Source organism: Rossellomorea oryzaecorticis (assembly GCF_045897515.1).
Taxonomy (GTDB): Bacteria; Bacillota; Bacilli; order Bacillales; family Bacillaceae_B; genus Rossellomorea; species Rossellomorea enclensis.
Genome location: NZ_JBJOSA010000015.1, coordinates 1 through 92,575 on the forward strand (window position 1 = coordinate 1; position 92,575 = coordinate 92,575).

The window sequence follows — 92,575 nt, forward strand, 5'->3', positions numbered from 1 at the left end:
CGTTCACGAAGGTCATTCAGAATTTCACTCCACCCGTTAGACGACTCTCTGCCCCCAATATAAAAGCCCAGCACTTCGCGATGTCCTTCCGGCGAGATACCAAGGACGATGTAGACTGCTTCTTTTCCAACCGTGTCACGCCGGACGTTGACAAAGAGCGCATCAAGATAAAGGGCACAATACCTCTTTTTGAGAGGACGTTTCTGCCATTCCCGAATATCCTTAAGAACGGTATCCGTTACATTTGAAATGGTACCTGGCGAATAGGAGTCTCCAAGCAGGCTTTTCATAATTTTGCCGACCTGACGAACGCCAACGCCATGACGATACAACTGAATGACCAGCTCATCAACAGCTACCATTCTGCGTTTGTACGGTTCAAAGAGTTCCGTCTGGAACTCGCCATTCCGATCCCGCGGAACATCAAGGTCTTCGACACGTCCATAGACGGTATCGAGCGTACGATGATAGTATCCATTCCGAGAATTGTCTTCTCCCACAGGTTCATTTTTAAGGACCTCTTTAATCTCTTCTTGAAGAATGAATTCCAATTTCTCTCTCAAGACTTCTCTCATGGTGGACTCTAACATACTAGAAAGGTTAAGGTTTTTTATGTTATCATTAAGCATGGACAAAGGACTCCTCTCGATTATTGTGGTGATATTCAGAGAGTACTTTGTCCTTTTTCTATTGTCTAGAAAAAGACCTTACACATACTTTTATAAACCATCATATATTATCAAAAACAACCCTCTTATTATCAAAAATCCCATTATATTATCAAATCCTCTTCGAAGCCCCTTTTAGTAACCGGCACCGTATACCAATTCTAACCCCAGCCAAACCACAAAGCAGGTTTCCACCCCACCCCCGTTGAATACATACTAAAAGTAATTTGAAAAGTGAGGTCAGCCTATGTTCCATGCTGTTATTGCAAAATTTCTGCGTCTCCTCCCAGATAAAGCGCTGAAAAACCCGATGATTCCCCGTCAGGATGTTGAGATGAAAAAGGATATGGTGGTTGAAACGTCCGTTGCACTCACTCCCATTTCCATCTATTATCCCCTCGGGGCACGGAAGGAAAGGTATCCTGTTTATTTCAATTTCCATGGCGGGGCGTTCATCATGAATAAGAAGGAGCTTGATGACCCTTATTGCCGCTTTCTGGCCAACGAGGCAGAGTGCGTGGTGATCAATGTTGAGTACGGGAAGGCGCCGGAGTTCCCTTTTCCGAAACCGATCCATCAGGGCTATGACATTCTCAAGTGGGTGAAGGGGAAAGCCGGGGAATTGAAGATCGATGCCGGGAAGATCATGGTCGGCGGTCAGAGTTCCGGTGCGAATATCGCCGCAGCCCTCTGTCTTTACCTTGAAGAAAAAGGGGACGACCAGCCGCTGCTGCAGGTGCTGTCCTGCCCGATGCTGGATTTTGTCACACCGCATGCGGATAAGCCGGAACCGGATAAGTGGCGTGCCCGCTATCCTCAGGTGGCTCAGTTCATCAGCATGTGTTACGTGCCGGACAAGGAGCAGGCAGAGAATCCCCTTGCGTCCCCGGTTCGTGCAGAGGTGAACGGGCGTTTGGCTCCGGCCCTCATCCTTATAGCTGAATTCGATGCCTTCAGGCCGGAAGCCGAATGTTATGTGGAGAAATTAAAAATGGCAGGGGTGAGCGTTCAGGATGAGCTGTTCACGGAGTGTGCCCATGCATTCACCCATATGGGGCCGAAAGAAAAGGCGGAAGAGGCTTGGCGGTTGATCACGGGAAAAATCAAAGCGTCGGCCGGCACACAGGAAAGTTGAAACACACCCAAAGTTTTTTGAAGGAGAACAAGGGTATAAAATAAGGGCTGAGGATACAGACTTGATAGCATCAGAAAAAGGCTGAACAGGGCCGTTTAACAGATTTCAACGATCTGGAGAGGGATCAGGAGGAGACCGATATGGACACAGTGCATGGGCAAGCGGTTTTTACATTTTATGAGGGAAAAAGCGGCGGGTACAAGGATTTGCATAAAGGCAGTATCAATGGAGAAGGAGGTGCGTTAACGGATGAAAAATAAAACGGTACTCGTCATCGGAGGCGGACTCGGCGGACTGTCGGCGGCGATTTCACTGGCACAGGCCGGATACGACGTCTCCTTATATGAAAAAAATAACCACATCGGCGGGAAGCTGAACCGGCTGGATCAAGATGGTTTCGGCTTTGATCTCGGACCGTCCATCCTGACGATGCCGCAGATTTTTGAGCGTTTGTTTGCAGCGAGCGGGAAATCGATGAAGGATTACGTCCGGATCGAGAAGCTGGATCATCAGTGGCGCTCCTTTTTTCCGGATGGGAATGTCATAGACTTATATGTAGATTTGACGGACATGCTGGAGAAGAATCCTTCCCTGACCCAAAAGGATATCCGAGAATATCAGGATCTGCTGGATTATTCGAAAACGCTTTATGACATGACTGATAAGACCTATTTCCAGCATGGTGTCGACCGGACGAGGGAGATCATGAAGCATACGGGCCTGTTCAGTGCGATCAAGAACTTTGATCTGTTTTCGACGGTCCACGGCGCCATTGATAAACGGATCAGCAATGAGCAATTCCGCGATATGCTTTCCTATTTCATTAAATACGTCGGTTCTTCCCCTTACGATGCTCCGGCCGTGTTGAATATGATGATTTACATGCAGCATGACCAGGGTGTGTGGTATGTGCCCGGCGGTTTGAACAAGCTCGCGGACGGACTCGTGAAGCTGGCTGAAGAAGTGGGCGTCAACTTCCATCTTGGAAAGCCGATCGTCAAACTTGAAAAAAAGGACGGCGAGATCACGGGGGCCGTTTTGGAAGACGGGACCATGCTGACGGCGGATTATTTCGTTTCCAATATGGAAGTCATTCCGGTTTACGAGAGACTGCTGGAGGAAGACAGCCATTATATTAAAAAATTGAAAAAGAAATTCGAGCCGGCGAGCTCCGGACTCGTCATGCATCTCGGCGTGAAGAAAAGCTATCCGCAGCTGCGCCATCATAATTTCTTTTTTGCTGAAAACATGAAGGAGCAGATGCAATCGATCTTCCATCGCCGCGAGCTGCCAAAGGATCCGGTCATTTATCTGGTCAACGTCAATAAGACCGATCCGACGCAGGCTCCTCCGGGTCATGAAAATATAAAAGTGCTGCCGCATATTCCTTTTATCCGGGACGAGAACCCGTTTACGCAACAGGACTATGAACAATTCGCTGAGCGGACCCTGATCAAATTGGAAAAAATGGGCCTCGAAGGCTTACGCGAGAATATTGTCACCAGGGATATGTGGACCCCGGAAGATATCAGGAGGACATACGGCTCCGACCGCGGCGCGATCTACGGGACCGTGTCGGACAAAAAGAAGAATAAAGGATTCAAGCATCCGAAACAGAGTGAACGCTATAACAATCTCTATTTTGTCGGCGGCACAGTGAACCCGGGCGGCGGCATGCCGATGGTTACGTTGAGCGGCCAGCTGGTAGGCAGGAAAATTGTGGAGAGGGATTCATCCCTTGCCTGATGACCGGAAAGGGGAGGGGGAAGCCCCTGAATTACCGATGAAGCGGCGGATATAGAAGCGTTCATCCGCGGACTTGGTTCGGGGAATTCCCGCCTTATTCTGGGGAAATTTGATCAAATTGATAAAGCGGTTGTTGTAATACGGGATAATTGGAAACAATGGTACGAGAAAAAGTTGTGGGGTTTTTGGAGAGGGGGGAATGCACATGAGTAAAAAAGTGATTGTCGTCGGTGCAGGTGTCGCGGGGCTTGCCAGTGCCATCAGACTGCAGCACGCGGGGTACCAGGTGGAGCTTTATGAGAAAGGATCCACACCCGGCGGGAAGATGAACCGGATCGAGCTGGATGGCTATACATTCGATCTCGGTCCGAGCATCGTCATGATGCCTGAGCTGTACCGCGAACTGTTCGAATTATGCGGACGCGATCCAGACGATTATATTCCGATGCAAAAATTAGATCCGATTTACCGCGCGTATTTCAGTGACATTCCCGACAAGCCCTTTGACATTTCCTCGGACCTAACCGAACTCACCAAGACGATTGAATCGATCAGCGAAGAGGACACGGCAGGTTTTTTTAACTACCTGCATGAAATTTACAAACGGTTCATCATTGCAAAGAATCACATCCTCCACCGGCCGTTCCGCAAGAGGTCTGATTTTTACAACCTTCCGATGCTGAAGAAAGCGCTGAAACTGAAACCGTACGACACGGCCGATTCTTTTATCGGAAAATTCATCAAAAATGAACGGCTGAAGCAGCTGATCAGCTTTCAGACATTATACATAGGCATTTCTCCGTTGAAAAGCCCGTCTTTTTATACGATGATCCCAATGATTCAGTTTTTATACGGAGTATGGTTCATCAAAGGCGGTATGTTTACGATGGCTCTTGCGATGGAGAGCCTCTTCAAGGAACTTGGCGGGACCATTCATTACGGGAAAGCTGTTGAGGAAATAAGCATAGGGAATGGCAGGGCGGACGGGATCATCGTTGAGGGCCAGAAAATCCCTTCGGATTATGTCGTCTGTAATGCAGACTTTCCTTACGCCATGAAACACTTGGTCAAAGATAAAAGGGCGAAAGGGAAGTTCACCGATAAAAAAATCGACAGTATGAAATACTCCTGTTCCTGCTTTCTCTTATATCTCGGAATGGACCGGAAATATGAAGAAATCGAGCATGTACATAATTTTATTTTCAATGAAAACCTCAATCAGAATCTGGAGGATATTTTTGACGGCAAGAAACTGACCAATGCCTCCTTTTATGTCTATATCGCTTCAAAAATGGACCCCTCCCTTGCACCAGAGGGGAAGGACGGTTTGTATATCCTGATGCCCGTCTCGAATGTAGCGGCAGCAGACTATCAATGGGACGAGGAGACCATCTCGTATTATCGAAGCTATATTTTAAATGAACTGAAGAAGATCCGCGGGTTTGAAAACATCGAAAATGAGATTGTAACGGAAACGTGTACCACACCACTCGACTTCCAATCGAAATTCAATGCCTATAACGGGGCGACGTTCGGCTTGCAGCCCATCCTGAAGCAAAGCAACCACTATCGTCCGCAAAGCAAGGCAACCCACTGTGAAAATCTGTACTTTACCGGCAGCAGCACCCATCCCGGTGCCGGTGTCCCGATCGTATTGTTATCGGCAAGGATCGCCGCGCAGGAACTTATCCAGGACGATACCGGGGAGATGTATGATTACTCAGTAAGATAAGAGGTTTATTATTGAGGTCGCAGAAAGGAGGCAGGTTTTATGACAGCATCGGAAGTGGTTAGTCTCGCGATTGGGTTTCTGGCCGTGTTGACCGGCATCCTCATGTTCTGGTCCTTGCCGGTTCCCGGTTTCTCAAACAGAAATTCGGCCGGCCTCCCGTTTCTGTCCATCATCATCCCTGCCAGGAATGAAGAGGGCAGGATCCCGCCGTTATTACAATCCTTGCAGGAGCAGCGGTTCAAGCAATTCGAAATATTGGTGGTGGATGACGACTCAACTGACAAAACGGCGGCAGTTGCGGAAAAGTACGGTGCCACGGTCCTGAAGAATACAGGGGCAGGGAAGTCTTCGGCATGCTGGATCGGTGCGGAACGGGCAAAAGGGAGCTGGTTGTTGTTCCTGGATGCGGACACTCGCTTCACTAGTGAGGATGGGATAAGCAATCTGCTATATTTTTATCAGGAAAAAGGTGCCCGCGGGATCGTGGCATTGCAGCCATTCCATACAGTGAAGCGTTTGTATGAACATCTCTCGATTGTCTTTAACATCATCGTCGTGGTGGGGATGAATCTATTTACGCTCTGGGGATCAAGGTTTAAAACCGCCGGCTCGTTCGGCCCGTGCATTCTATGCAACCGGGACGATTACTTTTTGTCTGGAGGCCATTTGGGGATCGAAGGGGCCATCATGGATGACCTCGCATTGGGAGAGGCATTTCTTGAAAAAGATCTCCCGGTCCGCTGCCTTGGCGGCAAAGGAATCATCTCGCTGCGCATGTACCCGGAAGGCCTCGGCAGCCTCATCGAAGGCTGGTGCAAAAGCTTTGCCGTCGGTTCAAAATCAACCCATCCAGCCGTCATGCTGATGGTCATCTTCTGGATTGCCGGCAGTTTCATCACATCCGGGGCATTGCTAACTTCCATCATTGAATCGGACACTGCAGCATTGGGTTTCAGCGGAGCACTGTATATCCTCTATATGCTTCAAACAGCCTGGTTTGCCCGCAGGGTCGGCAACTTCAGATGGGCGGTTTTCCCATTTTATCCGATACTGTTTGTGTTTTTTGCAGGGGTCTATCTGTACTCCTTCATCAGGGTGAATATATTTCATTCGGTGAATTGGAAGGGGCGGAAGATCAAGGTTTGATTAGTGGGTGCTGGGTGCTACGGTCGTTGGCGTGGTTTGGCGGATGTTTGCGGCGGGTCGGGGGGACAGGTACCTTGACCCAGCCGGAATTGGTGGTCGGAAGTGAGATTTTGGGTTGGATATTCACCTTTTTGTTCGAATTTCAGTCACGTTTCGTTAATATCCGGTATCAACGATTGTGAGTGTCCATTTTAGGGTGGCGTTCCAGTTGTCATCGGGGGTATTAATAGGCGCTGGCTTATTTTTGTTATCAAAAATCACTATATATTATCAACAATAGAAATATTATCAAAACTTGGTTGTGACTGTTTGGATACCTGGTGGTGTATAAAAACAGTGGTGTTCCAGTAAACCGTTAGAAAGGTGTCCACGTTGCTTTTCAGACTTCTGCATTTGGTTTTACAGGTAGATAGGATGCCTACGAGGGCACCTGAAATAACTTTTCCGTTTAGGATGGATGAAATTCCATCCTTTTTGCTTGTTTGGAAAGGTTTTATTGATAATTTTCTTCAAAATGAGACCTTACCCGGTGATACGTAGACGATCTGAAGTCAGAACATGTTCAAGCTCCCGGTTTATTCCATCCCCTGATAAAAATACATTCCATTTTTCGCATTTACGTGCCACTTTCAGAAAATACGTTCCACTTTTCAAATTTACATGCAGCTTTTTAAAAATACATTCCACTTTTCCTGTTTATCAACCAACTTGTCGAAAGATCTCTGAATCAGGGGAACTGGTTTTAGGCAGCGATGAGACATTAACAAACATTAGGTGAGGCACAGTTTCTTGACCGATCATGATACAAGCAGCTCAGGAATGGAGGAATTCATGGGATCAGTATGGAAGAAATAACAGATTGAATAATAATCGGCAAGGGAGAGAACATGATGTCTGAAAAAATCGGTACCGTCCAGGAAGTGCTTGAAACTTACAAGAAGGCTGTAAACGAGAGGGACAGCGGAAATTTTTTAAAAATGTATGCATCTGACGTTCATATTTATGATTGCTGGGGGAGCTGGGAGTGCAAAGGGATCGATGCTTGGAGGGATAACGTTTGTGGCTGGTTTAATGATTTGAAGGAAAACGGCGACGTGCTGAAAGTGAGTGTGGAGGATGTTGTGATGGAAGATAATACGAATCTCGCATTCGTTCATTGTGCGGTTACGTATGCTGCTTACAAAGAAGGAACTGATGAGAAACTCCGCCAGATGACCAACCGGTTTACCTTTGGCCTGAAACGGGTGAACGGCTCCTGGCTGATTACCCACGAACACTCATCATTGCCGATTAATATGGAGGATGGGAAGGGTATGTTTAATTTGAGGTGAGTGTGACGGCTGGCGGCGTTCCCAATCCCGACCACAGCCACGGATAGGGAATTCAAGGCTGTTTTTAATGCGTTTTTCCCTTATCCTTTTTCCAGTTATAAGGCTTGTTAGTCCAATTCACAAGCAACATAGCCAGGAATATAAAAAAACAAATGCTGAGATTGGTTGTCCACTCGATGGGGCCATTTGTGATACCTTGCCAGAATGTCAGTGCCAAGAGATAGATGATAGGGTACGGGATGCTTTTCTTAACCAATGATACTGCCCCCTTTTTTGCAGGCTGCCTTTTGTGTTCGGAGCAGCCGCTATTTAAGTATAACGCATTATCCAATTTTTGTAAGGTTATTTAAAACCAAAAGGAGTAGATTTATTATGCAAAAGGTCACCCCATTTTTGATGTTTCAAGACGGAAAGGCAGAGGAAGCGATGAATTTCTACACCTCTCTTGTGGAGGACTCCGAAATCACGGATATTGTTCGATACGGCGCGAATGATAGCGGGGATGAAGGGACAGTGATGCAGGCCACATTCACTTTGAAGGGGCAGGCATTCATGTGCATAGACAGCAACATAAAACATCAGTTTACTTTCACACCCTCCTTTTCGCTGTATGTGACGTGTGATACTGAAGAGGAGCTTGATCATCTTTATGAGAAGCTGGACGAAGGCGGACAGGCCCTCATGCCGGTTGGGAATTATGGTTTCAGCAAGAAGTTTGGCTGGCTGAATGATAGGTTTGGGGTTTCTTGGCAGTTGAATTTGCCGAAGTGAGGCGGGACATGGTCTGAGGTAGTTGGCGTGTCGTGGTGACAGGTACCGCGACCCGAAAAAGTGGTCTAAATAATGTATTTTGACAGGGAAATTCACCTTTTTGGCCGGATTTCCCTGTGTTTTTGGTCAAAATCCAGTAGGGAAGGCACGATTGTGCAGTTATTTGTAGTGTCAGCGGGGGTATTATGGGGTGTGTGATCAATTTTATTATCAAAAATGGACAATTTATTATCAAAAAATCACATTATATTATTAAAAATCAGCAATATATTATCAAAAAATACAAATATATTATCAAAACCAAGTTTGCGCTCCTCTATATACCCAACGGTGTATACGAGAAGTGGCCAACAGGGGACGGCTGCCCCGCCCCAATTAGCAGGGTGAGAACCGTCCCCCATCAACCCCAATCACTCAATCCCCTTCAAAGCCTCTTTATACCGCTGATAATAAGCTTCCACATTATTCAACAGCAGTAATTCAGTATACAGATAAACTTTCATATTGAAGTTGTTGAAGTCGATGGTGGTCAGCTCCTGGATTTTTTTGATCCGGTAATTCAAGGTGTTGGGATGGATGAACAGTTCATTGGCGGTCTGTTTACCCTTTCCGTCGTTCTTCAGATAGACTTCGAGTGTCCGGAGCAGGTCTGTCTGTTTTTTGACATCATTTCTGATCAGTGACAGCAGGTCGTCGCTGTAATAATCCTTTGATGTGTTTTTTTCGTAGAGGGCAGGAAGGTACCGGTAAATGCCCAGTTGCGCGAATTCCCGCGGCATCGATTCTGGGCGCGGGCTGATAAAGTTGGCGGTTTCGATGACCTCAGACGCTTCCAGAAAGCTCTTTCTCATTTGATAGAGGGAGGTGTATTCTTTTCCGATCCCGATCAGGAAGTTGTAGAATTCTTCACCTGTTTGTTCCTTGACCTTTCCGGCAAGATCCCTGGCTAATTCCAGTGATGATAATGGTTTATCTGCTTTGCCGTAGAGGACGAGGATCACCTGGTATTCCGTTTTCAACGCGTAGATCGTTGTGCTGAAGGCGGATTCTTGGACGAGCCTCTCCAGATGGTGGAGCATCGGTTTATATTGTGGCGATGTAATTGAATAAACGGCCACGGTGAACCGTTCCGGCAAGGTCAGTTTGACGAGTGATGCATCATGGCGCAGCTGGCTTTCGCTTCCATATTCATGCTGAAGGAGACGCCATAATACTTCTTCTTTTTTGTCTTTTTTAAAATTTGCCTTCGCGTAAATATCATTGATCAGATTTCCAAGGTGAGGAGAGATCTCTTCAAGGAGGGCAAGCTCTTCACTTTGGAGAAGATGACCTGATTCCTGGACCCAGATGTACCCGATCGTATTCCCAAGATACTTCGCGGCGATGACGACGCGCTGGTGGAACCCCAGCTCTTCCATCGGTTGAACCCGGATCGGACTGGATTGATGTTCAAGCCGGTGAACGATGCCTTCTTTTTTCAATCGGTCGATGATGAAAATCGGACATTTTTTTGTGAGGATCGTCTTTTGCTGTGTTTGGTCGAATTTATCGAAAGAGGAACTGTAAGAAATCAATTCAAAATTTTTGTTTTCAATGATGACGGGGTTGCCTAATTTTGAACTGATCAGTTCCGTCGCTTTATGGATGTCTTCTGCCTGGAGGATTAAATCTTTTGCTTCCATAGGGATCTTACCTTTCCACGAGAGTTATTACCCCTATTATAGCGTTTAATTTTTGAATGAAAAGAAAAAGCCCCCCCGTTGGCAGGGGAGCTTTTGTCATTGGAAGTTTATTCGTTTTTAGATGGTCTGTATCCGGACGCCATGATGTTGCATCAGGACCGGACGTTCAGACCGCCATTTTCGATCTTATTCTTCATCCATGAAAGGATAAGAAATGTCTGTTGTCGGCGCAAAGTTTTCTTTGATGATACGCGGGCTGGTCCAGCGAATCATGTTGAAGACAGAGCCTGCTTTATCGTTTGTACCGGAACCGCGGGAACCGCCGAATGGCTGCTGGTTGATCACGGCGCCTGTTGGTTTGTCGTTGATATAGAAGTTACCGGCTGCACCTGATAGGCGGCGCTCAAGGTGCATGATCGCTTCACGGTCTTGTGCGAAGATCGCGCCTGTCAATGCATACATGGACGCTGTATCGACTGCAGTCAATGTGTCTTCCAATTGGTCATTTTCGTATACATAAATCGTTAATACTGGTCCGAAGATTTCTTCTGTCATCGTTTTGAAGTTTGGATTCGTTGTCACGATGACTGTCGGTTGAACGAAGTAGCCTTTAGAATCATCATACGTGCCGCCGGCGATGATTTCTGCTTCTTCAGAATCTGCCGCATAGTCGATGTAGCTTGTGATGGAATCGAAAGCCGGTTTATCGATGACCGCACCCATGAAGTTCCTGAAGTCTCTGACATCTCCGACTTTAAGCTTGGCCGTTTCTTCCAATACGCCAGCTTTCACTTCTTCCCACATACTTGCAGGGATGTAGGCACGGGATGCTGCTGAACATTTTTGACCTTGGTATTCAAATGCTCCGCGGACAAGTGCAGCGACCACTTTGTCTGCCTGCGCTGTTTCGTGGGCGAATACAAAGTCTTTCCCGCCAGTTTCCCCGACCAGACGAGGGTATGATTTGTAGTTCATGATGTTCTCCCCGACGTTTTTCCAGATGGTCTGGAATGTGCTTGTTGATCCGGTGAAGTGGAATCCGGACATGCGAGGGTCCGTCAAGACTACCTCTGATACTTGTGAACCGCGGGAAGGGACGAAGTTGATGACCCCTTTAGGCAGTCCTGCTTCTTCTAAAATACGCATGAAGTAGTAGTTTGATAGTACAGAAGTTGACGCCGGTTTCCAAACGACTACGTTCCCCATGATGGCAGGGGCAGATGGCAGGTTCCCGCCGATTGCCGTGAAGTTGAATGGGGAGATCGCCAATACGAAACCATCCAATGGACGATATTCCAGGCGGTTCCAGATATTTTTCATGCTATCCGGCTGCATTTGATAGATTTGGTTTGCATAATCGACGCCGAAACGAAGGAAGTCTGCTAATTCTTGTGCAGCATCAATTTCAGTTTGATAAGCTGTTTTCGATTGACCCAGCATCGTAGCCGAGTTGATGACGTCACGGTAAGGTCCGGAGATCAAATCCGCCGCTTTCAGGAAAATGGATGCACGGTGCTGCCACGGCATGTTGGCCCATGATTCTTTTGCAGCCATTGCAGCCTCTACAGCATCACGCAGCTCTTTTTCACCAGCAAGCGAAAAGTTTGCAAGGACATGTTGATGATCATGCGGCATGACGACTTGCTTCACTGAATCCGTCTTAATGTTTTCCCCATTGATGATCACAGGGATATCGACTACTGTTTCCGATTGGCGCTTTAATTCTGCCTTTAATGTTTCTCTTTCTTTTGTACCTGGGGCATATGTATTGCCAGGCTCATTTTTAGGTGTTGGGATATTGAAAACTCCGTTACTCATTTTCTTCACGTTCCTTCCTTAAATTATTATCTGCAATGAACATTACTTGCTGAAGATTCCCTTCAATGCAAACGCGATGTTTGCAGGCCTTTCAGCCAGCCGTCTCATGAAGTACCCGTACCAATCTTCCCCGTAAGGCAGGTAAATACGGACTGTATACCCTTTTTTAACGAGATCGGACTGCAATTGATTCCTCATTCCATAAAGCATTTGAAACTCGAAGCGGTCGTTCGGGATATTGTGTTCTTTCACTAACCCGATGGTGTAATCGATCATCGCTTCATCATGGCTAGCCACGGCTGTATAATGACCGTTTAAAAGCTGCTTTTTGATGAGATGTTTCAGATTCTCATCCACTTTTTGCTTTTCAGGGAAAGCCACCTTACCTGATTCTTTATATGCACCCTTCACCAGCCTTAAATAGGGTGAGAACTGCTTGAGATCATCTACATCCTGATCTGACCGATACAGATAGGACTGGATGACCGTCCCCACATTTTCGTACTTCTGCCGAAGGGTTTTGTAAATATCGAGGATGGCAGGGCACCTGGATGAATCCTCCATATCGAGGGTGACCGTGATTCCATATTCTTTTGCCTTGGATAAAATCAACTCCATATGTTCGAGCACCAGGTCACGACTGATATCCAATCCAAGCGATGTCAGTTTTACAGACATTTCAGTGTCCAACTGATGGTAAGCAATTGCCTTTATACTCTCGATACACTCCCGGACATGTTCCCGTGCATCATCCACGGAATCAACAAATTCACCTAGGTGATCGACTGTAACCTGGAATCCTTCCTGGTTCAATTGAGTAATCAATGGAATGGCCTGTGAAAAGGTTTGGCCCCCAATGATCTTGTTGGCCCCAAATTTAGATCCCCATCGCTTGGCCATTCGGTCCAATGCCTTATTGTAGGACAGATACAAGAAAAAGCGTTTACTTATGACTTCCAAGATCGCCACACCTCCTTGTATTAACTGTTTCCCTTCAGTACAGGGTGAATAAACTGAAAATCGTTAAACTATTTCCTCTGTTAAGAAAATTATAACGATAAATACCTGTTTTAAACAACGTGTTCCAACCACAATAAATTCGGTGATGATTTATGGTTTAGACACAAAAGGGGGAAGGGTAGTGGGGACGGCGGGTCGCAGGTGGGTCGTGGGGACAGGTACCATGACCCAAATTAGCGTTTTGAGAACAAGAGTGGTGTGGGGAGAATACCCGGGCATCCATAGGCCCCGGTTTATTATTTTTGGCTGGTGCGTAAGAGATTATTGCCCTTTGTTGTAAAATTTGGAATAATTGGATTAAAGAAAACTCGTGTAAAGAAGCATGTGCTGCTGCGGGAATTGTACTGGTTAGGTGTACTCTGCCTAAAAAGGCTGTCCACCAGGAGTTTGATCGGCAGCCAAAAGGAAGGGATATGATAAAATGATTACGTTGAATCCAATCGGTGTTGCTTACAATGAACGGAATGAAATTGAAGATGATTACTGGGGGAAGGTGGTTTCGAAAATCATTTTGGATGATTCCCTTCCGGAAGATTCTCTGAATGAAATCGAATCATTTTCTCATGTGGAGATTATCTTTCATTTCCATAAAGTCGATCAAACAAAAATTATTACTGGCGCCCGTCATCCCAGGAATGATGTGAATCTTCCTAAAGCAGGGATTTTCAGCCAGCGGGGCAAAAACAGGCCCAATCAGCTTGGATTGACGACGGTTAGGGTCATGAAACGTGAAGGAAGAACCTTATATGTAGCAGGTCTGGATTGTATCAACGGAACACCGATTTTGGATATAAAGCCCGTCATGAAAGAATTTCTTCCGAAAGAGCCGATTACCCAGCCCGAGTGGACACATGATATAATGAAACATTATTGGGAGTGAACTGAGGGACCCGTCCCCATGTTTCTTAGAGATTTTGCAGGCGAGAGGATGAACCAAATGGCAAAAAAGAAAAATGAAACCTTTGAATGGATTAAGTCTTTAGGGGTTGCGCTAGTAATCGTGTTAGTTGTCCGGGCATTCTTATTTACACCCATCCTTGTTGACGGGGCTTCAATGAATACGACATTACACGATCAGGACCGGATGATTGTATCCAAGATAGGGGAACCGGAAAGATTCGATATTGTGGTGTTCCACGCAAACGAGAAACAGGATTATATCAAGCGTGTGATCGGTTTGCCGGGAGATAAAATTGAGTACAGGGACGACACCCTGTATGTAAATGGAAAAGCGTATAAGGAGCCATACCTCGATGAGCAGAAAGCGCAAATAGAAGGCGAGTTAACGAGATCATTTAAGTTGGAGGATACCGCTGTCGGACAGGCCACTGTACCTGAAGGGCATTTATTCGTCATGGGGGATAACAGAAGGAACAGCACGGACAGCCGGATAATCGGGGCGGTCCCTATGGATCAGGTTGTAGGGACGACGAACGTTGTTTTTTATCCGTTTAAGGATATGAAGATTATTAAAAATAAATAGATTCGTAGAAGAGAAGCTGAAGACTGGTGTTGGGTCTTCAGCTTTTCTTTTTGAAAAAGGAAACGCTCTCTGCTTTGCAGGCAGCGATTGAGTTGCTGGTGGTTGTTTAACGTTAATTATTGGTAGTTATGCATATCACAGTGTGGTATATTGATAAAAACATCAAAAGCAGGTGAAGAAGTCCGACATAGAAGCGGCCTGGTATACAAGGCTGATTTATGATTGGGAACGAGTGGAAAATCAATTTGAAGCAAGCTGATGAAAGCATGTTCTTATGCTTATTTAGTATGCCGATTGATTTTTTTACTCTACGGACTTTTCCCTTTTTAAAACCGCAGAGTAATCTCTGTGGTTTTTTTGTGTTTGAAAAATTAGAATGGAGGGGTTTTTTTGAAACGGTATGTTATTCATGATGGAGAAATCGATGTGAGGATCACAGAATGGGGGGGTGAGGATAAGCCGGTGATTTTTTGCCTGCATGGGCTGGGGAGTACAGGTCTCAGTTTTATAGAAATAGCTGAAGAACTGAAGGGTGAGTACAGGATCATCAGCATAGATGCTCCAGGTCACGGTAAAAGCGATCCATTCACCCGTGCCGAATGCTATGAAATGCCTGCGCTGGCTGGTTGGCTGGATAAAATACTAGACTTGCTGAAAATCGATACATTCTATTTTTTATCGCATTCGTGGGGAAGTTTTGTTTCGTTATTCTATATGCTGCAATATTCTGAGAGGGTTCTTGGGGCGATCCTGATTGACGGGGGTTATCAAACGAAAAGACGATTGTCCATTTCAATGGAAGAGGAGGTGGCATTTCAAGAAAAAGATTTTGAAGAATATGCAGCAACCTGGGAAGAATTTTTGGATGTGGCAGTGTTTGGCGACTCCAGAAGAACACCGTTATTGTTGACTGCAGCCAAGGATCTAGCCCTTCAAGAGGATGGGAAGTATTATTGGCACGCAAGGGGAGAAACGGGCGGTAACATCATTAGAGGCATGCACAAGAATGAAACGGAGGATATTTATGAAAAACTCCCCCGCCACCTGGACATTTGCCTGCTTCGGGCAGCGCTCCCTGAATCACGAGCTTCATACAGGAACCTGACCGCCGGCATTTTTGAACAAAAAACCGGTGCAACGGTGAAACTGATTCCGAACACGTCTCATATGCTGCATTGGGATGATCCCGGGGTGGTGATTAGGGAAATTAGATATAGATGGTGAAGTGCAAAAATTGACCAACTTCATCATAAATTTATTAATTGATTGTACAACTATAGTGAATTTGAAATAATTGGGATAAGTGGAAGATGAAGAAAAATTTAATGCTATTTTGTTAGATTTCCCGTTTCAGATGCATCTCTATATATGGAGGTGTTGAAAGGAGTCCAATCTATATGTCAGGTACTGGTACTTTAGTTGAATTGGGTGAAAGCCGTTTAATTGAGGGAGAATTAAAGGGTTTGGATATTGAAAATTTCAAACAATTAGAAAAAGGGAAACTTGTTGAACAGGCAAGGAAAGGAGATCAGGAAGCATTCAATGAATTGGTAAGAATGCATAGGGCCAAAGCGCATGGCTGGGCTTATTCGGTAGCAAAAGATACATTCTTGGCGGAAGATATCGTCCAGGAAGCTTTATTCAGGGCATTTATTAAACTCGGGACCCTGCTGGATACAAATAAGTTCACTCCCTGGTTAAAGCAGATTGTTAGAAATGAAGCTTATATGAAGATGAGAATTGCGAGTTACAAAATGGAGAGTTCGCTGTCTTCTCAACCGACACAACACAAAGAGCCCACCGTCGATTGGGGAGATATCGATCAGGTTTTATCATTTCTTTCATACAAAGCATCAGAAAAGTCCAGAGAGAACAATCCAGAAGAGTACATGATGAGGTTAAGTGTGGTGGATGGTATTTGTTCTTTATTGAAGTGTCTGAGCAAAAGAGAAAAAGCTTTTTTTGAAGCATATTTTTTCGACGATCTACCTCCACGTAAAATTGCAGAGCTCTTCAATACTTCGAAAGCCAATGTGTACAATACCATCTCCCGGGCAAAAGTCAAAGTCCAAAAGGAGAGGATCCGTATATGTATTCATGATTACGTAGAGAAAAAAGCGGAACGGGGAGCAAGAAAACAAAAGATTTTGTCCATACCTGAGATCTAAATGGGGGAATTAAAATTGGAAAGAAAACAACTAGTGAATGAAAATCATTGGCTGAGAACAAAGACTTCTGCTGCATCAGCCATCCATGGCGCAATTAAATATACGGATAAAAAATATTTGAACCTCATAGATGTGATGGGACTTACCAGTCATGCATTCCGAATAAACATTGATTCGAAAGAGATCAATGTCGCAGGCCCTACCGCGATTCCTGGTGGATATTTGATGAGGAAAAGTTTAACGAACCTTGGTTTCACAAGTAATCTGGCAGATTCAGAGGCCCCAGCAAAACCAGATAAAGTTGAACAGACTCTAGAATTGATTCAAGATTCCATCGATCGCGGGATACCTGCAATCGGATTTGATTTATTCATTCCGGAATTCGGTTTGATCTACGGGTATGACGATACTAAAAAGGTATTTTTCGCTAAGGATTGTTCCAGAGATGGAGAAGTGACTTATGAGGAATACTCGGATATCAGAGGTGTATTGTACTCCACCACTATAGAAGAAAGCCTTCCACACTCTAAATATGAGATGCTGCGAATGGCATTGGATACTATACTGGATCACGCTCACGGAAGGGAATGGCAGGGTCCCTTTGAAGATAAGTATGTCATCGGTTTAAAAGCGTATGATACATGGATGGATGTGTTGGAGAAAGGAAATGCAGATCCCCATGGCAATGCATTTAATGCTCTTGTTGTTTCCGATGCAAGGGAATTTGCGGTGAAATTCTTACATGACCTTACCATCAAGTGGGATGGTACGAATATTGTGGAAAGGGGTGTAAGAAAATTCGCATCAGATGCTGTGAAACATTATACGACTGCAGCAGAGGCTTTGGTTGAACTTCGGGAGTTGTTTCCTTTCCCACATGGTGGTGAACCAGCTGAGAAAGGAAATAAAGAAAAGGCCGTTCAATTATTAAAGAAAGCAAAGGAAGCCGAGGAGGAAGGATTGAAATGTCTGCAAACCTTATCGGATTTCATGAATAATTATTATGCGGAAAAATGGGTTCATTAATTATTTCAGGGAGGTACCATAATGCCAGTGAAAGTGATACAGGACGAAAAAGTCATAACACTTCAAGAGATGAAATTGGTAGGATACAGGGTTTGGTGTGCTGGAGAAGAGTATGCAGAAGAGATTCCTAAAACATCCCGATTAATAGGGAATCGTCTGAAAGAAATAAAAAAGGTGAGAAATAAAGACTTACAGTACGGGGCGTTTATCGTGGATGCCAGAATGGAGAGCGAAGATGGGTACTGGGTGGCCATCGAAGTGGAAGAGTTCGAGGATATCCCAAAAGATATGGTCACTCTCACGATTCCTGCGCAAAAGTATGCAAGAGCAATATACAGAGGTTCAAACAAAAGGATTTTCGATGCTTATGATCAACTGCATAAATGGGAATCAGAACAGGGTTATCAGCGATCAACTGATAAATGGAATGTCGAGATTTTTCAATCCTGGCAGAATCCCGATCAACTGATAGTAGAATTATACGATGCCATTCAATAGGGAAGGGGGATGTTTAGGTATGAATGAAAAATTATGGAGAGTTGGAACAACTTATATACCTGTAACCAACGTCGATCAATCGGCAGATTGGTATGTAGAGAAGCTTGGTGCCGAGCTTGGTTTTATAGATAAAGATAAGGCGATAGTAAATCTCGCAGATCAGAGTATATTTCTTGTAAAGGCAGCAGAGAACCAAAGTTTAAACTTCATCGATAGTTATGGGAATGAACGTTTTTCCCTAACATTTGAAGTGAATGGATTGGAAGCTCTTAAAAAATTACATTATGACTTTGTTCAAAAAGGTATTAAAGCAGGAGAGATTGAAGACAGAGGTCATGCAGGAAGGAACTTTGTTTTTGAGGATATTGACGGGAATATGTTTGATGTTTGGAGTGAGTTGAGCATAGCGTTCAAGGAGAAGCATTTTAAGAAGGCATGATGTAAAACAAAGCCTTACAGAATGAGTAAGGTGAACGGGTCTCTTTGCGGACGCAAAAGAAAAGGATGGCATGCGTTGGTTGACCTTAAGAGTTCTTAAAAAAGTTTCAATGCAGGCGATGCTTACATTCACTGCCATGGATTTTAAGAAATTGGCAAACTGGACTTGGCGAGGGCCATGCCACTCCAAGAAATAGAAGGAAAATCTTTAAGATAACAGTAAAACCCACTTTCGCTTACAACGAAGGTGGGGGTTGTCTAAGGTCTGAAGTTTGGGAGATTACCAAGCTTTCGTTATTAAATATGTAGGCATATTAAATAAAATGATTCAAATAAATCTCTCTAAATATTCCCCAAATATTTTATTCATCACTTTGGGCGTGTTTTCTACATAAACATTCATTTGTTCAATGTTCGATTCGAACTGTTCAGAGTTACTTTCTTCTGTAGGAAAATCAGATATTCCTTTGATAATGATACACTCAACATCATTCTTCTTACATATATAAGCAATGGCACCCGCTTCTGTATCGGCAATGATTATGTTATTTTCTTTAAGTTCTAAATAATCCTTCCACATTACGACTGCTTTATCAGCGGTGCCAATCGTTCCGGTATGAAAATCATTTCCATATTTTGATAGTTCGATATCGACTATGAAAGATTGTTTAATAAAAGGCTCGATTTCTTTTACTGTGCAATCATATTGAACGGCTTTATCGGGTACAAAAATATCCAAATTACTGAACCTGTCATCTATTCCTGCACATGTGCCGGCAACGATTACTTTCGTTAAATTAAATTTGGAAATCATATACTGATTACCGCCAACACCATTTACTTTTCTTACACCGGTACTATAAAAAACAAGCTCAGTATCATTCATTGTTCTCATGAAATACTCGCCATAAGGATAACCGAAACGTTCGTCATCTTTTATTCTGAAGTATTCTAATGTCGCTTCATATTCCCACTTCGTCGCTATACTTATTCCGATCATTGACTTATCACCCTGCTTTTTGTCTATAAAGAACGTTTTTATCAACGCCGACTTCAAATCCAACATTATATAGATTTTTTAGGCTAACCTTCCACGGTGAAATCTTTAAGTGTATTTTACCATATAATGTTATAAATCCTTGAGTTTTCTTGGAAGATTAGAAAATCAAATAACACGTAAAATGGCCCCCCCTGACTCGCACGATGACAATATTCATTGTTAAGTCGTTGTGCGGGGGGGCTATTTAACGTTATTATCTAAAGGTTTATAAATCAACGATTGGTCATCCTTATTTTTTACATTGTTTTGTTTTGAATATTTTGAAATAATTGAAGATGGCAAGATTAGGAATTCTTTTAAGATAAGATAATATGAAAGCTGGCGATAGAAGATGGCTGTAATCATAGAGAATACAGGGATGAAAATGACTATAAAATGATTTCAGTTAGACATAGAAACCGTATTGGAGGAACTTTATGGGATACATAACGGATTTACGAAAAATAGTGGGCAGCCGCCCGCTGATTATGGCAGGTGCATGCGTCATATTGGTTAACCGCAGGAATGAAATATTGCTGCAACGTCGTACTGACAATCATTGCTGGGGGTTGGCTGGCGGTTCCCTTGAGTTGGGAGAATCCTTGGAAGAAGCGGCCAAAAGGGAGTTATTTGAAGAGACGGGCCTGACAGCATCTAAACTGAAGTTGTTCAATGTCTATTCAGGACAAGACTTTTACTACAAGTATCCTCACGGTGATGAAGTATTTAATGTGGTGACAGCGTTTATATGTGACTCGTATAAGGGAGTTTTAAAAAAGGGAGAAAATGAAGTTGAAAAATTGCAGTTTTTTAATGTGAATGAAATCCCTTCTAACATTAATCCCCCTGACTCACCAATCATTGATGAGTATAGACAGAAATATTCATAAAAGTAATGATGCAGACTTGTGTTTTCATAAATAAATAGAAGGGGGACCATCAATTGCAGGTGAAACCAAAAGCTGTATTTAGTTATTCAGCTGAGAAATGAGGCGGTGTATGAAAAAGTATACGATACAACCAGAAGAATTAAAGAAGGCTTTGACAGAATCCTGGTCTGTAAAGTCAAGTTCTAAATGGAGCAGGGAAAACCCTGCGAAAGGACAGTGTGGTGTGACGGCATTGGTGGTAAATGACCTTTTAGGCGGGGAAATAAAAAAGACCAGACTGGCCGAAGGTTGGCATTTCTATAATTTCATAAGTGGTAAACGATACGACTTCACCGCTTCTCAATTTAGTGAAAACATCACCTATGCGGACGTCCCTTCAAACAGAGAGGAAGCCTTTTCTGACACGAATGCAGAGCAGTATTGCTGCTTGAAACAAAAGGTGTGGACTGTATTACGGTTGTAATTCTCAGGGGGACCTTTGGATGAAAAAAATCTTATGACTGGCTGGAGATTAAAGACAGTTCCAACTATACAGCAGGAAAGAACCGAACCGGTCAACTATTAAAACACTTAAAGGGGAGCACTATGCACAATAAAACACAACAAGGATTATTCAGAATCGATTGCGAGGAACTTTATCTTCAAGAGTTTTCAATCGAAGATGCCATCCATATACACAGAATTTCTAATCAACCAGAAATCTATCACTTCCTCCCTGACTGGAAATCCACCAAGGAACAGAGGCTGGATTGGGTCACCAATTACGAAATACCAGCAAATAAAGCATTTCTTGATGCAGCTGCAAACATGACCGACATCGGAGACCATTTTTTAAAACTCGGTGTTTTCATCAAGGAAAAGGATAAATTGATCGGGTGGTGCTGTACGGGCATCAAAGAAGAGCTGCCTGCACCGAATAGAGAAATCATGTATGCCATTTCAAGTGAATTTCAGGGGGAAGGTTACGCAACGAAAGCGGCTATGGGATTGATTGACTATCTGTTTTCACATACAAATGTAGAAACCCTGAATGCAGTGGCTTTGATTGACAACGTCTCATCAAACAAAGTGATTGAGAAGTGCGGGTTTACATGTCGGGGTCAACAGATGATAGAAAATGAACGTTATCATCACTACATATTGAGTAAGTCAGAGTGGAAGAAAAAACGCTAAGCAGGCACTTGTTGTTCAGGGGCGGGTGCAATTTTTAGATTCGGTCTTCCAACTAAGCAGGATTAATCAAAGGAGGAAATTACAATGGCCAAAAGTGACGACCAACAGGACATTCCAGTATGGGCATACGAAAAAATAGAGCTTAAAAACCCTGATCCTCTGTGGATGGACAAAGGAAATCAAGAAAAAGAAGAGCTGTTCCATCTACTATCACGATTCGGTGTGAAGCAGGTGGAGCATATCGGCAGTACAGCCATCCCTCATCTTCCCGCAAAACCCATCATCGACTTAATGGCTTCCGTTTCATCTTTCGAAGAGGTGGACCAAATAGCAGAACGCCTCTACTTACACCATTGGCATCATGTCCCTCCTGAATTGGACAAACAGCCGTGGAGAAGATTTTTTGTAAAGGTGAAGAACGACAAACGAACGGCCCACCTGCATCTCATGCTGGATGGGGAAGAGCGGTGGGAGAAGCAGCTTAACTTTCGGGATAAATTAAGAGAGAATCCACATCTTGTGGAAGAATACGCGAATATCAAATACAAGCTGGCGCAGGAATTTCAGAATGATCGAGAGAAATATACAGAAGCGAAGGCAGAATTTATAGGGAAGGTGTTAAGGGAATGAAATTTCGTCCGGAGAGCGCTTTAAAAGGCAGTTCTCAGGGGACATTAATGGCAAATGCGGAAATGCCTGATGTTTGGTGATTGGTAGGAGAAGATGACGCTAATCATCCCAATCTCCACAATGGGTCACTGTATCAAAGAAAGGGGGATATTGTGTTGCCTGAATTAACAAGGTCTCAGAAATATGCTTTGGACTATATCACGAATTATGCCCGCAGCCATAAGGCAGAGGCCGATGAAACCATTCACCATATTTTGAGGATGTCCAATATCTCTATGGATCTTTATGAAAAAGCGGTCGGCAGTTTAAAGGCCAATGCAAGAATCGGGCTTCATTTTCATCCCGACCGTCCGGTTTCAGACATGAAGAGTGTTGCTAAAGCACTTTTAGACCAGGGAATGTACAAGAGCCAGTTTGAAACATTCATCTCAAACGGGAGCGTATCTGCCCTCCCAGGGGGAGAAAGGGACGTATGGGAGAATAAACTATTCGGGGGAGCCTATCAACTGGAGGGGACAACCACTGACCAGCGCCCTAAATACGGTGCTTTACATGTGATGCTGCATCCGGATGGACCGGCTCCCCGGTTTGGTTCATGTTATTTCCTTCTTTCCCCTAATGCCTCACATCGTTCCACATTCACCTACTTAGATTCGCATCAAGACCCTAAAGAAAAAGGGACATATGAAGCGTTTGATCCTATACTTTCTGCGCTCCTTGAAGAAGTGTTTTCCAGAGATTCCGCTATTGGTGAAGCCAATCTGACACCAAGTAAATTAATGAAACACTTGTCAAAAAACCTTGATAAGCCTTTACCTGACCCGGCAAAAAAAGCGCCAAAACGCAATCTTAATCACTACATTGAAGCACAGGTTCACGGCCAGATTTCCCTTAAAGATGATGTGGAGGTGCTGGTGGCAGATCCTTCTTTTAAAGAAAAGAAAATCGGACATGTCATGAACGACATTTGCCGTAAGTATTCGATTGACTTGTATTGGCACAGCGGCTTTTCTCTCAGCCCAGAAGAGGTTCCTTCTGACTTCAGGGGAACAGCAATGCCTTCGCTTGCTGAACGGATTGCAGTAAATAATAGAATCAATGCAAGTGTCATCGGCTCAGCTGTCATGGATTTACATCGCAACCCTCAAGATTGGCTGGACCGCGGTTCGTTTAAAGAAGTCCTGCAAGAATTAAAACTATTGTGGCATGTGCTTGTTAAATATGGGAAGGCTTACTGACAAAAGGAGAGGTACTTTGACAACCATTAAAGAAATGGGGCGTTTTTGCCCAACGGATCATAACGGAAACATCCTAAATGATGCCAGCCTGCAGAACATCAATCCAGGGTTTATGAAGGTAATAGAAGAGACGGTCGAACATTACAAGGCTCATTTAAAAGAAGACTTGCACAGCATATACATAAGGGGTTCTATCCCTCGTGGATTGGGGATAGAAGGTGTTTCAGATCTGGATACGATCGCTCTTACGAATAAAACAACTCATGATATGGACCTTGGATGGGTGGAAAAGTCAGAACGATTTTTAAACTCGAAGTATAAATGTGTAGATGGAGTGGAATTTAGTTTCTATTCCATTGATGAGGCTTTAAAAACAAATCACTTTTCCATCATACCGTTTATGATCAAGACTCATAGTGTATGTGTGTATGGAGATGATGTAAGTGTATACCTGCCTGAATACAAAGCCGATATCAAACTTGGAAATGAACATCTTGTGAATCTGAAGAGACAAATCGACCAGGCAAAAGAAGACCTCGACGGTAATGACGATAGGGAAGATATCGTCGATTGCTGCAGATGGATCATGAAAATCATCGTGAGGGCCGGCCTTGCCCTTGTCATAGAGAAAGAAGCCAAATATACCCGGGACCTATACCCGGCTTATAGACTTTTTGCGAAACACTATCCCGGTAAAGAACCTGAGATGAGACAAGCTCTTCAATATGCGGTTGATCCGGTTGAAAATCCGGTTGAGATACTGGGGTTTTTAGAGGGGATGGGATGTTGGTTGACAGGTGAGGCTGAAGAGTGGCTAGATATCCACAACCTCAAAAGAGAACGTTGACTGCGGGTTTGGAATTAAGGTATATGCCGGTAAAATTCATCATAAACTCATTTTTTTCAGCCTAAATCCAATTAATTCATCCTAAATCCTGAAAAATCAGCAAAATTTGTAATCGGACCCGCGCCAAGGGCTGGATATAAGCCGGGAAATCAGCTCTTATGGCAGTCCAACAACCGTTTCAAACCACTTTAGAAAATTTTCAAGCAACATTTCAAAAATACAAACCACTTTCCAGATTTACGTGCCACTTTTTCATTTTTCATTCCACTTTTCAAAATTTTCAAGCCACTTGTCGAAAAATCATTACACAGTTGCCGGCTATCATCTGATTTAAAGTACAATAGGAACGTCCCAGTCCTAAACTCCAGTCCATCGACTGGAGTGTTTTTGTCTTCTTCATCACCCCATCCCCCTCCAAATTAGGCTTTTACACCAGTAACAACCCCCACCCAAATTACATAAATTGGTTGGGAGTGTTCACATTTATCGTGAATGCACCTAAAGACAGATTTTTTTGGAAAGCTACTTGGATGAGAGCCATTGGCATATTTGGGAGGTAATGAAGATGATGAATAATTTTCACCATGAACTTCAAGGTCTGAATGTAGGGGATTTCCAGGTAACACAGCCTGTTTCCTGGGATCAGCATATGTATGATCCAAATGACGAAAGGCTTTTCCTTGGATTTGGGGGCTGTTTCGGGTTTGGCTTCACTTGCTTCTTCAGTTGTTTTGGCTGCGGAGGATGCTTCCGCTGCGGCGGCTGCGGACGCTGTGGAGGGTGTGGCCGTTGCGGCGGCTGCGGCAGATGCGGTCGCTGCGGACGTTAATCAGCATGTAGAATATAGTGTTCAAAAGGATCCCTGCATGAGTCAGCGCAGGGGTCTTTCTTTTTTATGAGAGCCCGATCCTAGCATGTAATCCTGCGCCCCTCAAACGTTCCCAGAATCTGAAAAAGGCGCTTCTGCTTTTCTTTATACATATGGGACAAATTTGGTTTCATACGATAGTAATGACGGTCACTAAAACAATTTGAAAGCAGCGGGGGAAGGAGGAGCGTTATGGAAAAGTTGGACCCTTCTATGCGCTTGAAAGTGAAGAGAGATACGTTTTACCTCCCTGAACCAGACAGGGGTGTTTATTTCAGGAATAATCAGTGCTCTTTCAGGATGGAAGGCAGCGGGATCGATCAGTGGGTGGAGAAGCTGCTGCCGATGTTCAATGGGGAGTACTCGCTTGAGTATATGACCAACGGACTGCCGGATGCATATAAAAACAGGGTCATGGAAATTGCAGAGGTCCTGCACGCCAATGGATTTGTCCGCGATGTGAGCAGGGACCTTCCGCACGGGCTGCCCCGGCATGCCGTGGAAAAGTTCGCATCACAGATCGAGTTTGTGGATAGTTTGGCAGATTCGGGTGCATCAAGATTTGAGACCTACCGCCATTCCAATGTGCTGGCAGTGGGTTCCGGTCCTTTTTTGACCTCACTCGTTTCATCTCTGATCGAATCCGGGACGGCAAAGCTGCAGGTTCTGATCACAGATGACGCGCCGACGAATAGAGGACGGATTCTCGAGCATGTGGACCATGCCCGTCAAACTGATCCGGAGCTGGAGCTGCATGAAGTCGCGTTCAGTGAAGACGGGTGGCGGGAGACTTTGAAGCCGTTCGATTCGATTTTATATGTGACGCAAAACGAAAACCTTGAGGAATTGGACCGGCTCCAGGCCATTTGCAGGGAGGATAAAAAGCTGTTTGTCCCGGCAATCTGCCACCAGCAGAAAGGTATCGCCGGGCCGATCATCCATCCTGATTCAGAGGCTGGCTGGGACTCTGCATGGAGGCGCATACACGCCACTGCATTTAGAAAAAAAGAACAGTGCCCTGTCCCATCGGCGATTCCGGCCGCGATGCTCGCGAACATGATTGTCTTTGAAACGTTTAAGGAGATAACGGGCGTGACCAAACCGTCCCAGAGAAATCGGATCTTCCTGCTGGACACAGAAACGCTTGAAGGAAGCTGGCATTCCTTTTTGCCGCATCCGCTGGAGACCGGGAAAAGAGCGGCTGAAGCTGTCCGGAACCTGGAAACCCGGCTGGAGCAGGGTTCAGAAAGAAAGGACCCGGAAAAAATACTGTATTTCTTCAGTCTGCTGACGTCAAAGGAGACAGGGGTTTTCCATGTATGGGAGGAAGGAGATACGAAGCAGCTGCCGCTTGCGCAGTGCCGTGTCAGGCCGGTTGATGTATTGTCCGGGGGTCCGGCAGAACTGCTGGATGAGATGGTCTGCAGCGGCTTGACCCATGAAGAGGCACGGCGGGAAGCAGGGCTGCAAGGAATAGAGGCATACGCTTCAAGGCTGGCCCGTTCGATTGTTCCACATCGTGAAGGTGAATACATGGCGGCCTGTACAGGGGCGACGTTTGCGGAAAGCGTGGGACGCGGGATCCGGAAATGTCTGACGGAGGAGCTGAGAAAAAGGGAGAGTGTTCAACCATGTGCCATTTCCCGGCTTGAGTTGGATGAGGTCGAGGATGAAAGATGCAGGTTTTATTTAAAGGCGCTGACCACGATGCAGGGAGACACGGAAATCGGGATGGGTGAGGACGTGGCTGGATTTCCTGTCGTCTATGTACGCGGGGAAAACGGCTGGTATGGAAATGCTGATTTCACGCGCACCTCGGCACTGAGGAAATCCCTGCAGCATGCGATTTTTCAAGCCCAGAACGGTATCGATGCTTTTGATGCCAATCCTATTGCTGCTGTATCTGCAGAAGGAAGTGCAGGGAGAATCGCGATTTCTGGCGATGAAGATGGGATCCAGCCTGATTCCTTGAAAGAAGCCATTGAAACCTTGAAGAGGAATGGGATGCGGGCAGCGGTGTATGAACTGGAGATGGAACCCGTTTTTAAACAGGAGCTCCAAGGCGTGTTTGCTGTGCTGCTGCGAGAGGAGGAAGCCCAATGAATTCTTTCGTGGTGATTGTCGGGGACGGGATGCTTGCGGACCGGGTTTGTGCGCAGATTTCCGCCTGGTATCCCGTGTTCAGGCAAAGCAATTTTAAAAAAAGATTTCCTGTGCGTGCGGATTTGGTGCTGGCACTGGATGATACGTGGAATCCTGCCGTTCATCAGCAGGCAGAAGAAGTGACGAGGGGGGCTCAAGTCCCGTGGCTGAGGGGATTTATTTCGTTCGGGGAGGGAGTCATCGGGCCGCTCGTCCGTCCTGACAGACCGGGATGCTCGCAATGTGCCGATCTGCGGCGTCTCCTCGGCGGGAAGGAACGCCATGAGATGCTAGAAGTGCAGGGGACACTGGCTGAAGCCGGTGGAATGACGAGGGACCCGTGGGCGTCAAATACCGGTCTCGTGCATATGGCTCACATCATTGCGGCTGAAGCGCGCCGGGTGATCGAGGGCGAAAAGCCACTTTCGGAAGGCAGGGTATGTCTAACTGAACTGAAATCATTGAACAGCTCGTGGCACTCCTTCGTTCCCGACTCTTTATGCGGGGTCTGCAGCCGGATTCCTGACGATACACCGGAACTCGCCCGTGTGTCCCTTCAGCCGAGCCCGAAAATCAACAGGGGCAGTTTCCGCTGTAAACCACTGGGTGGGTTGAAAGACATTCTTGTAAAAGATTATCTCGATAATCGGACGGGACTTTTTAACAGTAAGATGTATGACCTGGTGACGCCGTTTGCGGATGCGAGTGTCAATATGCCGATGTTCGACGGGGATGAAGGGACGGCCGGCCGGACTCAAGTATACTCGGACAGCGAGCTGACCGCCATCCTTGAAGGATTGGAGCGCCACTGCGGACTGGAGCCGCGCGGCAAGCGGACCGTCGTCCATGACAGCTACCGGAATGTGAAGGGGCAGGCACTCGATCCTTTGAAGGTCGGCGTGCACACCGATGAACAATATGCCATGACAGGATTTCCATTTGCGAAGTTCGATCCGGACAGGGAAATCGACTGGGTGTGGGGCTACTCACTCATCGAGGAGCGGCCGATACTAGTCCCTGAGCTTCTTAGTTATTACAGCCTGGGCTGCGGCTCAGCCGGTTTTGTATATGAGACGTCCAATGGCTGTGCGCTAGGAGGCAGCCGTGAAGAAGCGATTTTTTACGGGATCATGGAGGTCGTCGAACGGGATTCATTCCTGTTGACCTGGTATGCAGAGCTCAATCTGCCGCGTCTTGATCCGCTGTCTGCCGGTGACGCGGAACTGGAGTTGATGATTGAGCGGATGCGGGCGGTCGCGGGGTATGATCTTTATTTGTATAACGCTACGATGGAGCATGGGATTCCGAGTATCTTCGCGATAGCAAAGAACCGGAAGGATGCAGGATTGAATCTGATCCTTGCGGCTGGCGCGCACCTGGATCCTGTCAGGGCGTCCAAGAGCGCAATCCAGGAGCTTGCCGGGATGATGCTGAATCTTGATGAAAAGCTGGAGAAGAACAAGGTGAAATATGAAAAAATGCTGAACGATGACTCGCTGGTGAGGCAGATGGATGATCACGGCATGCTGTATGGGCTGCCGCAGGCGGAAGAACGGCTGGGATTTTTACTGAATGACAGCCGGCCATTGCGGAATTTCGGGGAGGAATTCAAATGGATGTCCGATCACAGTGATCTGACGGATGACCTGAAGGATCTCCTTGCCGCATTGGGCAGCCGGAACCTCGATGTCATTGTTGTTGACCAGACCGCGCCGGAACTGGAAAAGAACGGCCTGCACTGTGTGAAAGTGCTGATCCCGGGCATGCTGCCGATGACATTCGGGCATCATCTTACCCGTCTGACAGGACTCGAACGGGTACTGAACGTCCCGGCGGAACTGGGATATGCCGACCGGCCGTTAACATTCGAACAGCTCAATCAAAAACCGCATCCATTTCCTTAGGATACTCGGGAGGTAAGGAGGTTGAATCTGGAAGAGTTTCTGCACAATCTGCAATTTGATATCGAGCGCGCGAATCAGCCGAACTGGGAAGCGGACTGGGATGATGCGCCACTCCCCTATAAGCTGTACCGGGGATTGCCGGGGGTGGCATTGTCTGCAGAAGTACCGCTGTCCCTTACCGGGATCCGGCCGCCGTCTGAACCTGATTTAGAAAGAATCGGCCATTTTCTCTGGTATGTCTACGGGATCACCGCGGTAAGCCAGTCGGTGTATGAGGATGATCCCGGGGAAGAGGCGCCTTACCCCGTCCACTCGTACCGGCGGTTTGCTCCATCCGGAGGGGCGCTGTATCCGAATGAACTTTATCTTTATTTAAAATTGGATGATCTGCCGGACGGGATCTACCATTATGATGCCGTCCGTCATCGCCTCGACCTACTCCGGAAAGGGAAATTTGATTCGTATGTGGAACGGGCACTCGGCAATCGCTGTGATATCTCATCCTGTTTCGGCACGGTATTTGTCTCCACCCGATTCTGGAAAAACTTTTTCAAATATAATAACTTTTCTTACCGGCTGCAGGGGCTGGATGCCGGCGTTGCGGTTGGACAGCTGATTGAAACAGGCAAACGGTTTGGGTTTGAGTCAGGTGTGTATACTCAGTTTCTTGATTCAGCCGTCAACCATCTGCTTGGACTGAAAGAGGAAGAAGAAAACGTCTATAGCGTTATCCCGCTTTCGGCTGCTGTAACGAATTGGGCCGGAACCAGGAGGGGAATGGAAGGCGAATTCACGAGTCCAGAATTATGCAGGGAGCTGCCATCTATTACTACTGAACATTTCGAGCGGTCGGAAAAGGTCAGGGAGTTTCCGATGTTACTCGCGGTGAACGAAGCTTCCAAGCTGGATTGTACCGGGTATTTTAGCAGGCTGGGCAGACAGCAGCGTGTTGACGGCTGGGAAAAAGAAATCCATCTGCCTGAGGCCGGAGCGCTTGAGTATGATTTTGTTTCGGCGTGCAAAAACCGCTATTCACCGGAGATGGATTTTGCGATGGGGAAGGTGAGCCAGGAGCAGCTGGCGGTTTTATTGAAAAGTGCACATCACTCTTTCCGAAACGACATAGGTGAAATGACTTTCGACGTGGAACCCCGTGTTTCAATTTACGGTTGTTTTTATAACGTTGAGGGCATACCTGATGGCGCCTACGCCTATGACAGCGGCCGTCATTTATTGGGGCAGATCGATACAGGGGATTACCGCCTGCAGCTGCAATCAGGATTGTCAATGGATAACGTCAATTTGCTTCAGGTGCCGCTGTGCCTTCACATCGTTGCGAACAGAGAACATTATAAAGAGACCCTGGGATACCGGGGCTACAGGATCATGCAGATGGAGGCCGGCATGCTTGTGCAGCGTCTGCTTTTGACTGCTTCTGCTTTGGGATTAGGCGGACACCCGCTGCTTGGTTTTGATACGACGCTGACGGACCGGATTTATGGATTGGATTCTGAGGGCGGAAGGACCGATTCTGGGGGGCGAACTGCCGATTCGGGTGGCCGCCCGACAGATTTCGGTGGCAGAACCACCCTGATCCAAATACCAATCGGGCCATTTCGGGAGCGGGGGTGGATGAAGGGGAGTTTATTGAGTTAGTGCAGTGCCGTGGGTATCGGGGGAGCCGCTTTTTGGTACTGATCGGTGCGGGTTTGATTGTGGTTTCTGGTAGATCGGGGACGGTTCCCGGTCTACTTTTTTATATAGAAAATCCTGGCCGTATTTATCACACTTCTTATGCTGAATTAATCCGGTTAGTTTACTATTAATATTGAATTATGTGGGGAATTGAAGTATATGATGGCTGAATTAGGTTAAATGAAAGTTGGGGGAGGATAATAGACGTCCGGATTACCCTGATTAAGATTCTATTGCGGTATTAAAGCGATTTTGCGTGGTGAATCCAGTCATATTTAAGATTAGATGGCACTTGAATGTCTAATAATGTGGGTTGTGACAGCTAGAATTGGAAATTAATTGGTTATTCTTTCGAATTCCGGTGGTAATCTTCGAAATTGGGTCGATAATCTTTTAATTTCACCTATAATCTTCGAATTTAGCGGATTATTCTTTCGATTCTGCGATTAATTCAACCATATACCAAATAAATCCAATTCAACTGCTTACATAGCATGTCTGTGGAAGGTCAAGAGGACAAGCGTCACCATGGGATCAGGTATATCCACAGAGCGGGGAAAGTTCCCAACCTATTTTTTGCGCGTTCTGTATCATAAATTCATACATAAACACATTAAAAAGCACAATGTCCCTCTTTTACCACGATGAGAAATCAGTTGTACATTTATACTCTTTTATATCCGTGTCCCAGTTTTTGTTTTTTCTACTGTTCTGAAGGGAAAACGCAGACTAGATACCAGATCTTTACTGGAAGTATTCTGAATTTAGTTATAAGACTGTTGAAAAGGAGGTTATCTAATGAATGAAGAAAAAGATAAGGACTCCATTGAACAGCAGAAAAAGAAGGAAGAAGGCAAGGACATAGATCCCCAGCGTGATACGGACAAGCCTGCACACAGCAGGAATGAAAAGACCGACAAATAATTATAAAATCCCTGCTTACAGCCATCATCCATTGACTGGGAGGGTTCTTATATATCCTTAAAAAAGGAGGAATGCACAATGAACAAGAAAATCCCTGTCACGTCTGTAAAATCCGGCCATCTGATTGAACCGGCACCGGGTATTCATCAATACACCAATCAGGTAGTCAATCTTTTTTTCATTGATATTGAAGGTGATTCAAATCGCTGGGTGCTGATTGATGCCGGGATGCCAAAGTCCGCTGACGAAATAATGGAACAGGCGGAAAAGCTTTACGGAAAGGGTGCGCGTCCGGAAGCCATCTACCTGACACACGGTCACTTTGATCATATCGGAAGTCTTGAAAAGCTAATCAGTGTTTGGGACGTGCCGGTATATGCCCATAAGGAGGAGTTCCCTTATTTAACCGGGGAGCTTGATTATCCTAAGCCTGACCCGAATGCAGGTAAAGGCATGGTGGTGAAACTGTCTCCAAAGCTCTTCCCGAATGAGGGGATCGATATAAGCGGAAACATTCACCCCTATTCAGATGATCATCAGCTGCCCCACCTGCCGGGCTGGCAATGGATTCACACGCCGGGGCATACACCGGGACATGTCTCGTTTTATCATCACGATAGCAGGATCCTGATCGCAGGTGACGCATTAATTACCGTTAAACAGGAATCCTTATCCCACGTACTCACTCAGCAGAAGGAGCTTGATAGTCCCCCGGATTATCTGACGCAAAATCAGGATTTAGCCTTCCGATCAATCAAGGTGATCCTGAGTATGAAGCCGCAACTTCTACTCAGCGGTCATGGGAAGCCGATGAATGTGGAGGAGTTGAATAAGAGTGTCGGGGATTTGGATTAGAAATAGAGTGAAGCCTTTCTGATTAGGGGAGGGCTTCACTTTTTTAGTCGTATCAGTTTGATAATCCCCATGCTGTTCAGGGTAGTGGGGGAACGATATTTCACATGGTAAAATCCTTCCCCGCTGCCTGGCGAATGTTCTTTAATAAGAAAAGAAGCGGGAGAAATCAGGGCAGTACATATAAATTTCGAATTGAGTATGAAATTTAAGCTTCGGAGGGCTGGATTAGATTAAATGGAGATGGAGGCTGGATAATAGAACACCGTTTTTTGACAGGAATGGAGGTTTGAAGCTATTTTCGTGGTTAATTCAGGCACATTTGGTTTTGAGACTTCGTTAGAGGACTCTTGATAGAGTTTGAAAGGGGAATGTTGCAGATGGAAATGGAAAATAGTTGGTTATTCTTTCGATTCTGGTCGTTAATCTTCGAAATGAAGTCGAAAATCTTTTAATTTCCACCTTTAATCTTCTAATTTAGACGATTATTCTTTCAATTCTGCGTATAATTCCGTCAATTACCAAGATAATCCATAATCTCAGACTGCGGTAGTAGCCGTCACCACCGGTCAACGGCAGTGATATTAATGAACCGGGGTACCTGTCCACATGAATTTTATGGTACTATCTCAATAAGAAGCACAAGCGGAATACAGGAGGCAGCCATGCCAAAAACGAAATACATTGAGATTTATGAAGACCTGAAACATAAGATTGAACAGAATATTTATGAGTACCAGCAGCTGCTGCCTTCGGAGAACACACTGGTGAAGGAGTATGACTGCTCGCGGAATACGGTGCGTCGTGCGATCGGAAATCTGGTGAACGACGGGTATGTCCAGACGAAGCACGGGCAGGGAGTGCGTGTCATTTATCAGGATTTCAAGCAGAATGAATATATGTTCGGGGAGACGGAGTCGTTCAAGGAGTTTGCCCGGCGGAATCATAAGCAGCATGAAACGAAGGTGATTTTGTTTGAGGAACTGACGGTGGATGAGGAGATCCATGCGCACACGCTGATCCCGGTCGGGGTCGAGGTGTATCATCTGAAGCGGGTCCGCTACCTTGAAGGAAAACCTGTCATCATGGACCACAACTATTTCAGGAAGGATGTCGTGAAGGGGCTGACGGCCGAGATCGCGGAGGATTCCATTTATCAATATCTCGACAGGGAGCTCGATCAGCGTGCGGTCACCGCGAAGCGGAAGATGGTGGTGGAACGTACGACGGAAGAGGATGAGACTTATTTAAATCTCGACGGATTCAACAGCGTCGTCGTCGTGACGAGCCATATCTTCAATTCGGATGGTGTCATGTTTGAGCATACCCAGTCGCGGCATACACCGGGGAATTTTGTGTTCTTTGATCAGACTCGGAGGAAGTAGGAACTGAGGCGGATTGCTCACCGCGGTAGATCGGCCGGTCATGCCGGGTAGATTCAGCAGCGGCATTTGTCAGGAGGAGGACTCTCTCAATATGAGGGTGGTTCTCCTTTTACTTTTATTAGACATACAGGGGGTAAAATGAAGAAATTATTTTTAACATCACTTGCAATAAGTACTTTGACTCTCGGATTATCAGCGTGTTCGCCAAAACCGGATACACCGGAAGAGATTTTGGATGCTTCCATAAAGGCAATGGAAGAAACGAATAGTTTTCGGATAGACATGAATATTGACCAGGATCTCACCTACGGACCTCGAAGCGGCGAGCCCGACAAACAGACAGCAAAGATTGTGACAGATTACGTCAAGGAGCCGGAAGGATTGCACCTCAACACTCATATGAACGTGGCCGGTGCAAAGGTTGATGCAGAAATGTATCTTGCAGAAAGCGAAGTGTATACGACTTCTTCGAGATGGGATCACTGGTACAAAGGGAAGGAGGATGGTTATCAGCCGTCTCTGGATACGGTCAGGAAAGTGGTGGATCTCACGGAAAGACTGGGATGGTTCAAAACTCATTCAAAAGAAATGGAAGTGAAGGATGATGATCAATGGGTCCTTACATTCAGCGGTGAAGGTGAAAAATTCAATCGGTTCACTGAATTCATACTGGATCTTTCCAAACCGGCACTCTATCATTCCAAATACTTGGAAGATATTAAGACGAATGAACTGACTTACACTATTTACATCGACCGGGAAAGCTTCCTGCCAGTAGAGTCTGAAATCAACATTGATATCGAGATGATGAATGAACTGGATGGTAACGAGATGGCCACCACCCAAACCATTAAAGAGACTTACACGAAGATAGACGAAATTGAGGCAATTACCATTCCTTCATAGGTGAAGGATACGGCAAAGGATAAGTTTTAGTTCAGCTAAAAATCAACCGTGATTATGAATTCTTTTGCAAATAAGATTGGCAGAGACTCAATTTACATTCACAATAAGGGAGAAGGATTTATGGAGAAATTTTACGTAGCATCCAGCTTTCGTAACCTCGATGCTGTCCGCTATGTCACCAGCAAATTAGTAGATAACGGTTATTTTCATACATATGATTGGACCGCCAGTGAAAAGGCAAAAGGCTCATTAACATTGGATGATCTAAAAACAATCGGAGAGAACGAAAAGAAGGCTGTCATGGAATCTGATTTTATTGTTGTTTTATTACCCGGCGGGAAAGGGACACATATTGAATTGGGTATTGCCATCGGCCAGGGAAAGCGGATCTTTCTTTATTCGCCGGACAGAGAGATTGATAACGTGGAAACGACGAGTACGTTCTATCAATTACCAGAGGTGGAGAAGTGTTACGGTACACTTGATGATTTATTGAAGAAAATTTCAGGATGAATGGCTTTGTTTGTAGGGTTTTCGGAAGAATCAAAATAGGTAAGTAGAAACACCCAGGCCATTAAAGCCTGGGTGTTTTTCTGTCTAATTGTCTTTTAGAATACGTTTTGTATTATCCAGCCAGTTTCCCAGCCAAATGAATAAACACACTCGACGTCCATGTATGCGCAAGATCCCTCAATCCCTCACCGGTCTCAGCATGGAAGTTCTCCGCGAATCCTCCGTGTTTGCAAAGCTCAAGGAATTTCCAGGACACGTCTTTCGCCAGTTCATGTTCCCCGCATTCTTCAAATGCCTCTACAAACAGAAGGGTTGTCGGTGCCCAGATCGGGCCGCGCCAGTAGGCATCCTCTTCATAGAGAGTGCTGTCGATCGCTTCCGAAGCAATTCCCCACTTTGTCAGATAACGGTCGCTTCTCAGTGTGTCGATCATTTTTCTGCGGACGGCTTCTGGCAGTTTATCAGCAAGGATGATGGAAACCAGCGGCAGATAGCCTTCGCTTTCAATCGCTTTGCCGTCCCTTGTGAAGCGGGCGACGGGCAGGTCGTCGACTAGGAAGTATTCGCAGAATTTCTCTGTGTATCTGTCCGCTTCTTTTTCCCAGTGGGCTTGGTCTTCTGTCCTGTTCAGTTTTCCAGCCACGACTGCGAGCATGTCCATCGATTTGATCAGGAAGGCTGTCAAGTCGGGTGAATCGATGATGTCGGCATCCCTGAACACGGTGCTGTTGTCCTGGCCGGAGTCATTTCCGTGATGGTATTCGCAGATACCGTCGCGGTTGAAGTCCTTGTATTGAAGGTAGAATTCTACGTGTCTCTTGATCTGTGAAAAAATGGACTCCAGCTGTTCGGTGGAGAGGGTCATCTTTTCCATCATCTTCAAGACGAACAAACCTTGCACCGGCGGTTTGGAGAAGTTCCAGCGGATGGTCGAATCGCTGACGGAACCCGGGATCTGGCCTTTTTCGTCCTGGTGGTCGAATAGAAGCTGAATCTGATCCCATGCGAGTTCATCGTCGACACCGGCAAGGGCCAGTCCGTTGAAGGCGTTGTCCCAGCTCCATACACCGGGGAAGTTGGCGTTCGACATGTACATCGCTTTTCTTTTTAACAATCCTTGCTCATTGACGATGCAGGTCCAGTTCAAATACGCGGCTGCTCTCAATGTTTGTTCATATCCTGCAGGGACAGCCGGTTGTTTCTCCAAGAATGATAGAAAATGATTCGTACTTTTATCCAGTGCCGCCTCGAATGAGTATTCCCGTTCTTCCGGGAAACCGCCATTGGTCGGCACGTCTTCGATGACACATAGGAAGTCTTGTGCCCCGTCAAGTTGGGTAATGTGTATGGAGGACAAGTTGTCCGCCTTATCTGTGCTCCCGGTTGTGTCCATGAAGACATTCTGCTGAAGGGAGACAGAGCCGTTCGGGGCAAAAATCATGTACTTGGTGAGATTCTTGTAGCTGTTAATCAGGCAGAATTCTTCCCCTGGATTTCCTAATAGATAGTTATATTCAAAGTTGAAGACGGGCTGAGTGTCGAGGATGAGCCCGGCGTTCTCTCCGGTCCCTTTTACAAAAATACGCTCGGAGTCTTCAAAGCAGAGGTGAAGTTCCCCCCCGTCGAATGAAAGTGAGATGCGGAATTCGTCTGCTTCATATTTGTAAGGTACGGGTTTTCCGTTCATGGCAGGGATGACCTTTAGGGCATTTTGATGCTGCTTGGACTTCCCCCGAACCGAATTCAGGTACAAGCCGTTTTTCTCAGGCGTTTCACTTTCTTGGAAGGTGAGGGCCATATAGGAACCGAAGTGGCTCATCGGTGTGATTGTGATATCCATGTTGAACGCTCCTTTTTTTCGAAATTGTCTTGACATTGATTGATAACAATTTATACTGTACTATAACGAACTTGTTTAAACAAGTTGAAAATTTATGAAAGCGATTAATCGAGGAGGTCAAGAAGATGGGCTTTAAGGAGAATGTTTCAGACATTATAAAGAATATAGGCGGCCCCGGGAACGTCAGCAGTGCCTCGCATTGTGTGACAAGGCTGCGCCTGGTGCTCGTGGATGAGAGTTTGGTAGATATAGAGGCCCTTGAGGCAAATGAACTTGTGAAGGGGACGTTCTCGGCGAGCGGTCAATTCCAGGTGATCATCGGTCCGGGTATGATTGAAAGGGTTTACAGTGAATTTGTCACGCAAACCGGTGCGGAGGCCGTGACGAAGGACGACATGAAGAAGGAAGTTGCGGAGAAGGGGAATGTCATTCAGAAGGGTGTCCGGATGCTCGCGGATATCTTCATCCCGATCCTGCCGGCGATCGTTGCGGCCGGGCTGCTGCTTGGGTTGAATAATATGCTTGCCAATCCTGGCATCTTTTACGATGAAAAATCACTGCTCGACGTTCACACCGGCTGGACAGGCTTTGCCGAGTTCATCAATGTGATTGCCAATACAGCGTTTACATTCCTGCCAGTGCTCATTGCCTGGTCGGCTGCGAGAAAGTTCGGAGGAAGTCCGCTGCTTGGGATCGTACTTGGTTTATTATTAGTGCACCCATCCCTGATGTCCGCTTATGCGTATGCGGAAAATCCGGGGGATGTTGAATATTGGAACCTGTTCGGATGGGACATTGCGAAGATCGGGTATCAGGGACAGGTGCTGCCGGTCATTTTTGCCACATGGATCTTGACCTGGTCTGAAAAGCAATTAAAGCGGTTCATCACGGATAATTTACAAATGATTTTTGTAGCGCCGCTTGCATTGGTGTTCGCGGGGCTGTTGACGTTCGGAGTCATCGGACCGATCACGATGACAGGATCGAACTGGATCACGGACGGAATCCTGTATCTGTTTGAAGTATCGCCTGTCATTGCCGGCGCAGTGTATGGATTCATCTCAGGTCCGCTTGTGATCACAGGGATGCATCACATCTTCTTGGGTGTCAACTTGCAAATGGCCGGAACGCTCGGCTATGTCACGTTATGGCCGATCGGGGAAACGGTCACACTTGCCCAAGGTGCAGCAGCATTGACGATGTTCTTCATCATTAAGCAGAACAAGAAATTAAAAGGTGTTTCTTTAACGGCAACACTTTCTGCATGGCTCGGAGTAACGGAACCGGCCATCTACGGAATCAACCTCCGATTCCGCTACCCGTTCATCGCTGTGATGATCGGTAGCGCGGTCGGAAGTGCTTACTTGGCCGCACAGGGAGTGAAGGCGACCTCCGTCGGAGTGGGCGGCGTGTTATCATTCCTGTCCGTTTATCCTGAACACTGGGCATTCTACTTTACGGGAATGACCATTACGTTTATCATCACGGTTGGATTGACCTTCGGGTTCTTTAAGAGTAATTTCTTTAAGAAGACGGCTGATGGAAAAGCTGGTGCTAAGAGTGGGAGTGGTGTGAAGAATGAGAAGAAGTTGAAAGCGAAAAATGTTTCGGTTTGATGATTTTTTACGGGGTACCCAGTGATGGGGCCTCGTATTTTTGGTTTTATAGGGGCGAGTGGGGGCTCATGCTTGTTATCGGGGGTATTATCAGGGCATGAGTTGTGTTTATTATCAAAACCGGCCGACTTATTATCAAAAATCCCAATATATTAAAACCGACCATTTATTATCAAAAATAGAAATATATTAATCAAAAACATGTAATCAGCGCTCTTAATACCCGGCGGTGTATCATCGAGAGTTCTGGCCAGGAATGCACCCAGACACCCAGTCCAACATCCCCCCTGCTTTACGCCTCCCACCAAGATACTTATCTAAAAAATAAGGTGTGAACCGTCCCCCAACCAACCTCATCTTTTACGGTGTACCCACGATGATTCAAGGTAACCCAAGAGGGGGAAATACGTTTTCATAAGCTTTAAAGGCCGCAGGGATGGTAAAAAATAAATAGTAATAGATTGTTTGATTATAAACCCGGAATTAGGTAAAATCTTTTTATATTCATTTTTTTGAAACGGCTGGGGGGATGGAAATGGGACAGAGAAGCTAAGATTGCTTGCGGGACGCGCAGGAATATATGTTGGTACGTATCAGCGCGGGCTGCTGAAAGCCGGAAGGTCTGCTTCTCATGACAGGTTCTATGCTATCCCTTCATTAGATAAGTAGATTCATAAGCTTTCATCTCCCGTCATCATTTACTTTGTGAATGTATTTTTAAAAATAATGGAGGTGTAAGCCTCATCCATGGATGAGGCTGCTAATTGACAACGTCTATAAATTTACTATTGATTGCTTTATTGATTGCTTTGACCGCATTTTTCGTGGCGACTGAGTTCGCGATTGTGAAGGTGCGGGGGTCGAAAATCGACCAGCTTGTTGCCGAGGGCAGAAAGGGGTCGATGGCGGCGAAGAAAGTCGTGACGCATCTCGACGAGTATCTGTCTGCCTGTCAGCTCGGGATCACCATCACAGCCCTTGGACTGGGGTGGCTTGGTGAGCCTACCGTTGAGAAGATCCTGCATCCATTGTTCGCTTATATGGAGCTGAATGAGACACTCACGCATCTGCTGTCATTCGGTATCGCCTTTGCGCTTGTGACCTTCCTTCACGTCGTGGTCGGAGAGCTCGCCCCGAAAACGGTGGCGATCCAGAAAGCCGAGGCTGTGACATTGCTGTTCGCGGGCCCGATCATCTGGTTCTACCGGGTCATGTATCCGTTTATTTGGCTTTTGAACGGTTCAGCCAGGGTGTTTGTGGGTATATTTGGACTAAAGACTGCTTCTGAGCATGACGAGGTCCATACTGAAGAAGAGCTGAGGATTCTTCTTTCGGAAAGCTATCAAAGCGGGGAAATCAATAAGAATGAATTGAAGTATGTGAACAACATCTTTGAATTCGATGAGCGGATTGCCAAGGAAATCATGGTGCCGCGAAAAGAAATCGTCTCGCTTTCGATCGACGATACATTCGCCGACGTGGTGGAGACACTGAGAAAAGAGAATTTCACCCGTTATCCGGTTATCGACGGTGATAAGGATAACATCAAAGGGTTCGTCAATATGAAGGAGCTTCTGACTGAGACGGTGACAAGGAATCTTGAAGAGGACCATTTCAGGGTTCATTCGTTCCTTAATCCGATTATTACCGTCATCGAGACGATTGCGATCCATGACCTGCTTGTGAAAATGCAGAAGGAACGCGTGCATATCGCCGTGCTGATCGATGAATACGGCGGAACGGCCGGGATTGTGACCGTTGAGGACATCCTTGAAGAAATTGTCGGTGAGATCCGTGATGAATTTGATGAGGATGAAGTCGCCGAGGTCAGAAAGCTGAAGGACGGCCATTATCTGCTTGATTCGAAGGTGCTGATCAATGAGGTGAACGCTCTTCTGGGCATTTCGATCGACGTTGGGGAACTTGACATCGACACGATCGGAGGCTGGTTCATGACGCATAACATCAATTCCAAAATCGGCAGTGTCATCGAAGAAGAGGGATACCGCTTCAAGATCATTGAAAAAGACGGCATCCAGCTCCGTTACCTTGAAGTGACGAAGCTCTAAACGCAAGAAAAGCAACTGGTTTGGTAGACCGGTTGCTTCTTTTCATACATATGAACATTCTTTTAAGGTAGGTGATTCAATTGGCAAAAAGCAAACTGTATCGATGGAGCATCCAGATTCTCATCATCTTGACCATCATTTATGTCGCAACGAAAGTCCAGTTTTTATTTCAGCCGATCGGGGTCCTGTTCTCCACAATCTTTTTCCCGATCATCATTGCCGGATTCCTTTATTTCCTGTTGAATCCCCTGGTGAATCTGCTTGAAAAACTGAAGCTGCCGAGGACGGTCGCCATCCTTGTCCTTTATGCATTGATCATCGGGGCGATCAGCCTGATCATCGGGAATATCGCACCGATCATTTCAAAACAGGTGACCGGCCTGATCAATGATATGCCTGACTATGTACGGCAGACCCGTGATTATATCATCCATTTATCCGAGAGTGAACAGTTCAAGTGGATGATGAATCAGGATTATGTTCCGCTTGAGGATATCGAGAAACGTCTGGGTGAGTATGCCAATACCCTTCCGGACAATATTACCACTGCCATCACTGGCTTTTTCGGGATCCTGACAAGCATAGCGATCACGATCGTCACGGTTCCATTCCTGTTGTTCTTCATGTTCAAGGATGGACATAAGCTTCCGAATGCGATTGCAAAATTCATGCCGGATGCGTACCGCGAAGAAGGTTTGAAAACATTGCATGACACGAATGACACGCTGGCCGCATACATCCAGGGGCAGCTTCTTGTCGGCCTGTTCGTCGGGACACTGACCTTCATCGGCTACCTGATCATCGGTCTGCCGTACGCGCTGGTGATGGCCCTCATCGGAGCGGTCACGAACATCATCCCGTACCTGGGGCCGTTCCTTGGGGCAGCTCCGGCCGTCATCATCGCATTGTTCGATTCACCGACAAAAGCGATCCTCGTCGTGGTCGTCATCCTGATCGCCCAGCAAATCGAAGGGAACGTGCTGTCGCCGCTCATCCTCGGGAAGAGCCTCGACACCCACCCTGCAACGATCATCATCCTGCTCCTTGTGGCAGGTAATCTTGCCGGGATCCTTGGGATGATCCTTGCGATTCCGACGTATGCCGTGGCGAAGACCATCGTTGTGAATACGGTTAAGTTCATCAGAATGCGCAGGTATAATTTGAGTGAGTTGAAAAAAGAATAGTGTGTTTCAATAGAAAGCCCGTCCCTCCATTATCAGAGGGACGGGCTTTTTCATTTATTATAAAAAATGATTTAACTTCTCATAAATGGAGGTCAGCTGACGGCGCTCGTCTTTTGACAGCTTTTCAAAAAGATTCCTGCGCAGATTCTGACCTTCGTCGGCTGCTTTGTTGACCATTGCGATCCCTGCATCAGTTATTTCCAGATAGCTGTTTCTCCGGTCCTTCTCATCGAATAATCGTACGATCAGATTCTTCGATACAAGTTTATTAGCCAGATTGGTTAGGGAGGGAGGTGTAATGCCCAGGTTTTTGGCGATATCGGATGGACGGCTTTTCCCGTTCACCTGCAAATGGCTGAGGACCAAGATGTGAGAGATGCCGAGGCTTTCCTTGAACGACTTGTTCCACTGTATGATGAGTTTATTTGTGACTTGATCCATGGTGTGAAGCAATTCAAAAATCGATTGATCTTTCATAGCGGATTTCCTGCCTTTTTTTAAAGAATAAGAAGCCCTCATCATACCAATGGGGCTTCACAGCTGATTCCATCATATCATATTATTGGGCGGAAAACCCTCCATCGATCACGAGCTCGGCTCCGGTGATGTAGGAAGATTCATCAGATGCAAAATACAAGGCGGCATTCGCGATATCCTCAGGTTTCCCTAAACGCTGCAGGGGCGTGGCCATGACCAGCTGCTCCAGAAGCTCCTTAGAAGTCTGAAGGCCCTGGGTCATCGGGGTCTCGATGATGCCTGGAAAGAGGGTGTTCACACGTACTCCCTGGCGTCCAAACGTCGTGGCCGCTGCCTTCGACAATGCCCGAACCGCGCCTTTCGAGGCTGAATAATGATTGAAGCCCTGTCCGATTTGGGCGGTGTAGGAAGAGATATTGATGATGGATCCTTTTTTCTGTTCTGCCATGATGGGAGCGATGTGTTTGATCCCTGCGAATGGGCCGTAGCCGTTGATCGACAGCATCTTATCCCAATCCTCCAGACCGATTTCCTGGAAAGGCTTTTCTGAAGAAATTCCGGCATTGTTGACAAGGATATCGATTTTTCCGAACCGTTCCTTCACCTCTTCTGCCAAAGCAGCCCAGTCTTCATCCGAACTTACATTTAGTTTCATCCCGTAGACGTTTTTCTTTTTACTTGCTTTCCTTAACGCTGTTTCATTGATGTCGGCGGCAATGACGATCGCCCCTTCTCTTGCAAAAAGGTCAACCATGTTCTCCCCGATGCCTGAGGCTCCGCCTGTGATGATCGCCACTTTATTCTCGAGTCTTCCCATTTTCTATTCCTCCCCAAATTGTATCAGTTATTATTTAGTCGTCTAACTATTAGACAACTAAATAATAACATCTTTTAAAGCAGGAGGCTACAAATTGAGTGCTGGATGTTATATCCAAACAAGCAGTTGTTTGAGGAGGAAATCTTTGTCTTGGAGTGGAACTAGTAGAGGAGAAGCCGGTTTTACCGGCCGGGGAAAAGGGGGAAGATTCATGTTCATCGTCAACGTTGAAGCAGCTATCCATCGTGATGGAAAGTGGCTCTTAATAAGAAGAAGTGAAAAAGAGGAGCATGCGGCGGGGGAACTTTCACTCGTCGGAGGGAAATGTGATCCTGAAGGGGTGTCGAGTGACATACTCGAACGGACCCTGATCCGGGAAGTGGAGGAAGAAGTGGGAGCGGTGATAGGCGGGCTTGTCTATGTGAACAGTTCTTCCTTTGTAACGGATACGGGGGTAAACGTGGTTGATATCGTGTTCCTTTGTCAGCTTCAATCCGGCGAGCCTTACCCGAAGAGTCCGGATGAAGTCGGTGAGGTGTTGTGGATGACGACGTCTGAAATATTGTCAAATGAGGACATCCCGGATTATTTAAAAACGAATGTCTCGCTTGCAGAGACGAAGCTTCAGGGTGCCGGCTGCTCATAATGAAAAAAGTGTTCATGACATCATGAACACTTCAGCCTGACCATGATCGTCACGCCGCCCTGGTTCGCGTTACGCCGATCGTGGCGGCAGGATGCGGGTTATCATCCTGTCTTTAGCTTAAAGTATGAAACGCGTTTCAGAGCAAGGGAATTTTTTGAAAAATGTAAAGGAGAGTCCAACATGATGTATTTTTTTATTTTCATCGGAGTCATCGTTCTTTATTTTGGAATCAGGATTTGGATCGGCTCCAGAAAGATGGTTTTTTATGGGAACAGCTTGAAAAATCAATCTCGCAATTCCAGAGATGAAGCATATGAAAAATCTGCACAGCATGCCCCTCAGCTTAGGAATAACAATAACCGGGGCGGGGGTCCTGCATAACTATTCTTGATAGGGGATTGTATGATGAAAAAATGGATCGGGATTATAAGCACACTCCTTCTGATGTTTCTTATTTTGCACAGCACACCGCATCTGGCAGTGAGGACCAGCGTTTTTGTCATGGGATATCCTGCCGCAGCATTGAAATCAGGCATTGCAGACGATGTATTTCCAAAATATGTGGATACAGACGATTTAAGCGGATCAAATGAAAAAGTATACACCCTCACAGAGCCGCCTGTAGAAGAAGCCACCCAGGGGCAGTTGAGGAATTATCGCGTAAAGAAAATCGGTTTTCTGCATTTCGCTGAGTATTATGGTGAAGGGTGAACCTAGCTTCAGGGGGGGAGTAAATGATACTCGATATAAAAGAAGAATTTCACACCGATGATCTTGAGGAAATGAAAGCAGTCTATCAATCTGTGGGATGGATGAAGCATTCTCCTGAGGTGATTAAGCAGGTCTTTGAATCCAGCAATGTCATTGTGATTGTCAAAGCAGAGGAACAGGTTGTCGGTTTTGGAAGGGCCCTGTCTGACGGTGTGTTCAATGCCGCCATCTATGATATCGTCGTTCACCGGGAGTTTCAAAATCAAGGCATCGCCTGTAAGATCATGAGGAGTTTATTGGAAAGACTCGAGGGAGTTTCCTGCGTCCATTTGATTTCCACGAGCGGGAATGAGGAGTTTTATAAGAAGTGCGGTTTCAGAAAGGTGAAGACGGGGATGGCGCGGTATATCCGGGAGGAATTGCAGGATGAGTATCTTGAGTGATGCTTGTCTTTTTTTGTTTGGAAGCAGCGGTTTTTGAATTTGATAATAAATAGGCAATTGTGATGATATACGCTGGGATTTGCTTGTATTTCAAAAAGATCGCAGATTGGTTCAGTGATGATGGGGTGTTTTGATAATAAATCGTTGATTTTCGATAATAAAACTTTTGATTTCGATAATAAAATTCGGATTTTCGATAATAACCCCCGATCTAATCCATCGCAATGGTTGATTTACTCTCCTTTTTAAGTGGAGGCAGCCAAATCTATAGTTCCGAATACATGTATTGAGTGTTTTTTAGGTGGGTTTTAATAAAAAGTGGTCTTGAAACAACACAAATAAAGCCTGTACTCCGCTTTTTTCAAGAATGGAAGCGGCTGTAATGAGGGATAGTTTGTGGCTCAACCCAAACAAAAAGCCCGCACCCCGGCCACCCAGGATGCAGGCATTTCCCAATCAATACAAATTAAATATATACGGGCCTATGAACGTAATGTAGAGCAGGATGTACGTGCCCATGAAGTAAAATGCGCCGCCCATCGAGCCCCAATCCGGGTCCCGGCCGAATTTCCAGATGGCGAGAGTGATGACCGTCAGGAAGGTGATGACGGCATAGGCACTGCCCGGAAAGAGGAGATACCCCGGGGCCATCTGCTCAAAGTAGGCATTCATTGCATTCTGCGTATAGGACACCGGCATGAAAATAAAGATGATGATGGAAAGGTACTCAACCCAGCTGATCCCGTCTTTCTCGAATGCGTTCGGCTTAAAGATGTACATGAGGATCAGTAAGAACAGGGAAGGCAGCACCCAGTAGAATGAAGTCATGATCGTCACCAGGCTGCTGAACATCATGAGCACGCCGTTATTGATGGCTTCTTTAACAGAACTCTTCGACCAGTTGGTGCTTTCCGAGATGACCTCCGGATTTCGGGAGCTCCCTTTCAGTGCATAGTCTGCTCCGTCATAATTCACCCAGACAATCGCTTCATCGGAAATCTTCAGCGGCGGATAGGAGACGTGTTTTGTCGTGCTCACCGGTGCTGCACTGAAGACTGCACCATCTTCTAAAGGTGCGGCATACACGCTGACCGTGTTGTTATCCCCGATCTTTGTGCCTTCCGATGTAAGGAGGATCATTTCTCTCCCTTCCATTTCCATCAGCTGCACGCCCCCGGGACTCATCAGCTTCTGTCCGGTATCACTAAGATCGAACTCTACTTTTTCCCCTTCCAGCATGGAATTCCCTATCTCCTCAACTGGAGTCTCGAGCTTGAATACATTATAGGCAAGTGTTCCCTGGCTCCTTGACTTTTGATTATAAAAAACAAGCAGGTTTCCGTCCTTTATTTTAAACGTAAGTCCATCCATCTTCTTATTAGGTGAGCTGTCGACAGTCAGGAAAGCGCCGCTCGCATGCTGCTTTTCATCTAAGTAATAAAGAACGTCGTGTGTATTGTCTTTCTCGACTTGAACGACCGCGCTCCCGTTGTCTGCCACATACATGCCGGCAATGGCATTCGGGAAGGTATGAACATCGGAGGAGGTTCTTTTCTCAGTATCGTACCGGCTCAATGTACCGTCTTTCCAGAAGAAGACGTCATTCTTTCCTGTTCCGAGACCGGCAATATCTTTTTCAAGAATCTGTTCTTCGCCGCTGGAGGACAAAAGTAAATTTCCGCCTTTATAAAAAATGTACTGCTTTCCATCCGTCCAAAATGGGTACCCTCTCGTAATCTTTGTTTTTGTCGTGCTCTCTTCGGAGATTGCCAGTTTATCATTCATCTTGATTGTCTGCACATGACCTTCTGATGCGATATGTATCTTGTCTTCAGCATCCACAAATACCTGGGGCTTCTCCTTGAACGATTCCTCGAATGGCAGCGACCTGCTCCATCCCTGTTGCGGAAGCTCTTTCACAAGCAGCAGTTGATGGACGAATAGTGCTGCTATAAATATTAACGTAATCCCAATTGGCAATCCAAAGGCTTTCAACTTCTCTTTCATTGCATAACATCCCCCATAGTTGTCTGTATAATTTTGAATTTTAACACAAAGGTGCCGTCATAACACCATAATTTTACAAATCACTAAATCAGAGCACACTAAAATTCACTGTATATGGTACGATTACAAATAGTTGGGATTTATAAAAGAAAGGAGATGACGAACATGTTTGTTTGGTTGAATCTTGGAAGCCTGGTGCTTGGCTTGATTGCATGGGTGCTGCCGTTGATAACCCTTGTGGCTGATAAAAAAGAAAACACTCCGCATCGGGGGATGCTCTCCATCATAAGCTTCAGTGCATGCGGTGTTTCATTATGTTTTCAAATTCTATATATCTATCATAAGGTAACGGTTGAGGACTGGAGTGCCCTCCTCGATACGATGTACGCCGTCGCGTCAGCTTCGGTCCTTCTTCTGGCCGTCACCATCCTGCTGAATCTTCTCTCGTTCATCGTACAGCGCAGGGCGGGAAGTAAGGTATTGGATTGAATTGAAAACTTAAATCAAACACCGAACGTCTAAATAGTAAACAATAAAATCATAAGGGGGATGATCACGTTGAAAAAATATTCCTGGCTGAGTTGGGGATCGGCAGGAATCCCGGCTGGTTTATTCATCCTGTTGTTTGCGGTGCCTGGCATTGCGGAGCAATCAGTGGTTAAAGGTATCTTTTATGCATTATTTTTAGGGGTTCCAATATCTATTATTTTAAGTGTTATTGCACTATTCAAGAAAAGTGAAAAGAACGGATTTGCTGTGCTGGGGCTGTCCTTATCCATGCTGCTGGCCGGTTCCCTTATTTACCTGCTCCTGCTTGGTTTCGGGATGGGGGAAGCGTAAATCGATAAGAGATAAAGGGGGAAGATCGCATGAAGAAAAAATTAAGTTTTCTGTCGTTTGTCTTGTTTTTAATAGGAGCCTTATTCTACGTCATGATGCTCTTTGGACGGGATGAATTTCTGCTGGCAGGCGTGAGCTGCTCCGCGGCGGGATTGATCATTGCCTTGTTTTCAGAAAGAGGGACGTTTAAAAAAATCGCCATCGCCGGAAATGGTGTCATCGTGGGCGTCGCGCTCATTGTACCGTTTATCGTGACGACGTTTTTTTGGAACACGCCTTGATTTAGGGGGAGGGTCTGCTATTGGAAGAGTTAGAATGGATGGCCAATGCAAAATCGCTGCCGGAGCCTCACAGGTATGCGGTGTGTGCATACGAAGATATGCCGATCAAAGAGTTTTACGAAGGAGTATTTGAAGACGTCTTTATTTTTTATCATCCTTTCATCAAACCCCGAACGATCGGCTATGAGCGATTCATGCCGGATACATATCCTACAAGAATGGAAATCATGGAACATTGTGAAGCAGTCACGTGGGAAAACGTTTTGAAACTGACAGGGATACCGGATGCCGCTCAGTTGGATATCGGACTGCGTTCGTTGATTTATGGATTGAAAAAGGAATTTGCAAATGATGACACGGCGAAGATCATTGCAAATATTTGCGAACAGGAAAAGATTGTGTGTCCAACCGAGGGTCTTTTCCCTGAAATCATCATGGCCGGCCTTTTAGAAAGTATTAAAAATCTTGGCCATGATTGGATCTGGTGCGGGGATGAATTCTGCACAGAGAGAAAATTGGAGTATACGGAAGACTTGATCAAGGATTTGGATTTGCTCCACAGGGAACGGAGGAATCTCTTCACCCATGATCAATCCATTTTGATCACAACTCATTGGGACAGCCATTTTTCCATGCTTTGTTCTGATAAGGCCACATTGAAAAAAATAGTGGAAGAGTGTCAATTGGAAGGGTTTTATTGTAATGACCACACAGAAATATATTGGAGTCTGAGTAACTAGCTGTTAAGGAGGTACCAAATTGTCTGAAGGACTGCTTCATCATATTGAAATCTACGTATCCGATCTGAAGAAATCATCAGAGTTCTGGGGATGGTTTTTAGCTGAACTGGGGTATCATTCTTATCAGAAATGGGAGAAGGGAGAAAGCTGGAAGCTCGGGGAGACCTATCTTGTGTTTGTGCAGACGGAGGAGAGGTTCCTTGACGAACCTTATCACAGGTGCAGGACGGGATTGAACCATTTGGCGTTTCATGCGGCTTCCCGCGGGCGGGTGGATGAGATGACGGAAAAGCTGAGGGAGAAGGGGGCAAGGATCCTCTATGAAAACCTCCACCCTTTTGCAGGCGGGGAGGATTATTATGCCGTGTACTTTGAAGATCCCGACCGGATTAAGGTTGAGTTAGCTGCTCCTGTGTAAAAACGGGTGGAGGGCCTCAAGAGTCATGGAGGTCCGCGTTTAATTATAACACTATTCAGAAAATGGATTGACCCCATTTTGATAGCGGGTTTATACTGAACTTAATTTACGCTGTCGCTGACAGGGAGAAGAGTGGGGATAAAATGGATTATGATGTGATTGTCGTTGGAGCAGGGATAGCAGGTTTAGTTGCAGCAGCCGAGATGGGTGATGCCGCGAAGAAGGTGCTGCTCGTCGATCAGGAGCCTGAATCTTCACTTGGCGGGCAGGCATGGTGGTCGTTTGGCGGCTTATTTCTTGTGGATTCACCTGAGCAGAGAAGGCTCGGCATCCGGGATTCCAGGGAGCTTGCCATGCAGGACTGGCTCGGGACAGCCGGGTTTGACAGGGAAGAGGATGAGGATCACTGGGCCCGGAAGTGGGCCGAAGCCTATGTGGACTTTGCCGCGGGTGAGAAACGTGCCTGGCTCCACGGCCTGGGTGTCCGCTTCTTCCCGATCGTCGGGTGGGCTGAAAGGGGCGGTCATCTTGCTGACGGCCACGGCAACTCGGTTCCAAGATTCCATATCGTCTGGGGCACGGGACCGGGGATTGTCGAACCTTTCGAGAGGCGGGTCCGGGAACATATGAAGGCAGGACTGGTTACCTATCTCCCTCGGCACCGGGTGGATGGGCTGAAGACGGCAGGGGGCACTGTGACGGGAGTGGCCGGATCCGTCCTCGCGCCGAGTACAGCTCAGCGGGGGCAGGACAGCAGCAGGGAAGTGATCGGAAACTTTGAATATTCCTCCCAGGCAGTCCTTGTGTCAAGCGGCGGTATCGGGGCAAACCATGAATTGATCAGGAAAAATTGGCCGGAAAGACTGGGGCAGCCGCCAAAGAACATGATATCCGGTGTCCCCGCTCATGTGGATGGCCGGATGCTTTCCATCACGGAAGAAGCCGGGGGCCGGATCGTAAACCGGGACAGGATGTGGCATTACACGGAAGGGATTAAAAATTGGGATTCCGTCTGGAGCAATCACGGCATCCGCATCCTGCCCGGCCCTTCTTCAATCTGGCTTGACGCAGAAGGGAGAAGGTTCGGCGCCCCTAATTTTCCGGGATTCGATACGCTCGGGACCCTGGAGGCAATCCAGAAAACGGGCTATGACTATTCATGGTTCATCCTGACGCAGAAAATCATCGAAAAGGAATTCGCCCTTTCCGGGTCCGAGCAGAATCCCGACCTCACGGGGAAGAGCATAAAGAAGGTTCTCGGCAGGGCGCTCCCGGGTGCAGCCGGACCGGTGCAGGCATTCATGGATAAAGGGGAGGACTTCATCATTGCGGAGGATCTGGAGGACCTCATCATCCGGATGAACAGATTAACAGGGGACAACCTGCTGGATGTTAAAGAGATTAAGAGGCAGATAGAAGCAAGGGACCGCGAAATCGATCACAGGTTCACGAAGGATCTGCAAATCACCGCCATCCGCGGTGCACGCCATTACATAGGGGATAAACTGATCCGTGTCGCGCCTCCGCATAAAATTCTGGATCCGAAGAATGGACCGCTCATTGCCGTGCGGTTGAATATCGTCAGCCGAAAAACACTGGGGGGACTTCAGACAGATCTGAGCGGCAGGGTGCTCGATGCTTCCGGTGAGGCGATACCAGGACTTTACGCAGCAGGCGAAGCGGCCGGATTCGGCGGAGGCGGGCTGCATGGGTACCGGGCGCTGGAAGGAACCTTTGTCGGGGGATGCCTCTTCAGCGGACGGGTGGCAGGCCGGGCGATTTCCGTGGATGTGAAGTAAGGGAGGGTTTTTAATCGAAGAGAATAACTCCTCGTGCCAAGCCCTTCTTGGTTTCAGAATCATCATCTGACAGCAGTATGGAACCTTCATGCAAGCGGCATACACTTGTCTATCCTTCACCCGATTAGAACTAGACATTCCCACTTAAAGGACTATAATAAAAAGGCAATACTACATTTTTACATATAAAGGGTGAGATATATGGTGGCGAAAGAAAGCAATATGAAGCTTGCGCTTGCGGGGCTGCTGCTCGGGATCCTGATGTCGGCGATGGATAATACGATTGTCGCGACGGCGCTTGGATCGATTGTGTCCGATCTCGGCGGGCTTGATAAATTTGTCTGGGTCACGTCGGCGTATATGGTGGCCGTCATGGCCGGAATGCCGATTTTCGGGAAGCTGTCGGATATGTATGGAAGGAAGAGGTTCTATATCTTCGGATTGTCCATATTCCTGATCGGTTCCGCGTTGTGCGGAATAGCGCAGGATATCGTCCAGCTGAGCATTTTCCGGGCGATACAGGGAATCGGGGGAGGCGCCCTGCTTCCGATCGCCTTCACGATCGTATTCGATCTGTTCCCTCCTGAACAGCGCGGGAAAATGACGGGGCTGCTTGGTGCCGTGTTCGGATCGGCTTCTGTATTCGGTCCGCTGATCGGTGCGTTCCTGACCGATAATCTTAGCTGGCACTGGGTATTCTACGTGAATGTGCCGATCGGGCTGCTGTCCTTATTTTTCATCATCACGGCTTATAAAGAATCCCCTCAGCGATCCGATCAGCGAATTGACTGGGGCGGGGCGGTCACGCTAGTCATCGCGGTTGTGAGCCTGATGTTCGCGCTTGAACTCGGCGGGAAGGAATTCGCCTGGGATTCATGGCAGATCATCGGACTGCTTCTTTCCTTCTTCGTTTTCATCGTGAGTTTCATGATGATCGAACGGAAAGCGGCAGAACCGATCATTTCGTTCTGGATGTTCAAAAGTCCGTTGTTTGCGTCTGCCCAGGCACTTGCATTTCTGTACGGGGCTGCATTCATCATCCTGACGATCTTGATCCCGATTTTCGTGCAGGCTGTGTATGGCGGTTCGGCGACGAATGCAGGATTTATCCTGACGCCGTTGATGCTCGGCTCGGTTGCCGGAAGTGCGGTTGCCGGTATCCGCATGACGAAGGCAAGTTACCGGAGCATCATGTGGATATCGATCCTGTCGTTCCTTGCAGGAATGCTGCTTCTTGCAACGATGGGGCCGGATACGGGCAGATTGCTGCTCACATTCTATATGATCCTGAGCGGGTTCGGTGTCGGTTTCTCGTTCTCGCTTCTGCCGAATGCAACGATCCATAAGCTTGATCCAAGGTTCAGGGGATCCGCCAATTCAACCAATGCGTTTTTCCGTTCACTCGGAATGACGATCGGGATCACCGTATACGGGACGCTTCAAACAAAGCTCTTTGCTTCCAATCTGGAAGAAGCCTTTAAAGGCCAGGGCGGCGGGCAGGCCTTCCCGGGCGGCGGTGACCCGAGAAGCATCTTCGAACCGGAAATGCGTGAGATGATCCCTGCCCCTGTCCTTGAGAAAATCACGACGGCAATGTCGGAATCGATCACCACGACATTCGCCTACGCCTTGATCCCGCTGGTCATCGCGGTATTCTTTGTTTACCGCATGGGCAGCAGCAGGCTTGAAGTTGAAAAGGGAGCACCAAAGGCTTCTGAATAAGTTTGAAAAGGAGAATGGGGCTGCGGCCTCGTTCTCTTTTTTATGTCTTAATTTACACATCAACCGGCTAAAATTTACACTTTTTTACCGCTCATTATCATTGCAGTTACAATCCGTCATTGTAATGAAGGTGACTATTTAAAGGGGTGATTTCAATGGATCGGATGTTTACAGGACTTCATAAGGTGGATCAGCAGCTCTTTTATAAAATAAACGGCAGTAAATTGTACCGTTCTTTCTTTGGTATGATCACTCACTTGGGAGGTTCGAAAATCTCGATCCTTTCCATTCTTTCATTGGCTTTTATAAGCTTATTCTACCCTTCGATCAGGCCGGCCGTCCTCCAAGCATTCCTCGTCTTGAGTGTCAGCCATATTATCATGCACTTTATCAAACGTTCGGTGAAAAGGATCCGTCCCTATCTGTCGCTTCCGGATGTAATGCTCCACGGTCACCCGTTTGAAGATCACTCATTTCCATCAGGCCACTCAACGGCGATCTTTTCCATGACGATCCCGTTTATGCTTCATTTCCCGGCAGCCATTATGTTTTTGTTTCCCATCAGTGTACTGGTTGCCTACTCCAGAGTCGTACTTGGCGTCCATTACCCTTCAGATGTCTTGGCCGGAGCCTTCCTGGCATTAGCTATAGCGGTTTTGGTATTCGTGGTATAGAAGCCCGCATTGCAGTAAGTTTCTAAGAACAATCAAGGTGACTTAATAAGAAGTACTTCTGCCTGATGATTGAGTCCATCGGGTTTTTTGTGTTGTCATGAGGAATCGTCTATCCTATAATCAGAAACGATTTTTATGAAGAAATTTTCAACAGCAGGAAGGGTTCCGAAATACAAATCTGGAACTTATCTAGATAATGCTTCTATATAGCTGAGGAGGAAACGAATATGCCATATGAAATCAGTGATAAAAAAGAACTGTCACCAGAGCAAAGGGAAGAATTACTCACCGGATTGAAGGCACGCTTTGAGAAGAATATGCATCGTCATGAAGGAGTGGAGTGGGCAGGCGTGCAGGAAAAGCTGGAGGCGAATCCTGAAAAGTTATGGTCTCTCCACGAAATGGAACGAACCGAAGGCGAACCTGATGTCATCGGATATGATGAGAAGAAGGACGAGTACCTGTTCTGTGATTGCTCAAAAGAAAGCCCGAAAGGAAGGAGAAGCGTGTGTTACGATCGGGAGGCCCTCGAGGCACGGAAAAAACACAAGCCTGAAAACAGCGCAATCGACATGGCGGTGTCCATGGGGATCGAATTATTGACGGAAGAACAATATCGTTCCCTCCAGGAAATCGAACCGTTCGATAAGAAGACTTCCAGCTGGATCCGGACGCCGGCCGATATCAGGGAACTAGGCGGGGCCCTGTTCTGCGACTACCGGTTCGGGCATGTCTTCGTGTATCATAACGGTGCCGACTCCTACTATGCCGCCCGGGGATTCCGCGGGATATTGACCTTATAAAAAATCCGGGCCCGTTCCTTGCCGTCGACGGCAGGGAACGGGCTGTTTGTTTTGACTAAAAATAATATTCATACTCAATCATCGAAGTCCCGTCTTCGTCAATTTGCTCAACCGAAATTTTATATACGACTGAAGTGAATTCAGTGTTGAACTCCTCCGTATCATGCAGCGCCTTCTGGAACGTTTCCTCACCATTCAGTTTTCCCACCGTCACATGCGGTATGTAACTCAGCTCACGCGCATAATGTCCCTTCAGAATACCGCGGTACAAGCGGTCACGCAGTTCGATGATGTGGTCATTCCCTTTCTTAATATTCAAGAATAAATAATGTCCATCAGCCCCTGTCACGTTCTGACATCTGATTTCAAAAGGCTTGAAGCCGATCAGGCTGTCTTGGATATGATCAATCAGTTCCCCTTTTAGGAGGCTGCCTTTGAACGGATGAATCAGTGTAATATGAGGAGCGATGAAGGAATGAAGCGGATCATATTTTTCTCTCAACCCTTCGATTTCTTCGCCGTTATTAAACTCCGGAAAAATACAAATCGATCGATTTAGCATTGACATCACCCTTTAATGGAAATGAAGGCCCGTCCTTTTGTGCGTCAATACGTTAACGCAGGCTGGGACGGGCCTTTAATCAGTCAGCCTGACTCATTATTTCATAATACTGATAAAGCGCCTGCGTGCCCTTATTTTCACCGCCAGATTGGCTGAACAGTTCATACAATTCTTTTGCGAGCTTCAGGCTGGGACGGGCCTATTAATCAGTCAGCCTGACTCATTATTTCATAATACTGATACAGCGCCTGAGTGCCCTTATTTTCACCGCCAGATTGGCTGAACAGTTCATACAATTCTTTTGCGAGCTTCAGGCCGGGAACAGGGACGCCCATGTTTTCCGCGGATTCGATAGCGATTTTCATGTCTTTGATGAAATGTTTTACATAAAATCCAGGGTCGAAGTTGCCGTCGATCATGCGCGGGGCGAGGTTTGAAAGCGACCAGCTGCCGGCAGCCCCGGCTTCGATGCTTTTTAATACGGTTTTTGGATCGAGGCCTGCTTTTTCGGCATAAAAAATGGCTTCACAGACACCGAGCATACCGGAAGCGATCGCGATCTGGTTGCACATCTTTGTATGCTGACCGGCGCCTGCAGTCCCTTGCAGGACGATGTTTTTCCCCATTGCTTCAAGGACCGGGCGGATTCCTTCAAATGTTTCTTCTTCGCCTCCGGCCATGATGGTGAGGGCAGCATTCCTGGCCCCGACATCGCCGCCTGACACAGGAGCGTCATAGGCATGGATGCCGGCTTCTTTCGCTCTGTCAAAGATGAGCTTCGCAAGCTCCGGGGAAGAAGTGGTCATATCGATGACATACGAACCCCGCTTTGCATTTGCCAAAATACCGGACTCGCCAAGATAGACTTCCTCCACATCACTCGGATAACCGACGATCGTGATGATGATGTCCGACTCCATAGAAAGTGCGGCGGCGCTTTCTTTCCACAGAGCTCCTTCTGCGAGGAGATCTTCCGCTTTTTCCTTCGTTCTCGTAAACACGTTCAGTTGGAATCCTGCTTTCATAAGGTTGCGGGCCATGCTTTTTCCCATGACGCCGGTCCCGATGAATCCTATCGTCTTTGTTTGCATTCGTCTACCTGCTTTCGTATTTAGAATCTTTAAAACTATTAGATAAAGTATACCAAAGATAGCAGCATAATAAGAGGAAAGAAATCCTGCCGGGTTTCGCTGAAGGCCCGTACCTCGCTGCGGTGCCGCTTCATTGCGGTAAGGGACGGGCATATGAATTATCACTGTTAATGCAACCGGTTTCATAGTATGCTAACTTTATTGTAGAATAATGATTTACTTCATATAAAGGAGCGGTTTTATGTCTAAGCAATGGTGGAAAGAAGCGGTCATCTATCAAATTTATCCCCGCAGCTTCAAGGATTCGAATGGCGACGGGATCGGCGATATCAACGGGATCATCTCGAAGCTTGATTATCTGAAGGAACTCGGAATCGATGTGATCTGGCTGTCCCCGGTCTATCAATCTCCCAACGACGACAACGGCTATGATATCAGTGACTACCGGGGGATCATGGATGAATTCGGGACGATGGCAGACTGGGAGCGCCTCCTCGATGAGATGCACAAGCGCGGCTTGAAGCTGATCATGGACCTCGTCGTCAACCACAGCTCGGATGAGCATGCGTGGTTCGTGGAATCCAGGAAATCAAAGGAGAACCCTTATCGGGATTATTATATCTGGAGGGACGGCAAAGACGGCAGCGAGCCGAATAACTGGGAGTCGTGCTTCAGCGGATCTGCATGGAAATACGATGAGGCAACGGATCAATACTTCCTGCATCTGTTCAGCCAGAAGCAGCCGGACTTGAACTGGGAGAATCCGAAGCTCCGTGAAGAAGTGTATAGCATGATGAAATTCTGGCTCGATAAAGGGATCGACGGGTTCCGGATGGACGTCATCAACTTCATTTCAAAAGTGGACGGGCTGCCGGATGCAGAGTTACCGGACGGCCGGAAGTTCGCCCCGGGCGGAGACTACTACATGAACGGGCCGAAAATCCATGACTATCTTCAGGAAATGAATAAGAAGGCGCTGTCCGGCTATGACGTCATGACAGTCGGTGAAATGCCCGGGGTGAACGTGGAGGAAGCGAAGCTTTATACAGCCGAGGACCGTAAAGAAGTGAATATGGTCTTTCAATTTGAACACGTGGACCTTGACTCCGGTCCAGGCGGCAAATGGGATCTTCGTCCGATGAAGATGAGTGCACTTCGCGACAGCTTCACCAAGTGGCAGAAAGGGCTCGAGCATGAAGGCTGGAACAGTTTGTACCTGAACAATCACGATCAGCCGCGAATGGTATCACGGTTCGGAAACGACAAGGAATACCGGGTGGAATCAGCGAAAATGCTCGGGACGTTCCTTCATACGTTAAAAGGGACCCCGTATATCTATCAGGGTGAAGAACTCGGCATGACGAACGTCAGATTCGATTCCATTGAGGATTATCAGGACATCGAGACCCTGAATATGTACCGGGAAAAAGTCATCGAAAACGGAGAAGATCACGACCTTGTGATGAATTCCATCTACGTGAAGGGCCGCGACAATGCCCGCACACCGATGCAATGGGATGATTCGGAGCACGGAGGATTTACGACCGGCGACCCATGGCTGAAGGTGAATCCGAACTACACGGAGATCAATGCGGAACAGGCGGTGGAAGACCCCGATTCCGTCTTCAATTATTACCGCAGGCTGATCGGGCTTCGTAAAGAATATCCAATCATGGTATACGGTTCATATGACCTGCTCATGCCTGACCACGACAAGATTTATGCGTACACCAGGAAATATGAGGGCCAAACCATGATTGTCATGCTCAATTTCTCTTCTGAAAATCCTGTATTTAAACTTCCTTCAGAATATGAAAGTGCAGGTGACCTGCTCATTGGCAACTACGGGGTTGAAGCGGGCACGGACCTCCGTGAAGTGGAGCTCCGCCCGTATGAGGCACGGGTTTATTTAATGAAGTAATGGTGGGAAACAGGAAAGCACCTTTTTGACGGGTGCTTTCTTTGTTTGACATTATTTCTGCTTCTTTTGTGTTCCGTCCGTTTGAACTGACATGATTTCATCCTTGTCGCTCATCTGCTTTTCAGCAAGCTTTTTTGCTGCTTCGTGCTGCTGCTCTTGAGTAGGTTTTGCCATGATGTTTCACTCCCTTTCGAATCGGTCAAGTTCTTCTCTAGTTTTGATTTTATTGGAAAAGCTTATTCCTTTTTGTATCAGTTTTCATTGTTTCAGTTGGAATAGCTCCTATGTCCAGGTGGGCATCCGATATTCTGTCATAAAAACAGGACTTTCGTGGGGTTTTGTCCTTTTAAATCGAATTTTTCTGGATGTCACGGTATAATTTAGAATTGATGAAAGTTACATACATATTTAAAGGAGGAACAGATGATGGGATGGATAATCGCCATTTTGTTCGGTACAGCCGTCGTGCTGCTCATTATATCGTTAATTAAAACGACACAACAAAAATCACAGCTGGAGCAGCAGGTGGAACATGCTTCAATTTCTGTTTTGAATGAAGTCCATGAACTTGAAAAGCAGATCCGTAATATGCAATTGGACGCTGAAATCACCGCCCAGCAATCCGGCGCGATGGAAACTTCTTCAGAAGAGCGCCAAATGCTTCGCGACATGCTTGATCTCTATAAACGGGGGTACTCAACAGAAAGCATCGCAGCTAAATTAAAGCTGCCTAAGACTGAAGTGGAGCGCATGCTTACGCCTTATATGACAAGAAAGGCTGAAAGGGGCATGGTGGCACAATGACATCTAATTCCCTGCGCAGTTTTGCCCTGGGCCTCCTGCTTGCCGCAACAGCAACCGGTGGAGTCTATTTCTTCGGCCCTTCAGAAGCGGAAAGCACCGAGAAATCCGATGGAAAAACAGTAAAAACAGAAAAACTCACAGAAGACGAAATGATCGAACAGCTGACTGCCAAAGGCTTTGTCGTCCAATCGAAGGAAGCATGGGACAAGCAGGTCGCTGCTGCTACTGAAGCCAAGGAAGACGAACCTGAGAAAAAATCAAAAAAGAAAAATGAAGACGATGTCGTTTACCGTACCATCCTGAACGTATCGATGGGTATGACGAGCATTGACATCGGAAATGCATTGGAAGAGGCAAAAATCATCGATGACGGGATGAAATTCTACAAAGAAGTCGAAAACCGCGGCCTCGAGAATGAATTAAGACCGGGCACATTCCAGATCGAAAGCGGAATGAGCATGGATGAAATCATTTCGATCATTTTTAAATAAAGTGGATTGAAAGCTCCTTTAGTCGGGAGCTTTTTTTATTTTTACAAAAAATTGAAACTTTTCCTTTTATTATCCGTAAATAATTGTAAGAGGTGATTGAGATGACTGGAATTTTTTTAATCATATTGGTACCGTTTTTCATTGTCTTCATTGCAAAACTCATGGCTGACCCTTCAGAGAGGAAGCATACAGACGGAGGAAGTCATCCGGTTTATTTCGGCGGTGACAATGACAATTCCGACCACTGCGGCGGGTTTGACGGCGGAGGGTTCGGCGGTGGAGACGGAGGATGCGGAGGCGGGGGCGGCGAGTGAGCCCCTTTTCTACGGGATGTACAAATCAACCTAGAAAGGTGTGGGATGAATGGAACTATTCGAACTGAAAGTGACTGAAAATCAAGGAATTCTCCAAATCAGATGGCAATTGAGCAAGATTGAGATCCCCCTGGCAGACATTGTGAATGTGGAGGATGATGATACATATGGCGGCAGGGAAAAATCAGCGATCCGAATCGGCAATCCTTATGGGCATACCGACAGGGTGGTCATCCAGACAAAAACTGAAACTTATATCCTTTTTACAAGCATCGGCGGATTAAGAGAGAAGATTTTGTCTTATCAGCAACATGGTGAAGTAAGGAGTTAAATGATGGATTCAGATGCAGCATTTAGAAGCGAGAAAAGAAGAGTTTTCAAAGAAGTGCTCATCATATTCCTGATCGTTGGATTGATCACTGCCGGAATCATTGGATATGGTGTTTATTGGCTGTTTTATGATATGGGCCGCCTGCCGGAGGGGGATTTTCTTACGGAAGAAACTTCACCTGATGGCACCTACACTGTAAGAACCTATGTGGCAAACGGCGGAGCGACCGTATCGTATGCGGTCCGCGGTGAACTGGTTTTTAATGAAAATGAACACAAGGTAAAAACAATCTATTGGAGCTACCGGGAGGAGGATGCGAATATCACCTGGAAGGATGACGATACTGTCGTCATCAATGGCCACATGTTGGATGTGCCGGGAGATCGGTATGATTTTAGGCATGACTGAGAATATGGAGGGGAGGTTGTATGATGAAACAGGCATTATCGTTTTGCGGGATGGCCCTGACCGTCATCTTCGACGGCGGATTTTTGATTCGTTTGATAAGGGACGGGGATTTTTACATAGCGGAGTTTGCCGGTGGTGTGATCGGGGTGATATTACTGGTTATGGCGTTGGTTGTGAAGTTGAAAGGGGAAAAGGAGGAACGTGGATTTTAAGGAGGGGACTTTAACATGGGATTTTGGCTTGTTTTTAGCTCGAAATGATTGATATTTGACTATTTTGGGGAGAGATTAACCCTCAAATCCGAGATTTAGCCGGTTCGATTGCCTTCAAGCTGCATTTTGGTCTATAGATTACTGACCCAGGCAGGGTTTATGATCCTAAAACGAAATTTATGATCCAAATTAGAATTATATGATCCTAAATAGAAATTTATGATCCTAATTTCAATTTTACGATCCTAATTTCAAATTTATGATCTTACTAGAATTATTCTAAATAAGTCCACGCAGTCAGTTCTCCGCCCTAAATTCCTATAGATTTTCTCACATGCCCAATCCCCGGCGCCGGCTTTCATCCTGAAATCAAACCCGGCCAGTCCGTCCAATTCGGCCAGAATGATAAAAACCCGCCCCCAGCTGTATCAACACATCAATACAGCAGGCGGCGGGTCTTTTCTATTTTTCCTGCATAAACAACGCCGCATAACCATAATGTTTGGCGGCTGATTGGTAATAGGCTGCCTGCACGCTTAAGGAAGACAGGATGAGGACATTCAATACCGCGTCCATTTGCTCTTCTTTCAATTGGTTGAATGCAGGCAAAATATTTCGGCATTCAGTATGTACGAATTGCTCGATCCATTCGTTCATGGAACATGAGCCGTCAACCGTTGGAAGCGGGTGGTGATGGAGTTTTTCAAAGACGGCCGCATAGGCAGAATAGAGGTCGATGGGATGGATGACATCATCTGACCGGTCTTCTGGATTATTAAAAATAAGAGTCAGTATCTTGCGGATGGAATCGAAGTCAAGCGATGACTTCAAGTCCTCGACGATCAAGAGCATGGTGGCCTGATCGACGTTATATTTCTTGCCGATCTGGGGTCTTCCCACCAGTTCCTTGATATCCCGCTTCACCCAATTCTGGACGGCGCTTGGGGAGAGGTGGGTATATTCAATCTGATTCCCGAGGGATACGATTTCATTGATGGAAAACCCGATTTCATTTTTTGTATGTTTCAGGACTTTTTCGAAAATGGGAGGAATCCCGGAAGTGATTAAACTGCTCATCTCTTCTTTGTTCGTTAGCAGCCAGGCTTCTTTCAGTATCATGACAGGGGTTTTATCGTGCTGGCCATTGAGTGAGTGCAGCAGGTCAGCCATATTCTTGCGTGATAATGTATAGTGTTCCACAGTCAACCCCCCTTATCTTAAATCTCCTTCTTATAGTACGTCTTCCCAAAAGCCCCGTCAATTGCACCCCAAGTAAAAATTGATTGAATTTTATCAATAAAAGCTATATAATAAGTTCAAATATAAGTTCATATGAACTTAAAAAAACAGGAGTGAAGATTGAAGATGGGTAAACGAATTTTTTATTTTCTATTAACCAATATTTTGGTTCTACTCACCATCTCCATCATTTTTTCGGTGACTGGAGCCGGAAATTATATTAAGGAGACGGGTGGAATAGATTTCGGGGCACTCTTGATCTTCAGTGCCATAATCGGTTTCTCCGGATCTTTTATTTCTCTTGCGATGTCCCGCTGGATGGCAAAGAGAATGATGAATGTCCGTGTGCTTGATCCGAACGGACCTCTGTCCTCAGCAGAACAGGGGATTGTCGAGAAAGTCCACCGTCTATCAAGAGCTGCAGGACTTATGCATATGCCTGAGGTTGGAATCTATGACTCGCCTGAAGTGAATGCCTTCGCAACGGGGCCGTCTAAGAAACGTTCCCTCGTGGCAGTTTCAACAGGACTTCTCCGCGAGATGGACGACGATGCCGTGGAAGGTGTCATCGCCCATGAGGTTGCCCACGTGGCGAACGGCGATATGGTGACCATGACGCTTCTGCAGGGTGTTGTCAATACATTCGTTGTGTTCCTTTCAAGGATTGCAGCATGGATTGCGTCCCGTTTTGTAAAAGAAGAAATGGCACCGATCGTCCATTTCATTGCCGTCATCCTTTTCCAGATCGTCTTCTCGATCCTTGGAAGTTTGGTGGTATTCGCGTACTCCCGTCATAGAGAGTTCCATGCAGACCGCGGCGGGGCGGATCTTGCCGGTAAGGATAAAATGGTCCATGCCCTGCGCATGCTGAAAGACTATTCAGCACGGATGAGAGGCGAGGATGATACAGCCATCTCCACGTTGAAAATCAACGGCCGCAGAAAATCAGCCATTTTCTCTACTCACCCGGACCTTGATGACCGCATCAACAGACTTCAGGCTAAATAATGAAAAGCCCTTCCGTCACTGTTCAATCAGTGGAGGAAGGGCTTTTTTTATAAAGCTCTTTTCGCATGCTTTGTTGCTTTACATACAAGAAAATACCGGAACTTGGGTATTTTCTGATGTACTTCTACCTGTTGTTTAAACTTGAATTCGAAAAGAGCACGTCCAGAAGAAGCATTCAGGCTACTAGATAATTTACGAAAAGCAACAATCTTTTAGAAAACAGCCTTTTATAATGTCATCGTATATTTCTTTAATTCCTCGGTGTCATGGGGCAGGGTCACGTATCCGTCAAGCTGCATTCCCAGCTTTTCGAGCAGCCTAGAAGAAGGGAGGTTGTCCTTCGTGGTGATCGCAGCCAGACGTTTCAGGCCGATTTCTTTCGCATAGGCAGCAGTTCCCTTCGCTGCCTCCAGCGCATATCCCCGGGACTGATGATCTTCAAGAAAGGCAAACCCGATGTCAACCTCTTCAAGGCCTTCCCTCTTGATGAGCCCGCACAGCCCGATGGGACTATGATTCTCCTTCAATTCAACCAGGAACAGGCCGAATCCTTCCTGCTCATACATCGCCTGCGGTCCGTTTTGTATATAGTGTACCGCGTCTTCGGTTGTCCGGATCTCCTTATTACCGATATATTCGATCCATCCAGGTTCGTTTAGCAGTGTAAAAATGAATGCTGCATCGCATTCTTCGACTCTCCGAAGAATGAGACGTTCTGTTTCGATTACGTTCATGGTGTGACCTCCAGCATTTGATAGTTATATTTATAGTAAATCATTTCAGACAAAGAAGGAATAAGTATAACCTTCCTTAGGCAGAGAAGGCTATAGGGGAAGTGTACGTATGTTAGTATGGTGATAGAAACCCGATACGAGATGGACATGTGGAAGATCATTCGGAAAGAAGGGGATATAACATGAAGGAAAAGAAAACAACGGAAGCAGGCTGGAATTTTGACGACAGCTACACATCTCTTCCGCAGACTTTTTATAGAAAGCAGATGCCGACACCCGTTGCTTCGCCGCACCTTGTCATCCTGAACGGTTCGCTCGCTGAGTCACTCGGGCTGGATACGGATATCCTGCAGAGTGAATCGGGGGTGGAAGTGTTTGCGGGCAATGAGCCGCCGGAGGGCGCTGAGCCGTTGGCGCAGGCGTATGCGGGGCATCAGTTCGGGCATTTTACCATGCTCGGGGACGGCCGTGCCGTCCTGTTGGGTGAACAGCTGACGCCTGCGGGTGAACGCTTCGACATCCAACTGAAGGGGGCGGGGAGGACGCCTTATTCCAGGGGAGGAGACGGCCGCGCGGGACTCGGGCCGATGCTTCGCGAGTATATCATCAGTGAAGCGATGCATTCCCTCGGGATCCCGACGACCAGGAGTCTTGCGGTCGTCACGACCGGGGAAGCCATCATCCGGGAAACCGAACAGACCGGAGCCATCCTCACACGCGTGGCGTCTAGTCACTTGCGGGTCGGAACATTCCAATATGCCTCGAAGTTCGGTTCTGAAGATGATGTCCGGGCATTGGCGGATTATGCAATCGAACGTCATTATCCGGAAGCAGCCGGCGCGGAGAATCCGTACCTCCAATTATTGAATGGAGTGATCGGGCGCCAGGCTGAACTGGTGGCGAAATGGCAGCTTGCGGGCTTCATCCACGGTGTGATGAATACCGATAACATGACGATCTCAGGGGAAACGATCGATTACGGGCCATGCGCCTTCATGGATACTTTCGACCCGGCGACGGTCTTCAGTTCGATCGACAGGCAGGGTCGTTATGCATACGGGAATCAGCCGCCGATCGCAGGCTGGAACCTCGCCCGTTTCGCCGAAACACTGCTGCCGCTCCTGCATGATGATAGCGAGCAGGCCGTCGGGATCGCCCAGGATGCCATTTCCCGGTTCCCGAAGCTGTATCATGCCCATTGGCTGAAAGGGATGAGGGCGAAGCTTGGACTCTTCGGAGAAGAGGACGGGGACAAGGTCCTGATCGAGGAACTCCTCGGGATGATGCATGAGCAGAAAGCCGACTATACGAATACCTTTCGTGCCCTCACATTCGGCAGGGAAGGGGACTCTGCTTTATTTTCTTTAGAGGCCTTCGATCAGTGGGAAAAGCGCTGGCAGGAGAGGACCGGCCGCCAGCAGGAATCGGAAGAAGATGCACGCAGCCTGATGAGGAACAGCAACCCCGCTGTCATCCCGCGGAATCACCATGTGGAGGAAGCGCTGGAAGCTGCAGTTGAAAGAGGAGATCTCAGTGTGATGGAAAGACTGCTTCGAGTCCTTTCCCATCCATATGAACATTCTCCGGAACAGGAAGAATACTGTGCACCGGCTCCTCCTTCGGAACGTCCATACCGTACGTTCTGCGGTACATGATAAAGATAAAGGTCCGTCCTTTGATGCGTTAATGCGTCGAGGGACGGGCCTTTCATTTATGTTTCATATTTCAAGTTAAGGGAAGAAATAGACTAGAAGCAACTTAACAGGAGGAATATGAAATGGCTAAGACGATTTTTATAACGGGCGCGGGAAGCGGACTTGGAAGAGGCGCAGCGCTCGGTTTGGCACAGGAAGGACACCGCGTGATTGCGACGACGGAACTAACTTCACAGAAGACGGATCTCATGCGGGAAGCAGAAGATAAAGGGCTGGAGATGGAAGTATTCAAGCTCGACATCACCAATCCGCGCGATCAGGAACAAATCGCAAAATATGACTTCGATGTATTTGTGGCGAATGCGGCAATCAATGAAGGCGGACCGCTTGCGGAAGTGCCGATGGACCGGTTCCGTGCCCTTTTTGAGGTGAATGTCTTTGCAACGCTGGAAACCGCTCAGATCGCGGCGAAGAAACTCGTGGAGAAGGGAAGCGGGAAAATCATCTTCATGAGCTCGATGGCGGGGATATCAGCGACGCCTTATGTCGGTCCGTATACAGCAACAAAGCATGCAGTCGAAGGAATCGCCCAAACGATGAAGTCAGAACTTGAAGGATTCGGGGTGAAAGTCGCGACCATCAATCCAGGAGCATTTGAGACCGGGTTCAACAAACGAAGCGGAGAGGAAATTTGGAAATGGTTCGATGATGAGAAGAATTTTACCCGCAGAGAAGACATCGAAAAGCAGCAGGAAGGGTTAAAGGATCAGTTCGATCCTGAGGATATGATTCAGAAGATGATTGAAATCATTCCAGCCGAGACCCATAAATTCCGGACCGTCTATCCTGAAGAAACGGAGAAACAGCTCAAGGAAACGCAGAAGGAACGCTGGGAGATGAAGATTTAAAGAGATAAAGTGATCGACCACATTAAAGCACATTCAGTTTTGAATGTGCTTTTCTATTTGTATTACTATTTAATAAATAGTTATATTTAACTAGTAAAATAGTATTACTTTTTAATCAGGATGGGTATAGATAAGAAAGTGAGTATTCTAGGGGAAAAGAGGGAGAGGCAATGATTAATATCGAGGAATACATCATTAATCTCGGTCTCATGATTTCATTCATTTATCTGACCTCTTTATTGTACAAGCATTTCCTCATGAACGCAGACGGGGATCTGAAGGAAATCACCCTCGTTGTGATTGCGGCACTGACCGGATGGGTCTCCATGTATTTCGGCATTCACCTGACCGAATCGGTGATCTTTGACCTTCGTTTCGTCCCGCTTATCATTGCTTCCCTTTATGCGACAAAGCGCCGTTATATTGTATGGGTCGGAATCGGGACAGGATTGATGAGATTCACGTTCGGATATAGTCTGGCTGCCGCGGTGGGATTCATCAATATGCTCTTCCTGGCCCTTGTCGGCGTGTTGATTTCCCATCTGACCAGGTCATGGACGTACCGGAGGAAGATGTGGACGGTGGTACTGACATTAAACGTGCTGAACACACTCATCATCGCCCTGCTGGGAGTGATTCCGATAAACGATGTCCTGCGTATGATCATGCCGACCGTTTTCCCTGCAAACATCCTGTTGAGCCTGCTGCTTGTTTGGATTGTGAAGGATATGATTGATGAACATGTAAACAAATTGGACCTGATGGACAAAGCCGGCAGGGATCCATTGACGAAATTGTATAACCGGAGGACTTTCCTGCGCTATTTTAAAAAATACAGCGATGACGAGGAGATTTCCCCTTTATCCCTCGGTTTCATCGATATCGATCATTTCAAAAAAGTGAATGATCAATACGGCCATGCCACCGGGGACAGGGTGCTGCAGCATGTCAGCGCACTTATTGCAGGCAGCCTTCGGAATGTCGATATTGTGGCGAGGTACGGAGGGGAAGAATTCGTCGTCCTTCTGCCGGATTGCAGCAGGGAGGATGCAAGGATGATCATGGAACGGGTAAGGGAAGCCGTAGAGGGTCATCCGTTTCGTCACAACGGTGTCAGCATAGCCATTACCTTGTCTGTCGGAATCGCCGCCACGCCCGGCGTTGAGCCGAAAGAATTGCTTGAGGCTGCGGACCGGGCCGTTTATCTGGCAAAGAACAGAGGCAGAAACCGGGTGGAAAGTGCGTGAACCAACTAAAGAAAGTCTTGCGGCCCGCACCTCATTTACTTGGAAGAGGGACGGGCTTTCTTGTCATAAACACGAACGATATAAAAATATTACTGTTTTATTTTCGTGTTTACGGTTGAATTCGATTTTCCCGTCTGTTAGACTTACTTCGTAATCAAACTACATAGCACACTCGTATAAACTCAGTAATATGGTCTGAGAGTCTCTACCTGGTTCCCATTGGAAGAACCGGACTACGGGTTGAAGTATTGTTCGGTTTTTCAGTGAGAATCTGAACAGAGGGGGATATCGGTATATTTTGCATCCCCTGGTTACCTATACTTTGACTCCACGGTCCGGAAGGCAGAGAACATTCTCTTTTTCCGGATTTTTTATTGTGTTTATATGAGACAGCATTCAACAGGAGGGTACAACATGTTAAAAAAATTCATTTCCCTGATCATCCTTGCCGCACTGGCAGTGACGGGGCTTGCGGGGTGCAGTTCAACCAAAGAGCAGGGGGCTGCAGAAGCAAAGGAAAAGCAGCCAATCATCGTCCAGGGCCCGATGCCCATCGAAGCTGAAAAGCTGGCGGGACATCTGGAAGATGTAAAAGAGGAAAAATCCGGATCATTCGTTTTTTATAAAGGGAAGCTGGAAGGGTACCCGGTCATCGTTGCGAAGACAGGAAAGGGAATGGAAAATACCGCGGCTGCGACGGCAGTGGCAATTGAAAAATATGACCCTGCTGCCATCATCAATCAGGGAACATCAGGAGGTCACGATCCTGAGCTGAACGTATTTGATATCGTGCTGGGGGAAAGAACGGTCAACCTTGGGTCGTTGAAAACAGGCGCTTTGAATGAAGGGGAAGGGATCGAACCGAAGGAATGGATCCCGATGGACTTGATGGCCTCTGAAGGGAGTGCCGGGGAAGATCCTGACGCAGAGAATATCCGTTATTTCGAAGGCGATGAAGGCCTGCTTGCAGCGGCTAAAGCCGTGAAAGGAAAATACGAGAAGGGGAAAGTCGTCGAGGGGACGATCGGTTCCGCAGACGTATGGAATAATGAAGTGGACCGCATCAACTGGTTCCATGAAAAGTATGGCACCTCTGTGGAGGAAATGGAAGGAGCAGCCGGTGCGCAGATCGCGGCCGCATACGATGTTCCATTTCTCGGAATCCGCGTGTTGTCGAATAACAAAGTGAACGGCGGACAGTACAATCCCGATACAGCAAAAGCCAATCAGGCGTATGTCCTGGAAGTGCTGAAAGAATACATCACAACAAAATAAGCGGCCCAGGCCCGTCCCTCCATGTGTTCATCCTAAAGCCATGCGAGGGGCGGGCTTTTTTAAAAGTGTTCCGGTGTTTAGAAAACAAGAAGTTGAGGGAAAGATATCTCTATGTGATGATCCGGGCCTCCAAGAGGGGTTTTCGGAACGAATAATGGGAGGGAAAATGGATGAGAGCCATTGTAATCGATCAATATGGAGATAAGGATGTACTGAATAAAAGGGAAGTGGAACAGCCTGAAATCGGGGACAATCAAATTCTGTTGTCCAACCGCGCAACATCGATCAACCCGATTGACTGGAAGGTGAGAGAAGGATATTTGAAGGACATGCTTCCCTTTGACTTCCCGATCATCCTGGGCTGGGATGCAGCCGGCGTCGTGGCAAGGAAAGGAAAGAATGTAGAAGGCTTCGAAATCGGCGACAGGGTATTTGCACGGCCCGATACGACCAATCGCGGTACATATGCGGAGTATGTCGCCGTCGACGATCACCTGCTCGCCCCGATCCCGGAGTCGATGAGTTTTGAGGAAGCGGCGGCCATCCCGCTCGCAGGATTGACGGCATGGCAGTGCCTTGTTGACTTTTCAGATATCAAAGAAGGGGATAAGGTCCTGATCCATGCAGGCTCAGGAGGAGTCGGTAATTTTGCCATCCAGATCGCCAAAAGCTTCGGGGCGCATGTCGCCTCGACGGCAAGCGGCAAGAATGAAGAATTTGTGAAGTCGCTGGGGGCAGACCAGTTCATCAATTACAAAGAGGAAGACTTCAGCGAGGTCCTCGAGGATTTCGACATCGTCCTTGATACAATGGGTGGAGAAGTCCAGTCAAACAGCTATAAAGTATTGAAGAAAGGCGGAAAGCTCGTCTCCATCGCCGAGCCTCCCAAAGAGGATGAAGCAAAGGAGTACGGCGTCGAAGCCGGCTTCCTGTGGCTTGAGCCGAAAGGCGAGCAGTTGAAACAGCTTGCCGATCTCTACGAAAAAGGTGAACTGAAACCGGTCATAGGCGAAACCTTCACTTTTAGTGAACAAGGATTGAAGGACGCACATGCCTTGAGTGAAACCCATCATGCAAAAGGGAAGATTGTCATTAAAATAAGTGAAGATTGATGAGCAAAGCTTCGGTGTCCAGTATGGACCCGGAGTTTTTTTTGTGGAGTTCTCAGGGATTCGTGTGAGTAAAAACACGGGGGCCCGGCATCTTGTGAAATTTATAAAGACATCGGGCGGCTAAGTGGATTGATAAGCGAACTTCTTCATATCTGTCTCCTTATATTCTTCACGTGATTTTAGATCAATTGATTCCGAAAGCTTGCACGGCGGTCCAGGATTTCTTCCTGGATTCGTTTCAATTCCGGATTCGGTGTGTTGAAGAAAAATAATTTGATCATGGTTAACATAAGAATTCCTCCATTTCGATTTTAGATTTTAAAACAAACGGTTTCTTAATTCTGCACGGCGGTCCAGATTCCGGTCATGAAGCTTTTTCGTTTCACAATCAATATGGAACAAGTAAGTGAACAAGACGACAATCATATTCAATCTCCTTTCTGAACTTCTTTGGTTTGTGCTTTTTTAAATCATATGCAGTTGCAATAATAAAATTGACACCTGTGTCGTTATTATAAACGACATTCGTGTCTTTTAGAACCCGTTTTTGAAAATTTTTTATGGAATAGGGTGTTTTACTTAAAAAAGAACTTTTCCTAACTTGATCAAAAGCGGCTCACATACATATAGAAAGACTATTGCCAGAGCCAATACAGGGAATTAGCCGATAGGATAAGCCCAATTTTTATATTTTTCAAAAAAAGGATTGAAAAGAGACATTCGTGTCGATATAATTAAAGTGAGAAAAACGACATGATTGTCTATTTTGTGAAAAGGGGGTAGTGATAAATGGAGTCAACATCATTGGGAAAGAATAAACATTTCATTACGTTGATGACGGCTCAGGCCATTTCAAGTCTGGGGGATTGGCTGAGTATTGTGGCCATCATTACGCTGGTCGGTTTAAAATGGGAAGCGACACCGATGCAGATGTCGTTCATCATCCTCAGTCTGGCATTGCCGATGGCTCTGTTGGGCCCGGTCTCCGGGACGGTTGCTGACAGGATGGAACGGAAGACCTTGATGATTGTATCCGATGTGATCCGAGGGGGACTCATTCTTCTGTTGACGCTTGCTTCAAATGTATGGATGGTGTACGTTTGCCTTTTTCTCATCGGGATTTTCTCTTCAGTCTTTGTTCCGGCGAAGAATGGTAAATTGAAGGAGTTGGTTCCCGATGTTGCGATCAAGGGGGCGATGTCCCTGACCTCGATGATTGATTCAAGCACGAAGGTCATCGGTCCGCTGGTCAGCGGAATCCTCGTCACCGCTGTGGGGACGTACAATGTTTTTTATATCGACTCGGCCACCTTTTTCATTTCAGCCCTGCTGATCTTCACCTTGCCGAAGGCGGTGAGGGCAGTTGAGACTGCCGATGAAAAGGAGAAGAAAGAAAAAGGCACTGCATTTAAGGAAGAATTAAAAGTAGGATTTCAGTTCCTCAAAAAAAGCACCTTTATGATGTATGGATTGTTCCTTTTGGGTATCAGTCTGCTGATCCTTCAATTATCCGACTCCCAAATCATCGTGCTGCTTCGGCAGCTGACGGACGCGTCCCCGGATTTATTCGGTTATACCGTGACGGGATCTGGCGTCGGGATGCTGCTCACCGGGATATTCCTGTCGAAAAAGACGGATTATAACCCATTCATCTATATGTGCATCGGAGTGCTCGGAATCGGTCTTGGATTTGGGGTGATGGGAATCCTGACTTACTATGATGCAGGTCTTTCATTGGTTTGGATGCCGGCGCTGGGATTGTTCGCAGGAGGTACGGCTGCCCTCGTGTTCATTCCATTCCAGGCTGCAGTCCAGGAAAAAACCCCTGTGAACATGACGGGGCGGGTATTTGGAGTCATCAACAGTACCACGACGACAGCCACGATCATCGGTCCATTGGCCGGGGGTGCACTTGCGACAGTCATCGGCATCATCCCTTCCTTTATCGTGACGGGGTCGTTGCTGATCGTATTGTTCGCTGTATCGATTGCGATTCGAAAGAAAGTAGCAGAGGAGGAGAATCATGTCACCGAAAGTAAGCCGGGAACACAAGGAGCAGCGACGTAATCAATTATTGCAGGCTGCAGAGGAAGTCTTCATTGAACATGGATATGAAAATACGACGATGAAACTCGTGATGGATAAAGCCGGGGTGAGCAGGGGTGGTCTCTATCAGTATTTCGATAATAAGGAAGATCTCTTTGAGGCCCTGATCGGGGAACAGCAGCAGGAAAGCCTCGATGAGTCGCTGCAGATGATGATTGAAGACCAGGGATCTTATTGGGACGCACTGTTGATGACCTTTATGGGAGAATCAAAGGAACCGAGCGATAGAATGGACCCGCTCGCACCCTCCAAGCTTGAATACTTCATTACAGGAAGAAATGAAAAGAGAAGGCAGGAGCATGCGAGAGAAAGGTACCACCATGCGTATACAGCGACCACGAAAATCATTGAAAAAGGAATAGAGGCAGGCGAATTTGCCCCCCGATTCGCTCCGGAGGTCATCGCCAGGTACATCATTTCCTATGTCGACGGACTCGCCGTGGATCACGCCATCCTCGATTCAGAAAGCATAAAGTTAAAAGAACAAACCGAATTATTGATCGAATACCTGCGTTGGGGACTGAATGTCAAAGACTGACCAGGTATAGGACTGTTCTTCACCATGCTAAAGGCCCGTCCCTCGCTGCGCTGACGCATTAGCGCGCCGAGGGACGGGCCCTGTTTTTTCAATGGATCTTATGGTATGATGTTGAACTTAAAGACATGCTGCACATAAGGAGGAGGGAACGCATGAGCAAACCGAAGAAAAAAAGCGGAACGGGTCAAGGGACCGGCAAGAAAGGCTGGAATCGCTGGCAGGCAGGAGCCAATAAGGCAAAGAGCAATAAGCCTTATAAGAGTAAAGGTGTGAAGCACGGGAATAAATCGGATGCAGAGAAATAAATGTGTCACAAAAAGCCGGCTGCAGTCAGCGATTTTTAAAAGGATTTGCTTTTAGCTTCATTACCTGTTAAGGTTAGGAAGAATTATTTTTGTTCGGTCTGTAAGGAATGAAAGTATTTAAACTTTTCGCCTTTGATATCTAACTTGAGCAACAATAGTAATAACATGTGGACTTCGACTCCACGCAGGAGGAAACAATTATGCAACAAGGTACAGTAAAATGGTTTAACGCAGAAAAAGGTTTCGGTTTCATCGAAATCGAAGGTGGAGAAGATGTATTCGTACATTTCTCAGCTATCCAAGGCGAAGGATTTAAATCTTTAGACGAAGGTCAAAAAGTAACGTTTGACACAGAACAAGGTCAACGCGGACTTCAAGCGGCTAACGTAAACAAAGCGTAACAGCTTTAAACGAAGGACTCTCTTTGCAGGGTCCTTTTTTTATGCGGACATTTAAAATGAAATGAGGGTGTGTTATATGAATACGAAACGATTTTCCGATTTCGGGCTCAGCGTGGAAATTACCAGGGCCCTGATGGAATTAGGATATGAAACTCCAACAGAAGTGCAGTCCAAGGTACTGCCTGTTGCGTTGGAAAAGAAAGATCTTGTCGTGAAATCGCAAACCGGAAGCGGAAAGACGGCGTCATTCGGGATTCCGCTTTGTGAAATGGTGGAGTGGGAAGAGAACAAGCCCCAGGCACTGGTCCTTACGCCTACCCGGGAGCTTGCGGTCCAGGTGAAAGAAGACATCACCAATATAGGAAGATTTAAGCGGATCAAGGCCGCTGCCGTATACGGGAAATCCCCTTTTCACCGTCAAAAGCTTGAACTGAACCAAAAAACGCATGTGGTCGCAGGTACACCCGGCCGTGTACTTGATCATATCGAAAAAGGGACATTCCCGCTGGACAAGTTGAACTATCTAGTCATAGATGAAGCGGACGAGATGCTCAATATGGGCTTTATCGAACAGGTTGAAGCGATTATAAAGGAACTCCCTGCCGACAGAGTGACATTGACATTCTCAGCCACACTGCCGGAGGACGTCGAATCGCTCTGCCACAAATATATGAAAGACCCCGTGAACATCGAGGTGAAAGCGAAGGGCGTCACCACTGATAAAATTGACCACTCTGTCATACAAGTGGAGGAGAAAGATAAGTTTTCACTGCTGACGGATGTGATAACCGTTGAAAATCCGGATAGCTGCATCATTTTTTGCCGGACAAAAGAGAATGTAGATAAGGTCTGTGACGAGTTATTTGATAAAGGATATCCTGTCGATAAGATTCATGGCGGCATGAATCAGGAAGCCCGTTTTGAGGTGATGGATGAATTTAAACGGGGAGAATTCCGTTATCTGGTTGCAACAGATGTAGCTGCAAGAGGGATTGATGTGGAGCGGATTTCACACGTCATCAATTATGATCTTCCACTTGAAAAAGAAAGCTACGTCCATCGAACCGGAAGAACAGGACGTGCAGGGAACTCTGGAAAAGCGATCACGTTCATCACTCCCTATGAAGATAAATTCCTGGAGGAGATCGAAGCGTATATCGGCTTTACAATCGCTGAAGTTCAGGCCCCTTCAAAAGACCAGGTTGAGATGGCGGCGAGTGCTTTTGAAGAAAAACTGAATCAGGTGCCGGACATCAAATCGGATAAAAGCGAACGATTAAATAAAGAAATCATGAAGCTCTATTTCAATGGCGGAAAGAAAAAGAAGCTCAGGGCAGTGGATTTTGTCGGGACCATCGCCAAAATCGAAGGCGTGAACGCAGAAGACATCGGCATCATCACCATCCAGGAAAACCTGACCTATGTCGATATCCTCAACGGAAAAGGTCCGCTTGTCCTCCAAGCCATGAAAACCACCACCGTTAAAGGGAAGAAACTAAAAGTCCACGAGGCAAGAAACTAAAGAAGGCCCGTCCCGCCGCACGCTGACGCATTAACGTGCCGAGGGACGGGCTTCTGCATGTTGACATTCCGGGCAGTAGTAAAGTCTCCTGGAAGCAGCTTGTGTTTTTTCAATTTCGGTGCCGCATATGAAACAGTGTGCGCCTTCCCGGTTGAAAACCCAGTGACGATAGCGGGAGCGCTTGACACCTTCAGCCTTCAATTTTTCTGCGAGCTCAAGATCATTCGTGATTCCTCCTGTCCGGTAAGATTGTTCCATCAATCGGATGATGGATCCGGCAGCTTTTATAAGTTGTTCTTCACTGCAGTCAATTGGACGGAGAGAGGGATGGATGCGTGCAGCAAATAGTATTTCAGATCTCAGATAATTCCCGATCCCTGCCACGAATCCCTGGTCTAACAGAAGGATCGCCCATCTTCTTCTGAAAAACTTCCTATCTTTTATCCGCTGCAGCAGATCCTGCGGTGTAACCTTTTCACTCAAAATATCTGGGCCCGCCTTCGCGATGAATGGATGCTCGCCGACCTCCTCGTCCCGCAGCACTTCAATATCGGATGAACTGTACAGAAGTGCCGACTTCTTCTCATTATGTAACGCCAATCGCAGCTGACGATTCGTTTTGGGGTAGTTATATGCATTCCTTACGTACCATTTTCCGTAAAGCTGGTTATGTGAGTATATGGTGTAGTTATTGTCAAAGCGGATCAGCATGGCTTTCCCTTTGGTGTCTACCCTTGTCACAACAGCACCCTGCAAGATCTCCTCGTACCCCTGCAGTTCAGGAAAAGCAAAATATACTTCCGCCACCTGTTTATGCTGAAGGGCGCGTTCAATTTGATCGGCCGCCCTCCTGATTTCTGGACCTTCCGGCATACCATTCTCCTCCTTTTAATATAGAAGTTCCCTGAATGATCGTGATGTAATCCCTTAAAGCCCATCCCTCGATGCAGTGACGCATTAACGCATCGAGGGACGGGCCTTCAAGACGTTAAGACGGTAGTTTACAAGGATGGTACAATGGAGAAATAGCAGCTTTGAGGAAATTAACGAATCACACGGAGATGAATTTATGAAAACATTAACAATCGTACCAAGTTCATATATATATACTTTTACCTGGGAACCAAATGAAGAAGGCTTATGCGCATTGGAGAGGCGGGCTTTATTCGGTGTGGACTCCCAATCGGGTATCGTTGAAAGCTCTTATGAAATCGATCCAAGCAGAAGCCCGTTCATAAAAGAGAGACTCGGCGTTATCTGTGAGGGTGGAAGTATAGAAGAATTGATAGAAGAAGTGAAGAAATTGGATTCATTCGATGGCTTCAAAATCGTATTTGTCCAAAATCCCGATCAAGAGAGAGTCGGTTTCAAAAAACTCCGGCACATAGAAAAAAGTGTCGGCCTTCATTTCAAGGGAGAAGCGGACCTTGTCAATCCCAGTGTATTGTTTGGCATCATGAACATCGGTGAACGCTGGATCCTCGGGGAGTATGCCAAGAACGAAGCGGTTTGGCTGCATCATCAGCGGAAACCGCACAGCTATTCAACGGCACTCGGGACACGCGTCGCAAGGGCGGTCGTCAATATTGCCGCTCCCAAAACGGACGGGATCAAACTGATCGACCCATGCTGCGGCATCGGGACGGTTCTCGTGGAGGCGTTATCCATGGGAATCGATATCGTCGGAAGCGACCGGAATCCTCTGATCCTAACAGGAGTGAGGGAGAACATCGCACATTTTGGCCTCGAGGGCGAAGTGACGCTTAGGGACATACGCGAAGTGACCGGGCATTACGACGCAGCCATCATCGATCTTCCTTATAATCTATGTTCCGTCATCACAGTGGAGGAACAGCTTGAAATGCTCCAGAGTGCAAGGCGGTTTGCTGATAAGGTGGTCATCGTCACCGTCGAGGATGTCGATCCCGTCATACATGAAGCCGGGTTCACGATGACGGACCGGTGCGAAGTCACCAAAGCGAATTTTGTCCGTCAGGTTATTGTATGTGAGTAGGCACGGTCTGAATCAGGAACGACTGATAAAAATTACTAAAAGGCTATAGTTGGAGTTTCCTTTTGATACATGCTATATTTGTGCGAATAACAAAGAAAGCAATTTGTATGAGGAGAGAATGACATGAATCAGAAGTGGGAAGCTGCAATTGATTCTTTATCCGAGGTGACTGTCACGTCCCATCCAAATAATGAACCAGTCACGATCGCGGGCGGACATGACCGCCTCCGCTGTATCGGAGTGGGGACGGACGCGGCTGTTTTTCAGCATCTCGATGTTCCACAATTTGCTTTTAAAGTGTATGCAGAAGAAAAGGCTGACAAAATAAAGATAGAGGAAGAGGTTTACAGCATGATCGGGGATTCACCTTATTTCTCCACCTGTTATGCTGCCTATGATACCTTTCTCGTCCTGAGTTATGAAGAAGGTATCACACTCTTCGACTGCATCCTCCAAGGTGTCCATATCCCCCGGCAGGTCGTGGAAGATGTGGAAGCTGCCCGGGATTATGTACGTGAAAAGGGTCTGAATCCCCGCGACATCCATTTGAAAAACATCCTTATGAAGGATGGGCGGGCAAAGATCATCGATGTATCCGAATACGTCCTTCCCGGAAACGATTTCCGCTGGGAGCATCTGAAAAAGGGCTATGAGGATTACTATCAGCTGATTGACGGGAAAGCGGTCCCGTTCTGGCTGGTCGAAACCGTCCGTAAATGGTACAACCAGTGGAATTCGTCTTATGAGGAATTCATGAAGATTGTGCTGAAATTCACTTCGTTTCGATAAGATGACTATAGAGAGGCTCTTCGGTGTCGATTATAACTACAGTACCACCTTAAGACGTTTCCCGAAAGAATCGGAAAATAGGAAAACGCCGATCAGCTATGGTTTTTCATATAAATTTACTCATATCTCAGATTTACACGAATTCCTGATCAAGATGGGAAGCCTTATAAAAATCAACTGAATTTCCGATTTATCCCGCCTGATCCCGGGCATGCTAAAGCATGACTACAACTGGGATCAGGCGTTTTTCTGTGTGTGAATTCAATCAATATATGACACTTGTCATACCTAGGCTATGACACCTACTACTAAAAATATGTTACTGCTTCCTATATAGTTGTTCTTACAACCCAATGAAAAGGGGATCTGAACAAATGACAAATCTTAAAACATTGAAAAAACAAGTAGCACCTTTTGAAAAAGGGACAACAAAAGAAAGTATATGGCAGCTAATCAATACGGTGATACCGTTTATTATTTTATGGGTTCTTGCCTATCAGAGTCTTTCCGTATCGTATTGGCTTGCTTTAGTGCCGATGGTGATCGCTGCGGGATTCTTGACAAGGATCTTCATCATCTTCCATGACTGTACGCATTATAATTTCTTCAAGAGCCGCCGCACGAACCGGATAGTGGGTACCGCAATGGGCGTCCTCACACTGTTTCCGTTTGATCAATGGGGACACGATCATACCGTCCACCATGCAACAAGCGGCAACCTGGATAAGCGCGGTACCGGTGATATCTGGACATTGACGGTTGATGAATACAAGGCAGCACCGCTTAAACTGCGTCTTGCTTATCGATTCTACCGCAACCCAATCGTTATGTTTGTCTTGGGACCGATCTGGGTCTTCCTGATCAAAAATCGTTTCAATCGTAAAAACGCCAGAAAAAAAGAACGCAAAAACACGTATCTTGTCAACGTACTGATCGCTGCAGCCGCAGCTCTTATGTGTGTAACAGTCGGCTGGCAGCAGTTCCTGATCGTACAGGGGTCGATCTTTATGATCTCGGGAGCAGCCGGAATTTGGCTGTTCTACGTTCAGCATACGTTTGAAGACTCTTACTTTGAAGAAGACAATGAGTGGGAATATGTGCTGGCTGCTGTGGAAGGAAGCTCATATTACAAGCTTCCGAAAGTCCTGCAGTTCCTTACAGGGAATATCGGCTATCATCATATTCACCATTTAAGCCCGAGGGTGCCGAACTACAGGCTGGAAAAAACGCATAACAGCATCCCTGAGCTTCAGCATGTGCCGACGATCACCCTGGCAACGAGCCTGACATCGCTCAAATTCCGTTTATGGGACGAAGACAGAAAGAATTTCGTCAGTTTCAGGGAGGTCAAATCGCTTCCGAAAACGAGCATTTCCACACAGGCTAAGCCTGAACTGTAAACAAATAAAAGGTCTGTCCTTCAGCAAGTTGAAGGACAGACCTTTTTGTGATTAAAGACTGTTTTCTTAAAGATTGTTTCTTACGTACAACGGCTTGCGGACTTAATTTAGCTGGTGACCGTGGTCTTTTAGAAGTACAACAAGCCGGAAATACCCAAGTTCCCCTATTCTCTATTGTTCATAGCAGCAAGATATGCGAAAAGAGCCTTATTAAAAGAACAGATTCAATAAATAGTAAATGACAGCAGCAAGGGATGCAGAAATCGGCAGGGTGATCACCCATGTAATCAGCATTCTCTGTGCGGTGCCCCATTTAACCCCTCTCAATCTGTGAGCCGAACCCACTCCCAGGATGGAAGAGGAAATGACATGTGTCGTACTGACTGGCAGATGGATGGCGGTAGCCCCGAAAATAACGGCAGCGCCCGTCAAGTCGGCAGCCACTCCGTTGACCGGACGGATCTTCATGATTTTTCCTCCGACGGTCTTGATGATCTTCCAGCCGCCGATTGACGTTCCGAGTCCCATCGCAAGGGCACAGGAGAACTGAACCCAGGTCTGGATGTCATCGGACGTTTGATAATTGTTCACAATCAGGGCCATCGTGATGATACCCATCGCCTTCTGGGCATCATTTGTCCCGTGTGTAAACGACTGGAGGGCTGCAGTCGCAATCTGGATGAAACGGAAGTTCCGGTTTGTTTTCGCCAGGTTGCTGTTCTTAAATACCACTTTGAAGATGCTGTAAATAATGAATCCAATGACGAAAGCCAAGATCGGTGAAAAGAGCAGGGCCTGAATGATCTTGATGAAGCCGCTGTAATTCAGTGCACTAAAGCCTGCTGCCGCAATGGCAGCCCCTGCAATTGAACCGATCAGGGCGTGGGATGAACTGCTTGGGATGCCGTAATACCATGTGATGAGGTTCCAGGCGATCGCTGCAAGAAGGGCCGCCAGAATAACGGTTGTCCCGTTTTGCAGCGTGAACGGGTCGACAATATCCTTCGTGATCGTCTTGGCCACTCCTGTAAATGTCATCGCTCCTACGAAATTCATCCCGGCAGCAAGTATGATGGCATGTCTCGGCTTCAACGCTTTGGTCGAGACGGAAGTCGCAATGGCGTTGGCCGTGTCATGGAATCCGTTGATGAAATCAAATGCCAGGGCAGCGGCCACGATGAGAAGCGTTAAAATTAAAACTGTATCCATACGTGATTACGCTCCTTACGCATTCTTCATGATGATGGCTTCGAATGTATTGGCTACATGCTGGCAGTAATCTGCAACCTGTTCGAGCTCTTCATATATCTCTTTATATTGGATGATGCGGATCGGGTCTTTTTCAGTGTTAAACAGATGCTTGATGGATTGTCTGAGGATCCCGTCACACTTAGACTCCAAATCTTTGATCTTGATGGAATGCTCGCGCACCTGTGTCCACTTTTTCGTTGACAACAGTTCGACGGCGGCTTCGATTTCATCACTGCATTGACGGATGGCTGCCACGAATTTCAGCATATATTCATCTGCCTGTGTGATACTGTACATTTCGAACATGGCAGCAGTATGCTCAAGGCCGTCCAATACATCGTCCATACTCATCGCAAGCGCAAGGATATCCTCGCGTTCAATCGGTGTGATAAAGACTTTGTTCAAGTCCTTGATTACATCATGGACAAAACTGTCACCCTTTGTTTCAAGTTCCTTCATATGGCCGGAAAAGGTTTTTAAATCAGTGATATTCGTGATTTTATAGTCTGCGAAATAATGGGCACCTTCCTTTAAATTACCCGCAATGCTGCTCAAAAGAATGGCGAACTTGTCTTTTTTCTTGAAAACCATTTCGTTTAAACCTCCACATACATCTTAATTTAAATTACTAAACTATATCATCATAGCGTAAATTGTCGAAAAGAGGTAGTTGTATAATGAAATTATTAGTCTAAAATTTTTCCGGGTTTTCCTTCGCGATTTGAATTTCTTTCTATTATAGTGAGAAATATATAATGATCGAAAATGACAGGAGTGGCCTGCAAAATCCGGCATGAACTGTCGGGTGGCCCTTTCAAAACCCTGTTATTCTATGGATGTAAAGGAGGTTATTCATTTGGATTCACTGCAGAAAATGAATGAGGCTTTGAGTTATATAGAAGAGAATTTGTCAGGGGAAATCGATATGAAGGAAATCGCGAGGCGTGCGGTCTGTTCTGAATATCATTTCCAGCGGATGTTCTCTTACTTGTCTGGCGTGAGCCTGTCAGAATACATCCGGTGCAGGCGTTTGACTCTGGCTGCCCAGGAGCTGAGAGATCAGCACGTGAAGGTGATCGATACAGCCGTGAAATTCGGATACCGATCTGCCGACTCCTTCACGCGGGCATTCAAGGAGTATCATGGGTGCACACCCACTGCAGCAAGGGAAGACCGGAATGCGCTCAAAGCCTTTCCAAAGATGACCTTCCAATTAACCATACATGGAGGGAAAGAAATGAATTATCGTATCGTGGAAAAAGAAGCCTTTCGCATTGCAGGAATAAAGAAGCGGGTTCCCATTCAATTCAGCGGGGTCAACCCGGAGATCGCGTCCATGTGGAGCAGCTTGAATGAAGAAATGATAAAAGAAATGAAGAATTTGTCTGACACCGAGCCATCCGGTATCATCAGCGCTTCAGCGAACTTCTCCGATGGCCGGATGGAGGAGAAGGGAGAACTCGATCATTACATCGGCGCAGCCACGGTGAAAGAATGTCCGGACCATTTTGAGAAGCTTGAGGTTCCTGCCCTGACATGGGCAGTATTTGAAGCCGCCGGCCCATTCCCGGATACGCTTCAAAACGTATGGGGACGCATCTATTCAGAATGGTTTCCATCTTCGAACTATGAACAGGCAGAAGGCCCGGAAATCCTCTGGAACGAGAGTAAGGACACCGGTTCTCCGGAGATTAAGAGTGAAATCTGGATACCGGTCAGGAATAGATAAATGGAGAAGGTAGGTCCCCTTGTGGTCAAGGGGACTTGCCTTCTTTCAGTTTTATACATTCAGCGGTTTCATCCCATAGTGATGCAGTATCTCATTTACGGATTGAAGGTCATAGATCTCCTTCTCCAGGCAGAACTGGATGATCAAATCGAATTTGTCACTGTCTGATAGTGAATATCCAGCTGCACTCAACAGATCTTCCGTATCATCGCTGTTCAGTTCAAGTGCGAGTGCCAGGGAGATGAGGGTGGCTTTTTTCGGTTGATAAGCCGGGTTTGAGCGGATCTTAGAGAAATGCCTGCGGTCAAGTCCCGCTTTCTTATAGATCACAGAGTCCCCTACCCCTTTTTCATCGATGTACTGAAAAAGAACCTGGTTGAACGGGGGTTTCCGGTTGATTTCGATGAAATCATCCAATTCACTGGTTACAATCTCTTCCTTGCAAATATCCATGGGAGCTTCAAGACAGTAGTAGTCGATGCTGTCTTGAAGGTGAAGACTCAGATATTCTTCAAGTTCAATTAACCATTCTTCTTTCAGCAAAGGACAAGCCCCCTTTTTAATTCTACAGCTCCAGCTGGCCCCTCTAGACGTTTCAGACGGATCACTGATGTCCTCGGCCTTCCAACGCTTGCGGGTCCGAACAGGCGCTTCCGATTTCTAATATGTCGCTTTCCAGGCGACCAAATAATGGATGTAGTTGATTATGATTATATCATGAACCAAAAGGAGGAAGATGAACATGAATAAGAATCTGACCGAAATTATTTTCTTGCTGGATAGGAGCGGATCCATGGGTGGTCTGGAAAGCGATACGATAGGCGGATTTAATGCATTTATCGGCAGACAGTGCAAAGAAGGGGAAACCAGGCTTACGACTGTCCTGTTCGATGACGAGACGGAGATTCTCTGGGACGGGATCGATGCCATGCATGCCAGATTAACGGCTGAGGAGTATTATGTGAGGGGCTGTACTGCGCTCCTAGATGCGGTCGGGAAAACCATTTCAGCAGCAGGCAGGCGCCTGTCTCTTTTAGATGACAGTGAAAAGCCCGGCAAGGTGATCTTTGTCATCACGACCGACGGCATGGAAAACGCCAGCCGGGAATACACGTATGAAAAAGTGAAAGGAATGATTACACATCAGCAGGAGAAATACAGCTGGGATTTCATCTTCATGGGTGCTAACATAGATGCAGCAGAAGAAGCACAGTCCCTCGGTATCCAAAAGGAAGATTCTTTTTCATTCGAAGCCACACATGAGGGTGTCGGGAAAATGTATGACATGGTATGTGATGCAGTATCGGATAGACGGATAGACTAAAGAATAACATTTGTTTTTTTCAAAAACCCCTTTACCTTTACGCGGCGTCAACGTGTAAAGTGAAATTGTCAGGAGGTGAGATCAATGGAATATACCGTGAAGAAGCTCGGAAAGTTAGCAGGCGTCAGCACAAGGACCTTGAGGTATTATGATGAAATCGGGATCCTGAAGCCGGCCAGGATCAATTCATCCGGATACCGGATCTACGGGGAAAAAGAAATTGAAAAGTTGCAGCAAATACTCTTTTACAAGGAACTTGGCGTTGAGCTTCACCAAATAAAAGGTATTCTTGAAGATCCCGCTTTTGACATTTCAAGCGCATTGGCCGAACACCGGGAACAATTACTGGAGAGAAGAAAACAGCTCGATCTGCTGATTGCCAATGTCGATAAAACGATTGCCGTTAAGGAAGGGAGAATGACCATGTCTGATAAAGAAAAATTCGAAGGTTTCAAAAAAGATATGATTGATGAAAATGAACGGAAGTATGGAAAAGAAGTAAGAGAGAAGTATGGAGACGATACGGTTAATCAATCGAACGCAAAACTTCAAAACATGTCACAGGAAGAGTACGAGCGTGCGAACAGACTTGCCGAAGAAATTCACCAAACGCTGGCGGAAGCGTTCAAAACCGGGGATCCATCAGGCGATGCGGCCCAGAAGGCGGCTGAACTCCATAAAGAGTGGATATCCATGTACTGGCCGACTTACAGCGGCGAAGCACACGCCGGTCTCGGAGATATGTATGTCGCGGATGAACGCTTTAGAGCCTATTATGATAAAGAGCAGGATGGTGTGGCGGAATTCCTGAGAGATGCAATCTACGTTTATACTGGGATGAAGAAATAGTTGCAATGAGGCTGAAATAAATTAGTTCTGGTTTTTAATTTGTTCATTGTACATTTAGGGTTTAGCTCATTCAGCGGTTGATTGGAGTGAAAGACGAAGACTCCTGCGGGAAGAGTAGCTTATGTGAGACTTGTCTAGCTGCGGGGCTTAGAGGCACATGTCATAAGTCAACTCGTCCAAGAAGGCAAAGAGCGCCTTCGTGGCCGATTCGCCTTATGCCAACCGCCTCTCTTCAAAGCCCCTCCGCTTTTCTTCCCGCAGGAGCTTTAGCTCCGAGGAGGCTCACGGGCTACCCGCGGAAAGCGAAGTCTTGCACGGAAATCATTAGCGTTGTTTAGAGTCCGCTCTAAAATGTTTGTCTTTAAACTTGGGATATCAAGTTTTGTTTTAACCATTCTATAACATGTTATAATGAAAAAAATCAGAAAAGGAGAGTATATTATGAAAGAGAGCAAGTCCAATTTTGAGAAAACCTTTGATGAGATAAAGCAAAGCCAACTCAGAATGGAAAAGGGACAAGAGAGATTTCAGAAAGAGTTTGCAGAAATCCTGTCCATACATTCCGATAGAATAGTTGACCATCTTGACAACAGAACAGAAGCTTTAAACAAAAAAATATATAAAGTTGAATCAGAAATTGAACGGTTAAGCAGACAGTAAAGAAGTATACATTCCCTTACTGTCTGCTTTTTTCGTCTAAAAGACCCCGGCTGGATCGGGATCTGAGCTATTCACTCCCTATTAATGAACCGCCGGGAATTTGATTTTTACCATAAAGGTTTCATTCTTGTGGATAAAATCCAAATAACCCCCGTGTCTCTTCACCACATCATCAATCATCATCGTCCCGAGTCCTTCATGCGAACCTGTTTTCGTCGTATGTCCAAAACTTGCATATAGTTTATCTACTATATGAGGGGGAATCTCTAACGAGTCATTTTTACAAATCAGCATGTACAATCCACTTCTTTTATAGAATTGTAAACTGATTTCAGCTTGTTTCCCTTTGTGTTTCTGGAACTCCTCACAGGCTTCCAGGCTGTTGGACAGAAGATTCCCGAGAAGGGTCACGAGATCTTTATCGGACAAGGGCAAGGTGGACAGAGGCATATCAAGGTCATATACCATCTCGATCCCGCTTCTTCTGCCCCTCCTGTACATATCATGGAGAATACCGGCTGCGCTGCCTCTTTCACCGCGGATGGACAAATTGGTTTCTTCATAGCCGTCCACTAGATCATTTAAATAGTTTTTCGCTTCCGTTATCTCATCGTGTTCCAGCATGAAATGAATGGCGGAGATATGTTTGAGAAAGTCATGACGTTCGCTTCGTACGACTTTGAACGTATCATTCAGCTGTTGTTGTTCATCTTCCAATTGTCTGATCGATTGAGTCAGACCCGACATTCTCCTGGATACTGCAATTCTCAAAAATTCCAAGCCGATGAAAAGCAAAAATAAGACTCCGTGCTCCGGGGCAGGGGACGCTCCAAAATAAACAGCTATCATGATAGATTGCAAGACAAATAGACTGAAATTCCATCTTCCTCCCAATGGTGATAAGGGGAGAAGAATAATCAGATGAAGGTAATATATGACCGGCAGGATCACTAGGATCAGGACGGCATAGTGAAGCTCGAGGGAAAAGCCTTCAAGGAAAAAATGTAAATGAATAAAGCTGAATAGTGCCATATAAGTCCAATACAATAAATTCTGATGCTTCAACGTTTTGCCACCTTCTAAAAGTATTGTTGCTGCAGGAAGTCTACTTTTTCCTTCGTGATCATTGCCTGCGCCTCTGTGCCTTCAAACCGGATCATATACGAATTTTTGGCATAGAGTGAGAAGTTTTTTACAAAGTGAATATTGATGATGAACGAGCGGTGGGAACGGATGAAGTCCCTTTCTCTGAGTTCTCCTTCAAGCTCATTAAGTGTCAGGTAGGTCTTGATTTCCTCGTCTTTTGTATGGATGGTGGTCGACCTGCCCGAGCGTTCGATGAAAATGATATCTTTCTTCTGGATGATGTGGATATCATTCTTTTGTTTAAGATAGAGCCTGCCGGTCATTTCAGCCGATTTCGTTTTTTCCATTAACCGTTCGATTGATCCGGACAGCCGTTCTTTTGTATAAGGTTTCATAATATAATCGTGGACGTTCAACTCGAATGCATGGACCGCATAGCCGCTGTTGGCTGTAACGAAAATGACGGAAATATTCAGTGCATGGGAGTGAATGATGTCAGCAAGCTCATAGCCGGAAAGGTTGGGCATTTCGATATCGGCGATCAACACGTCCACCGTTTCCCTCTTAATCTGTTCGTAGGCTTCCTCGGCAGATGTCGTGGAAAAGACGATTTCAATCCCTGTCATCCCTGACACGATCCCATTCAATTTATCTAAATCAATCAGCCGGTCATCAACCAATCCAATCTTCATTTCATTCAGCCTTTCTGAGTGCAAAGAGATAAAATATTCCAATTAAGGTTACATTTATCTTACCATGTTTTCATCCCGATTTGCCCTTTTCGCGACATGAAATGGAATTTTCGCGACAAAAGGGAAGATTCTTCCTTGATTTGTTTGTAAGATGATGACAAGAACATAAAACACGAGGTGGATGGAATGATTGAAATTCAAGAAGTGACTAAGCAGTTCAAAGATAAAAAGAACTATGTGACCGCGCTGAAACATGTGAAGTTTTCAGTAAAGGAAGGGGAGGTCGTCGGGCTTCTCGGTGAAAACGGCGCAGGGAAAACAACCCTACTCCGAACAATCGCGACCCTCCTGACCCCGACTGAAGGGGCGGTGACGGTTTCAGGATATGATACCGTCAAGAACCCGAATGAAATCAAGCGGATGATGGGGGTTCTGTTCGGGGGAGAAACAGGTTTGTATGAACGTTTGACAGCCCGTGAAAATCTTGAATATTTTGCTGGCTTGTATGGGTTGAGCAAACACCGGACAAAGGTCAGGATCGATGAACTCGCCCGGATGTTCGGAATGAGGGATTATCTTGACAGGAAAGTGGGGGGATTTTCAAAAGGGATGAGACAAAAAGTCGCCATCTCGAGGACGCTTATCCATGACCCTGACATCATCCTGTTCGATGAGCCCACGACCGGCCTAGATATTACTTCTTCCAATGTATTCAGGCAGCTTGTTCATCAGCTGAAGAGAGAAGGGAAAACAATCATTTTCTCCAGCCATATTATGGAGGAAGTATCGATGCTTTGCAGCAAGGTGGCGATGATTCACAAAGGGGAGCTCGTCTACGAAGGCGAACTCGAGGAACTCTATAAGGATGAAAAAAGCCGTGATTTAAACTATATCTTCATGAGTAAGCTTGTCAGGGGGAGTGAACATTATGCTTCGTAGAATTTATTTCAAGGAAATGAAAGACAGTTTCAGGGATAGAAGGACGTTGTTTCTGATTGTGCTGCTTCCGATCCTGATGATGAGCGGACTGACTTTTTTCTATGAAAATATGTTATCCGATGATAAGGGAGATACGTATACGCTGGCCGTGAATCAGGATGCCGACGAAGAGATCCTTGCCAGGATTTCTTCCTATGAAAATGTGAAAATCAAAAAATCATCGGATCCTGCAGAGATGGTCAGCGACGGCGATGCGCTTGCAGGCTTGATCGTCACCGGTGATTTCATGAGATCGGTGGAACAGGGAGAAAAAGCGGAGGTAACCGTCATAGGCGACTCTTTCAGTCAGAAATCGTCAAGTCTGATCGCGATTATCACCAATGAATTCACCACTCTTGAAAAAGAAATCACAGCCCGGCGCCTGGAACAACAGGGAACGGACTTATCCATCATTCAGCCGTTTACAGTCAACCAGGAAGAAACGTCCGAGGATTTGAGCGTCAACATGCTCGCTTTATTGGTTCCGCTCATTCTTGCCATCGCAATCGGAATCGGGGCCAGTCCATCTGCCGTTGAGTTATTTGCCGGTGAGAAAGAAAAGAAGACAATGGAAGCTTTGTTGATGACTCCAGTCAACCGTTCGACACTTGTCCTGGCAAAATGGCTCGCAATCTCGACTTTGAGCACGCTCATGGGATTCATCACCCTCTTGGTCATGATGATTGAAATCACCTTCTTTACGGAAAAATTAAAAGAAGCCATCTCGTTTGGAGATAATCTTTATTTGATCGCCGGCATCTCTTTGCTTGTCATATTGGTCTATGCCGTATTTAATGCTTCGATCATGATGATCACAAGCATCATGGGGAAAACAGTGAAGGAAGCGCAAAGCTACTATACACCTATTTCGATGCTTGCGATGTTCCCGGGGATGATCATCAGCAGCCTGGGCGTGAACGAACTTGAAGTCCATCACTTTGCCATTCCGATCTTGAATTTATTCAGCCAAATGAAAGAGCTGCTGTTTGGAATCGTCGATTATCAGCATCTGGCGATCACGGTTTCCAGCAACTTGATTGTGATGCTCGTTGTGTTCATCATCGGACGCATTCTGTTCATGAAAGATAAGTGGGTCCTGAACTAAGTCCGGCAGAGGAGAAGATGTCACTTCTCCCCTGTGATGAAGAAAGGAAGGTCAATATGAAAACAGGGAATAAGATTGCCCTTTTTACGTCATTATTTGTTTTAATCGGTTTTCCGGTTATCTTTACAGTGATTTCATTATTAACCGGCGACTGGAAGTATCTTTTATACAGCCTGCCGGGGTCTTTCACTGCAGGTTTTACAGGTCTTATCGTGACACTCAAGCATATCAGGAGTGAACGTAAAACGGCAGAAAGATAGCTCTATCTTTCACACTTAACAAAAGGCTTTTACCTTCTGAAAATAGTTGTACTCTTCTCCTCTTCATTTGGTATATAATTTTATAGATCAGTATGTAAAATATATACAAAATGAAGAGGAGAAACCAAATGAAATCGTCACCTGTATTAGGGAAAGAACGGATGGTCACCATTGATGTCATCCGCGGATTCGCTTTATTCGGTATATTCCTTGTTAATATGCCTACGTTCCATTCCCCGGAATTCATGAAATCGATGTACGGTATCCCTGTCGATTATAGTGGAGTGGATCACTGGATTGATGTGTTTTTTGCATTGTTTGTGGACATGAAATTTTTCACGATTTTCTCGTTCTTGTTCGGACTCGGTTTCTGTATTTTTATGAGCCGTGCCGAAGAGAAGGGACTCCGTATGAACCGCCTTTACTTGAGAAGGATCTTCGCCCTGCTGCTTTTCGGGATTGCGCATCTGATCGGACTTTGGTTCGGTGATATCCTTCATACGTATGCGGCTGCCGGGCTGCTGCTTATTTTCTTTTATAAAAGAAAGATTAAGACGATGGTCATCTGGGGATTCAGTTTATTGTTTGCCATCAATGCATTATTCGCCCTTATGCTCTTGATCCCCTCGAGTTTCCTTGAACAAACGGAATCAGCTTCGGCTGCAAGCATGTTGTACGGGAGTATGGAAGAATACTTGCATGTGTATGAGCATGGCAGCTATACCGAATGGGTCTCCTACCGGCTGGGAACCGAGGTGCCTGCTATGCTTGCAAACCTGATTCCAGCGATGTTCCCTGTGCTTGCCATGTTCCTGTTTGGGCTGGCTGCAGGAAAAGCGGGCATCTTCCGTGATGTTGAAAAGCATGCCGGGTTCATCAGGAAGATCCGCACGTTGTCGTTCGTGATCAGTGTACCGTTGGTCCTCATTCTTGCCATGTATATGACAAAGGTCTGGGACCTCGGGGTGAAACAGGAATTTGTCGTGCAGCTGTTCACCAGCTTGAGTGGGCTGACGCTCTGCTTCTTTTATATCTCATCCCTTACGCTCTTGCTGAGAAGAGAAGGGTGGCAGCGTAAGCTCGGTCCACTTGGATTCACAGGTCAGATGGCGCTGACCAACTACCTGATGCAAACCATCTTGTCTGTCGGGATCTTTGTTGGATTTGGCTTTTATGGGGATGTAAGTCTCTGGCTTGGCACCGTCATCTGCCTGGTCATCTTCTCACTGCAAATGGTCTTCAGCACATGGTGGCTGAAGAATTTCCGTTTCGGACCGTTCGAATGGCTGTGGAGGTCGTTTACGTATTTCAGGTTCCAGCCGATGAAGAAGAGAAATGGCTTGGGAGAAGCAGGGAAAGGCAAAGCGGTTTAAGGTAAGAAAGTAGCTTGATGATGGGAGAATGAGTCATGGATTTTCTAGTGGATAAAGTGAAAGACAGTATATATGCTATTGCCTTTTGGGATACGGAGTGGAAATCTTATAATAATTGCTATTTCGTTCTGGAGGAAGACGGAGTCATCATGATTGATTCCTGTAAAGAAGAACACAGCAAGTACCTTCTTCAAGCCCTCCATCATTTGGGGAAAACGGCAGACGATGTGAAGCTTGTGCTGGCTACCCATGGACATGAAGATCATGTAGAAGGTGCACAGATGTTTAAACATGCGAAGAAACTCATTCACCCGAAAGAAGGTGAAGAGATCCGGGGATTTGACCGTGAACTTAGTGACCAGGGAGTGGCCGGGGAGTTCGACTATATGCTAGCCGGTTACCATTCTCCCGGTTCCGTCATCTACTACCACCGGCCGTCCCGGATTCTTTTTACCGGTGACCTGCTGTGCTTTTTCGGAGATCCGCTGTCAAAGGAAGGGCTTGTTTCAGAAGGGAAAGAGCTCCGTCAAGCATGGGTGGACTATTTGAAGGGCGGAGGGGTTTCGACTTCCGACTTACCCGGGTTTCTTGAGGCATTGAAGATTCCCCTTCATTTTCAGTCCGAGATCATGTGCACGGGTCACGGAGGGGTGCTTGTCGGGGAAGTGAATGGATTTATTGAAGAGCTTGTGAGTGAAGCTCGGAATCAGTTGAACGTGGAAACAAAGTAATGATTTCCAGTACTCATCAGGCGGTGTCTGATGAAAAGCTAATATGATGCCGTTTTATTGATTGGCGGTAAATAACTGAAGCATCTATTCGGAGTAAAAAACGAAGTTCCGTAAAATAAAGTTTGCTTTTCTACGCAACACCTGTTATTCTAAGGAAGAATTATTTTTGTTCGGTCTGTAAGGAATGAAAGTATTTAAACTTTTCGCCTTTGATATCTAATTGAGCAATAATAGTAATAAAATGTGGACTCGAATCCACGCAGGAGGAAACAATTATGCAACAAGGTACAGTAAAATGGTTTAACGCAGAAAAAGGTTTCGGTTTCATCGAAATCGAAGGTGGAGAAGATGTATTCGTACATTTCTCAGCTATCCAAGGCGAAGGTTTCAAATCTTTAGACGAAGGTCAAAAAGTTACATTTGACACTGAGCAAGGTCAACGTGGACTTCAAGCGACTAACGTCGTTAAAGCGTAATAGCTTTAATAGAAAAGGACTCTCATTCGAGGGTCCTTTTTGTTTTAGCGAAAAAAGCACCGCCAGCTAACTGCCGGCACTTCTTTCAATTAATTTGAGGCATACTTGACGATACCATGTACATACACAAATGTATCATTGTGCACGCAATCTCTGATCTTGATTTTTCCCTCTTTCTCCAATTGCCTTGCCATCTGCTCGATGTCTTCTCCATCCGCGATCGAATTCGCAGGGATTTCTAAAGAAAAGAAATTTCCACGGCTGGCCTGATTACATTCCTTCAGTAATTGATTTTTATCCATTGGGTCATCCCCTTTCCTTCTATATTCGACATAAAGAGTTCGTTCCCCTTTAAATACCAATTTAAGGATAGATTTTTCGATCAATCCAGTTACACCAAGGGTGAATTGTCATTACCAGGAAAAGGGGACTTTTGAATGTTTGCTTTTCCCTTCCACACCTGTTATTCTGAGTAAGAATTATTTTTGTTCGGTCTGTAAGGAAAGAAAGTATTTAAACTTTTCGCCTTTGATATCTAACTTGAGCAACAATAGTAATAAAATGTGGACTCGACTCCACGCAGGAGGAAACAATTATGCAACAAGGTACAGTAAAATGGTTTAACGCAGAAAAAGGTTTCGGTTTCATCGAAATCGAAGGTGGAGAAGATGTATTCGTACATTTCTCATCTATCCAAGGCGAAGGATTTAAATCTTTAGACGAAGGTCAAAAAGTAACTTTTGACACTGAACAAGGTCAACGTGGACTTCAAGCGACTAACGTCGTTAAAGCGTAATAGCTTTGCTGAAAAAGAGCTCTCCTGATGGAGGGCTCTTTTTTTCGGTGTGCCAGGCATGCACACACTCTATAGGGTTGAAGTCCCGAGCCGTGAAGGTAGTAGTAGCGGTTAGCTGATGAC

General features: G+C 46.3%; 97 protein-coding genes, 1 pseudogene and 1 riboswitch. Of the genes and pseudogenes, 77 read left to right on the top strand and 21 right to left on the bottom strand.

The window, feature by feature from the left end; genetic code table 11:
• The coding region (locus ACKA06_RS15650; RefSeq protein WP_456153946.1) for an IS256 family transposase at positions 1 to 629 on the bottom strand (629 nt) is incomplete at its 3' end.
• 286 nt (positions 630 to 915) lie between these two features.
• On the opposite strand from ACKA06_RS15650, the gene ACKA06_RS15655 reads away from it, so the two are divergent.
• The 6 genes from ACKA06_RS15655 to ACKA06_RS15680 all read left to right on the top strand — a co-directional run bounded on the left by ACKA06_RS15655 (position 916) and on the right by ACKA06_RS15680 (position 8,529).
• The gene (locus ACKA06_RS15655) at positions 916 to 1,803 is read left to right on the top strand and encodes an alpha/beta hydrolase (RefSeq protein WP_198258201.1); all 888 of its coding nucleotides are present in this window, start codon (positions 916 to 918) and stop codon (positions 1,801 to 1,803) included.
• A 249-nt stretch (positions 1,804 to 2,052) separates the two neighbouring features.
• Positions 2,053 to 3,549 carry a phytoene desaturase family protein gene (locus tag ACKA06_RS15660; protein WP_198258202.1) on the top strand — a complete coding sequence of 499 codons (1,497 nt, stop codon included), beginning with the start codon at positions 2,053 to 2,055 and terminating at the stop codon, positions 3,547 to 3,549.
• Positions 3,550 to 3,754: 205 nt separating this feature from the next.
• A complete protein-coding gene (locus ACKA06_RS15665) occupies positions 3,755 to 5,281 on the top strand; it encodes a phytoene desaturase family protein (protein ID WP_411160077.1) in 1,527 nt (508 codons plus the stop codon).
• 39 nt (positions 5,282 to 5,320) lie between these two features.
• Complete coding sequence (locus ACKA06_RS15670; RefSeq protein ID WP_411160078.1) at positions 5,321 to 6,427, top strand: glycosyltransferase family 2 protein; 1,107 nt, start codon at positions 5,321 to 5,323, stop codon at positions 6,425 to 6,427.
• Positions 6,428 to 7,317: 890 nt separating this feature from the next.
• Positions 7,318 to 7,758, top strand: coding sequence for a YybH family protein (locus ACKA06_RS15675; protein ID WP_214873469.1), 441 nt, complete (start codon positions 7,318 to 7,320; stop codon positions 7,756 to 7,758).
• Positions 7,759 to 8,130: 372 nt separating this feature from the next.
• Positions 8,131 to 8,529: a VOC family protein gene (locus ACKA06_RS15680; RefSeq protein ID WP_214873471.1), complete on the top strand. Its 399-nt coding sequence runs from the start codon at positions 8,131 to 8,133 to the stop codon at positions 8,527 to 8,529.
• A gap of 410 nt (positions 8,530 to 8,939) precedes the next feature.
• Here the strand turns inward: ACKA06_RS15680 and ACKA06_RS15685 are convergent, their stop codons facing one another.
• The 3 genes from ACKA06_RS15685 to ACKA06_RS15695 form a co-directional block, all read right to left on the bottom strand.
• A complete protein-coding gene (locus tag ACKA06_RS15685; protein WP_032086056.1) occupies positions 8,940 to 10,211 on the bottom strand; it encodes a PucR family transcriptional regulator in 1,272 nt (423 codons plus the stop codon).
• Between the two features lie 186 nt (positions 10,212 to 10,397).
• Positions 10,398 to 12,029, bottom strand: a complete 1,632-nt coding sequence (pruA, locus tag ACKA06_RS15690) for an L-glutamate gamma-semialdehyde dehydrogenase (RefSeq protein WP_032086137.1) — start codon at positions 12,027 to 12,029, stop codon at positions 10,398 to 10,400.
• A 42-nt stretch (positions 12,030 to 12,071) separates the two neighbouring features.
• A complete protein-coding gene (locus ACKA06_RS15695; protein ID WP_411160079.1) occupies positions 12,072 to 12,989 on the bottom strand; it encodes a proline dehydrogenase family protein in 918 nt (305 codons plus the stop codon).
• A 481-nt stretch (positions 12,990 to 13,470) separates the two neighbouring features.
• On the opposite strand from ACKA06_RS15695, the gene ACKA06_RS15700 reads away from it, so the two are divergent.
• From ACKA06_RS15700 to ACKA06_RS15735, 8 genes and pseudogenes are all read left to right on the top strand, one after another.
• Positions 13,471 to 13,929, top strand: coding sequence for an SAM-dependent methyltransferase (locus tag ACKA06_RS15700; protein WP_411160080.1), 459 nt, complete (start codon positions 13,471 to 13,473; stop codon positions 13,927 to 13,929).
• A 57-nt stretch (positions 13,930 to 13,986) separates the two neighbouring features.
• The gene (gene lepB / locus ACKA06_RS15705; protein ID WP_032086058.1) at positions 13,987 to 14,532 is read left to right on the top strand and encodes a signal peptidase I; all 546 of its coding nucleotides are present in this window, start codon (positions 13,987 to 13,989) and stop codon (positions 14,530 to 14,532) included.
• Positions 14,533 to 14,922: 390 nt separating this feature from the next.
• The gene (locus tag ACKA06_RS15710; RefSeq protein ID WP_214873477.1) at positions 14,923 to 15,756 is read left to right on the top strand and encodes an alpha/beta fold hydrolase; all 834 of its coding nucleotides are present in this window, start codon (positions 14,923 to 14,925) and stop codon (positions 15,754 to 15,756) included.
• A 173-nt stretch (positions 15,757 to 15,929) separates the two neighbouring features.
• On the top strand, positions 15,930 to 16,700 hold the full coding sequence (locus ACKA06_RS15715) for an RNA polymerase sigma factor (RefSeq protein ID WP_058297190.1): 771 nt from the start codon (positions 15,930 to 15,932) through the stop codon (positions 16,698 to 16,700).
• A 15-nt stretch (positions 16,701 to 16,715) separates the two neighbouring features.
• Positions 16,716 to 17,726: a hypothetical protein gene (locus tag ACKA06_RS15720; protein ID WP_411160081.1), complete on the top strand. Its 1,011-nt coding sequence runs from the start codon at positions 16,716 to 16,718 to the stop codon at positions 17,724 to 17,726.
• Between the two features lie 21 nt (positions 17,727 to 17,747).
• Positions 17,748 to 18,224 carry a GyrI-like domain-containing protein gene (locus tag ACKA06_RS15725; RefSeq protein WP_197670375.1) on the top strand — a complete coding sequence of 159 codons (477 nt, stop codon included), beginning with the start codon at positions 17,748 to 17,750 and terminating at the stop codon, positions 18,222 to 18,224.
• Between the two features lie 19 nt (positions 18,225 to 18,243).
• A complete protein-coding gene (locus ACKA06_RS15730) occupies positions 18,244 to 18,663 on the top strand; it encodes a VOC family protein (RefSeq protein WP_032086061.1) in 420 nt (139 codons plus the stop codon).
• A gap of 40 nt (positions 18,664 to 18,703) precedes the next feature.
• Positions 18,704 to 18,859 (top strand): annotated as a pseudogene (locus ACKA06_RS15735) (IS5/IS1182 family transposase); the annotation flags it as partial.
• A gap of 131 nt (positions 18,860 to 18,990) precedes the next feature.
• On the opposite strand, the gene ACKA06_RS15740 reads toward ACKA06_RS15735, so the two are convergent.
• Positions 18,991 to 19,662 (bottom strand): 5'-methylthioadenosine/S-adenosylhomocysteine nucleosidase family protein, encoded by a 672-nt coding sequence (locus ACKA06_RS15740; protein ID WP_411160082.1) that lies wholly within the window; start codon positions 19,660 to 19,662, stop codon positions 18,991 to 18,993.
• A 476-nt stretch (positions 19,663 to 20,138) separates the two neighbouring features.
• Between ACKA06_RS15740 and ACKA06_RS15745 the strand changes: the two genes are divergently transcribed.
• The 15 genes from ACKA06_RS15745 to ACKA06_RS15815 all read left to right on the top strand — a co-directional run bounded on the left by ACKA06_RS15745 (position 20,139) and on the right by ACKA06_RS15815 (position 35,668).
• Positions 20,139 to 20,591, top strand: coding sequence for an NUDIX hydrolase (locus ACKA06_RS15745; protein WP_411160083.1), 453 nt, complete (start codon positions 20,139 to 20,141; stop codon positions 20,589 to 20,591).
• Positions 20,592 to 20,700: 109 nt separating this feature from the next.
• Complete coding sequence (locus tag ACKA06_RS15750) at positions 20,701 to 21,054, top strand: YunG family protein (RefSeq protein WP_411160084.1); 354 nt, start codon at positions 20,701 to 20,703, stop codon at positions 21,052 to 21,054.
• 122 nt (positions 21,055 to 21,176) lie between these two features.
• A complete protein-coding gene (locus ACKA06_RS15755; RefSeq protein ID WP_411160085.1) occupies positions 21,177 to 21,764 on the top strand; it encodes a GNAT family N-acetyltransferase in 588 nt (195 codons plus the stop codon).
• Positions 21,765 to 21,848: 84 nt separating this feature from the next.
• Positions 21,849 to 22,394: a GrpB family protein gene (locus tag ACKA06_RS15760; RefSeq protein ID WP_411160086.1), complete on the top strand. Its 546-nt coding sequence runs from the start codon at positions 21,849 to 21,851 to the stop codon at positions 22,392 to 22,394.
• 152 nt (positions 22,395 to 22,546) lie between these two features.
• Complete coding sequence (locus tag ACKA06_RS15765; RefSeq protein ID WP_411160087.1) at positions 22,547 to 23,632, top strand: DUF3626 domain-containing protein; 1,086 nt, start codon at positions 22,547 to 22,549, stop codon at positions 23,630 to 23,632.
• A gap of 16 nt (positions 23,633 to 23,648) precedes the next feature.
• Positions 23,649 to 24,479 carry a nucleotidyltransferase gene (locus ACKA06_RS15770; protein ID WP_411160088.1) on the top strand — a complete coding sequence of 277 codons (831 nt, stop codon included), beginning with the start codon at positions 23,649 to 23,651 and terminating at the stop codon, positions 24,477 to 24,479.
• 568 nt (positions 24,480 to 25,047) lie between these two features.
• Positions 25,048 to 25,308 carry a heterocycloanthracin/sonorensin family bacteriocin gene (locus ACKA06_RS15775; protein ID WP_411160131.1) on the top strand — a complete coding sequence of 87 codons (261 nt, stop codon included), beginning with the start codon at positions 25,048 to 25,050 and terminating at the stop codon, positions 25,306 to 25,308.
• 231 nt (positions 25,309 to 25,539) lie between these two features.
• A complete protein-coding gene (locus tag ACKA06_RS15780; RefSeq protein WP_411160089.1) occupies positions 25,540 to 27,450 on the top strand; it encodes a putative thiazole-containing bacteriocin maturation protein in 1,911 nt (636 codons plus the stop codon).
• A complete protein-coding gene (locus ACKA06_RS15785) occupies positions 27,447 to 29,393 on the top strand; it encodes a TOMM precursor leader peptide-binding protein (protein WP_411160090.1) in 1,947 nt (648 codons plus the stop codon). The genes ACKA06_RS15780 and ACKA06_RS15785 overlap by 4 nt, the downstream gene beginning before the upstream one ends.
• Positions 29,394 to 29,414: 21 nt before the next feature.
• Positions 29,415 to 31,049, top strand: a complete 1,635-nt coding sequence (locus tag ACKA06_RS15790; RefSeq protein ID WP_411160091.1) for a SagB family peptide dehydrogenase — start codon at positions 29,415 to 29,417, stop codon at positions 31,047 to 31,049.
• An 837-nt stretch (positions 31,050 to 31,886) separates the two neighbouring features.
• Positions 31,887 to 32,012 (top strand): 3-methyladenine DNA glycosylase, encoded by a 126-nt coding sequence (locus tag ACKA06_RS15795; protein WP_197670386.1) that lies wholly within the window; start codon positions 31,887 to 31,889, stop codon positions 32,010 to 32,012.
• Positions 32,013 to 32,090: 78 nt separating this feature from the next.
• Positions 32,091 to 32,867 carry an MBL fold metallo-hydrolase gene (locus ACKA06_RS15800; protein ID WP_411160092.1) on the top strand — a complete coding sequence of 259 codons (777 nt, stop codon included), beginning with the start codon at positions 32,091 to 32,093 and terminating at the stop codon, positions 32,865 to 32,867.
• A 662-nt stretch (positions 32,868 to 33,529) separates the two neighbouring features.
• Positions 33,530 to 34,249: a trehalose operon repressor gene (gene treR, locus ACKA06_RS15805; protein WP_032086073.1), complete on the top strand. Its 720-nt coding sequence runs from the start codon at positions 33,530 to 33,532 to the stop codon at positions 34,247 to 34,249.
• Between the two features lie 138 nt (positions 34,250 to 34,387).
• Positions 34,388 to 35,155: a DUF6612 family protein gene (locus ACKA06_RS15810; RefSeq protein ID WP_411160093.1), complete on the top strand. Its 768-nt coding sequence runs from the start codon at positions 34,388 to 34,390 to the stop codon at positions 35,153 to 35,155.
• Between the two features lie 120 nt (positions 35,156 to 35,275).
• On the top strand, positions 35,276 to 35,668 hold the full coding sequence (locus ACKA06_RS15815) for a nucleoside 2-deoxyribosyltransferase (RefSeq protein ID WP_411160094.1): 393 nt from the start codon (positions 35,276 to 35,278) through the stop codon (positions 35,666 to 35,668).
• A gap of 112 nt (positions 35,669 to 35,780) precedes the next feature.
• On the opposite strand, the gene ACKA06_RS15820 is transcribed toward ACKA06_RS15815, so the two are convergent.
• Positions 35,781 to 37,508 carry an amylo-alpha-1,6-glucosidase gene (locus ACKA06_RS15820; protein WP_411160095.1) on the bottom strand — a complete coding sequence of 576 codons (1,728 nt, stop codon included), beginning with the start codon at positions 37,506 to 37,508 and terminating at the stop codon, positions 35,781 to 35,783.
• A gap of 125 nt (positions 37,509 to 37,633) precedes the next feature.
• Here ACKA06_RS15820 and ACKA06_RS15825 point away from each other — a divergent pair, with 125 nt between their 5' ends.
• The 3 genes from ACKA06_RS15825 to ACKA06_RS15835 all read left to right on the top strand — a co-directional run bounded on the left by ACKA06_RS15825 (position 37,634) and on the right by ACKA06_RS15835 (position 42,377).
• Complete coding sequence (locus tag ACKA06_RS15825) at positions 37,634 to 39,124, top strand: PTS transporter subunit EIIC (RefSeq protein WP_081940987.1); 1,491 nt, start codon at positions 37,634 to 37,636, stop codon at positions 39,122 to 39,124.
• A 764-nt stretch (positions 39,125 to 39,888) separates the two neighbouring features.
• Complete coding sequence (locus tag ACKA06_RS15830; protein WP_064566162.1) at positions 39,889 to 41,193, top strand: hemolysin family protein; 1,305 nt, start codon at positions 39,889 to 39,891, stop codon at positions 41,191 to 41,193.
• An 80-nt stretch (positions 41,194 to 41,273) separates the two neighbouring features.
• Positions 41,274 to 42,377 carry an AI-2E family transporter gene (locus ACKA06_RS15835; protein ID WP_411160096.1) on the top strand — a complete coding sequence of 368 codons (1,104 nt, stop codon included), beginning with the start codon at positions 41,274 to 41,276 and terminating at the stop codon, positions 42,375 to 42,377.
• A gap of 57 nt (positions 42,378 to 42,434) precedes the next feature.
• Here ACKA06_RS15835 and ACKA06_RS15840 read toward each other — a convergent pair whose 3' ends face one another.
• Both ACKA06_RS15840 and ACKA06_RS15845 read right to left on the bottom strand, forming a co-directional pair.
• Complete coding sequence (locus ACKA06_RS15840; RefSeq protein ID WP_411160097.1) at positions 42,435 to 42,854, bottom strand: MarR family winged helix-turn-helix transcriptional regulator; 420 nt, start codon at positions 42,852 to 42,854, stop codon at positions 42,435 to 42,437.
• Between the two features lie 82 nt (positions 42,855 to 42,936).
• Positions 42,937 to 43,671, bottom strand: coding sequence for an SDR family NAD(P)-dependent oxidoreductase (locus ACKA06_RS15845; RefSeq protein WP_411160098.1), 735 nt, complete (start codon positions 43,669 to 43,671; stop codon positions 42,937 to 42,939).
• 211 nt (positions 43,672 to 43,882) lie between these two features.
• Here ACKA06_RS15845 and ACKA06_RS15850 point away from each other — a divergent pair, with 211 nt between their 5' ends.
• The 4 genes from ACKA06_RS15850 (at position 43,883) to ACKA06_RS15865 (ending at position 45,471) form a co-directional block, all read left to right on the top strand.
• Positions 43,883 to 44,317, top strand: a complete 435-nt coding sequence (locus ACKA06_RS15850; RefSeq protein WP_411160099.1) for an NUDIX hydrolase — start codon at positions 43,883 to 43,885, stop codon at positions 44,315 to 44,317.
• A 180-nt stretch (positions 44,318 to 44,497) separates the two neighbouring features.
• Positions 44,498 to 44,698 carry a hypothetical protein gene (locus ACKA06_RS15855; protein ID WP_058297164.1) on the top strand — a complete coding sequence of 67 codons (201 nt, stop codon included), beginning with the start codon at positions 44,498 to 44,500 and terminating at the stop codon, positions 44,696 to 44,698.
• Between the two features lie 24 nt (positions 44,699 to 44,722).
• Positions 44,723 to 45,028, top strand: coding sequence for a hypothetical protein (locus ACKA06_RS15860; protein WP_411160100.1), 306 nt, complete (start codon positions 44,723 to 44,725; stop codon positions 45,026 to 45,028).
• A 23-nt stretch (positions 45,029 to 45,051) separates the two neighbouring features.
• Positions 45,052 to 45,471, top strand: a complete 420-nt coding sequence (locus ACKA06_RS15865; RefSeq protein WP_411160101.1) for a GNAT family N-acetyltransferase — start codon at positions 45,052 to 45,054, stop codon at positions 45,469 to 45,471.
• 456 nt (positions 45,472 to 45,927) lie between these two features.
• Here ACKA06_RS15865 and ACKA06_RS15870 read toward each other — a convergent pair whose 3' ends face one another.
• Positions 45,928 to 47,478 (bottom strand): hypothetical protein, encoded by a 1,551-nt coding sequence (locus ACKA06_RS15870; protein ID WP_411160102.1) that lies wholly within the window; start codon positions 47,476 to 47,478, stop codon positions 45,928 to 45,930.
• A gap of 165 nt (positions 47,479 to 47,643) precedes the next feature.
• Here ACKA06_RS15870 and ACKA06_RS15875 point away from each other — a divergent pair, with 165 nt between their 5' ends.
• The 9 genes from ACKA06_RS15875 (at position 47,644) to ACKA06_RS15915 (ending at position 54,755) form a co-directional block, all read left to right on the top strand.
• Positions 47,644 to 47,967, top strand: a complete 324-nt coding sequence (locus ACKA06_RS15875; protein WP_411160103.1) for a hypothetical protein — start codon at positions 47,644 to 47,646, stop codon at positions 47,965 to 47,967.
• 69 nt (positions 47,968 to 48,036) lie between these two features.
• Positions 48,037 to 48,318 (top strand): hypothetical protein, encoded by a 282-nt coding sequence (locus ACKA06_RS15880; RefSeq protein ID WP_411160104.1) that lies wholly within the window; start codon positions 48,037 to 48,039, stop codon positions 48,316 to 48,318.
• A 29-nt stretch (positions 48,319 to 48,347) separates the two neighbouring features.
• A complete protein-coding gene (locus ACKA06_RS15885) occupies positions 48,348 to 48,599 on the top strand; it encodes a hypothetical protein (protein WP_032086087.1) in 252 nt (83 codons plus the stop codon).
• Between the two features lie 20 nt (positions 48,600 to 48,619).
• Complete coding sequence (locus ACKA06_RS15890; RefSeq protein ID WP_411160105.1) at positions 48,620 to 49,339, top strand: DUF2711 family protein; 720 nt, start codon at positions 48,620 to 48,622, stop codon at positions 49,337 to 49,339.
• Positions 49,340 to 49,358: 19 nt separating this feature from the next.
• On the top strand, positions 49,359 to 49,757 hold the full coding sequence (locus tag ACKA06_RS15895; protein WP_032086088.1) for a VOC family protein: 399 nt from the start codon (positions 49,359 to 49,361) through the stop codon (positions 49,755 to 49,757).
• Between the two features lie 143 nt (positions 49,758 to 49,900).
• On the top strand, positions 49,901 to 51,556 hold the full coding sequence (locus ACKA06_RS15900; protein WP_032086089.1) for an FAD-binding dehydrogenase: 1,656 nt from the start codon (positions 49,901 to 49,903) through the stop codon (positions 51,554 to 51,556).
• Between the two features lie 201 nt (positions 51,557 to 51,757).
• Positions 51,758 to 53,278 (top strand): MDR family MFS transporter, encoded by a 1,521-nt coding sequence (locus ACKA06_RS15905; RefSeq protein ID WP_411160106.1) that lies wholly within the window; start codon positions 51,758 to 51,760, stop codon positions 53,276 to 53,278.
• A gap of 155 nt (positions 53,279 to 53,433) precedes the next feature.
• Complete coding sequence (locus tag ACKA06_RS15910; RefSeq protein WP_411160107.1) at positions 53,434 to 53,952, top strand: phosphatase PAP2 family protein; 519 nt, start codon at positions 53,434 to 53,436, stop codon at positions 53,950 to 53,952.
• A 227-nt stretch (positions 53,953 to 54,179) separates the two neighbouring features.
• Positions 54,180 to 54,755 carry a DUF4256 domain-containing protein gene (locus tag ACKA06_RS15915; RefSeq protein ID WP_411160108.1) on the top strand — a complete coding sequence of 192 codons (576 nt, stop codon included), beginning with the start codon at positions 54,180 to 54,182 and terminating at the stop codon, positions 54,753 to 54,755.
• A gap of 55 nt (positions 54,756 to 54,810) precedes the next feature.
• Here ACKA06_RS15915 and ACKA06_RS15920 read toward each other — a convergent pair whose 3' ends face one another.
• Positions 54,811 to 55,317 (bottom strand): 2'-5' RNA ligase family protein, encoded by a 507-nt coding sequence (locus ACKA06_RS15920; protein ID WP_411160109.1) that lies wholly within the window; start codon positions 55,315 to 55,317, stop codon positions 54,811 to 54,813.
• A 206-nt stretch (positions 55,318 to 55,523) separates the two neighbouring features.
• Positions 55,524 to 56,435, bottom strand: a complete 912-nt coding sequence (locus tag ACKA06_RS15925) for an NAD(P)-dependent oxidoreductase (RefSeq protein WP_411160132.1) — start codon at positions 56,433 to 56,435, stop codon at positions 55,524 to 55,526.
• A 214-nt stretch (positions 56,436 to 56,649) separates the two neighbouring features.
• Between ACKA06_RS15925 and ACKA06_RS15930 the strand changes: the two genes are divergently transcribed.
• On the top strand, positions 56,650 to 58,329 hold the full coding sequence (locus ACKA06_RS15930) for a glycoside hydrolase family 13 protein (protein WP_411160110.1): 1,680 nt from the start codon (positions 56,650 to 56,652) through the stop codon (positions 58,327 to 58,329).
• Positions 58,330 to 58,380: 51 nt separating this feature from the next.
• Here ACKA06_RS15930 and ACKA06_RS15935 read toward each other — a convergent pair whose 3' ends face one another.
• Entirely contained in the window at positions 58,381 to 58,503 is a 123-nt protein-coding gene (locus ACKA06_RS15935) for a hypothetical protein (RefSeq protein WP_269751515.1), read from the bottom strand.
• Positions 58,504 to 58,752: 249 nt separating this feature from the next.
• Between ACKA06_RS15935 and ACKA06_RS15940 the strand changes: the two genes are divergently transcribed.
• The 6 genes from ACKA06_RS15940 to ACKA06_RS15965 all read left to right on the top strand — a co-directional run bounded on the left by ACKA06_RS15940 (position 58,753) and on the right by ACKA06_RS15965 (position 60,889).
• Entirely contained in the window at positions 58,753 to 59,133 is a 381-nt protein-coding gene (locus ACKA06_RS15940; protein ID WP_244888115.1) for a hypothetical protein, read from the top strand.
• Positions 59,130 to 59,624 carry a hypothetical protein gene (locus ACKA06_RS15945; RefSeq protein ID WP_197670410.1) on the top strand — a complete coding sequence of 165 codons (495 nt, stop codon included), beginning with the start codon at positions 59,130 to 59,132 and terminating at the stop codon, positions 59,622 to 59,624. The genes ACKA06_RS15940 and ACKA06_RS15945 overlap by 4 nt, the downstream gene beginning before the upstream one ends.
• Before the next feature lie 101 nt (positions 59,625 to 59,725).
• On the top strand, positions 59,726 to 59,938 hold the full coding sequence (locus ACKA06_RS15950; RefSeq protein ID WP_032086099.1) for a hypothetical protein: 213 nt from the start codon (positions 59,726 to 59,728) through the stop codon (positions 59,936 to 59,938).
• Between the two features lie 49 nt (positions 59,939 to 59,987).
• The gene (locus ACKA06_RS15955; RefSeq protein WP_197670412.1) at positions 59,988 to 60,269 is read left to right on the top strand and encodes a SunI/YnzG family protein; all 282 of its coding nucleotides are present in this window, start codon (positions 59,988 to 59,990) and stop codon (positions 60,267 to 60,269) included.
• A complete protein-coding gene (locus ACKA06_RS15960) occupies positions 60,270 to 60,677 on the top strand; it encodes a DUF5412 domain-containing protein (RefSeq protein WP_411160111.1) in 408 nt (135 codons plus the stop codon).
• Positions 60,678 to 60,700: 23 nt separating this feature from the next.
• The gene (locus tag ACKA06_RS15965) at positions 60,701 to 60,889 is read left to right on the top strand and encodes a hypothetical protein (protein WP_411160112.1); all 189 of its coding nucleotides are present in this window, start codon (positions 60,701 to 60,703) and stop codon (positions 60,887 to 60,889) included.
• Positions 60,890 to 61,351: 462 nt separating this feature from the next.
• Here the strand turns inward: ACKA06_RS15965 and ACKA06_RS15970 are convergent, their stop codons facing one another.
• Positions 61,352 to 62,089: a DUF1836 domain-containing protein gene (locus ACKA06_RS15970; RefSeq protein WP_032086106.1), complete on the bottom strand. Its 738-nt coding sequence runs from the start codon at positions 62,087 to 62,089 to the stop codon at positions 61,352 to 61,354.
• Between the two features lie 165 nt (positions 62,090 to 62,254).
• On the opposite strand from ACKA06_RS15970, the gene htpX reads away from it, so the two are divergent.
• Positions 62,255 to 63,136 (top strand): protease HtpX, encoded by an 882-nt coding sequence (gene htpX, locus ACKA06_RS15975; RefSeq protein ID WP_064566213.1) that lies wholly within the window; start codon positions 62,255 to 62,257, stop codon positions 63,134 to 63,136.
• 227 nt (positions 63,137 to 63,363) lie between these two features.
• Here the strand turns inward: htpX and ACKA06_RS15980 are convergent, their stop codons facing one another.
• On the bottom strand, positions 63,364 to 63,870 hold the full coding sequence (locus ACKA06_RS15980; protein ID WP_411160113.1) for a GNAT family N-acetyltransferase: 507 nt from the start codon (positions 63,868 to 63,870) through the stop codon (positions 63,364 to 63,366).
• A 182-nt stretch (positions 63,871 to 64,052) separates the two neighbouring features.
• On the opposite strand from ACKA06_RS15980, the gene ACKA06_RS15985 reads away from it, so the two are divergent.
• From ACKA06_RS15985 to ACKA06_RS16030, 10 genes are all read left to right on the top strand, one after another.
• Positions 64,053 to 65,525 carry a protein adenylyltransferase SelO gene (locus tag ACKA06_RS15985; RefSeq protein WP_411160114.1) on the top strand — a complete coding sequence of 491 codons (1,473 nt, stop codon included), beginning with the start codon at positions 64,053 to 64,055 and terminating at the stop codon, positions 65,523 to 65,525.
• Positions 65,526 to 65,647: 122 nt separating this feature from the next.
• Positions 65,648 to 66,433 carry an SDR family oxidoreductase gene (locus ACKA06_RS15990; protein WP_197670420.1) on the top strand — a complete coding sequence of 262 codons (786 nt, stop codon included), beginning with the start codon at positions 65,648 to 65,650 and terminating at the stop codon, positions 66,431 to 66,433.
• Positions 66,434 to 66,603: 170 nt separating this feature from the next.
• A complete protein-coding gene (locus ACKA06_RS15995) occupies positions 66,604 to 67,680 on the top strand; it encodes a GGDEF domain-containing protein (RefSeq protein ID WP_411160115.1) in 1,077 nt (358 codons plus the stop codon).
• 152 nt (positions 67,681 to 67,832) lie between these two features.
• Positions 67,833 to 67,936: riboswitch (purine riboswitch) on the top strand.
• Between the two features lie 158 nt (positions 67,937 to 68,094).
• Entirely contained in the window at positions 68,095 to 68,955 is an 861-nt protein-coding gene (locus tag ACKA06_RS16000; protein ID WP_411160116.1) for a 5'-methylthioadenosine/S-adenosylhomocysteine nucleosidase, read from the top strand.
• Positions 68,956 to 69,125: 170 nt separating this feature from the next.
• Positions 69,126 to 70,067, top strand: coding sequence for an NADP-dependent oxidoreductase (locus ACKA06_RS16005; RefSeq protein ID WP_411160117.1), 942 nt, complete (start codon positions 69,126 to 69,128; stop codon positions 70,065 to 70,067).
• A 789-nt stretch (positions 70,068 to 70,856) separates the two neighbouring features.
• Entirely contained in the window at positions 70,857 to 72,134 is a 1,278-nt protein-coding gene (locus ACKA06_RS16010) for an MFS transporter (RefSeq protein ID WP_411160118.1), read from the top strand.
• Complete coding sequence (locus tag ACKA06_RS16015; protein ID WP_411160119.1) at positions 72,091 to 72,711, top strand: TetR/AcrR family transcriptional regulator; 621 nt, start codon at positions 72,091 to 72,093, stop codon at positions 72,709 to 72,711. The genes ACKA06_RS16010 and ACKA06_RS16015 overlap by 44 nt, the downstream gene beginning before the upstream one ends.
• Positions 72,712 to 72,863: 152 nt before the next feature.
• Positions 72,864 to 73,016 carry a DUF3934 family protein gene (locus ACKA06_RS16020; protein WP_074439936.1) on the top strand — a complete coding sequence of 51 codons (153 nt, stop codon included), beginning with the start codon at positions 72,864 to 72,866 and terminating at the stop codon, positions 73,014 to 73,016.
• Between the two features lie 200 nt (positions 73,017 to 73,216).
• The gene (locus ACKA06_RS16025) at positions 73,217 to 73,417 is read left to right on the top strand and encodes a cold-shock protein (protein ID WP_032086164.1); all 201 of its coding nucleotides are present in this window, start codon (positions 73,217 to 73,219) and stop codon (positions 73,415 to 73,417) included.
• Between the two features lie 76 nt (positions 73,418 to 73,493).
• Positions 73,494 to 74,939 (top strand): DEAD/DEAH box helicase, encoded by a 1,446-nt coding sequence (locus ACKA06_RS16030; protein WP_411160120.1) that lies wholly within the window; start codon positions 73,494 to 73,496, stop codon positions 74,937 to 74,939.
• A gap of 30 nt (positions 74,940 to 74,969) precedes the next feature.
• Here ACKA06_RS16030 and nei read toward each other — a convergent pair whose 3' ends face one another.
• Positions 74,970 to 75,812 (bottom strand): endonuclease VIII, encoded by an 843-nt coding sequence (gene nei, locus ACKA06_RS16035; RefSeq protein ID WP_197670427.1) that lies wholly within the window; start codon positions 75,810 to 75,812, stop codon positions 74,970 to 74,972.
• Between the two features lie 196 nt (positions 75,813 to 76,008).
• Here nei and ACKA06_RS16040 point away from each other — a divergent pair, with 196 nt between their 5' ends.
• The 3 genes from ACKA06_RS16040 to ACKA06_RS16050 all read left to right on the top strand — a co-directional run bounded on the left by ACKA06_RS16040 (position 76,009) and on the right by ACKA06_RS16050 (position 79,142).
• Positions 76,009 to 76,953, top strand: a complete 945-nt coding sequence (locus ACKA06_RS16040; protein WP_411160121.1) for a TRM11 family SAM-dependent methyltransferase — start codon at positions 76,009 to 76,011, stop codon at positions 76,951 to 76,953.
• Positions 76,954 to 77,076: 123 nt separating this feature from the next.
• A complete protein-coding gene (locus ACKA06_RS16045) occupies positions 77,077 to 77,742 on the top strand; it encodes a serine/threonine protein kinase (RefSeq protein ID WP_411160122.1) in 666 nt (221 codons plus the stop codon).
• Between the two features lie 374 nt (positions 77,743 to 78,116).
• Entirely contained in the window at positions 78,117 to 79,142 is a 1,026-nt protein-coding gene (locus ACKA06_RS16050) for a fatty acid desaturase (RefSeq protein WP_032086150.1), read from the top strand.
• A 210-nt stretch (positions 79,143 to 79,352) separates the two neighbouring features.
• Here the strand turns inward: ACKA06_RS16050 and ACKA06_RS16055 are convergent, their stop codons facing one another.
• A complete protein-coding gene (locus tag ACKA06_RS16055; protein WP_411160123.1) occupies positions 79,353 to 80,351 on the bottom strand; it encodes an inorganic phosphate transporter in 999 nt (332 codons plus the stop codon).
• A gap of 15 nt (positions 80,352 to 80,366) precedes the next feature.
• Positions 80,367 to 80,984: a DUF47 domain-containing protein gene (locus ACKA06_RS16060; RefSeq protein ID WP_032086152.1), complete on the bottom strand. Its 618-nt coding sequence runs from the start codon at positions 80,982 to 80,984 to the stop codon at positions 80,367 to 80,369.
• Positions 80,985 to 81,249: 265 nt separating this feature from the next.
• Here ACKA06_RS16060 and ACKA06_RS16065 point away from each other — a divergent pair, with 265 nt between their 5' ends.
• The gene (locus ACKA06_RS16065) at positions 81,250 to 82,122 is read left to right on the top strand and encodes an AraC family transcriptional regulator (protein WP_411160124.1); all 873 of its coding nucleotides are present in this window, start codon (positions 81,250 to 81,252) and stop codon (positions 82,120 to 82,122) included.
• A gap of 51 nt (positions 82,123 to 82,173) precedes the next feature.
• On the opposite strand, the gene ACKA06_RS16070 is transcribed toward ACKA06_RS16065, so the two are convergent.
• Positions 82,174 to 82,665, bottom strand: coding sequence for a hypothetical protein (locus ACKA06_RS16070; RefSeq protein WP_214873544.1), 492 nt, complete (start codon positions 82,663 to 82,665; stop codon positions 82,174 to 82,176).
• Positions 82,666 to 82,864: 199 nt separating this feature from the next.
• On the opposite strand from ACKA06_RS16070, the gene ACKA06_RS16075 reads away from it, so the two are divergent.
• The 3 genes from ACKA06_RS16075 to ACKA06_RS16085 all read left to right on the top strand — a co-directional run bounded on the left by ACKA06_RS16075 (position 82,865) and on the right by ACKA06_RS16085 (position 84,955).
• Positions 82,865 to 83,446, top strand: coding sequence for a vWA domain-containing protein (locus tag ACKA06_RS16075; protein WP_214873546.1), 582 nt, complete (start codon positions 82,865 to 82,867; stop codon positions 83,444 to 83,446).
• Between the two features lie 84 nt (positions 83,447 to 83,530).
• Positions 83,531 to 84,295, top strand: coding sequence for a MerR family transcriptional regulator (locus tag ACKA06_RS16080; protein WP_032086156.1), 765 nt, complete (start codon positions 83,531 to 83,533; stop codon positions 84,293 to 84,295).
• A 441-nt stretch (positions 84,296 to 84,736) separates the two neighbouring features.
• Positions 84,737 to 84,955: a hypothetical protein gene (locus ACKA06_RS16085; RefSeq protein ID WP_411160125.1), complete on the top strand. Its 219-nt coding sequence runs from the start codon at positions 84,737 to 84,739 to the stop codon at positions 84,953 to 84,955.
• Positions 84,956 to 85,036: 81 nt separating this feature from the next.
• On the opposite strand, the gene ACKA06_RS16090 is transcribed toward ACKA06_RS16085, so the two are convergent.
• A complete protein-coding gene (locus tag ACKA06_RS16090) occupies positions 85,037 to 86,020 on the bottom strand; it encodes a sensor histidine kinase (RefSeq protein WP_411160126.1) in 984 nt (327 codons plus the stop codon).
• A 14-nt stretch (positions 86,021 to 86,034) separates the two neighbouring features.
• Positions 86,035 to 86,733 (bottom strand): LytR/AlgR family response regulator transcription factor, encoded by a 699-nt coding sequence (locus ACKA06_RS16095; protein WP_214873550.1) that lies wholly within the window; start codon positions 86,731 to 86,733, stop codon positions 86,035 to 86,037.
• Between the two features lie 186 nt (positions 86,734 to 86,919).
• On the opposite strand from ACKA06_RS16095, the gene ACKA06_RS16100 reads away from it, so the two are divergent.
• From ACKA06_RS16100 to ACKA06_RS16125, 6 genes are all read left to right on the top strand, one after another.
• A complete protein-coding gene (locus ACKA06_RS16100; protein ID WP_032086158.1) occupies positions 86,920 to 87,672 on the top strand; it encodes an ATP-binding cassette domain-containing protein in 753 nt (250 codons plus the stop codon).
• Positions 87,662 to 88,816, top strand: a complete 1,155-nt coding sequence (locus ACKA06_RS16105; protein WP_411160127.1) for an ABC transporter permease — start codon at positions 87,662 to 87,664, stop codon at positions 88,814 to 88,816. Before ACKA06_RS16100 ends, ACKA06_RS16105 begins: the two co-directional genes overlap by 11 nt.
• Before the next feature lie 56 nt (positions 88,817 to 88,872).
• A complete protein-coding gene (locus ACKA06_RS16110) occupies positions 88,873 to 89,076 on the top strand; it encodes a hypothetical protein (protein ID WP_032086167.1) in 204 nt (67 codons plus the stop codon).
• Positions 89,077 to 89,204: 128 nt separating this feature from the next.
• Positions 89,205 to 90,449 (top strand): DUF418 domain-containing protein, encoded by a 1,245-nt coding sequence (locus ACKA06_RS16115; RefSeq protein WP_411160128.1) that lies wholly within the window; start codon positions 89,205 to 89,207, stop codon positions 90,447 to 90,449.
• 35 nt (positions 90,450 to 90,484) lie between these two features.
• Positions 90,485 to 91,180, top strand: coding sequence for an MBL fold metallo-hydrolase (locus tag ACKA06_RS16120; protein WP_411160129.1), 696 nt, complete (start codon positions 90,485 to 90,487; stop codon positions 91,178 to 91,180).
• A gap of 275 nt (positions 91,181 to 91,455) precedes the next feature.
• Positions 91,456 to 91,656 (top strand): cold-shock protein, encoded by a 201-nt coding sequence (locus tag ACKA06_RS16125; RefSeq protein ID WP_032086162.1) that lies wholly within the window; start codon positions 91,456 to 91,458, stop codon positions 91,654 to 91,656.
• A gap of 89 nt (positions 91,657 to 91,745) precedes the next feature.
• Here ACKA06_RS16125 and ACKA06_RS16130 read toward each other — a convergent pair whose 3' ends face one another.
• Entirely contained in the window at positions 91,746 to 91,958 is a 213-nt protein-coding gene (locus tag ACKA06_RS16130) for a hypothetical protein (RefSeq protein WP_198259553.1), read from the bottom strand.
• A gap of 293 nt (positions 91,959 to 92,251) precedes the next feature.
• On the opposite strand from ACKA06_RS16130, the gene ACKA06_RS16135 reads away from it, so the two are divergent.
• Positions 92,252 to 92,452 (top strand): cold-shock protein, encoded by a 201-nt coding sequence (locus ACKA06_RS16135; protein WP_411160130.1) that lies wholly within the window; start codon positions 92,252 to 92,254, stop codon positions 92,450 to 92,452.
• Positions 92,453 to 92,575 lie beyond the last annotated feature (123 nt).

Bases quoted from the DNA above. Each gene is read 5' to 3' on its own strand.
- ACKA06_RS15815 (WP_411160094.1), top strand. From the start codon at position 35,276: ATGGAGAAATTTTACGTAGCATCCAGCTTTCGTAACCTCGATGCTGTC.
- ACKA06_RS15795 (WP_197670386.1), top strand. From the start codon at position 31,887: ATGAATGAAGAAAAAGATAAGGACTCCATTGAACAGCAGAAAAAGAAG.
- ACKA06_RS15670 (WP_411160078.1), top strand. From the start codon at position 5,321: ATGACAGCATCGGAAGTGGTTAGTCTCGCGATTGGGTTTCTGGCCGTG.
- ACKA06_RS15755 (WP_411160085.1), top strand. From the start codon at position 21,177: ATGCACAATAAAACACAACAAGGATTATTCAGAATCGATTGCGAGGAA.
- ACKA06_RS16120 (WP_411160129.1), top strand. From the start codon at position 90,485: ATGGATTTTCTAGTGGATAAAGTGAAAGACAGTATATATGCTATTGCC.
- ACKA06_RS16080 (WP_032086156.1), top strand. From the start codon at position 83,531: ATGGAATATACCGTGAAGAAGCTCGGAAAGTTAGCAGGCGTCAGCACA.
- ACKA06_RS16060 (WP_032086152.1), bottom strand. From the start codon at position 80,984: ATGGTTTTCAAGAAAAAAGACAAGTTCGCCATTCTTTTGAGCAGCATT.
- ACKA06_RS15900 (WP_032086089.1), top strand. From the start codon at position 49,901: ATGGATTATGATGTGATTGTCGTTGGAGCAGGGATAGCAGGTTTAGTT.
- ACKA06_RS15750 (WP_411160084.1), top strand. From the start codon at position 20,701: ATGAAAAAGTATACGATACAACCAGAAGAATTAAAGAAGGCTTTGACA.
- ACKA06_RS15785 (WP_411160090.1), top strand. From the start codon at position 27,447: ATGAATTCTTTCGTGGTGATTGTCGGGGACGGGATGCTTGCGGACCGG.
- ACKA06_RS15850 (WP_411160099.1), top strand. From the start codon at position 43,883: ATGTTCATCGTCAACGTTGAAGCAGCTATCCATCGTGATGGAAAGTGG.
- treR (WP_032086073.1), top strand. From the start codon at position 33,530: ATGCCAAAAACGAAATACATTGAGATTTATGAAGACCTGAAACATAAG.
- ACKA06_RS15855 (WP_058297164.1), top strand. From the start codon at position 44,498: ATGATGTATTTTTTTATTTTCATCGGAGTCATCGTTCTTTATTTTGGA.
- ACKA06_RS15915 (WP_411160108.1), top strand. From the start codon at position 54,180: ATGCCATATGAAATCAGTGATAAAAAAGAACTGTCACCAGAGCAAAGG.
- ACKA06_RS16125 (WP_032086162.1), top strand. From the start codon at position 91,456: ATGCAACAAGGTACAGTAAAATGGTTTAACGCAGAAAAAGGTTTCGGT.
- ACKA06_RS15930 (WP_411160110.1), top strand. From the start codon at position 56,650: ATGTCTAAGCAATGGTGGAAAGAAGCGGTCATCTATCAAATTTATCCC.
- ACKA06_RS16110 (WP_032086167.1), top strand. From the start codon at position 88,873: ATGAAAACAGGGAATAAGATTGCCCTTTTTACGTCATTATTTGTTTTA.
- ACKA06_RS15700 (WP_411160080.1), top strand. From the start codon at position 13,471: ATGATTACGTTGAATCCAATCGGTGTTGCTTACAATGAACGGAATGAA.
- ACKA06_RS15910 (WP_411160107.1), top strand. From the start codon at position 53,434: ATGGATCGGATGTTTACAGGACTTCATAAGGTGGATCAGCAGCTCTTT.
- ACKA06_RS15680 (WP_214873471.1), top strand. From the start codon at position 8,131: ATGCAAAAGGTCACCCCATTTTTGATGTTTCAAGACGGAAAGGCAGAG.
- ACKA06_RS15945 (WP_197670410.1), top strand. From the start codon at position 59,130: ATGACATCTAATTCCCTGCGCAGTTTTGCCCTGGGCCTCCTGCTTGCC.
- ACKA06_RS16115 (WP_411160128.1), top strand. From the start codon at position 89,205: ATGAAATCGTCACCTGTATTAGGGAAAGAACGGATGGTCACCATTGAT.
- ACKA06_RS15675 (WP_214873469.1), top strand. From the start codon at position 7,318: ATGTCTGAAAAAATCGGTACCGTCCAGGAAGTGCTTGAAACTTACAAG.
- ACKA06_RS15820 (WP_411160095.1), bottom strand. From the start codon at position 37,508: ATGGATATCACAATCACACCGATGAGCCACTTCGGTTCCTATATGGCC.
- ACKA06_RS16085 (WP_411160125.1), top strand. From the start codon at position 84,737: ATGAAAGAGAGCAAGTCCAATTTTGAGAAAACCTTTGATGAGATAAAG.
- ACKA06_RS16135 (WP_411160130.1), top strand. From the start codon at position 92,252: ATGCAACAAGGTACAGTAAAATGGTTTAACGCAGAAAAAGGTTTCGGT.
- ACKA06_RS15865 (WP_411160101.1), top strand. From the start codon at position 45,052: ATGATACTCGATATAAAAGAAGAATTTCACACCGATGATCTTGAGGAA.
- ACKA06_RS16000 (WP_411160116.1), top strand. From the start codon at position 68,095: ATGTTAAAAAAATTCATTTCCCTGATCATCCTTGCCGCACTGGCAGTG.
- ACKA06_RS15870 (WP_411160102.1), bottom strand. From the start codon at position 47,478: ATGAAAGAGAAGTTGAAAGCCTTTGGATTGCCAATTGGGATTACGTTA.
- ACKA06_RS15905 (WP_411160106.1), top strand. From the start codon at position 51,758: ATGGTGGCGAAAGAAAGCAATATGAAGCTTGCGCTTGCGGGGCTGCTG.
- ACKA06_RS15780 (WP_411160089.1), top strand. From the start codon at position 25,540: ATGGAAAAGTTGGACCCTTCTATGCGCTTGAAAGTGAAGAGAGATACG.
- ACKA06_RS16025 (WP_032086164.1), top strand. From the start codon at position 73,217: ATGCAACAAGGTACAGTAAAATGGTTTAACGCAGAAAAAGGTTTCGGT.
- ACKA06_RS15935 (WP_269751515.1), bottom strand. From the start codon at position 58,503: ATGGCAAAACCTACTCAAGAGCAGCAGCACGAAGCAGCAAAAAAGCTT.
- ACKA06_RS15825 (WP_081940987.1), top strand. From the start codon at position 37,634: ATGGGCTTTAAGGAGAATGTTTCAGACATTATAAAGAATATAGGCGGC.
- ACKA06_RS15940 (WP_244888115.1), top strand. From the start codon at position 58,753: ATGATGGGATGGATAATCGCCATTTTGTTCGGTACAGCCGTCGTGCTG.
- ACKA06_RS15685 (WP_032086056.1), bottom strand. From the start codon at position 10,211: ATGGAAGCAAAAGATTTAATCCTCCAGGCAGAAGACATCCATAAAGCG.
- ACKA06_RS15775 (WP_411160131.1), top strand. From the start codon at position 25,048: ATGAATAATTTTCACCATGAACTTCAAGGTCTGAATGTAGGGGATTTC.
- ACKA06_RS16075 (WP_214873546.1), top strand. From the start codon at position 82,865: ATGAATAAGAATCTGACCGAAATTATTTTCTTGCTGGATAGGAGCGGA.
- ACKA06_RS15990 (WP_197670420.1), top strand. From the start codon at position 65,648: ATGGCTAAGACGATTTTTATAACGGGCGCGGGAAGCGGACTTGGAAGA.
- ACKA06_RS15725 (WP_197670375.1), top strand. From the start codon at position 17,748: ATGCCAGTGAAAGTGATACAGGACGAAAAAGTCATAACACTTCAAGAG.
- ACKA06_RS15840 (WP_411160097.1), bottom strand. From the start codon at position 42,854: ATGAAAGATCAATCGATTTTTGAATTGCTTCACACCATGGATCAAGTC.
- ACKA06_RS15950 (WP_032086099.1), top strand. From the start codon at position 59,726: ATGACTGGAATTTTTTTAATCATATTGGTACCGTTTTTCATTGTCTTC.
- ACKA06_RS16095 (WP_214873550.1), bottom strand. From the start codon at position 86,733: ATGAAGATTGGATTGGTTGATGACCGGCTGATTGATTTAGATAAATTG.
- ACKA06_RS16100 (WP_032086158.1), top strand. From the start codon at position 86,920: ATGATTGAAATTCAAGAAGTGACTAAGCAGTTCAAAGATAAAAAGAAC.
- ACKA06_RS15760 (WP_411160086.1), top strand. From the start codon at position 21,849: ATGGCCAAAAGTGACGACCAACAGGACATTCCAGTATGGGCATACGAA.
- ACKA06_RS16040 (WP_411160121.1), top strand. From the start codon at position 76,009: ATGAAAACATTAACAATCGTACCAAGTTCATATATATATACTTTTACC.
- ACKA06_RS16005 (WP_411160117.1), top strand. From the start codon at position 69,126: ATGAGAGCCATTGTAATCGATCAATATGGAGATAAGGATGTACTGAAT.
- ACKA06_RS16030 (WP_411160120.1), top strand. From the start codon at position 73,494: ATGAATACGAAACGATTTTCCGATTTCGGGCTCAGCGTGGAAATTACC.
- ACKA06_RS15800 (WP_411160092.1), top strand. From the start codon at position 32,091: ATGAACAAGAAAATCCCTGTCACGTCTGTAAAATCCGGCCATCTGATT.
- ACKA06_RS15730 (WP_032086061.1), top strand. From the start codon at position 18,244: ATGAATGAAAAATTATGGAGAGTTGGAACAACTTATATACCTGTAACC.
- ACKA06_RS16055 (WP_411160123.1), bottom strand. From the start codon at position 80,351: ATGGATACAGTTTTAATTTTAACGCTTCTCATCGTGGCCGCTGCCCTG.
- ACKA06_RS15995 (WP_411160115.1), top strand. From the start codon at position 66,604: ATGATTAATATCGAGGAATACATCATTAATCTCGGTCTCATGATTTCA.
- ACKA06_RS16045 (WP_411160122.1), top strand. From the start codon at position 77,077: ATGAATCAGAAGTGGGAAGCTGCAATTGATTCTTTATCCGAGGTGACT.
- ACKA06_RS15740 (WP_411160082.1), bottom strand. From the start codon at position 19,662: ATGATCGGAATAAGTATAGCGACGAAGTGGGAATATGAAGCGACATTA.
- nei (WP_197670427.1), bottom strand. From the start codon at position 75,812: ATGCCGGAAGGTCCAGAAATCAGGAGGGCGGCCGATCAAATTGAACGC.
- lepB (WP_032086058.1), top strand. From the start codon at position 13,987: ATGGCAAAAAAGAAAAATGAAACCTTTGAATGGATTAAGTCTTTAGGG.
- ACKA06_RS15665 (WP_411160077.1), top strand. From the start codon at position 3,755: ATGAGTAAAAAAGTGATTGTCGTCGGTGCAGGTGTCGCGGGGCTTGCC.
- ACKA06_RS15660 (WP_198258202.1), top strand. From the start codon at position 2,053: ATGAAAAATAAAACGGTACTCGTCATCGGAGGCGGACTCGGCGGACTG.
- pruA (WP_032086137.1), bottom strand. From the start codon at position 12,029: ATGAGTAACGGAGTTTTCAATATCCCAACACCTAAAAATGAGCCTGGC.
- ACKA06_RS15845 (WP_411160098.1), bottom strand. From the start codon at position 43,671: ATGGGAAGACTCGAGAATAAAGTGGCGATCATCACAGGCGGAGCCTCA.
- htpX (WP_064566213.1), top strand. From the start codon at position 62,255: ATGGGTAAACGAATTTTTTATTTTCTATTAACCAATATTTTGGTTCTA.
- ACKA06_RS15655 (WP_198258201.1), top strand. From the start codon at position 916: ATGTTCCATGCTGTTATTGCAAAATTTCTGCGTCTCCTCCCAGATAAA.
- ACKA06_RS15955 (WP_197670412.1), top strand. From the start codon at position 59,988: ATGGAACTATTCGAACTGAAAGTGACTGAAAATCAAGGAATTCTCCAA.
- ACKA06_RS15960 (WP_411160111.1), top strand. From the start codon at position 60,270: ATGATGGATTCAGATGCAGCATTTAGAAGCGAGAAAAGAAGAGTTTTC.
- ACKA06_RS15745 (WP_411160083.1), top strand. From the start codon at position 20,139: ATGGGATACATAACGGATTTACGAAAAATAGTGGGCAGCCGCCCGCTG.
- ACKA06_RS15920 (WP_411160109.1), bottom strand. From the start codon at position 55,317: ATGCTAAATCGATCGATTTGTATTTTTCCGGAGTTTAATAACGGCGAA.
- ACKA06_RS15885 (WP_032086087.1), top strand. From the start codon at position 48,348: ATGAAGAAAAAATTAAGTTTTCTGTCGTTTGTCTTGTTTTTAATAGGA.
- ACKA06_RS16105 (WP_411160127.1), top strand. From the start codon at position 87,662: ATGCTTCGTAGAATTTATTTCAAGGAAATGAAAGACAGTTTCAGGGAT.
- ACKA06_RS15715 (WP_058297190.1), top strand. From the start codon at position 15,930: ATGTCAGGTACTGGTACTTTAGTTGAATTGGGTGAAAGCCGTTTAATT.
- ACKA06_RS16130 (WP_198259553.1), bottom strand. From the start codon at position 91,958: ATGGATAAAAATCAATTACTGAAGGAATGTAATCAGGCCAGCCGTGGA.
- ACKA06_RS16020 (WP_074439936.1), top strand. From the start codon at position 72,864: ATGAGCAAACCGAAGAAAAAAAGCGGAACGGGTCAAGGGACCGGCAAG.
- ACKA06_RS15860 (WP_411160100.1), top strand. From the start codon at position 44,723: ATGAAAAAATGGATCGGGATTATAAGCACACTCCTTCTGATGTTTCTT.
- ACKA06_RS15965 (WP_411160112.1), top strand. From the start codon at position 60,701: ATGAAACAGGCATTATCGTTTTGCGGGATGGCCCTGACCGTCATCTTC.
- ACKA06_RS15985 (WP_411160114.1), top strand. From the start codon at position 64,053: ATGAAGGAAAAGAAAACAACGGAAGCAGGCTGGAATTTTGACGACAGC.
- ACKA06_RS16050 (WP_032086150.1), top strand. From the start codon at position 78,117: ATGACAAATCTTAAAACATTGAAAAAACAAGTAGCACCTTTTGAAAAA.
- ACKA06_RS15980 (WP_411160113.1), bottom strand. From the start codon at position 63,870: ATGAACGTAATCGAAACAGAACGTCTCATTCTTCGGAGAGTCGAAGAA.
- ACKA06_RS16015 (WP_411160119.1), top strand. From the start codon at position 72,091: ATGTCACCGAAAGTAAGCCGGGAACACAAGGAGCAGCGACGTAATCAA.
- ACKA06_RS16010 (WP_411160118.1), top strand. From the start codon at position 70,857: ATGGAGTCAACATCATTGGGAAAGAATAAACATTTCATTACGTTGATG.
- ACKA06_RS15875 (WP_411160103.1), top strand. From the start codon at position 47,644: ATGTTTGTTTGGTTGAATCTTGGAAGCCTGGTGCTTGGCTTGATTGCA.
- ACKA06_RS15810 (WP_411160093.1), top strand. From the start codon at position 34,388: ATGAAGAAATTATTTTTAACATCACTTGCAATAAGTACTTTGACTCTC.